This is a genomic window from Zhongshania aliphaticivorans, assembly GCF_902705875.1.
GTDB classification, from domain to species: Bacteria; Pseudomonadota; Gammaproteobacteria; order Pseudomonadales; family Spongiibacteraceae; genus Spongiibacter; species Spongiibacter aliphaticivorans_A.
The window spans coordinates 519,042-634,384 of the sequence record NZ_CACSIK010000001.1 but is presented as its reverse complement, the minus strand read 5'-3'; the positions used below and the strand labels follow the sequence as shown (position 1 = coordinate 634,384).

General features: G+C 47.6%; 113 protein-coding genes, 2 tRNA genes and 1 other RNA gene (2 of these 116 cut by a window edge). 56 read left to right on the top strand and 60 right to left on the bottom strand.

The window, feature by feature from the left end; all coding sequences use genetic code 11:
• Positions 1 to 91 carry the 3' portion of an electron transport complex subunit RsxG gene (gene rsxG / locus AELLOGFF_RS03000; protein WP_159267275.1) on the top strand. It extends 560 nt beyond the left edge of the window, so only the last 91 of its 651 coding nucleotides appear in the window; its start codon lies beyond the left edge, outside the window; it ends in the stop codon at positions 89 to 91.
• Positions 88 to 801, top strand: coding sequence for an electron transport complex subunit E (locus AELLOGFF_RS02995; RefSeq protein ID WP_159267274.1), 714 nt, complete (start codon positions 88 to 90; stop codon positions 799 to 801). The genes rsxG and AELLOGFF_RS02995 overlap by 4 nt, the downstream gene beginning before the upstream one ends.
• 13 nt (positions 802 to 814) lie before the next feature.
• Here AELLOGFF_RS02995 and AELLOGFF_RS02990 read toward each other — a convergent pair whose 3' ends face one another.
• The 5 genes from AELLOGFF_RS02990 to AELLOGFF_RS02970 all read right to left on the bottom strand — a co-directional run bounded on the left by AELLOGFF_RS02990 (position 815) and on the right by AELLOGFF_RS02970 (position 6,126).
• Positions 815 to 1,990 carry an O-antigen ligase family protein gene (locus AELLOGFF_RS02990; RefSeq protein ID WP_159267273.1) on the bottom strand — a complete coding sequence of 392 codons (1,176 nt, stop codon included), beginning with the start codon at positions 1,988 to 1,990 and terminating at the stop codon, positions 815 to 817.
• 39 nt (positions 1,991 to 2,029) lie between these two features.
• Positions 2,030 to 3,898, bottom strand: a complete 1,869-nt coding sequence (locus tag AELLOGFF_RS02985; RefSeq protein ID WP_159267272.1) for an LTA synthase family protein — start codon at positions 3,896 to 3,898, stop codon at positions 2,030 to 2,032.
• A gap of 189 nt (positions 3,899 to 4,087) precedes the next feature.
• Positions 4,088 to 4,561 carry a pilin gene (locus tag AELLOGFF_RS02980; protein ID WP_159267271.1) on the bottom strand — a complete coding sequence of 158 codons (474 nt, stop codon included), beginning with the start codon at positions 4,559 to 4,561 and terminating at the stop codon, positions 4,088 to 4,090.
• A 297-nt stretch (positions 4,562 to 4,858) separates the two neighbouring features.
• Positions 4,859 to 5,806, bottom strand: coding sequence for an O-antigen ligase family protein (locus tag AELLOGFF_RS02975; protein WP_235035582.1), 948 nt, complete (start codon positions 5,804 to 5,806; stop codon positions 4,859 to 4,861).
• Positions 5,807 to 5,808: 2 nt separating this feature from the next.
• Positions 5,809 to 6,126 carry a hypothetical protein gene (locus AELLOGFF_RS02970; RefSeq protein ID WP_159267269.1) on the bottom strand — a complete coding sequence of 106 codons (318 nt, stop codon included), beginning with the start codon at positions 6,124 to 6,126 and terminating at the stop codon, positions 5,809 to 5,811.
• A gap of 136 nt (positions 6,127 to 6,262) precedes the next feature.
• Here AELLOGFF_RS02970 and pilB point away from each other — a divergent pair, with 136 nt between their 5' ends.
• Genes pilB through AELLOGFF_RS02945 form a run of 5 tightly spaced genes read left to right on the top strand, consistent with a single transcriptional unit; the run spans position 6,263 to position 10,998 of the window.
• Positions 6,263 to 7,981 carry a type IV-A pilus assembly ATPase PilB gene (gene pilB / locus AELLOGFF_RS02965; protein ID WP_159267268.1) on the top strand — a complete coding sequence of 573 codons (1,719 nt, stop codon included), beginning with the start codon at positions 6,263 to 6,265 and terminating at the stop codon, positions 7,979 to 7,981.
• A 2-nt stretch (positions 7,982 to 7,983) separates the two neighbouring features.
• Positions 7,984 to 9,198 carry a type II secretion system F family protein gene (locus AELLOGFF_RS02960; protein WP_159267267.1) on the top strand — a complete coding sequence of 405 codons (1,215 nt, stop codon included), beginning with the start codon at positions 7,984 to 7,986 and terminating at the stop codon, positions 9,196 to 9,198.
• Positions 9,199 to 9,257: 59 nt separating this feature from the next.
• Positions 9,258 to 10,145 carry a prepilin peptidase gene (locus AELLOGFF_RS02955; RefSeq protein ID WP_159267266.1) on the top strand — a complete coding sequence of 296 codons (888 nt, stop codon included), beginning with the start codon at positions 9,258 to 9,260 and terminating at the stop codon, positions 10,143 to 10,145.
• A 41-nt stretch (positions 10,146 to 10,186) separates the two neighbouring features.
• The gene (gene coaE, locus AELLOGFF_RS02950; RefSeq protein WP_159267265.1) at positions 10,187 to 10,795 is read left to right on the top strand and encodes a dephospho-CoA kinase; all 609 of its coding nucleotides are present in this window, start codon (positions 10,187 to 10,189) and stop codon (positions 10,793 to 10,795) included.
• A complete protein-coding gene (locus AELLOGFF_RS02945; RefSeq protein ID WP_159267264.1) occupies positions 10,792 to 10,998 on the top strand; it encodes a DNA gyrase inhibitor YacG in 207 nt (68 codons plus the stop codon). The genes coaE and AELLOGFF_RS02945 overlap by 4 nt, the downstream gene beginning before the upstream one ends.
• Before the next feature lie 20 nt (positions 10,999 to 11,018).
• Here the strand turns inward: AELLOGFF_RS02945 and mutT are convergent, their stop codons facing one another.
• From mutT to rsmI, 21 genes are all read right to left on the bottom strand, one after another.
• On the bottom strand, positions 11,019 to 11,444 hold the full coding sequence (mutT, locus tag AELLOGFF_RS02940) for an 8-oxo-dGTP diphosphatase MutT (protein ID WP_159267263.1): 426 nt from the start codon (positions 11,442 to 11,444) through the stop codon (positions 11,019 to 11,021).
• A complete protein-coding gene (argJ, locus tag AELLOGFF_RS02935; RefSeq protein WP_159267262.1) occupies positions 11,425 to 12,645 on the bottom strand; it encodes a bifunctional glutamate N-acetyltransferase/amino-acid acetyltransferase ArgJ in 1,221 nt (406 codons plus the stop codon). Before argJ ends, mutT begins: the two co-directional genes overlap by 20 nt.
• A gap of 13 nt (positions 12,646 to 12,658) precedes the next feature.
• Positions 12,659 to 15,397: a preprotein translocase subunit SecA gene (secA, locus tag AELLOGFF_RS02930; RefSeq protein WP_159267261.1), complete on the bottom strand. Its 2,739-nt coding sequence runs from the start codon at positions 15,395 to 15,397 to the stop codon at positions 12,659 to 12,661.
• Between the two features lie 334 nt (positions 15,398 to 15,731).
• A complete protein-coding gene (gene lpxC / locus AELLOGFF_RS02925; RefSeq protein WP_159267260.1) occupies positions 15,732 to 16,643 on the bottom strand; it encodes a UDP-3-O-acyl-N-acetylglucosamine deacetylase in 912 nt (303 codons plus the stop codon).
• Positions 16,644 to 16,750: 107 nt separating this feature from the next.
• Entirely contained in the window at positions 16,751 to 17,908 is a 1,158-nt protein-coding gene (ftsZ, locus tag AELLOGFF_RS02920) for a cell division protein FtsZ (RefSeq protein WP_159267259.1), read from the bottom strand.
• A 60-nt stretch (positions 17,909 to 17,968) separates the two neighbouring features.
• Positions 17,969 to 19,198, bottom strand: coding sequence for a cell division protein FtsA (gene ftsA / locus AELLOGFF_RS02915; protein ID WP_159267258.1), 1,230 nt, complete (start codon positions 19,196 to 19,198; stop codon positions 17,969 to 17,971).
• A gap of 66 nt (positions 19,199 to 19,264) precedes the next feature.
• On the bottom strand, positions 19,265 to 20,047 hold the full coding sequence (locus tag AELLOGFF_RS02910; RefSeq protein WP_159267257.1) for a cell division protein FtsQ/DivIB: 783 nt from the start codon (positions 20,045 to 20,047) through the stop codon (positions 19,265 to 19,267).
• Positions 20,047 to 20,994, bottom strand: a complete 948-nt coding sequence (locus AELLOGFF_RS02905; RefSeq protein WP_327785473.1) for a D-alanine--D-alanine ligase — start codon at positions 20,992 to 20,994, stop codon at positions 20,047 to 20,049. The genes AELLOGFF_RS02910 and AELLOGFF_RS02905 overlap by 1 nt, the downstream gene beginning before the upstream one ends.
• Before the next feature lie 9 nt (positions 20,995 to 21,003).
• Positions 21,004 to 22,425 (bottom strand): UDP-N-acetylmuramate--L-alanine ligase, encoded by a 1,422-nt coding sequence (murC, locus tag AELLOGFF_RS02900; protein ID WP_159267256.1) that lies wholly within the window; start codon positions 22,423 to 22,425, stop codon positions 21,004 to 21,006.
• Positions 22,415 to 23,503, bottom strand: coding sequence for an undecaprenyldiphospho-muramoylpentapeptide beta-N-acetylglucosaminyltransferase (gene murG, locus AELLOGFF_RS02895; RefSeq protein ID WP_327785472.1), 1,089 nt, complete (start codon positions 23,501 to 23,503; stop codon positions 22,415 to 22,417). Before murG ends, murC begins: the two co-directional genes overlap by 11 nt.
• Positions 23,490 to 24,629, bottom strand: a complete 1,140-nt coding sequence (gene ftsW, locus AELLOGFF_RS02890; RefSeq protein ID WP_159267255.1) for a putative lipid II flippase FtsW — start codon at positions 24,627 to 24,629, stop codon at positions 23,490 to 23,492. Before ftsW ends, murG begins: the two co-directional genes overlap by 14 nt.
• Entirely contained in the window at positions 24,626 to 25,981 is a 1,356-nt protein-coding gene (gene murD, locus AELLOGFF_RS02885) for a UDP-N-acetylmuramoyl-L-alanine--D-glutamate ligase (RefSeq protein WP_159267254.1), read from the bottom strand. Before murD ends, ftsW begins: the two co-directional genes overlap by 4 nt.
• A gap of 27 nt (positions 25,982 to 26,008) precedes the next feature.
• Positions 26,009 to 27,091 (bottom strand): phospho-N-acetylmuramoyl-pentapeptide-transferase, encoded by a 1,083-nt coding sequence (gene mraY, locus AELLOGFF_RS02880; protein ID WP_159267253.1) that lies wholly within the window; start codon positions 27,089 to 27,091, stop codon positions 26,009 to 26,011.
• Positions 27,091 to 28,491 carry a UDP-N-acetylmuramoyl-tripeptide--D-alanyl-D-alanine ligase gene (locus tag AELLOGFF_RS02875; protein WP_159267252.1) on the bottom strand — a complete coding sequence of 467 codons (1,401 nt, stop codon included), beginning with the start codon at positions 28,489 to 28,491 and terminating at the stop codon, positions 27,091 to 27,093. Before AELLOGFF_RS02875 ends, mraY begins: the two co-directional genes overlap by 1 nt.
• Complete coding sequence (locus tag AELLOGFF_RS02870; RefSeq protein ID WP_159267251.1) at positions 28,452 to 29,930, bottom strand: UDP-N-acetylmuramoyl-L-alanyl-D-glutamate--2,6-diaminopimelate ligase; 1,479 nt, start codon at positions 29,928 to 29,930, stop codon at positions 28,452 to 28,454. Before AELLOGFF_RS02870 ends, AELLOGFF_RS02875 begins: the two co-directional genes overlap by 40 nt.
• Positions 29,930 to 31,654 carry a peptidoglycan D,D-transpeptidase FtsI family protein gene (locus tag AELLOGFF_RS02865; RefSeq protein ID WP_159267250.1) on the bottom strand — a complete coding sequence of 575 codons (1,725 nt, stop codon included), beginning with the start codon at positions 31,652 to 31,654 and terminating at the stop codon, positions 29,930 to 29,932. The genes AELLOGFF_RS02870 and AELLOGFF_RS02865 overlap by 1 nt, the downstream gene beginning before the upstream one ends.
• Positions 31,638 to 31,985 carry a cell division protein FtsL gene (gene ftsL / locus AELLOGFF_RS02860; protein WP_159267249.1) on the bottom strand — a complete coding sequence of 116 codons (348 nt, stop codon included), beginning with the start codon at positions 31,983 to 31,985 and terminating at the stop codon, positions 31,638 to 31,640. The genes AELLOGFF_RS02865 and ftsL overlap by 17 nt, the downstream gene beginning before the upstream one ends.
• Positions 31,986 to 32,018: 33 nt before the next feature.
• On the bottom strand, positions 32,019 to 32,945 hold the full coding sequence (gene rsmH / locus AELLOGFF_RS02855) for a 16S rRNA (cytosine(1402)-N(4))-methyltransferase RsmH (RefSeq protein ID WP_235035516.1): 927 nt from the start codon (positions 32,943 to 32,945) through the stop codon (positions 32,019 to 32,021).
• Between the two features lie 11 nt (positions 32,946 to 32,956).
• Entirely contained in the window at positions 32,957 to 33,397 is a 441-nt protein-coding gene (mraZ, locus tag AELLOGFF_RS02850; protein WP_159267247.1) for a division/cell wall cluster transcriptional repressor MraZ, read from the bottom strand.
• A 271-nt stretch (positions 33,398 to 33,668) separates the two neighbouring features.
• Positions 33,669 to 34,019, bottom strand: an RNA gene (rnpB, locus tag AELLOGFF_RS02845) — RNase P RNA component class A.
• Between the two features lie 41 nt (positions 34,020 to 34,060).
• Positions 34,061 to 34,909, bottom strand: a complete 849-nt coding sequence (rsmI, locus tag AELLOGFF_RS02840; RefSeq protein ID WP_159267246.1) for a 16S rRNA (cytidine(1402)-2'-O)-methyltransferase — start codon at positions 34,907 to 34,909, stop codon at positions 34,061 to 34,063.
• A gap of 24 nt (positions 34,910 to 34,933) precedes the next feature.
• Here rsmI and AELLOGFF_RS02835 point away from each other — a divergent pair, with 24 nt between their 5' ends.
• Genes AELLOGFF_RS02835 through AELLOGFF_RS02820 form a run of 4 tightly spaced genes read left to right on the top strand, consistent with a single transcriptional unit; the run spans position 34,934 to position 38,421 of the window.
• Complete coding sequence (locus AELLOGFF_RS02835) at positions 34,934 to 36,880, top strand: penicillin-binding protein activator (protein WP_159267245.1); 1,947 nt, start codon at positions 34,934 to 34,936, stop codon at positions 36,878 to 36,880.
• The gene (locus AELLOGFF_RS02830) at positions 36,870 to 37,247 is read left to right on the top strand and encodes a YraN family protein (protein ID WP_159267244.1); all 378 of its coding nucleotides are present in this window, start codon (positions 36,870 to 36,872) and stop codon (positions 37,245 to 37,247) included. The genes AELLOGFF_RS02835 and AELLOGFF_RS02830 overlap by 11 nt, the downstream gene beginning before the upstream one ends.
• On the top strand, positions 37,244 to 37,852 hold the full coding sequence (locus AELLOGFF_RS02825; protein ID WP_235035518.1) for a D-sedoheptulose-7-phosphate isomerase: 609 nt from the start codon (positions 37,244 to 37,246) through the stop codon (positions 37,850 to 37,852). The genes AELLOGFF_RS02830 and AELLOGFF_RS02825 overlap by 4 nt, the downstream gene beginning before the upstream one ends.
• Entirely contained in the window at positions 37,849 to 38,421 is a 573-nt protein-coding gene (locus AELLOGFF_RS02820; RefSeq protein ID WP_159267243.1) for a BON domain-containing protein, read from the top strand. Before AELLOGFF_RS02825 ends, AELLOGFF_RS02820 begins: the two co-directional genes overlap by 4 nt.
• 42 nt (positions 38,422 to 38,463) lie before the next feature.
• Here AELLOGFF_RS02820 and AELLOGFF_RS02815 read toward each other — a convergent pair whose 3' ends face one another.
• The 7 genes from AELLOGFF_RS02815 to zapE form a co-directional block, all read right to left on the bottom strand.
• Entirely contained in the window at positions 38,464 to 38,877 is a 414-nt protein-coding gene (locus AELLOGFF_RS02815) for a ClpXP protease specificity-enhancing factor (RefSeq protein ID WP_159267242.1), read from the bottom strand.
• A gap of 18 nt (positions 38,878 to 38,895) precedes the next feature.
• A complete protein-coding gene (sspA, locus tag AELLOGFF_RS02810) occupies positions 38,896 to 39,543 on the bottom strand; it encodes a stringent starvation protein SspA (protein ID WP_159267241.1) in 648 nt (215 codons plus the stop codon).
• Between the two features lie 109 nt (positions 39,544 to 39,652).
• Positions 39,653 to 41,710, bottom strand: a complete 2,058-nt coding sequence (locus AELLOGFF_RS02805; RefSeq protein WP_159267240.1) for a ubiquinol-cytochrome c reductase — start codon at positions 41,708 to 41,710, stop codon at positions 39,653 to 39,655.
• Complete coding sequence (gene petA, locus AELLOGFF_RS02800; RefSeq protein ID WP_159267239.1) at positions 41,710 to 42,306, bottom strand: ubiquinol-cytochrome c reductase iron-sulfur subunit; 597 nt, start codon at positions 42,304 to 42,306, stop codon at positions 41,710 to 41,712. Before petA ends, AELLOGFF_RS02805 begins: the two co-directional genes overlap by 1 nt.
• Before the next feature lie 239 nt (positions 42,307 to 42,545).
• A complete protein-coding gene (rpsI, locus tag AELLOGFF_RS02795) occupies positions 42,546 to 42,938 on the bottom strand; it encodes a 30S ribosomal protein S9 (protein WP_159267238.1) in 393 nt (130 codons plus the stop codon).
• Between the two features lie 12 nt (positions 42,939 to 42,950).
• Positions 42,951 to 43,379, bottom strand: a complete 429-nt coding sequence (gene rplM / locus AELLOGFF_RS02790; protein ID WP_103683607.1) for a 50S ribosomal protein L13 — start codon at positions 43,377 to 43,379, stop codon at positions 42,951 to 42,953.
• Positions 43,380 to 43,486: 107 nt separating this feature from the next.
• Positions 43,487 to 44,584, bottom strand: coding sequence for a cell division protein ZapE (gene zapE, locus AELLOGFF_RS02785; protein ID WP_159267237.1), 1,098 nt, complete (start codon positions 44,582 to 44,584; stop codon positions 43,487 to 43,489).
• 148 nt (positions 44,585 to 44,732) lie between these two features.
• Between zapE and AELLOGFF_RS02780 the strand changes: the two genes are divergently transcribed.
• Positions 44,733 to 45,206: a YhcB family protein gene (locus AELLOGFF_RS02780; RefSeq protein ID WP_159267236.1), complete on the top strand. Its 474-nt coding sequence runs from the start codon at positions 44,733 to 44,735 to the stop codon at positions 45,204 to 45,206.
• Positions 45,207 to 45,235: 29 nt separating this feature from the next.
• Here the strand turns inward: AELLOGFF_RS02780 and AELLOGFF_RS02775 are convergent, their stop codons facing one another.
• Positions 45,236 to 45,997, bottom strand: a complete 762-nt coding sequence (locus AELLOGFF_RS02775) for a Nif3-like dinuclear metal center hexameric protein (protein ID WP_159267235.1) — start codon at positions 45,995 to 45,997, stop codon at positions 45,236 to 45,238.
• Positions 45,998 to 46,093: 96 nt separating this feature from the next.
• Here AELLOGFF_RS02775 and AELLOGFF_RS02770 point away from each other — a divergent pair, with 96 nt between their 5' ends.
• Positions 46,094 to 47,137 carry a trypsin-like peptidase domain-containing protein gene (locus tag AELLOGFF_RS02770; RefSeq protein ID WP_159267234.1) on the top strand — a complete coding sequence of 348 codons (1,044 nt, stop codon included), beginning with the start codon at positions 46,094 to 46,096 and terminating at the stop codon, positions 47,135 to 47,137.
• 27 nt (positions 47,138 to 47,164) lie between these two features.
• On the opposite strand, the gene hisC is transcribed toward AELLOGFF_RS02770, so the two are convergent.
• From hisC to AELLOGFF_RS02740, 6 genes are all read right to left on the bottom strand, one after another.
• Positions 47,165 to 48,229 (bottom strand): histidinol-phosphate transaminase, encoded by a 1,065-nt coding sequence (gene hisC, locus AELLOGFF_RS02765; RefSeq protein ID WP_159267233.1) that lies wholly within the window; start codon positions 48,227 to 48,229, stop codon positions 47,165 to 47,167.
• On the bottom strand, positions 48,222 to 49,541 hold the full coding sequence (hisD, locus tag AELLOGFF_RS02760) for a histidinol dehydrogenase (protein WP_159267232.1): 1,320 nt from the start codon (positions 49,539 to 49,541) through the stop codon (positions 48,222 to 48,224). The genes hisC and hisD overlap by 8 nt, the downstream gene beginning before the upstream one ends.
• A complete protein-coding gene (gene hisG, locus AELLOGFF_RS02755) occupies positions 49,534 to 50,199 on the bottom strand; it encodes an ATP phosphoribosyltransferase (protein WP_159267231.1) in 666 nt (221 codons plus the stop codon). The genes hisD and hisG overlap by 8 nt, the downstream gene beginning before the upstream one ends.
• A 36-nt stretch (positions 50,200 to 50,235) precedes the next feature.
• Positions 50,236 to 51,501 (bottom strand): UDP-N-acetylglucosamine 1-carboxyvinyltransferase, encoded by a 1,266-nt coding sequence (gene murA, locus AELLOGFF_RS02750; protein WP_159267230.1) that lies wholly within the window; start codon positions 51,499 to 51,501, stop codon positions 50,236 to 50,238.
• Positions 51,502 to 51,528: 27 nt separating this feature from the next.
• Positions 51,529 to 51,762 (bottom strand): BolA family protein, encoded by a 234-nt coding sequence (locus AELLOGFF_RS02745; RefSeq protein ID WP_159267229.1) that lies wholly within the window; start codon positions 51,760 to 51,762, stop codon positions 51,529 to 51,531.
• A gap of 115 nt (positions 51,763 to 51,877) precedes the next feature.
• Positions 51,878 to 52,549, bottom strand: coding sequence for an MlaC/ttg2D family ABC transporter substrate-binding protein (locus AELLOGFF_RS02740; RefSeq protein WP_159267228.1), 672 nt, complete (start codon positions 52,547 to 52,549; stop codon positions 51,878 to 51,880).
• 190 nt (positions 52,550 to 52,739) lie between these two features.
• Between AELLOGFF_RS02740 and AELLOGFF_RS02735 the strand changes: the two genes are divergently transcribed.
• The 12 genes from AELLOGFF_RS02735 (at position 52,740) to yjgA (ending at position 61,878) form a co-directional block, all read left to right on the top strand.
• Complete coding sequence (locus tag AELLOGFF_RS02735) at positions 52,740 to 53,714, top strand: KpsF/GutQ family sugar-phosphate isomerase (RefSeq protein WP_159267227.1); 975 nt, start codon at positions 52,740 to 52,742, stop codon at positions 53,712 to 53,714.
• 13 nt (positions 53,715 to 53,727) lie between these two features.
• On the top strand, positions 53,728 to 54,249 hold the full coding sequence (locus AELLOGFF_RS02730; protein ID WP_159267226.1) for a KdsC family phosphatase: 522 nt from the start codon (positions 53,728 to 53,730) through the stop codon (positions 54,247 to 54,249).
• Between the two features lie 2 nt (positions 54,250 to 54,251).
• Positions 54,252 to 54,818 (top strand): LPS export ABC transporter periplasmic protein LptC, encoded by a 567-nt coding sequence (gene lptC, locus AELLOGFF_RS02725; protein WP_159267225.1) that lies wholly within the window; start codon positions 54,252 to 54,254, stop codon positions 54,816 to 54,818.
• Positions 54,808 to 55,398 carry a lipopolysaccharide transport periplasmic protein LptA gene (gene lptA, locus AELLOGFF_RS02720; protein WP_159267224.1) on the top strand — a complete coding sequence of 197 codons (591 nt, stop codon included), beginning with the start codon at positions 54,808 to 54,810 and terminating at the stop codon, positions 55,396 to 55,398. Before lptC ends, lptA begins: the two co-directional genes overlap by 11 nt.
• Before the next feature lie 2 nt (positions 55,399 to 55,400).
• On the top strand, positions 55,401 to 56,126 hold the full coding sequence (gene lptB, locus AELLOGFF_RS02715) for an LPS export ABC transporter ATP-binding protein (protein ID WP_159267223.1): 726 nt from the start codon (positions 55,401 to 55,403) through the stop codon (positions 56,124 to 56,126).
• Positions 56,127 to 56,268: 142 nt separating this feature from the next.
• Positions 56,269 to 57,759: an RNA polymerase factor sigma-54 gene (locus tag AELLOGFF_RS02710; protein ID WP_159267222.1), complete on the top strand. Its 1,491-nt coding sequence runs from the start codon at positions 56,269 to 56,271 to the stop codon at positions 57,757 to 57,759.
• Between the two features lie 80 nt (positions 57,760 to 57,839).
• Positions 57,840 to 58,127 (top strand): ribosome hibernation-promoting factor, HPF/YfiA family, encoded by a 288-nt coding sequence (gene hpf, locus AELLOGFF_RS02705; RefSeq protein ID WP_159267221.1) that lies wholly within the window; start codon positions 57,840 to 57,842, stop codon positions 58,125 to 58,127.
• 39 nt (positions 58,128 to 58,166) lie between these two features.
• Positions 58,167 to 58,616 carry a PTS sugar transporter subunit IIA gene (locus AELLOGFF_RS02700; protein ID WP_159267220.1) on the top strand — a complete coding sequence of 150 codons (450 nt, stop codon included), beginning with the start codon at positions 58,167 to 58,169 and terminating at the stop codon, positions 58,614 to 58,616.
• A 1-nt stretch (position 58,617) separates the two neighbouring features.
• Positions 58,618 to 59,475 carry an RNase adapter RapZ gene (gene rapZ, locus AELLOGFF_RS02695; RefSeq protein WP_159267219.1) on the top strand — a complete coding sequence of 286 codons (858 nt, stop codon included), beginning with the start codon at positions 58,618 to 58,620 and terminating at the stop codon, positions 59,473 to 59,475.
• A gap of 11 nt (positions 59,476 to 59,486) precedes the next feature.
• Complete coding sequence (locus AELLOGFF_RS02690) at positions 59,487 to 59,756, top strand: HPr family phosphocarrier protein (RefSeq protein WP_159267218.1); 270 nt, start codon at positions 59,487 to 59,489, stop codon at positions 59,754 to 59,756.
• Positions 59,757 to 59,965: 209 nt separating this feature from the next.
• Entirely contained in the window at positions 59,966 to 61,324 is a 1,359-nt protein-coding gene (mgtE, locus tag AELLOGFF_RS02685) for a magnesium transporter (protein ID WP_159267217.1), read from the top strand.
• A 44-nt stretch (positions 61,325 to 61,368) separates the two neighbouring features.
• On the top strand, positions 61,369 to 61,878 hold the full coding sequence (gene yjgA / locus AELLOGFF_RS02680) for a ribosome biogenesis factor YjgA (RefSeq protein ID WP_159267216.1): 510 nt from the start codon (positions 61,369 to 61,371) through the stop codon (positions 61,876 to 61,878).
• 13 nt (positions 61,879 to 61,891) lie between these two features.
• On the opposite strand, the gene AELLOGFF_RS02675 is transcribed toward yjgA, so the two are convergent.
• From AELLOGFF_RS02675 to AELLOGFF_RS02645, 7 genes are all read right to left on the bottom strand, one after another.
• A complete protein-coding gene (locus tag AELLOGFF_RS02675) occupies positions 61,892 to 62,713 on the bottom strand; it encodes a carbon-nitrogen hydrolase family protein (RefSeq protein ID WP_200842591.1) in 822 nt (273 codons plus the stop codon).
• A gap of 36 nt (positions 62,714 to 62,749) precedes the next feature.
• On the bottom strand, positions 62,750 to 66,607 hold the full coding sequence (locus tag AELLOGFF_RS02670) for a YhdP family protein (protein ID WP_159267215.1): 3,858 nt from the start codon (positions 66,605 to 66,607) through the stop codon (positions 62,750 to 62,752).
• Between the two features lie 32 nt (positions 66,608 to 66,639).
• Positions 66,640 to 68,103, bottom strand: a complete 1,464-nt coding sequence (gene rng / locus AELLOGFF_RS02665) for a ribonuclease G (protein ID WP_159267214.1) — start codon at positions 68,101 to 68,103, stop codon at positions 66,640 to 66,642.
• Positions 68,103 to 68,663, bottom strand: a complete 561-nt coding sequence (locus tag AELLOGFF_RS02660; protein ID WP_235035524.1) for a Maf family protein — start codon at positions 68,661 to 68,663, stop codon at positions 68,103 to 68,105. Before AELLOGFF_RS02660 ends, rng begins: the two co-directional genes overlap by 1 nt.
• 26 nt (positions 68,664 to 68,689) lie before the next feature.
• Positions 68,690 to 69,175, bottom strand: coding sequence for a rod shape-determining protein MreD (mreD, locus tag AELLOGFF_RS02655; RefSeq protein WP_159267212.1), 486 nt, complete (start codon positions 69,173 to 69,175; stop codon positions 68,690 to 68,692).
• Positions 69,176 to 69,178: 3 nt separating this feature from the next.
• Entirely contained in the window at positions 69,179 to 69,970 is a 792-nt protein-coding gene (gene mreC, locus AELLOGFF_RS02650) for a rod shape-determining protein MreC (RefSeq protein WP_268818557.1), read from the bottom strand.
• A 75-nt stretch (positions 69,971 to 70,045) separates the two neighbouring features.
• On the bottom strand, positions 70,046 to 71,083 hold the full coding sequence (locus AELLOGFF_RS02645; protein WP_159267211.1) for a rod shape-determining protein: 1,038 nt from the start codon (positions 71,081 to 71,083) through the stop codon (positions 70,046 to 70,048).
• 255 nt (positions 71,084 to 71,338) lie between these two features.
• Here AELLOGFF_RS02645 and gatC point away from each other — a divergent pair, with 255 nt between their 5' ends.
• The 4 genes from gatC (at position 71,339) to AELLOGFF_RS02625 (ending at position 74,937) form a co-directional block, all read left to right on the top strand.
• Positions 71,339 to 71,626 (top strand): Asp-tRNA(Asn)/Glu-tRNA(Gln) amidotransferase subunit GatC, encoded by a 288-nt coding sequence (gatC, locus tag AELLOGFF_RS02640; protein ID WP_159267210.1) that lies wholly within the window; start codon positions 71,339 to 71,341, stop codon positions 71,624 to 71,626.
• Between the two features lie 73 nt (positions 71,627 to 71,699).
• Entirely contained in the window at positions 71,700 to 73,154 is a 1,455-nt protein-coding gene (gene gatA / locus AELLOGFF_RS02635; protein WP_159267209.1) for an Asp-tRNA(Asn)/Glu-tRNA(Gln) amidotransferase subunit GatA, read from the top strand.
• 11 nt (positions 73,155 to 73,165) lie between these two features.
• Entirely contained in the window at positions 73,166 to 74,614 is a 1,449-nt protein-coding gene (gatB, locus tag AELLOGFF_RS02630; protein ID WP_159267208.1) for an Asp-tRNA(Asn)/Glu-tRNA(Gln) amidotransferase subunit GatB, read from the top strand.
• 32 nt (positions 74,615 to 74,646) lie between these two features.
• Positions 74,647 to 74,937 (top strand): PA4642 family protein, encoded by a 291-nt coding sequence (locus AELLOGFF_RS02625; RefSeq protein WP_159267207.1) that lies wholly within the window; start codon positions 74,647 to 74,649, stop codon positions 74,935 to 74,937.
• Positions 74,938 to 74,955: 18 nt separating this feature from the next.
• Here AELLOGFF_RS02625 and smrA read toward each other — a convergent pair whose 3' ends face one another.
• Entirely contained in the window at positions 74,956 to 75,537 is a 582-nt protein-coding gene (gene smrA, locus AELLOGFF_RS02620; RefSeq protein WP_159267206.1) for a DNA endonuclease SmrA, read from the bottom strand.
• A 34-nt stretch (positions 75,538 to 75,571) separates the two neighbouring features.
• Between smrA and AELLOGFF_RS18200 the strand changes: the two genes are divergently transcribed.
• A complete protein-coding gene (locus AELLOGFF_RS18200; protein ID WP_159267205.1) occupies positions 75,572 to 75,784 on the top strand; it encodes a cysteine-rich CWC family protein in 213 nt (70 codons plus the stop codon).
• Here AELLOGFF_RS18200 and AELLOGFF_RS02610 read toward each other — a convergent pair whose 3' ends face one another.
• Entirely contained in the window at positions 75,785 to 76,150 is a 366-nt protein-coding gene (locus AELLOGFF_RS02610) for a hypothetical protein (protein WP_159267204.1), read from the bottom strand.
• Between the two features lie 199 nt (positions 76,151 to 76,349).
• On the opposite strand from AELLOGFF_RS02610, the gene cysZ reads away from it, so the two are divergent.
• The gene (gene cysZ / locus AELLOGFF_RS02605; protein ID WP_159267203.1) at positions 76,350 to 77,081 is read left to right on the top strand and encodes a sulfate transporter CysZ; all 732 of its coding nucleotides are present in this window, start codon (positions 76,350 to 76,352) and stop codon (positions 77,079 to 77,081) included.
• A 20-nt stretch (positions 77,082 to 77,101) separates the two neighbouring features.
• Here the strand turns inward: cysZ and rhlB are convergent, their stop codons facing one another.
• The 5 genes from rhlB to hemA all read right to left on the bottom strand — a co-directional run bounded on the left by rhlB (position 77,102) and on the right by hemA (position 82,609).
• Positions 77,102 to 78,469 (bottom strand): ATP-dependent RNA helicase RhlB, encoded by a 1,368-nt coding sequence (rhlB, locus tag AELLOGFF_RS02600; protein ID WP_159267202.1) that lies wholly within the window; start codon positions 78,467 to 78,469, stop codon positions 77,102 to 77,104.
• Positions 78,470 to 78,609: 140 nt separating this feature from the next.
• Positions 78,610 to 79,368 carry a HesA/MoeB/ThiF family protein gene (locus AELLOGFF_RS02595; protein ID WP_200842685.1) on the bottom strand — a complete coding sequence of 253 codons (759 nt, stop codon included), beginning with the start codon at positions 79,366 to 79,368 and terminating at the stop codon, positions 78,610 to 78,612.
• On the bottom strand, positions 79,368 to 80,225 hold the full coding sequence (gene prmC / locus AELLOGFF_RS02590) for a peptide chain release factor N(5)-glutamine methyltransferase (RefSeq protein ID WP_200842590.1): 858 nt from the start codon (positions 80,223 to 80,225) through the stop codon (positions 79,368 to 79,370). The genes AELLOGFF_RS02595 and prmC overlap by 1 nt, the downstream gene beginning before the upstream one ends.
• Positions 80,225 to 81,307 (bottom strand): peptide chain release factor 1, encoded by a 1,083-nt coding sequence (gene prfA / locus AELLOGFF_RS02585; protein ID WP_159267200.1) that lies wholly within the window; start codon positions 81,305 to 81,307, stop codon positions 80,225 to 80,227. Before prfA ends, prmC begins: the two co-directional genes overlap by 1 nt.
• A 30-nt stretch (positions 81,308 to 81,337) precedes the next feature.
• Entirely contained in the window at positions 81,338 to 82,609 is a 1,272-nt protein-coding gene (gene hemA, locus AELLOGFF_RS02580) for a glutamyl-tRNA reductase (RefSeq protein WP_159267199.1), read from the bottom strand.
• 226 nt (positions 82,610 to 82,835) lie between these two features.
• Here hemA and AELLOGFF_RS02575 point away from each other — a divergent pair, with 226 nt between their 5' ends.
• The 14 genes from AELLOGFF_RS02575 (at position 82,836) to AELLOGFF_RS02510 (ending at position 96,689) form a co-directional block, all read left to right on the top strand.
• Positions 82,836 to 84,563, top strand: a complete 1,728-nt coding sequence (locus AELLOGFF_RS02575; RefSeq protein ID WP_159267198.1) for a tetratricopeptide repeat protein — start codon at positions 82,836 to 82,838, stop codon at positions 84,561 to 84,563.
• Positions 84,564 to 84,570: 7 nt separating this feature from the next.
• Positions 84,571 to 85,146 (top strand): lipoprotein insertase outer membrane protein LolB, encoded by a 576-nt coding sequence (gene lolB / locus AELLOGFF_RS02570; RefSeq protein ID WP_159267197.1) that lies wholly within the window; start codon positions 84,571 to 84,573, stop codon positions 85,144 to 85,146.
• Positions 85,146 to 86,003 carry a 4-(cytidine 5'-diphospho)-2-C-methyl-D-erythritol kinase gene (gene ispE, locus AELLOGFF_RS02565; RefSeq protein WP_159267196.1) on the top strand — a complete coding sequence of 286 codons (858 nt, stop codon included), beginning with the start codon at positions 85,146 to 85,148 and terminating at the stop codon, positions 86,001 to 86,003. Before lolB ends, ispE begins: the two co-directional genes overlap by 1 nt.
• Positions 86,004 to 86,012: 9 nt before the next feature.
• A tRNA-Gln gene (locus AELLOGFF_RS02560) sits at positions 86,013 to 86,087 on the top strand.
• Positions 86,088 to 86,225: 138 nt separating this feature from the next.
• A complete protein-coding gene (locus AELLOGFF_RS02555) occupies positions 86,226 to 87,170 on the top strand; it encodes a ribose-phosphate pyrophosphokinase (protein ID WP_200842589.1) in 945 nt (314 codons plus the stop codon).
• Between the two features lie 88 nt (positions 87,171 to 87,258).
• Positions 87,259 to 87,894: a 50S ribosomal protein L25/general stress protein Ctc gene (locus AELLOGFF_RS02550; RefSeq protein ID WP_200842588.1), complete on the top strand. Its 636-nt coding sequence runs from the start codon at positions 87,259 to 87,261 to the stop codon at positions 87,892 to 87,894.
• A gap of 39 nt (positions 87,895 to 87,933) precedes the next feature.
• On the top strand, positions 87,934 to 88,521 hold the full coding sequence (gene pth, locus AELLOGFF_RS02545) for an aminoacyl-tRNA hydrolase (RefSeq protein ID WP_159267195.1): 588 nt from the start codon (positions 87,934 to 87,936) through the stop codon (positions 88,519 to 88,521).
• 6 nt (positions 88,522 to 88,527) lie between these two features.
• The gene (gene ychF / locus AELLOGFF_RS02540) at positions 88,528 to 89,619 is read left to right on the top strand and encodes a redox-regulated ATPase YchF (protein ID WP_159267194.1); all 1,092 of its coding nucleotides are present in this window, start codon (positions 88,528 to 88,530) and stop codon (positions 89,617 to 89,619) included.
• 74 nt (positions 89,620 to 89,693) lie between these two features.
• Positions 89,694 to 89,770, top strand: a tRNA-Met gene (locus AELLOGFF_RS02535).
• Between the two features lie 358 nt (positions 89,771 to 90,128).
• Positions 90,129 to 91,832, top strand: a complete 1,704-nt coding sequence (locus AELLOGFF_RS02530; protein WP_159267193.1) for a hypothetical protein — start codon at positions 90,129 to 90,131, stop codon at positions 91,830 to 91,832.
• Positions 91,833 to 91,949: 117 nt separating this feature from the next.
• Positions 91,950 to 92,672, top strand: coding sequence for a carboxy-S-adenosyl-L-methionine synthase CmoA (gene cmoA, locus AELLOGFF_RS02525; protein WP_159267192.1), 723 nt, complete (start codon positions 91,950 to 91,952; stop codon positions 92,670 to 92,672).
• A complete protein-coding gene (gene cmoB / locus AELLOGFF_RS02520) occupies positions 92,669 to 93,640 on the top strand; it encodes a tRNA 5-methoxyuridine(34)/uridine 5-oxyacetic acid(34) synthase CmoB (RefSeq protein ID WP_159267191.1) in 972 nt (323 codons plus the stop codon). Before cmoA ends, cmoB begins: the two co-directional genes overlap by 4 nt.
• Before the next feature lie 139 nt (positions 93,641 to 93,779).
• Positions 93,780 to 95,261, top strand: a complete 1,482-nt coding sequence (locus AELLOGFF_RS02515; protein ID WP_159267190.1) for a DUF1631 family protein — start codon at positions 93,780 to 93,782, stop codon at positions 95,259 to 95,261.
• 150 nt (positions 95,262 to 95,411) lie between these two features.
• On the top strand, positions 95,412 to 96,689 hold the full coding sequence (locus AELLOGFF_RS02510) for an aminotransferase class I/II-fold pyridoxal phosphate-dependent enzyme (protein ID WP_159267189.1): 1,278 nt from the start codon (positions 95,412 to 95,414) through the stop codon (positions 96,687 to 96,689).
• Between the two features lie 85 nt (positions 96,690 to 96,774).
• Here the strand turns inward: AELLOGFF_RS02510 and AELLOGFF_RS18050 are convergent, their stop codons facing one another.
• On the bottom strand, positions 96,775 to 96,993 hold the full coding sequence (locus tag AELLOGFF_RS18050; protein WP_159287758.1) for a hypothetical protein: 219 nt from the start codon (positions 96,991 to 96,993) through the stop codon (positions 96,775 to 96,777).
• A 10-nt stretch (positions 96,994 to 97,003) separates the two neighbouring features.
• Positions 97,004 to 97,897: an AraC family transcriptional regulator gene (locus AELLOGFF_RS02505; protein ID WP_159267188.1), complete on the bottom strand. Its 894-nt coding sequence runs from the start codon at positions 97,895 to 97,897 to the stop codon at positions 97,004 to 97,006.
• Between the two features lie 188 nt (positions 97,898 to 98,085).
• Between AELLOGFF_RS02505 and AELLOGFF_RS02500 the strand changes: the two genes are divergently transcribed.
• Positions 98,086 to 99,033: an SDR family oxidoreductase gene (locus AELLOGFF_RS02500; RefSeq protein WP_159267187.1), complete on the top strand. Its 948-nt coding sequence runs from the start codon at positions 98,086 to 98,088 to the stop codon at positions 99,031 to 99,033.
• Positions 99,034 to 99,137: 104 nt separating this feature from the next.
• Here the strand turns inward: AELLOGFF_RS02500 and AELLOGFF_RS02495 are convergent, their stop codons facing one another.
• Positions 99,138 to 99,482 (bottom strand): DUF1820 family protein, encoded by a 345-nt coding sequence (locus tag AELLOGFF_RS02495; protein WP_200842587.1) that lies wholly within the window; start codon positions 99,480 to 99,482, stop codon positions 99,138 to 99,140.
• 177 nt (positions 99,483 to 99,659) lie between these two features.
• Here AELLOGFF_RS02495 and miaB point away from each other — a divergent pair, with 177 nt between their 5' ends.
• The 9 genes from miaB to holA all read left to right on the top strand — a co-directional run bounded on the left by miaB (position 99,660) and on the right by holA (position 110,886).
• Complete coding sequence (gene miaB / locus AELLOGFF_RS02490) at positions 99,660 to 101,051, top strand: tRNA (N6-isopentenyl adenosine(37)-C2)-methylthiotransferase MiaB (protein WP_159267186.1); 1,392 nt, start codon at positions 99,660 to 99,662, stop codon at positions 101,049 to 101,051.
• A 76-nt stretch (positions 101,052 to 101,127) separates the two neighbouring features.
• Positions 101,128 to 102,114, top strand: coding sequence for a PhoH family protein (locus AELLOGFF_RS02485; protein WP_159267185.1), 987 nt, complete (start codon positions 101,128 to 101,130; stop codon positions 102,112 to 102,114).
• Complete coding sequence (ybeY, locus tag AELLOGFF_RS02480) at positions 102,111 to 102,581, top strand: rRNA maturation RNase YbeY (RefSeq protein ID WP_159267184.1); 471 nt, start codon at positions 102,111 to 102,113, stop codon at positions 102,579 to 102,581. Before AELLOGFF_RS02485 ends, ybeY begins: the two co-directional genes overlap by 4 nt.
• Positions 102,582 to 102,598: 17 nt before the next feature.
• Positions 102,599 to 103,447 carry an HlyC/CorC family transporter gene (locus AELLOGFF_RS02475; protein ID WP_159267183.1) on the top strand — a complete coding sequence of 283 codons (849 nt, stop codon included), beginning with the start codon at positions 102,599 to 102,601 and terminating at the stop codon, positions 103,445 to 103,447.
• Positions 103,448 to 103,564: 117 nt separating this feature from the next.
• Entirely contained in the window at positions 103,565 to 105,184 is a 1,620-nt protein-coding gene (locus tag AELLOGFF_RS02470; protein ID WP_159267182.1) for an FMN-binding glutamate synthase family protein, read from the top strand.
• Between the two features lie 83 nt (positions 105,185 to 105,267).
• Entirely contained in the window at positions 105,268 to 106,764 is a 1,497-nt protein-coding gene (gene lnt / locus AELLOGFF_RS02465; RefSeq protein ID WP_235035526.1) for an apolipoprotein N-acyltransferase, read from the top strand.
• 132 nt (positions 106,765 to 106,896) lie between these two features.
• Complete coding sequence (gene leuS, locus AELLOGFF_RS02460; protein ID WP_159267180.1) at positions 106,897 to 109,356, top strand: leucine--tRNA ligase; 2,460 nt, start codon at positions 106,897 to 106,899, stop codon at positions 109,354 to 109,356.
• 37 nt (positions 109,357 to 109,393) lie between these two features.
• Positions 109,394 to 109,864: an LPS assembly lipoprotein LptE gene (gene lptE / locus AELLOGFF_RS02455; protein WP_159267179.1), complete on the top strand. Its 471-nt coding sequence runs from the start codon at positions 109,394 to 109,396 to the stop codon at positions 109,862 to 109,864.
• Positions 109,864 to 110,886 (top strand): DNA polymerase III subunit delta, encoded by a 1,023-nt coding sequence (gene holA, locus AELLOGFF_RS02450; RefSeq protein ID WP_159267178.1) that lies wholly within the window; start codon positions 109,864 to 109,866, stop codon positions 110,884 to 110,886. Before lptE ends, holA begins: the two co-directional genes overlap by 1 nt.
• A 55-nt stretch (positions 110,887 to 110,941) precedes the next feature.
• On the opposite strand, the gene AELLOGFF_RS02445 is transcribed toward holA, so the two are convergent.
• Both AELLOGFF_RS02445 and AELLOGFF_RS02440 read right to left on the bottom strand, forming a co-directional pair.
• Positions 110,942 to 112,975: a metallophosphoesterase gene (locus AELLOGFF_RS02445; RefSeq protein ID WP_159267177.1), complete on the bottom strand. Its 2,034-nt coding sequence runs from the start codon at positions 112,973 to 112,975 to the stop codon at positions 110,942 to 110,944.
• Between the two features lie 69 nt (positions 112,976 to 113,044).
• Positions 113,045 to 114,679 (bottom strand): alkaline phosphatase D family protein, encoded by a 1,635-nt coding sequence (locus AELLOGFF_RS02440; protein WP_235035527.1) that lies wholly within the window; start codon positions 114,677 to 114,679, stop codon positions 113,045 to 113,047.
• A 114-nt stretch (positions 114,680 to 114,793) separates the two neighbouring features.
• Here AELLOGFF_RS02440 and AELLOGFF_RS02435 point away from each other — a divergent pair, with 114 nt between their 5' ends.
• Entirely contained in the window at positions 114,794 to 115,237 is a 444-nt protein-coding gene (locus AELLOGFF_RS02435; RefSeq protein WP_159267176.1) for a hypothetical protein, read from the top strand.
• A 33-nt stretch (positions 115,238 to 115,270) separates the two neighbouring features.
• Here the strand turns inward: AELLOGFF_RS02435 and cobC are convergent, their stop codons facing one another.
• Positions 115,271 to 115,343, bottom strand: partial view of an alpha-ribazole phosphatase gene (gene cobC, locus AELLOGFF_RS02430; protein ID WP_159267175.1) — the end only. It continues 536 nt past the right edge of the window; only the last 73 of its 609 coding nucleotides appear in the window; the start codon falls outside the window, past its right edge; it ends in the stop codon at positions 115,271 to 115,273.

Genomic DNA, 115,343 nt, shown 5'->3' with positions numbered 1-115,343 from the left:
AGCCGTCCATAAAGCTCTACAATACTATGACGCTAATTACCTAGTAATCAGCGCTAAAAGTAAAACCACAGCAGCGAGAAGCCAGCAATGAGTGACATCAGCTACCGCGACATATCACTAAACGGGTTATGGAAAAACAACCCGGCCATTGTCCAACTATTAGGACTTTGTCCCTTGCTGGCCGTTACCGGCTCGGTCATCAATGCCATCGGCATGGGCATAGCCACCATGCTAGTACTGACAGTGTCTAACACCGCGGTATCCATGATCCGAAGCTTCGCCTCAGACGCAATACGGCTGCCAGCCTTTGTTATGATCATAGCCGCCGCAGTAACCTGCATAGAGCTTCTTATGCAGGCATTCGCCTACGAATTATTCCAAATCCTCGGCATTTTTCTGCCACTGATTACCACCAACTGCGTTATTCTTGGTCGTGCTGACGCTTTCGCCTGTAAAAACAAAGTTTTGCCCGCCATGTATGACGGCTTCATCATGGGTGTCGGCTTCGCGGTCATATTAATATTACTAGGCGCCATCAGAGAAGTGATCGGCACCGGCGCTATCTTCGCCAATATGGACCTTCTCTTTGGTGAAGCGGCCAAACACTGGAGGATAGTTTTAGTAGACGACTACACCGCCGTCCTTGTAGCCATACTCCCACCCGGCGCCTTCATCTTCACTGGCTTGATCATCGCGCTGAAAAACATCATCGACACCGGCATCAAAAACCGTGAAGCCACTAAGACCGAAAAGGTTGCGCCAACGAGTAGACGCGTTCGGGTGACAGGGAATATTAGTTAATGTCGGCATGCAATCAATCACAATCAGTCGTTAACTGATACAAATATGCAGCGATTATTAAGTACATTGTAAGCGGCACAATGTGATAAAAAATCCCATCGACCAAAGCAAAAACAAACTGTGATATTAAAAATGCACCCAATAAACCCGCTGCCATCAATCGCTTAGTTAGAATAGATGTAATATAAATTCGGAAACTTGATAGCAGCATAATCATCACCCCAAAGCTACCTACAACACCAAATTCCAGTAAGAATTGAACTACAAAATTATGGGGCTGAACAATCCCTCCCATTCTTACCTTGAGCCGAAGAAAAGCCTCTGGCCCATATCCAAACAACCATGATTCATTTACATAAGGTAATGTTTGTAGCCAAATAACTGTTCTATTCGACGTTACTGCTCTAAGACTCTCTAGCTCAACCGACCTCACCATCGATGATAAGAGCATATGCGTTTCGCCACTCATCAACAATACAATGGCTCCACAAAGGAAAGCGACACCAGCAACACGTAGCTTCTTATAAAAAAACACCCTATGAGGCGATAACATCAACAACCCCAAAAACACGCCAAGTGATAACATTTGGCCACGAGCACCAGACCAAAATGTCAAAAATCCAAATAAAAAAAACAAAACAACGACAAGTGAAGGCTTAAATCTATCCTTTACAATCAACCAAGCAGACAACCCAATCAATAAAGCAAGATCATAATTAAAGTGTCGAATGTGCCTATAAATGGGAGGGCGCCCTTTCACGGATTTCCTCCACAACTCGATATCTTGCTGCCAATACATATAAGCCATATACAAAATTGCTAGCAGCACTACTATCAGCTTTNCATAATAAATTTGTTGCAAGCCCCTGCTTCCATGAACACGAAACCATGCCAGTACTGAAAAGAAGAAGGGTATTTGAATTAAGTATAATAATGATCGATAAATTCCATAAAAAGGGATATATAAGTAAAACCACCCCATAACCATAACAATCATTAGCAGAAGACAAACACGAAAAACTATCGAATGTTTATACGCCGAATAAGACTCTCGCAATACCTCAGGCGCTAAGAACAAGCAAAAAAATAACTGAACAACAGAAAAAAAGAAATTTACTTCGACAGAATTAAAGCTCAGTGTTGCAAGAACAGGAAAACAAACAACAACAAAAAGAAGAAGTGTGGCCATATAAAAACGACACTTTAGCAAATATTCACTAAACAAAACTTACTCCCCCTCACCAAAGACATGCTTGTTGTGACGCCGAATAATAGACAAGCCTTTCCCCACTAGCTCCCTACCATCCTCAACGTTGGAATAATCACCACCCTTAAGCAGGTCACGTTCCACACGAATACAACGCTGAATATCAGAGACTTCATGCAATAATATTTCACCGTAATTTCTAGCAGTACATTCTTGATGTACACCGCCACACTCTCCTGTACTTGTTGAACAGATAGTGTCATTAACTCGCACGGAAAGCTCTCCACTTTTCATTGAAATCGACCACGGCTTCTCAACATCCACAAATATATCCTTTCCTATAAACGCCGATTCCTCCTCGTTAATACCTAATAAGCTTAAAACTGTAGGAGGAATATCAATCTGCGAGCTCACTTGATTTATATGCCGAGGAGAAGTCAGGTTAGGAGAGTAAATCATTAATGGCATACGAAAAAATTGCTCGTTCTGCTCAACTAAACTTAGAGCTTTATTATCTGAAAACGACCAAATACCATGATCCGCAGTGACAACAACAATAGTATTTTTATAAAGCTTAGATTGTCTAAAAGCATCCCAAAATTTACCAAAAGCATAATCTTCGTAATAGACTGCTTTATTGTAATTTGAATACATAGCATTCTCTTGGGCATCCACACCCAAGTTAGGAAACTCAATATTCCATTCCCAATCGAAAGGATAGTGGCTACTCAAAGTTGTCACACTAGCAAAAAAAGGCCGTTCAGCCTCGTTAAGCAACTTAGTCATCATGTAATCATACATAGCCTCATCAGCAACACCCCAACCAATCTCGGACATATCTAATGATTTTCGTCGGGCCTGATCAAAAAACTGCAATTCTTCAAAGCCAACCGCCTTCATATACTTGTCACGACTATAAAACTCAGCTCTATTCCCATGAAAGTAAATAGACTTATACCCTTTCTTTTCAAGAATATGCGGAAGACAGGTGAGGTTTTTTATTTCATCAGCGTATTTAGAAATAGGTGGCTTACTATTATGATCAAAGATGCCACAAAAAATTGCGGTTTCTCCCTTCACTGTATAATTTGAGTTCGCATAAAATGTTGTTGCAACTGTATTTTCGCGAGCAAATTTATCAAAATTGGGAGTAACTGTGCGTCCACCGTTATAATGACCAATTAAAGATGCTCGCATTGACTCGAGCACAATAACAATCACATTGTAATCTTTCAGTTTACGGTCGATCGCTAAACCGCGATTCATTTCCGTAAACTCTTCATACCCTATTGCCGTTTTAGGTGACTCACTGGCGATACTGGTCGAGACAAAAAAGGCGTGAACTGGGCTGATATAAGAAGGAGCAAGACTAAATATGTTTAATTCTCGATACCGATCAAATGATATCGACAATATAGAACCGCTTATTGCAGCCCCAATAAGACCGAAGCAACACAACAAGATTGATGTTCTTGGCTTGACTCTTTCAATAGAAGAACTGCGAACAGCACAAACCAGAAAAAACATTGATAGCAATGTTAAAGTGACCGCATTTGCCTTATTGTCAAACACCGAGATGGCCCGAAAACTTGCAATTGAATCAGCGCCTAACTGCAATGCCTCGTAGTTGAAATAGGATTGAAAATATTGAAAATACCACCAGTTAGAGACAGTCAGCACAAACTGTATAAACCACGCCAGACTAACTACAACGCGAAACGCAGCCCTCCCCCAATACCCCGCAAAGCCACATGAAAACAGCACAAAACACAAAACGTAAAAGCTACTTAACAATCCTGATGGGTGTGGATTTAACTTGCCGAAATACGACATACCAAGGAATACTATCTCCATGAGCACTAGAAATATAATTGGAGAAATTCGTCGCATTCACTCTACTCAGTCTTAATATTAATCAAAAAAAAGCACCCTTAAAAAGGGTGCTTTTTGATATATACCGTACTAAAAATTAATCAAGCGTATATATCACCCATAAAATAAATAAAAAGGGAGCCTAAGCTCCCTTTTTATTCTAATACTAGCCAATAAAATCAAACATTTATTAGCGAGTCAATTAGCTTACCCTCGGCATGAACCTGGAAGGTATTTAGCAGGAACCGGTTCGCTGGCGCCAGGCCCGCAGATCCAACCACCAACTTGAGTAGGAATATTACCCACTTCTAATTCGACTCCCGCTGCATCTGTAGGTATTAGCTCTATCGTTTTCTCATCGATTAGTTCATCACCAAAGCCCTGGGTAGTTACAATCACTACGCCGTCATCATTTGTCTCAACTTTAGCAACATACTTTGATGTAGCTGTAGACGATTCACAACCCCAGCCCAATGCACCTGGCTCAGTCCCACTATTCGCAGTTTGGTAAACTTCCGAAATAGTTGTACGACACGCAGAACCGGCCAAAACGACTTCAGACATCTTCGCGCGAACGGTGTAATCCTGATAAGCCGGTAACGCAACTGCAGCCAAAATACCGATAATCGCAATAACGATCATCAGTTCGATCAATGTAAAACCTTGTTGTACTTGCTTCATAATACGCTCCAAAAGAACAGCTAATAAAGTGATGAGTCACTGAATATTTTTTTCAATCACGGTTAGTAGAGCATTTACCATGCCAGCCTTATTTGGGCCTAAAAATACCGATTTTCGGCCTAAGTGACTAATTTCGCCATACTTAACTACCGTGTTTAGGCAGCAAGTGACACTTTTCGTCACTCCCTGCAAAAGAGCCACCCAACCAAATAGCAAAACATAGCGCCATATAAAAACTCGCTTTGCCGTGATAGAACGTACCGTCGGTTAGCCCATGAAATGCAAGCGCAATCACTATCACTGAAGCAGACAATACCTCAGCATTGAAAGATAAAACTGACGAGCGCAGCCGCGAAACGCCCTGCTTAAGGCCGATAAAAAAAGCACCGTGACTGCCACACCCCACTCAACAAGAAACTGCACTATGACATTATGCGGCATACTTGTTCTTCGCAATTTTTCAGGAATAAACAAATACCCCTGAGACCCCAGCCCAAAAAGCCATTCATTGCGGATAGCTTCCAGGGAATACAACCAAATAGAAAGCCGTCCAGACGACAACCTATTAACATTTTCTGCTGCGACAGATCGCTCAATGGAGTTCAAAATACCATTCCAACGAAACGCTGCTGAAAAGTGTGCCGCGGCAATCGCCAGAATCACAACCGTTAGCATTATTAAAGTCAATCGAGTATTCAGTACGAGCTTTGTTCTGACGATGAAAGCAACACCAGCAAAGGTCAGCACTAAGGACAGCATTGAACCCCGGCCGCCCAACCAAAATAGGCACGATGTCACTAAAAACAAGCCCAAAGCGATAGCGACTAGTCCTTTCACTCGTGCTTCGCTCAGTAACAAAAATACGCCGGCAACCACTGCAACCACTGCAACCACTGCAACCACTGCAACCACTGCAACCATCATATTGTACCCGGCGTGACGTGCATGCCCAACAAAAGGAAAGCGGCTAAACCATGCGCTAGATGTGTGAATATCAACCTCTGGACTAAAATGCCAAACCATAATGGCCTGCACCACTACAAAGGCATTGCTAAATAACAACAAACAAAATACCCAGCGCAAGGGAGGCTGATAACGCTTTAAATAAACCAACATACAGACAAAAAACATGATATGGCTGATTGTCTCGTAATAACGCGCTCGACCAATGCTGATATAAGCCAAATTATAAGGTGAGAGAAACAGCGAAAACGTAATACTAACCAACCACGCGGCGAGCAGCATGCTCACAACGGGCCTAGCTTTGATAATGGCGACAAAGGGTTTAAGCCCACAAACACCAAACAAACGCCCGAAAACACCAACTCATGGAACATGACAATACGTGAATATCCTAAATCCCATGTCCCTGTTGTAATCGATACACTTAATAAAATTGCTAGCAACAGTAGAAACAGGATTGATTCAGGGCGTGTCGCATCCAAACCAAATACTGTTCTCGTAGAAGCTATTTGCATATTAAAACCTTCAAAATCGGTAAGAGATTCAGCCACAATATTGCTGGCCTGTATTTTCTGAGCTAACAAAGTAAGCAATTTGAACACCAATAAACCGCCTACTACTTCTTATTCATGTTTACCGCTAGACTGGTAAGTCGATTAGGCTTGGGATTTAAACTACAATCAAGTAATACGGCTTGCATCAACCCATAACACCAAACAGATTTTACACAGGCGGCACATGAATAGCTCTGCAACTCCTTTAAATGGCCTGGCAAGACGACTGGTATACGATGAAATACTAGACGAAGACACAGTGCGTAAAGCCCAGGAAGCCGCACAGAAAGGCAAAATAAGCCTCGTTTCCTACATTGTAGATAAACAGCTTGCAGACGGTATTCATATTGCTGAAATTGCTGCCGATGAGTTTGGTATTCCATTTATTGATCTGCGTGCTTATACAACTGAACTAGCGCCGCAAAAAATCATTGATAACAAGCTCATCAAGCTGCATAAAACTCTACCGCTGTGGAAACGGGGTAAACGCTTGTTTATTGGCATGGCTGACCCAACAAACATTCACGCACTTGACCAGATCAAATTCCACACCGGCTTAACTACTGAGCCTATTATTGTTGAAGACGCTGCGCTCAACTCCGCCATTGAAAAATACCTCTCCTCCCAAGAAGAGTCGCTCTCTGACAGCCTTGGTGACATGGATGATGTCAGCCTTGAGAACCTTGACATTGAAACCGTAGATGAAGACGGAGGCAGTGACGTTGATCTCAGTGGTGCCGATGAAGCCCCCGTAGTTAAATTCGTCAATAAAGTACTGTTAGACGCAATACGTGGCGGCGCATCGGATATTCACTTTGAGCCTTATGAAAAAATATACCGCGTTCGCTTTCGTACCGACGGAATTTTACAAGAAGTAGCTCGCCCCCCAGCATCTTTGGGCTATAGGCTAGCAGCACGTTTGAAAGTTATGTCACAGATGGATATTTCTGAACGGCGCATCCCTCAAGATGGCCGAATTAAGATGAAATTATCCAAAACTCGTGCCATCGATTTTCGGGTAAATACCCTGCCCACTCTTTGGGGTGAAAAAGTGGTGCTACGGATTCTTGACCCGAGTTCAGCACAAATGGGGATTGATGCCCTTGGCTATGAACCCGAACAAAAAGAAATGTATATGAAAGCCTTGAATCAACCGCAAGGCATGATTCTGGTTACAGGCCCCACTGGCTCGGGTAAAACGGTTTCGCTCTACACCGGCTTGAACATTTTGAACACCCCTGAGAGAAATATCTCTACTGCGGAAGACCCCGTCGAGATAAACCTTGAAGGGATTAATCAGGTGCACGTTAATGCCAAGGTTGGCCTTGGCTTCCCTGAAGCACTGCGCTCCTTTCTTCGCCAAGACCCTGACATCATCATGGTTGGTGAGATTCGTGACCTTGAAACCGCTGAAATTGGTATTAAAGCCGCACAAACCGGTCACCTTGTTTTATCAACGCTCCACACTAACAGTGCACCAGAAACATTAACTCGATTGTTGAACATGGGGGTGCCTGCCTTTAACGTTGCCACGTCTGTCAGCTTAATTATTGCCCAGCGCCTAGCGCGGCGGTTATGCAAAGAATGCGCAGTACCACTGGATGTACCCAAGCAAACGCTGCTAGACGAAGGGTTTAGCGAAGCACAGCTCGAAACTGCCACTATAATGCACCCTGTAGGCTGTGACCGCTGCAATAACGGTTATAAAGGACGAGTTGGGATTTACGAAGTGGTTCGCATTACAGCAGATATTTCCCGTATTATTATGGAAAATGGTAATTCTCTAGAAATTGCAGCTCAAGCGCAAAAAGAGGGCTTTCCGAATTTACGCCAGTCCGCACTCAAAAAATGTGCCCAGGGCGTGACCAGCCTTGAAGAAGTAAACCGTGTGACCAAGGATTAATAATGGCGACAACATCAAAAACTCAGGTTTTTGTCTGGCATGGCGTAGACAAACAAGGGCGTAAAACCCGCGGGGAGTTAAGCGCCGGATCCAGCGCCTTAGTTAAAGCACACCTTCGCAAACAAGGTATTGCGGCCAAAAACGTCAAGAAAAAACCCAAACCTCTGTTTAGCAACAGAAAGCCGATTAAACCTGCCGATATCGCCATATTCACAAGGCAGATGGCCACCATGCTTAAAGCCGGTGTTCCTTTGGTTCAAAGTTTCGATATAGTCGCCGAGGGTGTAGAAAACCCGACAATGCAAGAGCTCGTCATTGATATTAAAAATGAGGTGGCTTCGGGCGGTGGCTTTGCCCCTGCCTGCGCCAAACACCCAAAATATTTCGATGAGCTATTTTGTAGTTTAATTGCTTCAGGTGAACAATCGGGTACCTTAGAAGTGATGCTGGACCGAGTGGCCACCTACAAAGAAAAAACTGAAGCATTAAAAGCCAAAATTAAAAAAGCACTTACTTACCCTATTGCGGTACTGGTCGTAGCCGCTATTGTTACCAGCATTTTGCTCATAAAAGTTGTACCTCAATTTGCTATTACCTTCGAAAGCTTTGGCTCCGACTTACCGGCGTTCACAAAACTAGTAGTCTCAATGTCAGAATGGATGCAAGCCAATTGGTATATATTGTTGGGCATTTTTGTCGTTGCTGGCTTTTCCTTTAAAACCGCTAGAGAAAAATCGAAACCGTTCTCCGATGGGGTTGATAAGGTTATGCTCAAAATACCTGTCGTTGGCGATATTGTGTTTAACTCCGTCATCGCACGATTTTCTAGAACATTGGCAACCACCTTTGGCGCAGGTGTCCCTCTAGTAGATGCTCTGAACTCTGTCGCAGGTGCAGCGGGTAACGCCGTGTACACTAAAGCGATTCTGCAAATTCGCGACGATGTCACTACCGGTCAAACACTCTATTCCTCCATTAAATTCACTAATTTATTCCCTAGTATGCTCCTTCAAATGGTGTCGATTGGTGAAGAATCTGGCTCCCTAGATGACATGCTAGACAAAGTGGCTACCCATTTTGAAGAGGCCGTCGATAATGCGGTGGATACACTTACCGCCCTGTTAGAACCCTTTATTATGTCGATATTAGGGGTACTTGTGGGCGGTTTGATGATCGCCATGTATCTTCCAATCTTTATGCTTGGCTCTGCAATGTAAGAAGACCGCCGCTCACTTCATGAGCGGCTCACCAATGTATTCACCACTCTGAGAATGTTATGACTTTATTTGAGGCTTTTGCCAATGCCCCAATCCTCACCATAAGCCTCGTGGGAGTACTTGGTTTAATGATGGGCAGCTTTTTCAATGTTGTCATTTATCGACTCCCAAAAATGATGGAAGCAAATTGGCTGCAGGAATGTGAATACTTACTAGCAGAGCATGGATCAACGCCATCGCAAAGTGATGAAAGTACTAGTTTCAATCTTGCATTTCCAAACTCCCACTGCCCCGCATGCAAAACACCCATTAAAATTTGGCAAAACCTTCCTGTTATTAGTTACCTATTACTTCGTGGCCGCTGTGCAAACTGCCAAGCTAGTATTAGCATCCGCTATCCTCTTATTGAGGTTATCACGGCTCTAATAAGCATTATTCCTTTATTTGCAATTGGGATAACACCCCACGCATTTGCAATCATAATTTTTAGTTGGATGTTGCTTGTTCTTACAGTAATTGATATTGATCACCAATTGCTGCCTGACCAAATTACCCTCCCGCTTCTGTGGCTAGGGCTTTTATACAACAGTGTGTTTCAGCACATTCCCATTGCCGACGCACTATGGGGAGCAATGGCCGGCTATCTCATTTTATGGAGCGTATTCTGGCTTTTTAAAATAGTAACGGGCAAAGAAGGAATGGGCTATGGCGACTTTAAATTACTTGCGGCATTAGGTGCGTGGCTCGGCTGGCAGTATCTGCCACTGATTATTTTATTATCATCACTTGTCGGCGCAGTATTCGGCGGCATTATTTTAGTTGCTCAGCGTAACGCTACCTCAACCCCTATGCCATTTGGCCCCTATTTAACAGGTGCGGGATGGATTGCCGTGTTTTGGGGCGATGTAATTATCGAGACTTATCTTGGTATCGCAGGGTTTAAATAGATCATACTGACAGAAACTACTTCATTGATTAAACTCAAACTATGAGTCATTTTATTGTAGGCCTAACAGGCGGCATAGGTAGCGGAAAATCTGCCGTTTCCGAACGCTTCGCTAAACTCGGTGTCGGTATCGTAGATGCGGACATTGTATCGAGGCAAGTTGTAGAACCCGGCACAGCAGCACTAGCCTCCATAGCCCAACATTTTGGCAAACATTTGCTACTTAACAATGGTCAGCTAGATCGAGCGGCGCTCCGACAGACAATTTTTTCTCAGCCTGACGCCAAAACCTGGCTAGAGGCTTTGTTACACCCCTTGATCGCAGCAGAAACAATCAAACAACTAAACGACATTCGTAGCAGTTACGCTATGTATGTCTCACCACTACTGGTAGAGAGCAAGCAGCAGACAATGTGCCAACGCTTAGTTGTGGTTGATGTACCTGTGAAGATCCAATTAGAGCGCACAATGAGTCGCGATAGCAACGAGCAGGCCCAGGTAGAGCGAATTATTGCAAGCCAAGCTAGCCGCGAAGAACGGCTAGCCGCAGCTAGCGATGTTATTGATAATACGGCAAACTTTGCCGATCTTGATCGACAAGTAAGCACCCTGCATCTGCAATTTTTAAAACTAGCTAGAGCTACATCATGAATACGCCCAACACGAAAACATCAAAGGTACCCTGCCCCAATTGCGGAACCGAACTGATATGGGATAAGCAAAATAGCTTCAGACCATTTTGCTCGGCCAATTGTAAAAACAACGACTTGGTGGCTTGGGCCAATGAAGAGCATGCAATACCCGGAGAGCCTATGGAAGACGTGTTTAGCGATGATTTAGAGAGAGGGATTTAACGTTTTAAAGAAATGGACCATCACTTCTCATTTAGGCCGTTTAGGATGGCATCAATAATCGCCTCATTGGCCTTGGGAAATTGATACTCAGAGAGCTTATCTGGGGTCACCCAGCATAATGGCTGGCCTTCTTTACCGACAGCCTCGCCAGTAAATTCAGACACAAGCCAAACATCTAGCAGTACGTCTTTATCGGTGTAGCTATGCTGTATTTCAATTAATTGAACACAGCGATCAGTATGAATACTAATCCCGAGCTCTTCATCTAATTCACGAAGCAGCGCCTCACAAACTGACTCTCCAAGCTCGACCTTTCCTCCGGGAAACTCCCACAGTCCACCTTGATGCGCACCCTCATGCCGCCGTGCAATGAGTATCTGCCCTTGCGAATTAAAAACAACCCCCACCGCAACATGGACGCACGGATTAACTTCGGTATTCGGCATTGATTTTTACGTAGTCGTAAGAGAAATCTGTCGTCCACACTGTCTCTTTATGTTGACCACGATGTAGGTTAATACGAATAACGATTTCTGCATTTTTCATCACAGCTGCACCAGCTTCTTCAGTATAGCTCTGCGCTCTGCCACCGTTTTCCGTAATCAAGACGTCACCAAGGTGTACCGTCAACGTCGATACATCCAAGGAATCAACACCAGCACGCCCAATCGCCGCTAGAATACGCCCCCAGTTCGGGTCACTGGCAAATAGCGCAGTTTTAACCAACGGAGATTCGGCCACTGCATAAGCCACCTTCAGTGCTTCGGTCACATCCTTAGCACCATCAACTTCAACGGCAACAAATTTAGTCGCGCCTTCGCCATCTCGTACAATCGCATGAGCCAGCTCAAGAAACACCTCATTAAATACCTTTTGCAGCGTATTAAACACCGCCCCCTCTGACACCGATAAAACATCCCCACCGGCGCGACCGGTAGCAACTAAAACACAGGAATCATTGGTGGAGGTATCACCGTCAATAGTGATGCGATTAAAAGAGGCTTCAGCTGCAACATCGAGCATTTCTTGCAAAATATTGGGCGCTATTGCCGCATCCGTCGCAACATAGCCGAGCATCGTAGCCATATTAGGCTTTATCATCCCAGCACCTTTAGAGATGCCGGTCACCGTAATTGTACGACCGTTAATATCTATCTGTCTTGAGGTAGCCTTTGGCCGCGTATCGGTGGTCATAATACCACTAGCGGCTTGTGACCATGCATTATCCGATAGCGCGCCGACCGCAGCCGGCAATGCCGTGATTAACTTTTCAACAGGTAATTTTTCGCCGATAACACCGGTAGAAAAAGGAAGTATCTGCTCCGCTGTAACTCCCACTTCTGCCGCTAATGCCGCACATGATGACTTCGCATCGATCATGCCGATTTCACCAGTACCCGCATTTGCATTACCCGTATTGATAAGCAAATAACGCGGCGATACTTCCGCTAGATGTTTTTTGGCAAGAGTAACTGGTGCCGCACAGAAAGCATTTAAGGTAAAGACCCCAGCAACAGAACTGCCCTCTGCTAATTCAAAAACAACCGTATCAATACGCCCGGTTTTTTTTATTCCCGCGCTGGCCACACCAATCCGCACACCATCTACACGGTGCAAGGTACCTAATTCACCAGAACCTACTGCCATGATTGTGCCTTACTCAGTCTAACTTGCCACAACATTGTTTATACTTTTTACCTGAGCCACAAGGGCATGGTTCATTACGACCAACTTTAGGAGACTCACGAACAAAGGTTTCTGGTACCTGTGCTGCCGCCGGGGCAGCAGCTGCGTCATCTTCGCTATCATCGCTCAAACCACTAGACTCGGCGTGCCTAAACTCCATAGCCTGCTTTGCTTCTTCCTCTCGACGCTGCCGCTCTAACGCTTCAGCATTCTCGTCTTGCTGTAAACGTAAATGTGAAAGAAAGCGCACCACATCATGTTTAAGTGACTCCAACATTTGTTGGAATAACTCAAAGGCTTCACGCTTGTATTCTTGCTTAGGGTTTTTCTGTGCAAACGCCCGCAGGTGAATACCGTGACGCAAATGATCCATTGTCGCCAAATGCTCTTTCCACAAGGTGTCCAAGACTTGCAGAAAAATATGCCGCTCTATCTTACGCATGTCGGCACCAACCAAGGCACATTTTGCCTCATAGGCTTCATCCACAGCAGTATATACCCGCTCTTGAATCACCGATTCATTCACCGAGCGGTCTTCGTCCAACCACTTTTGAATGGTTAACGACACTTCAAACTCAGCCTCAATACGGTGCTCTAGGCCACTCACATCCCATTGTTCTTCTAACGTTTGTGGCGGTATATATTCACTAATAACATCAGCAACCACATCTGCTCGAATGGCCTTGAGCATGTCGCTAATATCTTCCGCTTCCAGTAACTCATTACGTTGCTGGTATATGATTTGACGTTGATCATTCGCGACATCATCATATTCAAGCAGTTGTTTACGCATATCGAAGTTACGACCCTCGACCTTACGCTGCGCTTTCTCTATGGCGTTTGAAACCATTCGGTGCTCAATTGCCTCGCCCTTTTCTAAACCTAGCGCCTGCATAATGCCACGAACACGATCCGAGGCAAAAATACGCATCAAGCTATCTTCTAAGGACAGATAAAACCGCGATGCACCCGGATCACCCTGACGCCCGGCACGACCACGCAATTGATTATCAATCCGCCGAGACTCATGTCGTTCAGTACCAATAATATGAAGCCCGCCAGCCTGCATCACTTTCTCGTGACGAATTTTCCAAGCCTCACGTAGCTCGCTAATCATTGCGTCAGAGGGGTTATCTAGGTTCGCAATCTCAACATCGACATTGCCACCAAGTACAATATCTGTACCCCGGCCTGCCATATTGGTAGCGATAGTAACTACCCCAGGACGTCCAGCTTGGGCAATAATCTCCGCCTCTTGCTCGTGGTATTTAGCGTTAAGAACTTTGTGCTCAATGCCCGCCTTTTTAAATCGCTGAGACATTTCCTCAGACGTTTCAATCGACGCCGTACCAACAAGGGTTGGCGCACCGGACTCGACCACCGCTTTCACATCTTCGGCAATAGCGTCGTACTTTTCTTCTTTCGTTAAATAAACTAAATCGTTGGAATCTCTACGTGCACTCGGCTTGTTCGTGGGTATCACGACCACGTCCAAACCGTAAATTTGTCTAAATTCAAATGCTTCAGTATCGGCAGTACCCGTCATACCGGCGAGCTTTTCAAATTGCCGAAAGTAGTTTTGGAATGTTGTAGAGGCAAGCGTCTGACTCTCGGCCTGTACCGTTACCCCTTCTTTGGCTTCAATGGCCTGATGCAGCCCTTCTGACAAACGTCGACCGGCCATTGTACGGCCAGTATGCTCGTCAATAAGCACGATCTGATCATTTTGAATAATGTATTCGACGTTATTATGAAATAAAACATGGGCGCGCAAGGCCGAATTTACGTGGTGTAGTAAATTAAGATTCCCCGCTGCATATAGGCTATCACCCTCTTCAAGCAACTTGGCCTGGGTAAGCATATCTTCAACTAATTGATGCCCGTGCTCTGTAAGCTCTACCTGACGCATTTTCTCGTCGACAGTATAGTGACCATCATCAGCGGCTTTACCGGCCTCATCCATCTCTGCGGGTTTTAAGGAAGGAATAAACTGATTAATTTGCTTGTAAAGCTTAGAGCTATCTTCGGCCGGTCCAGAAATGATGAGGGGGGTACGCGCCTCATCAATCAAAATAGAGTCAACTTCATCAATAATGGCGAAGTTTAAACTTCGCTGATATCGATCACTAATCGCAAACGCCATATTGTCGCGTAAGTAGTCAAAGCCAAACTCATTGTTGGTACCGTAAGTAATATCAGCTTGGTAAGCAGCACGCTTTTGCTCTGATTCTTGGCCGGAGCGAATAATACCCACCGACAGGCCCAAAAATTCATATAGCGGCCGCATCCAGTTTGCATCACGTTGCGCAAGGTAATCATTTACCGTAACCACAAAGACACCGTTGCCTTCCAACGCATTTAAGTACACAGCCAAAGTGCCAACCAAGGTTTTACCTTCGCCGGTACGCATTTCCGCAATAGTGCCTTCGTGGAGGCTTATCCCGCCGATAAGTTGCACATCAAAGTGGCGCATCCCCATCACTCGGCGGCTCGCTTCGCGACACACAGCAAATGCCTCAGGTAAAAGCTGATCTAAACTTTCACCGTCTTTGATACGTTGCTTGAATTCTTCTGTTTTCGCAGAAAGTGTGGCGTCATTTAGTTCACTCAAGCCCTCTTCGAGGGCATTGATTTTTGCCACTACTTTACGCATCCGCTTGAGTTCGCGGTCGTTTTTACTACCAAAAACTTTCTTGACTACTGCTGTTATCATGATGAATTCGTTACTGTTCCCGGGACTATGTCCCTATCATTGATGGCGTTGGCAAATTAACAGGTTTGCAAACGTCAGGCGTCTACGTAAACAAGACCCAAACGGGGCAAAGATGTCACTTCACCCGCAAAATCCACACCAAGCTACATTGTCAGAATGAAAATATGATGACGATTCCCGCGTAACGTTCTCTGTAATTTACGTCTAAATTCGCACTGGTTATGCATAGGTAGGAAGTAAATTATAGCTGTTACGCCGAGGCGCAATATCGCATAGATAAGAGGATATTACCATGCTTAGACTGATCCTAGACTAAGCATGGTGGGGCAAACACTCAAGCTACAGCAGCTGGCGCCATGTAGTTAATCGGTGCATCAGAGGGATCTTCAAAGGTAACCCACTCCCAAGCGTCAGTATCTTCAATCAATGCTCTAAGCGAGACATTATTAAGGCCATGCCCAGATTTAAAAGCTTTAAACTCACCAATTAAACTGGTACCTAGCAAGTATAGATCGCCAATCGCATCCAAGACTTTATGTTTAACAAACTCGTCTTCATAGCGAAGACCGTCTTCATTGAGAATACGGTATTCATCAACCACAATCGCATTATCAACACTGCCACCCTGCGCCAAACCTTTGGAGCGGAGATATTCAATTTCGTGCATAAACCCAAAGGTTCGCGCTCGACTTACTTCTTTTACAAACGATGTACTTGAAAAGTCCAGCTCTGCGTGACCTACCCGGTCTTTAAAAACCGGGTGATCAAAGTCAATTGTGAAAGAGACTTTAAAGCCGTCAAAGGGGAGAAAACTTGCGACTTTATCGCCATCTTTCACCGTCACCGGACGCTTAATACGAATGAACTTCTTAGCGGCGTTCTGCTCCTCAATCCCGGCAGACTGAATAAGGAACACAAAAGGTCCCGCACTGCCATCCATAATAGGCACTTCCGACGAGCTGACTTCTACATAGGCATTATCAATACCTAGACCTGCCATGGCCGATAATAGATGCTCGACCGTGGACACTCGCACATCGCCATTCATTAACGTTGTCGACAAGGTTGTATCGCCCACATTTTCAGCGTGCGCATGAATTTCAACAACAGGGTTTAAATCCGTGCGACGAAAAATCACACCGGTATCTACCGGCGCTGGCTTTAACGTCAAATAAACCTTTTCACCCGTATGCAAACCAATCCCTGTGGCTCGGATAGTATTGCGTAAGGTACGCTGCTTAATCATATTCACACTCACTCTATGGGCCAGACAACGACATTAGGGACAACTTAACCATGTGCTAGCGAATATATCGCTGGCACCTCTTGCCCTAATGTACCGGCTACTACTATTTAATCGGCTTGGCGCCGCAGAAACGCTGGAATATCTAAATATTCCATATCTTTATCTGCCATTGGCGCTGGAGCCACATCTCGCGCAACTGCCGCTTGCTGGCTGTTACGCATCACCGTTGGTCGGTCCAGCTTACGGTAGTCTGCAGCACGCGCCTCTACGGGGCGAGTCTCTACAACTTTTAATGGTGCATCTTGCCCAAGACCATCGAGCCCAGTTGCAACCACCGTAACACGTAATTCATCAACCATATCAGGGTCTATTACTGTTCCAACAACAACTGTTGCGTTCTCGGAAGCAAATTCCTCGATAGTATCCCCGACATCGTTAAACTCGCCTAGGGACAGGTCCAAACCTGCGGTAATATTAACCAAAATTCCGCGCGCCCCTTGCAAATTAACATCTTCAAGTAATGGGCTGCGAATTGCCGCTTCAGCTGCTTCACGAGCACGGTTTTCGCCAGTGGAAATTCCACTCCCCATCATGGCCATACCCATCTCAGACATCACTGTGCGCACATCGGCAAAGTCGACGTTGATCATACCTGGGCGAATGATGAGATCCGCAATACCCTGAACAGCACCTAACAATACATCGTTTGCAGCCTTAAAGGCATCCAGCAAACTGGTGTTTTTACCCAAAACAGGAAGCAACTTTTCGTTTGGAATGGTAATCAATGAGTCCACATGCTGACGCAGTTCCTTCATACCTTCTAACGCTACGACCATGCGTTTTTTGCCCTCGAAAGGGAAAGGCTTGGTAACAACAGCAACCGTCAGAATGCCTAACTCTTTAGCCACTTGTGCAACAACAGGTGCAGCACCCGTACCTGTGCCGCCACCCATACCTGCGGTGATGAACACCATATCAGCACCTTGAAGTGCTTCTGCGATGCGATCACGGTCTTCCATCGCAGATTGCCGACCTATTTCAGGGTTGGCACCCGCACCCAAGCCCTTGGTAATGGTTGTACCTAACTGTAAAACAGTTTTTGAAGACACATTGGTGAGCGCCTGCGCATCCGTATTAGCGCAAATAAAATCTACGCCATCTACATTGGATGCAATCATGTGCTTAACGGCATTACCACCACCGCCACCAACACCAACTACTTTAATTACTGCGTTCTGAGGAACATTATCTACTAGTTCAAACATGGTTTTCTCTCCCGTTTTGCATATTCAATCGCGCTGCCAACACGACCGCCTATCACTTCGTTAAAAATTGTTTTGAATCCACTGTTTCAAATTTGCCAAGAAGCCACCGCTGCGCACACGTCCTCGGCCGCCGTGTTCTGCTTGATGCTTAATACCGTAGTGCAACAACCCAACTCCAGTTGCATAAATCGGGTTACGAACGATATCCGTCAAACCACGTGCATCTTGTGGAACGCCAATGCGTACTGGCATATGAAAAATCTCCTCTGCCAGTTCAACAACACCTTCCATTTTTGATGTACCACCGGTTAGGACAATGCCCGCAGCACACAAATCCTCATAGCCACTGCGACGCAATTCTGCCTGTATCAAGGTGAATAACTCGTCGTAACGCGGCTCCACCACTTCAGCTAATGCCTGACGCGACAATTCTCTTGGTGCTCTGTCGCCGACACTCGGCACTTTTATCATTTCACCTTCGCCGGCAAGCTGCGTTAATGCACAGGCATATTTAATCTTTATCTCTTCGGCATATTGGGTTGGGGTACGCAATGCCATCGCAATATCATTGGTCACCTGGTCTCCGGCTATCGGAATAACCCCCGTATGACGGATAGCACCATCGGTAAAGATGGCTATATCGGTAGTTCCGCCACCTATATCCACCAGACATACACCCAATTCTTTTTCATCATCAGTCAGAACCGCGTAGCTAGAGGCCAACTGCTCTAAAATCACGTCCTCAACCTCTAAACCACAGCGCCGGATACATTTCTCAATGTTTTGCACTGCATTCACAGCGCAAGTCACCAAATGAACCTTGGCCTCAAGTCGCACGCCAGACATCCCAAGCGGCTCTTTAATACCCTCTTGCTCATCAATCACAAATTCTTGCGGCAAGATGTGCAACACTTTCTGATCTGCAGGTATGGCCACCGCCTGCGCCGCATCAATGACACGATCTAAATCCAACTGAAACACTTCCCTATCTCGAATCGCAACGATTCCGTGGGAATTTAAGCTGCGAATGTGATTGCCCGCTATACCGACATAAACACTGTGTATTTCACAGCCAGCCATCAGCTCAGCTTCTTCAATCGCCCGCTGAATCGAATGAACGGTGGATTCAATGTTCACCACCACCCCTTTCTTTAATCCTCGCGATGGATGCGAACCAATGCCAACGATTTCCAGCTTACCGTCCTCGTTCGTCGAACCAACGATAGCCACCACTTTCGAAGTGCCAATATCCAGACCAACGATCATCCGGCTTCCGTGTGAACTAGCCATTGCTTTGCTTCTCCCCATTTAGCGATCCGTTCCGCACCGGCAACGCACTTACTTTAGCCATTTACGTTAACTACCTTCCAATTCATGCCACGACACGGCTAAGCCGTTAATGTAACGAGTATCTACTTTTTTCACCTGATCAAAATTCGCCGCCAATTGCTGTTTATATACCCACATAAAACGGCGCAGCTTTTCCAGTGGCTCTTGTCTCCCCAACACTAATACCGTTCCGCCATTCAAGGTTGCCGTCCACGCGCCACGATCATTCATACGCAGACGCTGTAGTATCAAATTTTCATCACCCAGCAACTGACTCATCAAACGGTACTGGCGCATAATCTCAATTGCCCCACCTTCTGGGCCGCTCAACAGCGGTAAATTTGCTCCCTCACTCAAGGGCTTAGTCGGCAAAAAAATCTTGCCTCTATGATTCAATAATCCGCCATTGCCCCAGACCGCGATTGGCGTTTCTTCAACTATCGTAATTTTCAGCTCCCTAGGCCAAACTCGCTCAACAATGGCGCGATACACCCAAGGTTCCTGCTCTAATTCACTCTGAATACCTTCTAAATCTAAACCGATATAACCAACTGCGAGATGGCTTGTTACTCGGTCTATCAACACCTCTCGACTGACATGTCGAAAATCGCCCGCAAACACCACTCTATCAACAGGAATGGACTCAAGTTGGCTACTTAAGCGCTCAACCCCATAAACAAAACCCATTGTCACCGCGACCAACAACAGACGATTAAAAATACGCCCCCACTCCCGCGATACCGGTTGACGCTCACCGCGCTCCGGTCTACTGCGCTTAAAGCGATTATGCTTGGCGCTTATTTGCCTCATTAGACCTGAGCACCATCTGCAAGGCTGCCAGCCAAAATCGCCAGCACTAATTGATCAAAATTCAAACCGGCCTGCTTGGCTGCCATGGGTACTAAACTGTGATCAGTCATCCCTGGCACGGTATTAACCTCCAATAAATTAAATCGACCTGCACTGTCACGCATCACGTCAACACGCCCCCAACCCTCACAAGCCAAACTATTAAATGCTGCGAGCGCCAACTCACTCAGCTCCTGCTCGTCTTCCGTACTTAGCCCACATGGGCATAAATAGCGCGTTTCATTGGATAAATACTTGGCATTAAAGTCATAGAATTCAGCGTCAGTTTCTAACTTAATGGCAGGCATTGCCTTTCCATTCAGTATCGCCACAGTGTATTCACTGCCGACCACCCACTGCTCAGCAAATACTCGACCGTAAGCCTGAGCCTCTTGCCAAGCACTCTTAAGCTCTTCCGCAGTGGCCGCCCGTGACATGCCAATACTTGACCCTTCGCACGTCGGCTTAACAATCACGCCTCCAAAATCCGCTATTATTGCCGACCAATCACTCTCAGCAGTTAGTTCGACAAACTTGGGGGTCGACAAGCCCATACCTAGCCACAACTGCTTGCAACGATATTTATCCATGGCCAATGCAGACGCCAACACACCACTGCCCGTGTATTTCACGCCCAGACACTCTAGTGCGCCCTGAACGGTGCCGTCTTCGCCGCCGGGACCGTGCAGGGCAATAAACACCTGTGAAAAACTCGATTTGACGCGCCGCATCCAATCGTCATCAGCGACATCGATTGTCTCAACGGGAACGCCCAGTCGATTAAACGCTGCTGCAACTTCTGCTCCGCTTTTTAAGGAAATTTCTCTTTCCGCAGATCGTCCACCAAATAACACAGCAAGCTTGCCCCCAATTGACCGATTCACATCTGCTATCGTCATTTCACTCATCAGTAAGCCCTACACCCAATCCTGATCTGATAACTGTTGTGCCAACGCGCCAATATTCCCCGCCCCTTGAGTAAGTAAAACATCTCCAGGACGCACCTTTGCCTTTAGTAACTCGAATGCCGAATCCGTACTTTCTACAAACACCGGCTCAAATGCGCCACCTTGCAATCGAATGCTTCTACATAAACTTCGGCTATCAGCGCCAGCTATCGGCTCCTCACCAGCGGAGTAGACATCGAGTAGTAATAAGCTATCTACCGTTGATAAAACCCTAACAAAATCCTCGTATAAATCTTTTGTCCGGCTATAGCGATGCGGTTGATATAACATAACGAGGCGTCGATCTGGCCAAGCTTGTCTTGCCGCAGAGATGGTTGCTGCGACTTCTGTCGGGTGATGACCATAATCATCAACCAACATAAACTCACCGTCACTTAAGGCTAATTCGCCATAACGCTGAAAGCGTCGTCCAACGCCCTGAAAATTCGCAATACCCGCGCAGATGGCGTCGTCCACCAAGCCCTCATCACTCGCCACAGCTACTGCCGCAGCCGCATTTAATACGTTGTGCACTCCCGGCTGATGAAGACAAAGAGCCAACTCAGCACCATGAGGGCGGCTTATTGAAAACTGACTTTGCATCCCCATTTTTTTCAAGGAATGGATGCAAAAATCAGCGTCTTCGCTAAAGCCGTACGTTAAGGTTGGCCGACCAATATCTGGCAATAACTCACGCACCACCGGGTCATCAATACAAACCACAGCCATACCGTAAAACGGTAAATTATGAAGAAATTCGATAAACGTACGCTTTAACTTACTGAAATCACCGTCATACGTTGCCATATGATCAGCTTCTATATTTGTTACCACCGACACCATTGGCTGCAAATGCAAAAACGATGCATCGCTTTCATCGGCTTCCGCCACTAAATAGCGACTCTCTCCCAGTGCGGCATTTGTTCCAGCACTGTTAACGCGACCACCTATAACAAAAGTTGGGTCCAAGCCTGCTTCGGCAAAAATAGAAGTAATCAAACTCGTCGTTGTGGTTTTACCATGCGTACCTGCCACCGCAATACCATGACGATAACGCATTAACTCAGCCAACATTTCCGCGCGGCGAACAATGGGTACTCGATGTTGCCGTGCAGCAATAATCTCTGGATTGGCATCATTAATAGCACTGGACACCACGACCACATCTGAATCACCAATATTTTCGCCCCGGTGCCCAAATGCAATACGAGCACCTAGTTGTTGTAACCGAGCGGTACTTAACGAGGCTTTTAAATCTGAACCAGAAATAACGTAGCCCAGATTCAATAGCACTTCGGCAATACCGCACATGCCCGCACCGCCAATACCAATGAAATGAATTCGCTTCACTCTGCGCATTTCTGGAACAACAAATGGATGCTTAGGACTCATGGCAATACTCCATGCAAAAATCCGCAGCCACGTTAGCAGCATCTACTTTAGCAAGCTGCCTCGCTGCTAACGCATTCACCAGCAGTGTTGCTCTCTCTGCCTTAGCACTTTTTAACCACGTTATAAGCGCCGCCACAGAGAAGTCTTTTTGATCGATAATTTCTCCTGCACCACCACCGGCAAACCATTTAGCATTGGCGCGCTGATGGTCATCAATGGCATGTGGCAATGGAATCAATACTGCAGGCACGCCTGCCGCCGCCAACTCAGCAACTGTCAATGCACCGGCTCGACAAATTACAATATCAGCCCAGCTATACGCTGCCGCCATGTCATCGATAAAGGCCTCAGCTAACACTTCAATCCCAGCTTCCATATATGCAGATTGAACAGCACTCTCGTGAGTGCGACCAGTCTGATGCCATAATAATGGACGATCTGCCTCTGACAGCTCCTGCCATGTTTGAAGAACAACATCATTGATGGGTTTTGCACCAAGACTACCGCCTAAAACCAACACCCGTAACGGTCCATTTCGCTCAGCCCACCGTACGGCCGGATCATCAGTAATCGCAATTTCACGACGCACAGGATTACCAATATATCGGTTCTTAGTGCCCCCTAAATCAATCGGGTATCCCGTCAGACATAGAGTGGCAATTTTGGCTAGTAAACGATTCGTTGTACCTGCGACTGCATTCTGCTCTTGAATCACAAGCGGCACACCCAGTAGTTTCGCGGCTAAGCCACCTGGACCAGAGGCATACCCTCCCATGCCAACCACACAGAAAGGTTTTAAACGTAAAATTAAACGCATGCTTTGCAACACGGCAAAGGCGGCCTTTAAGATTGCCAATAATCTAAAAAGTGGGTTTTTACCACGCACACCCGCCATATTTAAACAATGTAGTGGCAAACCCGCAGCTGGCACTAAACGCGCTTCAATTCCCACAGCGGTTCCCAGCCAATGCACGTCAACATCACGTTCAGCCAATGTTTTTGCCACCGCCAAGGCGGGAAACACATGGCCGCCAGTACCGCCAGCCATCATTAATACGGTCCGTTCAGCGGCCATCATGCCTCCGACACTCCCGTTCAATTCGTCCAACCAGCGCCACCATACTCATACACACCATCAAGCTACTACCGCCGTAACTCATAAAGGGTAAGGTCAAACCTTTGGTCGGAAGCAGGCCTGCATTAACCCCCATATTAATAAATGCCTGACCACTGATCATCGTCGCAACTCCATAGGCAACAAAAGCATGAAATTGCTTACCCATAGACTCTGCATAGCGACCAATAAAAAGAATCCGACCGATCAAGGCGACAAAGAGGCCAAGTATTACTAATGTGCCTAGGAAACCAAATTCCTCCGCAAAGATAGCGAACACAAAATCAGTATGCGCCTCTGGCAAATAGAATAATTTCTGTACACTATTCCCCAACCCTACTCCGCTAAACTGGCCGCGACCAAAAGCGATAAGCGATTGCGTTAACTGATATCCGGTATTGAACTGATCAGCCCAGGGATCGGTAAACGCTGTTAAACGCTTCATCCGATACGGCTCAAAGATTGCCATCGCCACCGCACCGGCCATGCAACTTAGAATGACTAATAAAAATTGCCCAAGCTTTACGCCGCCAAGAAATATCATGACAAAGGCCGTGCCTGCTGTGACCACAGTTGCGCCAAAATCAGGCTCAAGCATAAGCAGTAAAGTCAGTGCAAAAAGTAACGCCATTGGCTTAACAAAACCCGACCAACTTTGCCTAACTTCATCATGCCTACGCACTAAATAACCAGCCAGATAAAAAATCACACAAAGCTTTACAAATTCTGACGCTTGTAGCGTCAACGGCCCAAGTGCAATCCAACGACGGCTACCGTTTACCTCTCGTCCCACACCGGGAATCAACACTAAGGCCAGCACCACAAAACCTAACAGTAGTAGCAGCCAACCGGTGCGCTCCCAAACATCGATTGGGGTGAGATACATCACAATGCTTAACACCGACGCCAAGCTAAAATGGAATAAATATCGCTTAGCGAAATAAAACTCATCACCATAACGGCTCGCGGCATGCTCTATCGAAGCCGATGTCATGGCAACAAAACCCACCATTAACAGTGCGACTAATATTAGCTGTAGGTGGCGGTCAAACCCTTTCAAATCTGCCAAGCTGGTTTGCAAATAACTCATACTGACTCACCTCCAGCTAATGCCAGCACAGCATCGGTATACACATTGCCTCGATGTTCATAATTATCAAACATATCAAAGCTTGCGCAGGCCGGAGACAACAGCACCACGTCACCAGGCAAAGCATATTCACAAGCATTGCTCACTGCATCAGACATGGTTTCACTAATGACATTAGGAATACGATCTGCAAGCATCGTCATTAGTGTTAGCGCCATTTCACCAATAAAAATGGCAGCCCGCCCATGCGATTCAAGCGCATCCATTAACGGCGAAAAGTCTGCTCCCTTATCGACACCACCGGCGATAAGAACAACTTTTCCCTCATCGGCCAAACCACCTAGCGCCGACACTGTCGCGCCTACGTTAGTACCCTTTGAGTCGTTGAAATAACGCACACCTTGTATCTCGGCAATAAATTCACAGCGGTGTTTTAGACCTGTAAAATCGCATAACGCTGTTAACATCGCAGGGATTGGCAAGCCAACTGCGCTACCTATAGCGAGTGCGGCTAGGGCATTGTTAACATTGTGACTGCCAGTGATCTTCATTGCGTTTACTGCTAACAGCGGCTCTCTCGCTAGCGCCAAATATTGCTGCCCGTCCTGCTCAACGATTCCAAATGCTCGGAAATCTGAACGCCCAGAACCAAAACTCCACCGCACCACATCATCAGGAATAAGCGGCGTACTAAGCGGGTCATCTCTGTTAACAACGACCTGCTTACAATCCCTGAATATTTTATGTTTTGCTTGATGATAATTAAGAAGACTGCCGTGATGATCGAGGTGATCTTCACTTACATTTAATACCGTTGCGACTTCCGCACCTACGGATGCACAGCGCTCCAACTGAAATGAAGATAGCTCCAGCACATAGAGCTCATTTTCATCATTAAGTAAATCTAAGGCTGGCACCCCAAGGTTTCCACCAACGGCCACTTTGCGACCACTGCAAACAGCCATTTCCCCGACTAAAGTTGTCACTGTGCTCTTACCATTTGAACCGGTAATTGCAATTATCGGTGCGTTCGCCTCACGACAAAACCATTCAATATCACCAGAGATATGAACACCGTTTTCCTTAGCGGCAGCAATCGCTGGCTCCGCCAATGAAATACCCGGGCTGATCACAAGCTCTGTTGCCGATAAAAATTGCTTCTCGTCAAACTTACCCAATATGAGCTCAATACCAGGAAACTCTTTTCTAAACACATCTAATCCTGGCGGAATATCGCGACTATCTGCCACCGTAAACGATAGACCTTGCTTTGAAAAATAACGGGCGATAGAAAGCCCGGTTTTTCCCAAACCAATAACAATCCGTCTATTATCAGATGCGATTAAATTCACGCCAGCACCAATCTCATATAACTATTTTCATCGAAGTTTTAATGTTGCCAAGCCGAATAACACCAACACGACTGTGATTATCCAAAACCGGACGATTACCCTGGGCTCCGGCCACCCTTTTAATTCAAAATGATGATGTATAGGCGCCATCCTAAAAATGCGCCTACCTGTCAACTTGAAGGAAGCAACCTGTAATATCACCGACACTGTTTCTAAAACAAAAATGCCACCCATGATAAAAAATACTATTTCATGGCGGGTAATCACCGCCACGGTGCCAAGTGTCGCTCCCAATGCCAGCGCCCCAACATCCCCCATAAACACTTGCGCGGGGTAGGTGTTAAACCATAAAAAACCAAGTCCGGCACCTGCCAGTGCGCCACAAATCACAATCAATTCACCAGCCCCAGCCACATAAGGAATATGCAAATACTCGGCAAATTTTATGTTTCCTGTTAAATAGGCAATCAAACCCAAAGCGGCCCCTACCATGACGGTAGGAAGTATCGCCAAGCCATCTAAACCATCTGTTAAATTAACGGCATTACTTGACCCAACAATCACAAAATACGTTAGCACAATAAAAAACGCGCCCATCTGCCAACTTACATTTTTAAAAAACGGGAAAAACAATTGTGTGTCTACAGGACTATCGGCAATCATATAAAGAAAAATGGCAGCGCCTAATCCAGCTACACTCTGCCAAAAATATTTCCATCTAGCAGGAAGTCCTCGTGGATTCCGCTCAATCACCTTGCGGTAATCATCAACCCAACCGACTGCACCAAATATCGCAGTAACAAGCAATACCGTCCATACAAAGGGGTTTCGTAAATCAGACCAAAGTAATGTACTAGTAAAAATCGCGACCAGTATCAATGCGCCACCCATGGTAGGAGTGCCAGACTTACTTAAATGAGATTGCGGACCATCATCACGTACGGCTTGACCGATTTGATAATAATTTAATTTTCGAATCATCACTGGGCCGACTAACAAAGAAATCGCCAACGCCGTCAACACACCAAGAATCCCGCGAAAACTCAGGTATTGAAAAACCGCAAAGCCACTTACGTGCTGACTTAAATACTCAAAAAGAAATAGCAACATTAGCTATTCCTCCCTAGCAATTCAGATGAAAGGGCATCAACCACGTCTTCCATTCCCGCACTTCGCGACCCTTTCACTAAGACGGTATCCCCTGCTTTTACAAAAACGTTCATCATTAATATCATTTCTTGTTTATTCGCAAATGCGAAACTCTGCTGACCAAACTCATCAGCCATTAATGATGCGAAATCACCAACAACAAATAGGGCATCAAGTTTATTTTCTCGCGCATAGGCTGCGATCTCTCGGTGTCGTAAACCAGCTTCTGAACCAAGCTCGCCCATATGCCCCATAACCAGTATTTTTCTACCTTCACTACTAGCCAGCACATCAATTGCTGCCCGCACAGAGCCAGGGTTTGCATTGTAGCTATCATCAATTACTGCCACTCCAGCAATCTCTCTGCGCAATAAGCGACCACTAACGCCTTTCATTGCCTCTAGACCGGCAACAACGTCACTTAGACTAACCCCAGCGGATAATGACGCCGCAGCGGCGGCCAATGCATTGGCAACCATATGCCTGCCTGAAAGCGGCATACATACTATTGCTTTACCTTTGAAACTCACCAATTCAAATTTAACCGTACCGGGCACACTTAAGTCGATATCACGCGCAAACACATCTACATCCTCCCGCACAAGGCTGAATAGACACTGCTTTACATGCGCGGCATTTTCTTGCCAATATTCGCAAAACGTATCATCAGCATTTATGACCGCAAGGCCATGCTTGGGCAAACCGCGAAATATCTCACCCTTGGTCTTCGCCACACCTTCCAGCGATAAAAAACCAGCAATATGCGCAGGTTGCGCATTGGTTAAAATCGCGATGTCGGGCTCTGCAAATTCACACAAATAGGCAATATCACCTTGTTTCGCTGCACCCATTTCAATAACAGCGAAACGATGCTTTTTCTCTATAGCAAGCAAACTTAAAGGCACGCCAATTTCATTATTCAAATTCCCTCGGGTGGCAAATACCTCTCCACACTGAGAAAAAATACTCGCTAACATTTCCTTGGTACTGGTCTTGCCGCTACTTCCAGTAACGGCTACCAACGCACCAGTAAATTGTCGACGATTTTCTCTGGCCATTAAACCAAAAGCATGACGACAATCAGCAACTAGCACACTGGGAATACTATCCGTTGCCTCAGAAACTAATGCTGCGCTAGCTCCTTTAATTTTTGCTACTTCAACAAATTGATTGCCGTTAAAACTCTCACCCGACAAGGCCACAAATAAATCGTCTTTATCCAATTGGCGACTATCTGTTGACACCCCATGGAATTGAACATTCTCACCACACAGCGTTCCTGATGTGCACATTGCAAGCTGCTGCAAAGTCATTGGCACAATCACAATGCTGACCTCGCTGCCAAGGCCAATCGCGCACATTGGAGGTCACTAAAAGGCAAACGTCGCCCTGCTATTTCTTGGTAATTTTCATGCCCCTTACCTGCCAGTAGCACAGCATCACCTGGCTTAGCAGTTCGAATAGCCGTATTTATTGCTACATCTCGTTCTAACTCTACCGCTGGTTGCTTACGCATCCCCTCGCAAATATCTGCAACAATCGCATCTGCCGACTCGGTTCTAGGGTTATCGTTTGTTACCCAAACTCGATCCGAATATTGCTCGACAATAGCCCCCATTAACGGCCGCTTTGATTTATCCCTATCGCCACCACAGCCCATTACACTAATAATCTGCCCATCAATAATTGGACGTAAAGTTTCTAATACTTTTTGCAAAGCATCTGGGGTATGTGCGTAATCAACAACCACAAGAACATTATCTGCAGACCGTAAACATTCCATTCGTCCCGGCACCGGCTTTAACGAGGGCAATGCCGCCTCAATCTTTTTAGCTGGAACGCCCAGACCAAGTAACACCGTAATCGCAGCCAATAAGTTAGAAAGATTAAAACCGCCAAGTAAAGATGACTTAATCGTTAGGTCGCCCCACGCGCTTAGTAAGCGCGCACGAATACCCTCCATATCGCAGTGCACATCCTCGGCGTATACCATTGCCCGATTATCAAATACGCTGAAGTCTACAACTCGCTGAGCCTTTGATCTTTTAATTAACTGCCGGCCAAATTCATCATCACGATTAATCACCGCCAACTGCAAATCAGACCAGCGAAACAATCGTGATTTTTCCTCTCCATAGGCTTCCATAGAACCGTGGTAATCGAGGTGGTCTTGCGTCAAATTGGTAAACACAGCCGCTGTAAATTGCAGTGCAGCTACTCGGTGCTGAGCCAAACCGTGTGAGGAAACTTCCATCGCTGCCCAGCCGGCACCGCCATCTCGCCAATCACTTAATAATGCCTGTACCGACACGGCATCAGGCGTGGTGTTATTACCACTGTTTAAACGACCGAACCTCCCGTTGCCCAACGTGCCTATTAATCCACAAGGCTCTCCAATCACCTCCAATAACTGTGCAACCATCCATGCGCAGCTGGTTTTTCCGTTTGTTCCAGTAATACCGATTAGCTTCAATTGTGACGAAGGGTGATCAAAAAATTGTCCAGCGATATCACTTAACTTGGCAGATAAATCTTCAACAACAATTACCGGCAAAGACCACTGTGCAGCATCAAACGGCGCGTCAGCAACAACAGCGACAGCCCCTGATTGAATAGCGGATTTTATATAATCGCGACCGTCCACACTGTGGCCATTCACAGCTAGAAACACATCACCAGGTCGCACGTTACGGCTGTCCAGAGCTAAGCCAGTTACCGGCACTGCAGCCACTTCCGCAGACAAGCCAGGCAGTAAGTCACCCAACAATCGCGGCACCGTATAATCCTGTTGCTCAGTCATCACGCTGCAGAGTCCCTCTTCACTTTTGGCTTAGGGGCTTCCGGCTCAAGATTATCCGGAGCAACATTTAAAAGGCGCAGCGCATCTGAAACCACTTTGGAAAATACCGGCGCCGCTACTAGACCACCAAAATAATCTCCCCGAGGTTCATCGATGGTGACAACCGCTACAATGCGAGGGTTACTTGCCGGCGCAACCCCTGCAAACAAAGCAAAATAGCGATCCTCTGCATAACCTCCGGCTATCGCTTTATGCGAGGTTCCTGTTTTTCCAGCTATACGATAAGCATCCACTTGAGCTCTTGTTGCAGTCCCCCCCAGCTCGGTAACTCCCTCAAGCATATCGACAATTTGACGTGCAATTTTTGCAGAAATCACTTGCTGCTTTACCGGCTTTTCGGTGCGTTTTAATAACGATACCTGCTGGAACATACCCCTGTTTGCTAATACCGAATATGCCTGTGCAAGCTGTAAATTTGTTACTGTAAGACCATATCCAAACGCAAAGGTGGCTCGCTCAATAGGCCGCCAATTAGGCCGATTAGGCAACAGCCCATTACTTTCTCCAGGAAAACCCGAACCCGTAGAACGACCAAGCCCGAAGCGGTTAAATACACCCCACACATCATGCTCATCCAAAGAAAGTGCAATCTTGGTAGTACCAACTTGGCTTGATTTTTTTAATATCTGAGCAACGGATATCGAACCATAATTCCTATGATCCTCAAGCAGCTTTGGACCAACCTTGATGTAACCAGGGTTGGTATTAATTATGGTTTCGGGCTTGTATTTACCACTTTCTAAACCCGCAACAATTGTTAATGGCTTCACGGTCGAGCCGGGTTCAAACATATCGATAACAGCACGATTACGCATTGCATCGGGAACCAGCTGGCTGCGATTATTCGGATTAAAAGAAGGCTGATTAACCATCGCCAGCACTTCGCCATTTTCACTGTCGATAATAACGACCGAACCGGCCTTAGCGCCGGTTTTTGCAATTGCCGTTTTAAGCTCTTTATAGGCGAGATACTGCAATCTCAGATCTATACTTAGCTGGACATCTTTACCCGGCCTAGCCGCCTCACCGGCATCTATCTCCCTAATGATATTGCCGTATAAATCTTTTAGGACCTGTTTTCTTCCTGGCGTACCATTAAGCCATTCATCGTATGCCAGCTCTAAGCCCTCTTGGCCACGATCATCAATATCTGTAAAACCAAGTACATGCGACGTCACTTCTCCTGCAGGATAAAAACGACGGTATTCTCGCTGCAAATACACTCCAGGTATCTTCATCTGCATGACCTGCTTGGCCACACCCGGCGCCATATGGCGACGCAAATACATAAATTGACTATTGCGATAACGATCAATACGACGCGACAAATCCTCTGTTTTCATATCAAGGCTAGCAGCAAGACGTGCCCACTCACCCTTTGCATTCTTCAATTCTTTCGGATTTGCCCAAATTGATGCAACGGGGGTACTTACCGCAAGAGGTTCGCCATTACGATCGGAAATCATTCCTCTATGCGCAGGTATTAGCTCAGTACGATTGGTGCGCGCATTCCCCTGACCCTGTAAGAACTCATAACCGCGATCAACATCCAACACCTGCAAAGTTAGAGTTCGCCACACCAAAAGCAGGGCGAGCAAAAGCAGCGCTCCCACAACCATACGGAAACGCCACGGTGAAATAGGTGCTTTAACCTGCTTTCCCATAACCCCCAACCATTTTCACTTCCCGCGCTTTAGGCGCTTGCATTTTTAATTTCTGAACCGCCAGATCTTGCACTCGATCTGGCGAAGCCCATGTACTCTGCTCAAGTAACAATCGTCCCCAGTCCTCTTCAAGCACCATTGCTTCCCGTCGTAAATCTTGTAGCTGACCAAACAACTTCCTGCTTTTATGCGAACTCTGAACCACGGCGACACAAGAAATAAGCACTAACAAAATAAACAATGGCACTGCCACCCCGCCAATGGGAGCCGGCACACTGTCCTCTGCCCTATATCTTTTTTTGCTCGAGATGCGCTGTTTTTTTTCCAACATCTACCACCTCTGCTCTTAATTTAAGCCCAGACCTTAAGCCAGTTTTTCAGCCACTCGCATCACCGCACTTCGCGACCTAGGGTTCATCTCAATCTCTTGTTCTGATGCTTTAATCGCTTTGCCAATTATTTTCAAACGACGATTACGCTGACTTTCAGTAACGGGTATATATGCAGGTACATCATCACCCTCAGACTGCCGACGCATGAATCGCTTAACCATACGATCTTCCAGTGAGTGAAAACTAATCACCACCAAGCGCCCACCTACAGCAAGCTGATCCACCACATTACCCAACAAACGCTCTAAATCTGTCAGCTCGTCATTTATAAAAATTCGAATTGCCTGAAAACTTCTCGTTGCTGGGTGCTTATGCTTCTCCCAAGCAGGGTTTGCTTCACTAACAATTTTGGCCAACTGTAATGTGCGAGTAATTGGAGCCTCTTCTCGCGCTGCGATAATTGCTCGCACAATTCGCTTTGCAAAACGCTCCTCACCGTAATCTCGCAGTACTTTCACCATCTCCGACTCTTCCGCAGTGGCAATCCACTCCGCCGCACTCAAGCCATTATCGGTATCCATGCGCATATCCAAGTCACCATCACGCATGAAGCTGAAGCCACGTTCAGCCTGGTCTAACTGTGGTGAAGACACACCCAAATCAAGCAATACACCTGTAAACGGTCTTGCAAACTTAACGTGCTCTGCAAGATCCGATAACTCAGCAAAAGAACCCCGTGCTATACGAAATCGCGAGTCATCAATCTCCAACTGCTCCCCTTCAGCAATTGCCTGAGGATCCTTATCTATTCCCAGCAAACTGCCAGTTGATGATAATCTCGACAAAACCAAACGGCTATGTCCGCCCCGACCAAACGTGCCATCAACATAGCTTCCGTCGGTATCCGTCACCAAAGACTCAACAGCCTCATTTAGCAGTACGGTTAAATGTTGTTCCAATGGACTCTCTCCTAAAGGGAAAGGGACAACATTTCTTCTGGCATTTCTCCCTCCCCAGCTGCACCCAGCCATTCAAACCAGCCAGATTCACTCCACAGCTCTAATTTCTTACCCTGCCCCACAAGCAGCAACTTTTTATCTAGATCAGCATAATCCCGCAAAGGCTGGGACAGCAGCACACGACCATTGCCATCCATTTCTAACGGCGTGGCATAACCCAACAATAAACGCTGAGCGAGGCGCGCTTTACGATGAATATTAGGAAGCGCCTCTATCTTTGGAAGCAAATCAAGCCACTGCGGCTCGGGATAAACCAGCAAGCACCGCTCCTCGGTATGAGCCGTAATCACTAAACGACCCTCACACGCGGACATTAAGGCGTCGCGAATTTTGGCTGGTATCGCCAAGCGCCCCTTACTATCCATTGTGATTGTGTGACTACCAAGGAACATAATTCCCACCAAGCTCCGCATTTAAACCGCAAAAAACCACTAAAAACCACTTTTACCCACTAACGCACACTATAGGAACTAGCAAGCACAAGTGTCAAGCTACACAAGAGGGAAATAGCAGGGATTTTTTGTAAATACGTCAATAACTTGCGTGAATAATCATGGCAAGAACAATGCGGAATTTAAGCTAATTTTGACAAAACAAAGACATGCGCCAGCGACTTAATGTAGAACATTAAGTGTTAATGGTTTTTTAATAAATAAAGGAGAGAAATTGAGTCGGCCGATAAGCCGGGTTCTGTCTTGGACGACCATTCATCTGGGACCTGCGTCACCGCAAGCCTCTAGCAGCCTACCCGAATCCACTGTGGGCCACAGCGCTGGATTCCTATTTGGCCTTGCTCCAGGCGGGGTTTACCATGCCACGAGCTGTTGCCAGTCGCGCGGTGCGCTCTTACCGCACCATTTCAACCTTACCGGTAACTTGCGCTACTTAGGCGGTGTATTTTCTGTTGCACTTTCCGTAGGCTCGCACCTCCCAGGAGTTACCTGGCGCCTTGCCCTGCGGAGCCCGGACTTTCCTCTCAACAGAAAACTGAAGAGCGATCGTCTGGCCGACTCAACTGTAAGAATAACCAGTAGTTCACCATTTAGCAAGCGCTTTTATACACCTCGATCCAGCGGGAAATCCAAACCATATTGATATAAACGGTTCTTTTTAAGACCACTGATTTTGGCACACAAGCTAGCAGCTTGCTTAAGCGGCAGCTCCGCCCGCAAAACATTAAGGGTATCAATAACCTCTGCAGGTATATCAATATCCCCTTTAAACCCTTCTATTAATATTACACACTCGCCGCGCTGCTGATTACTGTCCGCACTCACCCACTCATACAATTCAGCGGCGGGCAAACGCTTTACAGTTTCATACAATTTAGTTATTTCCCGCGCCATCACCACCGTACGTTCACCACCCATTGCAGCACTAATATCCGCCAAACTCTCACGTATTCTATGCGGTGCCTCATAAAATATCATTGTCCTTTGCTCTCGCTGCAAGCTTTTCAGCACCGCTAATCGAGCGTGCTGCTTGGCAGGCAAGAACCCTTCAAACATAAACCTATTTGAGGGTAAACCAGCCACACTTAAAGCTGCAATCACCGCGCACGCACCGGGAATGGGAACGACTTTTATCCCTTCCTGCAGTGCTTGATCTACTAAACGATAGCCAGGATCAGAAACCAGGGGCGTGCCCGCGTCTGAGATTAACGCTAGATTTTTGCCTTCACGCAAATGAACCATTAGGCGCTCAAGCTCGAAGCTATTACTATGGTCGTGATAAGCACAGAGTGGCGTATTTATGTCAAAATGATTAAGTAAAACCCTGCTATGGCGAGTATCTTCGGCGGCAATGAGCGCTACTGTTTGTAGGACCTCTACAGCTCGGGGTACCATATCCGCTAAATTACCAATCGGTGTGGCAACAACGTAGAGGGTGGCGGCATTATCCACAAGCAAGCCTCACAATGAATTCCAATGACCGCGCAGACTAACAACGGCGAAACCATGATTACAAGAACTTTTATATTATTAATTGTCGCCATCTCCTTGGCGAGCTGCGGCTCTACGCCCACCAAACCGCTTAAATCACGACAAAGTAGCAGCGAAAAATACACCATTAGACCGCGCCCCAATGTTAGCCCACAGCAAGAATTTAACGCCGCCACAGTAAACATCGACACGGCAGAGCAATGGCTTGCTAACGCCAAAACGATGGACACTCAAGACTCTGCGGAACTATTGCTACGAGCAGCAGAAGTGCTTCTGCGGGAAGGAGAACTTGCCCGTGCTGATGACGTTGTTGGCGAGCTCATTAGCCCAGAACTCAACCCAGACCAAGCACTGCGCTTAGCGCTTATTCGAGCACGCGTACTACGTGGTCATGCAGAATTTCAACAAGCGCTTGCAGAATTATCAGACTCAATAGTAGAAAAAGCTGTGCTTGACGCGCCCATTCGTCGACAAATGCAATATAGCCAGCTTCGCGCCTCCCTCTACGAAATCGAAGGCGACCACCTATCCGCAGCACGTGAAAGAATTTTCATAGACCCATTGCTCAGCCCCAGCCAACAACCGTTCAACAGGGAGTCCATATGGGCATCCTTAATGCAAATACCAACTACAGTATTAGCAAACAATATTAACAGCGCCACCAATAAAGACTACATAGGCTGGCTGGAGCTCGCCTCTATAGCAAAAGACAACCAAAACAATATTGAAGCTCAAGTGCAGCAACGAGATACTTGGCTCCGGAACTGGCCAAAACACCCCGCACACGACTCACTTCCCGGCGGCCTAGACAAACTCAATGATTTAATTATTGAAAGACCTAGCCAAGTCGCATTAATCCTTCCCGTAACAGGAAGGCTTGCAGCCTATGGCAAAGCAATCCGCGATGGTTTTTTTGCCGCTTATTACGACACGCTCACTCAGGGCGGGAATGTACCTCAAATCAATCAATACGACAGCAATACCGACGACATTAATTCGCTCTACCAAGCCGCTATAAATAAAGGCAACAAGCTTATTATTGGCCCTCTAGAGAAGGAAAACTTAAGCGCACTCGCCTCACGCCACACGAACTCAATGACCGTTCCCACACTCGCCCTAAACCGAATTGATGGCCAGAACTTTCCCAGTGGCTTATACCAGTTTGGACTCAACCCAGAAGAAGAGGCCGAACAAATTGCCGAGATTGCCGCGAAAAAAGGCTATGTCCGCGCGTTAATTCTTAGCCCCGAGGGCGCATGGGGGCAAAAAGTGGCCAACGCCTTTGCCGAACGCTGGCGCAACCTAAATGGCAAGATAGTTGCTAACCAAACCTTCGACACCACAAAAAACAACTACTCAGAACAAATAAAATCCACACTGCAAATAGACCGTAGCCAACAGCGTTTAAAACGCCTTCAACAAATTATAGGTATACGCCCCGACTACGAGCCCTATCGTCGCTCTGACGTTGATTTTATTTTCCTACTCGCACGACCCAACGAAGGTCGCGCCATAAAACCACTGCTTGCCTACCACTATGCAGGCGACATTCCGGTTTATGCCACCTCCCACATCTACAGAGGCAACAATGCCCCTGGAAAAGACCAAGATATCAACGGCGTACGCTTTATCGACATTCCTTGGATTTTTGATGAGAATTCTACGATTCGTCAAGATATTAGCGCCGGCATCCCATCTAGTCCTCGCTACGAGCGTATGTACGCACTGGGTGTTGATAGCTTTAGACTGCACCTCCGTTTAAAACAACTGCAAAATGGCGCTAGCGGGCAAGTATTTGGAGAGACAGGAACCCTGACACTTAATATGCTTGGACAAATTGAACGTGAACTTTCATTAGCTGAAATTAAAGATGGCATTGCGGTAGTTAACCCTACTGCGGATATAAACAGCGATAAGGCTAATGATTTTTAAAAAGCCAAATAACAGCAAAGAAATCGGCGCGCTCGCAGAACAAGGCGCTTGCCTTTTACTTAAGAAACACAAGCTCAAAATACTGCATCAAAATTACCTGAGCCGATTTGGCGAGATTGATATCATCGCCTTATCGGAACAGCATTTGATTTTCGTGGAAGTGCGATACCGAAAAACTACTTTTTTTGGTACCGCATCCGAAACCGTAACGACTAAAAAGCAACAGCGCATTATTCTTGCCGCGCGGCACTTTCTTAGCCACGGGCGTTACACTGAACTACCTTGTCGCTTTGATGTCATTGAAGCTAGTAGCGACAAGACCGGAAAATTACATTTCAACTGGTTAGTAAATGCCTTTCAGGAGTGAAAAATAAAATTACCGTGGATTATTCTGAACAAGTTATAGACTTATTTCACCGGCATATCGAAAGCTGCATGTACACCATGGAAGCGCTCGCTGAAGTGATCGCGCAAGCTAGCGAATGTCTAGTTGAAAGTATGCTGCACGAACATAAGATAATCTGCTGCGGAGAAGGCAACAGCCGACTAATCGCTCATCACTTAGCGACCAATTTACTCAACAGCTACCAACATGAGCGCCCCGCCCTTCCCGCAATGGTTCTCAGCTCAGACGCGGCAACTGCTATCGCTGCCGACTCAAGCTACAACGATATTTATGCCAATCAAATTCGCGCCCTAGGCCAAACAGGCGACTGCTTGGTACTTTGTTATAACGGCGGCGGCTCCACCGCCACCCTAAGAGCAATACAGGCTGCGCACGAACGTGGCATGCGCATTATCTCCCTAAGCAATGTCAAAGCAAGTGACGCCAGCGCGCTACTGCTGCCTAATGACATCGAATTAACATTCCCGGTTGAAGACCGCGCTAGAGCGATTGAAATGCAACTTGTCGCAGTACACAGTATTTGCGAATTGATTGACACACTTTTATTTGGAACAACCTACCCATGAACGCCTTAATACCCAAAACATTAGCACTTGCCCTTTTAGTCCAGCTGAGTGCTTGCACACAAATTATTACCGCAACAACGGACAAACCCATAACCGACGACCCAGGCAGCCGCAGCCTAGGAAGCTATGTTGACGACGAGATCATAGAAACCAAGGTCCTAGTCAACATTAACAAAACCTCCCCCGAGTTAAACGCATCACGTATTACGGCAACTAGTTACAACGGTATTGTTTTATTAACAGGCAACACAGCGAATAACGAACTCAAACAACTAGCTGGAGAGGTTGCAAGTAAGGTTAAAAAAGTCCGCAAAGTACACAATGAACTAGCAACCGGCACCGATATCAGCATGCTAGCTCGCGGTAATGACACATGGATAAGTACAAAGGCAAAAAGCCGGCTATCACTCAATGATCAATTAGACGCATCAAAAATTAAGGTGGTGACCGAAAACGGCATCGTATACTTAATGGGCTTAGTTTCAAAAACTGAATCCGATGCTGCGGCAACCATGGTTAGCGAAACCGGCGGGGTACAGAAAGTAGTACGCGTTTTTGAATACTATTAAGACACAAACACTAAGCCCTGGCATCAGAGCCAAACCTTAGTGTTATTTAACCACCTTTAGACTGGGTGGTTTGGATTTAGAAGGTATTTTACTTAATGATGCGGAAGGCCGATCACCTGAAGGCGTAGGCGGGGGAGTAGGCTCTTCGGCATCAAATAACATACCTTGACCATTTTCCTTCGCGTACACCCCCAAAATAGCACCTATCGGCGCACTGACTTCCTGAGATACACCACCAAAACGGCCGCTAAAGCTTATCATGTCATTACCGACATTTAGCCCCATCACCGCCGACGGTGAAATATTCAGGACAATCTGACCATCCTGCACATATTGCTGAGGCACAAACACCCCCTCAAGCAAAGCATCTACCAATATATATGGCGTGCAGTTATTATCCAGAACCCACTCATAAATAGCCCTGACCATATAGGGCCGACTAGAAGTCATTGCCATACTAATTCAATCAGCGGCTTATGCTACTGACGCCTCATTACGCAATTCACGCTCTTTCTCAGTCAAGCTCTCTTGGAAAGCTGGACGCTCAAATAAACGCTCCATATACTCCAACAATGGCTTGGATTGACGCGTCTGCGGTATAACCACACCTAGCTGGGGCAAACGCCACAAAATAGGTGCTAAACAACAGTCAACCAACGTGAATTCTTCACTCATAAAAAATGGCTTTTCGTCAAAGATTGGTGCCACTGTTAACAAGCTATCACGCAACTCTTTACGCGCTTTATCAGCATTTTTTTGATTGCTTCCTGCAAGCAACTCGTCAACTAGGCGACACCAATCACGCTCAATGCGGTAAATGTACTGACGACTTTCACCCCGCGCAACAGGGTATACAGGAAGCAGAGGTGGATGTGGGAAACGCTCATCCAAATATTCCATCATCACTTTAGATTCATATAACGCCAAATCACGATCAACCAGCGTAGGTAAAGTGTTATATGGGTTCAGCTCGGCAACTTCTTCCGGCAGGTTATCCGGCTTTACGTCGACGATATCAACAGTCACGCCTTTTTCGGCCAATACAATCCTCACCCGATGACAGTAATGACTTGCTGCGTCGGAAAAGAAAGTCATGGTAGAACGCTTGGCTACAACGCCCATTGATTGCACCTCAAATTAATAAACTAAAACAACAAACGGGTAGCCCTCACTAGAGCCACCCGCCAACTTTTACAAGCCCCTACTTACCAAACACGTAAGCAGTGAACCTTTAATGCACGTCTTTCCAATATTCACGATTTAATAAGTAAGTAAACACAAAGAAAAGAGCAATAAACAACAAGACGAATCCACCAATGCGCTTGCTTTTCACCTGCGCAGGCTCACCAACATAATCTAAGAAATTAACCAAATCATAGATTACCTTATCATATTCTGCTGGACTCAGGCTGCCCTCAGGTGAATAAGTAAAAGCACCACAGGGATTCAACGCTTTACCATCTTCTCCAAACAAAACATCCTTACCGGTCAGCGGGTCCCGCAACACACCACCATTATGGGCATGAACAGGCCCTGGCGCGCACTCAGGCATGCCTTGTAACTCGGCTAAGACATGAGGCATACCCACGTCTTTAAACACTTTGTTATTCACACCCCAGGGGCGTGAAGGATCAGAATGAAATGTCCGCAGATAGGTATATAGCCAGTCTGTACCACGTGCACGCGCAACCAATGTCAAATCAGGCGGTGCAGCGCCAAACCACTTTTTTGCATCTTCTGCGGCCATTGTATTGGTCATCAATGAACCAATTTTAGCATCACCGTCAAACTTCAAGTTTTGCTCAAACAAATCGACTGGAATACCGAGATCATCCGCAGTCCGCTGATAACGGCCATACTCAAGTGAGTGACAACCCATACAATAGTTCATATAGGTCTTAGCACCGCTTTGCAGCGACGGAATATTCGTCACATCGGTATCAATCTCATCACAAGCCATGGTTCCGCAATTGAATGCTGATTCTGACCCGGCGGCTTTTAACGGCAGCACAGTAAGCAAGATCACCACAAGCAACACAAGCATACTTTTCCAGAAGCCCATACCACCATCAGTTGTCCGCGTAGGCTCTGGCTTAGTTGCTTCCCATTTCGTCCAAAATGGCATCAAGATGAAGAAAGCAAAATAGATTACCGAGCATATACGCGCCAATAAAGTACGCCCTTCAGTTGGCGCTTTTACGCCCAACACGCCCAATATTAAGAACGCGGCAACAAAGATCAAAATAGCAGCCTTACTGACACGCCCTTTGTAGCGAATTGATTTCACCGGGCTGCGATCCAACCAAGGCAGCAAGAATAAGATCGCAACTGATGCACCAAAAGCAACAAAGCCTAGTAACTTGTCAGGCACCGCACGCAATACAGAATAGAACGGCGTAAAGTACCAAACTGGCGCTATGTGCTCAGGCGTTTTCAAGCCATTTGCTATTTCAAAGTTAGCATACTCAATGAAATAGCCACCCATTTCCGGCCCAAAGAAAATAATGGCCGCAAATACAAACATGAATACAGCAATAGCCGTTAAATCATGCACAGTGTAATAAGGGTGGAACGCAACACCATCTAGCGGAATGCCATTAGCATCTTTGTTCTTTTTAATCTCAACACCATCAGGATTGTTTGACCCGACCTCGTGAAGAGCAAGAAGATGCAAAACAACTAATGCGATTAATACGATTGGCAACGCAACCACATGAAGTGCAAAGAAACGGTTTAACGTAATACCGGAGATCAGGTAGTCACCACGAATCCATTGAACAATATCTTCACCAACAACAGGGATAGCACCAAACAGCGAGATAATAACCTGAGCACCCCAATACGACATCTGCCCCCACGGTAAAACATAGCCCACAAAGGCTTCTGCCATCAACGCAAGGAAAATGAACATACCGAAAACCCAGATCAATTCACGGGGTTTTTTATAGGAACCGTATATCAAGCCACGGAACATATGTAGATACACTACGACAAAAAACGCTGAGGCGCCTGTTGAGTGCATATACCGAATGATCCACCCAAACTCGACATCCCGCATGATATATTCAACAGAGCGGAATGCTTCTTCAGAGCTAGGGGTAAAGCTCATAGTCAACCAAACACCAGTTAGTAACTGGTTTACCAATACAACTAGAGATAAAACACCGAAGAAGTACCAGAAATTAAAGTTTTTTGGCGCATAGTATTTACCCATATGGGTATCCCATGCACGCATAATAGGTAGGCGGGCATCAACCCAGTCACGCAGCCCTACTAACATCTTGATCATTACGCAGCCCCCTGATCAACACCGACAACAAGCACACTGTCACCTTCGAATGAATACGGAGGAACTTCGAGGTTTGTAGATGCAGGCGAGCCCTGATATACACGGCCGGCCAAATCAAATCGTGAACCATGGCAGGGACAAAAGAAGCCACCCAACCAAGCACTTCCACCTAAATCAGGAACACCAACCTCTGGACGATGCTTAGGTGCACAGCCTAGGTGAGTACACAAACCAACCAAGACCAAAAATTCAGGACGAATCGCTCGAGATAATGTATCAACATACGTAGGTTGCAGAGAACCTGTAGAATCAGGATCTTTAAGATACTGATCAAGCTTTTTTAAGCCAGCAAGTTGCTCTTCGGTGCGACGAACCACGTAAACTGGCTTACCGCGCCACTCAACCACAACCATCTGGCCAGCTTCTAACTTACCAATATCTGCTTTTACCGGCGCGCCTGCAGCCTTAGCCTTAGCACTTGGGTTCCAAGAACCCACAAACGGTGTCGCAATACCGACGGCCCCTGCTGCACCCACAACTGATGTTGCAGCCGTCAAGAAGCGCCGACGCCCTGTATTTATGCCGTCACTACTCATGACGATTCCCCCATAATATACGAAAACTCAGGCAGACCCCGCCTCTCTCAAACGGTGTCAAATCCAAAATCACAAATGGACCAAATAGTAATGAACTTGGCCCCTTCTGACAACTTTAATACACAGCAAAGCCCAAAAGTATGACCATCATTTGAGCAAAAAAAAACGCCCACATGATAGCTCGTGGGCGTTTTCCGAGTGCCGTGCGGCAATCTCCACAGACCTGACGGCCTTCGCGGTTAACGCTTGGAGAATTGCGGCTTCTTACGTGCCTTACGCAGGCCGACTTTCTTACGCTCAACTTCGCGTGAATCACGAGTCACGAAGCCTGCCTTACGCAAACCGCTTCGAAGCCCTTCATCATACTGCATTAAAGCGCGAGTAATACCGTGACGAATTGCACCAGCCTGGCCAAAACTACCACCACCGCTAACAGTTACAGTCACATCAAACTTTTCAGCCATTTCGACCAGCTCAAGTGGCTGACGAACGATCATACGCGCAACTTCACGACCAAAGTACTGATCAAGAGTACGCGCATTAACTGAAATAGCTCCGGTACCTGGCTTCAGGAACACTCGAGCTGAGGAGGTTTTACGGCGACCTGTACCGTAATACTGGCTGGCTGACATATTGCGCTTCCGTTATATATTCAGTTCAACTGGTTGCTGAGCAGTATGAGGATGCTCAGTTCCAGCGTAGACTTTCAATTTCTTAAACATTGCACGACCCAGCGGGTTTTTAGGCAACATGCCTTTTACCGCACCTTGGATCACACGCTCAGGGGCTTTATCAATCAACTTCTCAAAGCTTATAGACTTCAAGCCACCTGGATAACCAGTGTGGTGATGATAGATTTTACCAGTTGCTTTGTTGCCTGTAACACGGATCTTTTCCGCATTAACCACAACAATATAGTCGCCAGTGTCAACATGAGGCGTATATTCAGCTTTATGCTTACCGCGCAGTCTATGCGCAATTTCACTGGCTAAACGACCCAATGTTTTGTCGGCGGCGTCTACCACATACCAGTCATGTATTACGTCACTGGGTTTTGCACTTAAGGTTTTCATGTTTCTCGCCTATAGGGCCCGTACCGAACAAAGAGCGCGAATACTACATAAGGGCCGTGGGTTTTTCAAGGAAAATATTGCTTTTATAAGTCATAATTACCAATGCCCTAAGAGCGATGCTCACAGGCCAGATATTCTTCTGACTGCATCTCAAGCAAGCGACTTTGGGTGCGCTGAAACTCGAAATCCAGCCGACCGCCTGCATACAGTTGCGCTAGCGGGACCGCCGCAGATAATACCAGCTTTACATTCCTGTCGTAAAACTCATCAATCAAATTTATAAAGCGGCGAGCCTGATCCTCTCTTCCCGCCCCCATCTGCGGCACATTACTAACCAACACCGCATGAAACACCCTCGCCAATTCAATATAATCATATTGACTACGCGGACCATCGCACAACTCAGAAAATTCGAACCATGCCACATCATCTGCAACAAAGCGCGCTCGAATTTGACGCCCTTCAATATCGAGCAATTTATCAGCGCTGCCAACCTCAGGCGCCAAACGCTTAAAACTCAAAGCCAAACTTTGATCAGCAGACTCGCCCAAGGGACTGTAATATAACTCAGCTTGCTCTAAGGCGCGCAGCCGATAATCAACACCACCATCGACATTAACAACCTCTACACTTTGCTTTATTAACGCGATTGCCGGTAAAAATCTCGCCCTTTGCAAACCGTCTTTATACAAACCATCAGGTACGATATTGGATGTTGCTACAAGCACCACCCCTCTTGAAAAAAGCCTATCGAACAATCCTGCCAAGATCATTGCATCAGTAATATCTGAAACAAAAAACTCGTCAAAACAAATAACCCTAGCCTCATCAGCAATACGATCCGCCACGATGATCAATGGGTTTTTTTCACCAGATAACGACTTTAACTCACGGTGAACTCGCTGCATAAAACGATGAAAATGCGCCCGCATTTTATTTTCAAAAGGCAGGGTATCAAAAAACGTATCCATCAAATATGTCTTACCCCGACCAACCCCACCCCAAAAATACAAACCCTTAACATGTGGCAATGCCTGCTTCAGCCCAAACATACGTGAAATAAATCCGTTATTTTCCTGCGGAATCTGCGTCACTAAGTCGTCGTAAAGACGCTGCAAACACTGGACCGCATGCTCTTGCGCAGAATCATAGGAAAAATCGACCTGGGTAAGGTCTTGCTGATAACGTTGTAGGGGGGTAGACATTTTAGAAGCCTCTTACAAGACGGACGCAACTGTACCGACCCGCAAGCGAATTGGCAATTTTTTATCGAGGAATACTGAACCCAAAGCAGCGAGCGGTTATACTAACGCCAAGGAGTGACAACAACGTCAACTCATCGGAGGAACCTCTGTGCAAGACATCAGCTCATTAATCGTCGTCGCTATTACCTGCCTACTTCTTGGCGCAGCGATTGGTTATTTCATACTAGGCCGCACAAAGCCGGGACAGCAAAATCGCGCTGCACTAGAAAAGCAGTTCAACGATATGCAGCAACAACAGCAAGATTACCAACAACAGGTTAGCAGCCATTTTGACCGCACCGGCGAACTGCTCAACGAACTAGCCGAAAGCTACCGTAGCGTTCACAACCACATTGTCGATGGCGCTCAAAACCTTCACAGTTCTGGCATCAGCCCCTTACAAGCTATACCAGAGGGTCGCCCAGTACTCGACAGCAAACCCGTCGAGGCCGCACCAGTTGCCCCGCCTCTTGATTACGCCCCCAAACAACCGGGCAAAAAAGGTGCCCTGCACGAAGAGTTTGGCATGGATTCAGAAAAGAAACCTAGCGACAACCCAGAACCCACTCCGCCCCTCGTATAAAAACCCCTACGGCCGACGCTAGCAAAGCGTCAGGCTGGGTTATCTATATCAATAAAACGATGAAACACATCAAACTGACGCGCTAAAGCTTCTGCCAATGCCTGCACCCCATAGCGCTCAGTGGCATGATGACCGGCAGCAATAAAATTAATGCCCAACTCCCGCGCAGCAATAATAGTGGGTTCAGACACCTCGCCACTTAAGTATAGATCCACCCCCGCTTCCGCCGCTTTATGAATATAGGACTGCGCACCACCGGTACACCAGGCAATTCGACGAACAGGACGCCCATGACCCAACTCAAGTAACGGCTTGCGCCCAAGCGCTCGCTCAACTTTCGCAGCAAACTCCTCAGCACTCAGTGGTTGCGACAAACTGCCAACATTACCTACTGAGCGAGGGTTATCAGCCTCAAGCCCATCTTCTACCGTAATATCTAGCCGCTTCGCTAACTGTACGTTATTCCCCACCACCGGATGAGCATCCAAAGGCAAGTGGTAAGCAATCAAGCTGATATCATTCTCTAACAACCGCGCAAGCCTGTTTCGTTTCATACCCACCACACAGGAATCCTCTCCCCGCCAGAAGTAGCCATGATGAACCATGATCGCATCTGCTCTCATTTCGATCGCCGCCTCAATTAAAGCTTGTGAAGCGGTAACCCCAGAAACAATACGTGAAACCTCATCCCGACCTTCGACTTGCAAGCCATTCGGGCAATAATCGCTAAAATAGGATGGCTCCAATATTTCATCAGCTGCCGCCACTAGAGCTTTAAGAGAAACCGCCATAAATCCTCACATTAATTCTGAAAAATCACTTTTCGTGCTAGGCTAGCAACCCTCCACAACAAGCACACGCCTAAATTACCAAACGAGGACGGGCACTTGACACGGCATAGCCTGAAAACCTTCATCTGGCCCACTGTATGCGGTATTTTACTCGGCATTTGCATCCTCGCCTACCTACCAGGGCAACGCGACAACGATTACACTTATGCTGTAGAACATGCAGCACCAGCTGTTGCCAATATTTACACCACTAAAGTAGTGGAACAGCGTCATCCACTGGCCGACGACCCCCTCTTTAAGCATTTTTTCAGCCGTAATGGCCGGGTTAAACAACAACTTGAGCGCAGCCTAGGATCGGGGGTGATTGTCAGTGACGCTGGATATCTGCTCACTAACTACCACGTTATAAAAGGTGCCGATGAAATATTGGTACTCCTCCATGATGGCCGCCAAGCACTAGCCAGCGTTATCGGTAGCGATGCAGATACCGACCTTGCCGTTCTAAAAATAGATCTAGATAACCTTACCAGTATCTCCATTGGCGACCCTGGTAAAATCCATGTCGGCAATATCGTTTTAGCCATCGGCAATCCCTATGGATTCGGACAAACAGTTACCCAAGGAATTGTGAGCGCCATCGGTAGGTACGGGCTTGGCCTCAGTCAATTTGAAAATTTCATACAAACAGATGCCGCCATTAACCCAGGCAACTCTGGTGGCGCACTCATCGACACCAAAGGCCGCCTACTCGGGATCAACACGGCCATATACACCCAAAGTGGCGGATCAACCGGCATAGGTTTAGCGATACCCACAGATTTAGCTCTGCGAACAATGAGTGACTTAATTAGCTACGGTCGCCCATTACGTGGCTGGCTTGGAATTGAGGTGCAACCGGTTGGCGTGGGTACCAATGGCGTGGTAATCACAGCTCTAGCCACGAGTGGCCCGGCAGAAAAAGCGGGACTGAAAATTGGGGACGTTCTCATAAATATAAACGGAGAGCAGGTGGGCGACGGTCACGCCGGCATGAAACTTATCACCTACACCAGACCTGGTGAGCGCGTCAAAATTGCCTTACTGCGCGGCGAAGAACAACTAACAATAGAAACTGAAGTCTCTATGCGCCCTAGCAGCTAAGCTACTGCTTACAGAGCAACTAGAGTTTCAATCTACAGCAAGCAATCGCTGAAGTGAGGCAAACAACACCTCATTATCCTCTGGGCGCCCAACAGTAATTCGCAAGTATTGATTAATTCTAGGCTTATCAAAATGCCGCACAATAACACCGTCCTCACGCAACCCTTCAGCCAACGCTAGGGCTTCTCTACTACGGTGCCGACAAAAAACAAAATTAGCTTTTGATGGTAGAACTTGAAAATCCATTGCACCCAGTCGCTGCACCATCTCTTCACGCTCAGCAATTACCGAATGACAGGTCTGCTCAAAATATTCCTGATCTTCAAATGAGGCAACAGCACCAGCTTGCGCTAAACGATCCAATGGGTAGGAGTTAAAACTATTTTTAATTCGCTCCAAGGCTTCGATCAAGTCTGGATGACCAACCGCATAACCCACTCTCAACCCCGCTAAAGATCTCGATTTTGACAAGGTTTGAGTTACCAATAAATTGGGATATCGGTCGACGAGTGAAATCGCAGTCTCACCACCAAAATCCACATAGGCCTCATCGATAACCACCACAGTTTCATTATTTACCGCTAATAAACGCTCGATCTCGGCCAGCGCTAAAAACGAACCCGTTGGCGCATTGGGGTTAGGGAATATAATTCCACCATTTATGCCACGGTATTCCTCAATCCGAACCTGAAAGGACTCATCCAGTGGGATTGCTTCGAAAGGAATCTGATACAGACTGCAATAAACGGGATAAAAGCTGTATGTGATATCAGGAAAAAGCAGAGGCTTGCCGTGCTGAAACAGACCGTGAAATATATGCGCCAGCACTTCGTCAGAGCCATTGCCAACAAACACTTGCTCAACATTAACATTGTGATAATTGGCAATCGTATTTTTGAGCACATCGCTATTCGGGTCTGGATAAAGACGCAAAGCATCATTTGACTCAGATTTAATAGCTTCCAGCACTTTTGGTGAAGGCCCGTAAGGGTTTTCATTGGTATTCAGCTTAGTTAATTTACTTAACTTGGGCTGTTCACCCGGCACATAGGGCACCAAGTCTTTAACAATGGGGCTCCAGAATCTACTCATTTCCATCATCCAATATTCTGTATTCGGCACTTTGGGCGTGAGCGGTCAACGACTCGCCCCGCGCCAATATCGACGCGACTTTGGCCAACTCAGATGCACCCGCAGCGGAACAAGCAATTAAGGAAGAACGCTTTTGAAAATCATACACGCCCAGCGGCGATGAAAAGCGCGCCGTACCCGACGTTGGCAGTACATGATTAGGACCCGCACAATAATCACCTAATGCTTCTGGAGTATATCGCCCCATAAATATAGCCCCGGCATGCCGTATCTTTGGCAACAGCTCTTCGGCATTATCAACTGACAATTCTAAGTGCTCAGGAGCAATTCGATTACTAACCGCAATCGCCTCATCAATATCTTTAACACAAACCAAAGCCCCACGACGACTCAAAGACTGACGAATAATATCCGCCCGCTCTGCCGTAGGGAGTAGGCGAGCAATACTAGCTTCAACCTTATTTAAAAATTCCACATCTGGACTGAGCAATATCGACTGCGCATCTTCATCATGCTCTGCTTGAGAAAACAGATCCATCGCAATCCAATCGGGGTCGGTTTTACCATCGCAGATCACAAGAATTTCAGATGGGCCGGCAATCATATCTAGCCCGACACTACCAAACACTTGGCGCTTGGCTGTGGCCACATAAATATTGCCAGGGCCGACTATTTTATCGACCTTGGGTATCGACTCTGTACCATATGCCAGTGCAGCAATAGCCTGCGCACCACCCACTGTAAACACACGATCCACACCGGCGATTGCCGCTGCCGCCAAGACCATATCGTTCACATAGCCTTTTGGGGTTGGCGACACCATAATAAGCTCATCGACACCTGCAACCTTCGCAGGTATCGCGTTCATCAGCACTGATGAAGGGTATGTCGCTTTGCCACCGGGCACATACAAACCCACTCGATCTAAAGCCGTAATTTGCTGACCAAGGAGCGTTCCATCTGCTTCGCGATACGACCAGGAATCCTGAGACTGATGTTGATGATAGGTGCGTATACGATCAGCCGCCGTTTCAAGTGCAGCCCGCACACTGACATCTATACGCTCTAACGCCGCCTGCATGCGGCTAGATGAAATTTCCAAAGACGACGCGGCGTCCGGCTCCCACGCATCAAATTTGCGGGTGAAATCCAGTAAGGCAGCGTCACCGTCTGCGCGCACTTTAGCAAGTACCGTCGCAACAGTTTCCACCACCGCAGGGTTTGACACCGATTCCCAGTCGAGCAGCGAAGTCAGTGACGCATCAAAATCGGCATCACTTGTACTCATACGCTTAATCAGTGAATCAGCCATTGCCGGCCACCTCTTCCGCATCCCGACGAGCTTCCACTGCTACCGTTAATTTAGCGATAATGTCTTGGATGCTTTTATATTTGCGTTTCATTGCCGCTTTATTAACAACTAAGCGGGAGCTAACATCAGAAATCATATCTCTTGGCTCCATACCATTAGCACGCAAGGTATTACCGGTATCCACAATATCGACAATTAAATCTGCCAAATTCATTAGCGGAGCCAACTCCATCGCCCCATATAATTTAATAAGCTCTACTTGAATACCACGCTCAGCAAAGTGACGACGCGCTACATTCACAAACTTAGTCGCTACACGAACTCGGCCTTGTGGAAGCGGCTCGTCTACTCGACCCGCTGTCATCAATTTGCAACGCGCAATATTCAGATCCAAAGGCTCATACATATCACCCGCACCCAGCTCCAGCAACATATCTTTACCGGCCACGCCAATATCTGCCGACCCCAACTTTACGTAAGTTGGAACATCTGTACCACGAATGACAATTAAATTGATATGCGGATGGTTGGTCTCAAAAATCAGCTTGCGGCTGCGACTAATGTCTTCAGCGGGTACAATCCCTGCCTCAGCTAGCAACGGCAGAGTTTCTTTTAAAATACGCCCCTTGGTGAGCGCAATAGTAACCGGCTGATCCACGAATAAGCTCCAAATACTTAAAGATATAATATGGTGTTAATTAGCCACACGACGAATGGTTGCACCAAGTGCGTGAAATTTTTCTTCGATACATTCATAACCACGATCAATATGATAGATACGGTCCACCAAAGTATCTCCGTCTGCAACGAGGCCGGCAATCACTAAACTCGCAGATGCGCGCAAGTCACTTGCCATTACAGGAGCGGCTTTCAAACGCTCAGTACCGGTAATCAGGGCGGTATTCCCTTCGATACTAATTTTGGCACCCATACGATTCATCTCATGAGTTTGAATCAAGCGATTCTCAAAAATGGTTTCAGTAACACGGGAAACACCCTCTGCAACTGCGTTCATCGCCGTAAACTGGGCTTGCATATCTGTTGGGAAACCAGGGTAAGGCATTGTTTTCAGATTTACCGCTTTAGGTCGTCGACCTTCCATATCCAAGGTAATCCAGTTTTCACCAGACGTTATTTTAGCTCCAGCCTCCTCAAGCTTGACCAATACCGCCTCAAGGGTGTCGGGACCAATATCGCGTAAATGAATTGATCCACGAGTGGCTGCCGCAGCAACTAAATACGTACCGGCCTCAATACGATCCGCCATAACGGAATAAGTGCAGCCATTTAACCGCTCAACACCATCAACCGTAATCGTTGCACTACCATGACCACTAATTTTAGCGCCCATCGCAATCAAACAGTTGGCCAAATCGACTATTTCGGGTTCTCTGGCCGCATTTTCAAGCACAGTCCGCCCTTTGGCCAAGGCGGCTGCCATCAACACATTTTCAGTGCCACCTACGGTTACCATATCAAATAATACCCGAGCCCCTCTTAAGCCACCCTCAGGAGCCCGAGCGGTGATATAACCAGCATCGACATCAATTATGGCGCCCATTGCCTCTAAACCACGTAAATGCTGGTCCACAGGCCGGCTACCGATAGCACAACCACCAGGGAAAGACACCCGCGCATGACCAAAATGCGCCAATAACGGGCCCAACACTAAGATAGATGCCCGCATGGTTTTAACTAGCTCGTACGGCGCAGTTGTTTTCGTGGTTGTTGCACCGTTAATCTCGACACCGAGATTCTCATCAACAATCAATTCCGTGCCCATACTACGCAGCAGAGCAATCATCGTTGTAATGTCATGCAAATGTGGCAAGTTCCGAATCATTACCGGCTCACTTGACAGCAAGGTTGCCGCCAATATCGGTAACGCCGCATTTTTAGAGCCAGAAACACGAATTTCTCCAGCCAACGGGCCACCGCCGGATATAAGTAACTTATCCATGAAATCTCCTAGGAATTCCGGTATGCCTTAAGGTTGGGCTTCGTCGGGGGTCAACGCTTTAATATTGATGGCATGTAAAGAGCCATCTTTGATCCAGTCATTTACGGCTGCATAAACTAACTGTTGACGCTTTACTGCGCGCAAATCTAAAAATGCGGCGCTAACCACTCGAACATCAAAATGGCTGCCATCGCCATTCACTTTCACATCACTGCTTGGAAAATGTTCTAAAAGGCGCTGTTCTATAAGTTCTACTTGCATACCCATTCCGTTCACACTCACTACCGCGTTACTCAAGCGCGGAATTGTACGCAATTGCGATGAACATGGCGAGGCGAAACCCAGCAAGGCCTCGCCTCACCGCACCATGCATATATTACTCGGCGGCTTTCTCCATGACTTCTTGCGGAGCAACCGTCCAATTATCAATGACCTTATCGATATCCCCGCCGTGTTGTTTAACGGCTGCATTAAATTGATTTTGGTAAATACGCCCCAAATTCAAACCTTCGATAATCACATTACGTAATTTCCAAGCGCCATCCGACCCCTGACGAACAGTATAGATAACTTGATAAGGCTTAGCGCGCTCACCATAAATATCTTGACGCACACCGACACTGCCAGACAAATCAACATCATCGGCTAAGGGCAACACTTCAATCCGATTACCGTTAAAGCCTAGCAAACCTTTTGCATAGGTATTAATCAAACCATCTTTAAAGCTACTGGTAAAACGGATAACACGCTCCCTAAACTCCGCACGCTCAGCATCTGTTTTTAAACTCTGGTAGTAAGCTCGGCTACCGTATTTACCCATAATACCCCGAGCAAAACTTTGAAAATCAACAACATCATCCATAATGCGCCGAACTTCTTCATTAAAGCGCTGAGGATCTTCATCAACATAGCTGCGAGCATCTTCAATAACTTTCACTAGCTCTTGAGTGGTATCAGCAACGACCTCATAAGGCCCTTTTTCTTCAGCAAAGCTTTGCGCAAGCAGGCCAAAAACCATAAAAGTCGCAATTACTATTTTTTTAATCATACTATCCCCTTAATTTTATCTGCTCGTTATTCCCAACAATTCGCGGGTAGCTGCAAGCTTCGACCACATTTTACGCTAATGACTCCCACTTCGGACCTTAGCTAAACCTGTTAATTTGTCACATTGGAAATTATCATAGTCAACATTAGCCCCAGCTTAATGGGTAACACCTGAATACAAGGTACTTAGAGTGACCAACAATCCAAGTTTTATTAACTCTGCTCAGCGCGTGATCACCATGGAGCGCGATGCTGTTAGCGTCTTAGCTGACCGCATTGACGAAAGCTTCTCACAAGCCTGCCATATTCTACTGTCCTGCCAAGGGCGGGTGATCGTAACAGGCATGGGGAAATCAGGCCATATTGGCAACAAAATTGCTGCCACTCTAGCCAGCACCGGCACACCGGCCTTTTTTGTTCACCCCGGTGAGGCCAGCCACGGCGACTTAGGGATGATTACTGCTGGCGACTGTGTCATTGCACTTTCCAACTCCGGCACAACCGCAGAGCTGCTTACTATACTCCCGCTGCTAAAACTCCTTGCCGTACCCGTTATCGCGCTAACAGGAAACCCTGAGTCCGAACTTGCCACCAGTGCAGATGTCCACCTAAACGTGGGTGTCAGCGAAGAAGCTTGCCCGCTTAATCTTGCCCCCACATCAAGTACAACCGTTACCTTAGTAATGGGCGATGCGATTGCCGTTGCCTTATTGGAAGCCAAGGGGTTCACCGCCAATGACTTTGCCATGTCGCACCCTGGCGGAGCGTTAGGGCGACGTTTATTGCTTAAAATTGACAGTATTATGCACACCAATGACGAAATACCCCGTGTCGAACTAGGCTGCACATTAAGCAAAGCATTGCTAGAAATGAGCGGTAAAGGCTTGGGAATGACCACCGTAATAGATACTGCGGGCGCACTCGCCGGCATTTTCACAGACGGCGACTTGCGCCGTGCATTAGACCGCGGCATAGATATACACAGCAGCCCAATTAATGACATTATGACCCGCAATTGCCGAACGATCAGCCCTGGCACAATGGCTGCAGAGGCTTTACGCATTATGGAAGACAACAAAATTTCTGTTTTAGTGGCCGTCGATCAAGACAACAAGCCCGTCGGCGTTATCCACACTCACGACTTGCTAAAAGCAGGCGTCGCATAGAGACCCTTTACACATGCAAAGTGTTATCGAAAAAGCAAAAACCATCAAATTATTGGCCATGGACGTTGATGGCGTATTAACAGATGGCAGCCTCTATTTTGGAAATAGCGGCGAAGAAATCAAAGCATTTAGCATTTTAGACGGCTTAGGCATAAAACTTTTACGCGATGCAGGTATTAAACCTGCAATTATTACGGGACGCAGTTCCGAACTATTAAAACGACGAGCAGCAGAACTGAAAATTGAATTAATTTACCAAGGTCGAGAAGACAAACTAGTCGCCCTTGAGGAATTGCGCCGTGATCTGGGCCTGAGCTTTGAAGAAATCGCCTACGCTGGTGACGACTTACCTGACCTATCGGCGATTTGTCGCGCAGGTTTGGGGATTACTGTCGCCAATGGACATCACTATGTTGCACGGCATGCCGACTGGCAAACCAAGGCCGCTGGAGGCCAAGGAGCGATCAGAGAAGTATGCGAACTTATTCTGAAAGCACAAGGAAAGCTAAATGACGCCCTTGAGCAATACTTATAAAAATGAAAGGCTTTAACTTCTTTACCCTTTTGTCTGTACTCTCCGCGATTGCCGCGCTAGCTGGCACGGTGCTGTACCTAACCCAGTACAGCGAAAGCGGTAAACTCAGTATCGCCGATCAGTTTGAAGCTATTCCAGACGCCGACTCGCACCTCATTAAGGTTAACGGCATAAAGTACAGCAGCGGTGGTGCCGTTGCCTATCAATGGCGCGCCAGCAGTGCCGAGCGATTAATCTCCGACGGTTCAGTCACATTAAAAGACCCTTTTTATGTAGGTAACATTGCTGAACAGCGACCATGGACCGCTAGTGCCTTATCAGGCAAGCTCTCTCAGGATGGAGAGCAGCTTATACTTGAAAACACGGTCATCGTAAAAGACCTGATCCGACAGGCGGAAATCACCACGGAAGCCCTAAACATCAATCTCGAAAACAGTGAAGTAAACACGCCACTCGCGCTTACACTTAAATTACGCAATGGTAAAACGCACTCAGTTGGCATGCGAGCGAGCTTGAAAGACGAGCGTGTAGAACTACTAAACAAAGTAGAAGGCAATTATGAACCCTAGCAAAGCCGCACTTTATGCGGTGCTTATTCTTAGTATTACACCCTTAGCCCACGGTCTACCCGACGACCGCAAAGAAGCCATCAACCTCAGCTCAGACCGCGCTATTTATGAGAATAACCAGGGCATCTATATCGGTAACGTAACCATGAGCCAAGGCTCATTAAAAATTCGCGCTGACAAGCTCACCATCGTCGAATCAGATCGTAAAGTTGAAAAGGTCATAGCCGAAGGCAAGCCAGCCTACTTCGAACAACAACCACGCATTAATGAAGGCGTGGTTGTTGCCAGCGCACAACGCATCGAATACAGCCTACAAATGGAAGAAATTCTGCTGCAGAAAGACGCATCGATCACCCACCAAGGTTCAAAAATTTCTGGTGATCGAGTAGTTTACAGTGGCCGCAAACAGATGGTTATCGCCGACGGCGGCACTGGCAAGCAAGAAAATCGCGTCAAAATGACGCTACAGCCCCAAGCCGTGCCAGACGAACCACAAATTGCGCCAAAAGATATCGACAGCATACCTGACACAGCAACACGGGAAGACAGCGATCTCAACGCCGCAGAGGAAATTCAATAACCATGCCCGTTTTACAAGCCAAAAATCTCGCCAAGGCCTATAAACGGCGTGAAATAATCAAAGACGTGTCGCTCACTATTAGGAGCGGCGAAATAGTCGGCCTGCTTGGTCCAAATGGGGCAGGAAAAACCACGTGCTTTTACATGATCGTCGGTATTGTCAATGCAGATCGCGGCAGTATTCAACTGGATGATAGAGATTTAACCAAACTGTCTATACAAGGACGCGCCAAGCACGGAGTGGGTTACTTACCTCAAGAAGCGTCTATTTTCCGCAAACTCACCGTCGCAGATAATATTATGGCGATCCTTGAAACTCGCCGAGACCTAAATCGGAGTCAACGCAAAGATAAACTAGAAGCCCTACTGCAAGAATTCCATATTACCCACATTCGTAAATCTCAAGGTATGGCATTATCAGGTGGGGAGCGACGTCGGGTTGAAATAGCACGCGCCTTGGCAACAGAACCCAGCTTTATCTTGTTGGATGAACCCTTCGCCGGCGTTGACCCCATTTCCGTTAACGACATCCAAAACATTGTTCGACACTTACAATCAAGAGGCATAGGCGTCTTAATCACCGATCACAACGTACGTGAAACTTTAGATATTTGCGATAAAGCCTATATTGTTGGCGAAGGGCGCATTGTCGCTGAAGGTAATGCCGAAACCGTGCTCAATAACCAAATTGTCAAAGACATCTACCTCGGTGACAAATTTACATTATAAGTACAGTTCCCTACAAATGAATCGGCACAGGTATTGCAGGGAACCAATCTCGCGACTACACTGACAGTGAGGCAAACATATTGCCGGTAGAACAAAGCATCGTTCGCATTACCACTTAATTCATGTTGTAGAAGCCACTAATATGAAACAATCGCTACAGCTCAAAGTCGGCCAAAGCCTGACAATGACCCCCCAGCTGCAACAGGCGATTCGCTTATTACAACTGTCCACACTAGATTTACAACAAGAAATACAATCTGCGTTAGACTCAAACCCACTGCTTGAAATTAGCGACGAAGATGGTGAGATCGAGGTTAATACTGAGCCAACCTCTGCTGAGCCAAAAAAGCCTGAAAAAGCATCTGAAAGTGAAACCGAAGCCCCCCAACCTGAAGCTGACACAGAATGGGCGGAGCGCAGTGATATTCCTGAAGATTTACCGGTAGACAGCCAGTGGGACGACGTATTTCAAACCAGTGGCACGGGTTCTGGCAGTAGCTCCTCAGCAGAAGATAGTGATTACAACAACGATTACCGCCACACGAGTGACGATTCACTGCAAGATCATCTTCGCTGGCAACTCAACCTCAGTCGCCTATCTGAGCTTGACCAAATGATAGCCGCCGCCATTATAGACGCCATCGACGAAAAAGGACGCCTAACCGTCGGCCCAGAGGAACTGGTAGACGGCTTTGATAATGAAGCCATAGAAATCGAAGAAGTTAATGCGGTTTTGCACCTCATCCAACAATTTGATCCCCCTGGAGTAGGCGGTAGAGACTTACAGGAATGCCTGCTTATCCAGCTTAGGCAACTACCACGCAACACTCCGTACGCTGAAGAAGCGTGTCTTGTCGTTAGCCAATACATGGCGCAACTTGGCAATCGGGATTACAGTCAAATTATGCGTCGCTGCCGCTTAAAAGAAGAGCAATTGCGCGACATTTTAAAACTAATTCAATCATTAGACCCAACGCCGGGAAGTGCAGTTGGTCACGACGACACCGAGTACGTAGTACCGGATGTGTTCGTCAGCAAAAAAGAGGGCCGATGGCTGGTTGAGTTAAATCCAGATATAGCACCAAAAATACAGATTAACGCTCAATACGCCTCTATGGCGCGCCAAAGCAGCAATAGTAGCGACAACGATTACATTCGCGACAATCTCCAAGAAGCGCGTTGGTTCATCAAAAGCTTAATAAGTCGCAATGAAACCCTGATGAAAGTGGCAACTAAAATTGTTGAATATCAACGCGGCTTTTTAGAGTACGGCGAAGAAGCCATGAAGCCCTTGGTACTCCATGATATTGCCGAAGCAGTGGGTATGCATGAATCCACCATTTCACGTGTCACCACACAAAAATTTATGCACACGCCACGCGGTATATTTGAACTCAAATTCTTTTTCTCTAGCCATGTTTCTACCGATACCGGTGGCGAATGTTCAAGCACGGCTATACGAGCATTAATTAAAAAATTAGTTGCGACGGAAAATCCACGAAAACCCCTAAGCGACAGTAAAATAACAGACTTACTGGCCGAACAAGGCATTCAAGTAGCCCGTCGCACCATTGCCAAATATAGAGAATCACTAGTCATTCCGCCCTCAAACGAGCGGAAAAGACTAGTATAATGCAACACTCCGATGGGAGTGTTGCTAGCAGCGACTCGCCGTGAGGCGCCTGCTTTTTTTCAGCGATGAAGGAGCAATATATGCAGATTACTGTAAGCGGTCATCACGTAGACGTTACACCCGCCCTCCGCGATTATGTCAACAATAAACTCTCAAAGCTTCAGCGACATTTTGATAACATTACCAATACCGACGTCACCCTTACTGTTGAGAAACTAGTACAAAAAGCCGAAGCAACCGTGCATGTCGCCGGTGCAGACTTATTTGCCACTTGTGAATCAGAGGACATGTATGCTGCAATTGACAGCCTGACGGACAAGCTTGATCGCCAGCTAATCAAACACAAAGAAAAATCGCTGGGCCGCTAAAGGCCTGCGGTTTCAACCGGAAATAACCGCGTAGCTATCATGATACTTGAATCAATACTCACCCCCGGACGCACCGAATGCGGTGTGTCCGTCACCAGCAAAAAACGCTTACTCGAACACATAGCAGCAGCAATTTCTGCCGACAATGCTGAATTTGACGCCGATGAATTATTCAATGAATTACTCGCACGTGAGCGCCTTGGCAGCACAGGCCTAGGCCATGGCGTAGCCATACCACACTGCCGCAGCAACCGGTGTAGCAGTGTTACCGGGATGTTATTAAAACTAGAGCAGGCCATTGATTTTGAGGCAATTGACGACGAACCCGTTGATCTTATATTTGCGCTCATTGTCCCCGCAGAAGCACACGACGAACATTTAAAAGTCCTCAGTGCCCTCGCCACGGCCTTTAATGAAACAGATTACCGAAATAACTTGCGCACCGCAGAAGACGCCAACACTTTATTCAAGCGCTCAATAGTGAACTGATATGGAACTCATCATTCTCAGTGGACGATCAGGGTCGGGGAAAAGTACCGCGCTTCACCAACTAGAAGATGAAGGTTATTATGCCATTGATAATCTCCCTATATCACTACTACCCGAACTAGTTAAAGAGCTATCACACAGCTCACTTAAAGTTCATCAACAGGTTGCTGTGTGTATAGACGCTCGTAATTCGCGCGCAGAACTCGCCAGATTTCAAGCATTGTGCGACAAAGTAAAAAAGCACGCTACTCTGCGTATCGTTTTTTTAGATGCGGGTGATGACAAGCTAATAAAACGCTTTAGCGAAACCCGTAGACGCCATCCGCTAACCACTGACTCTCTGCCTTTGGCGGATGCAATCAAGCTCGAAACCGCGCTACTAGAGCCCATCGTCATTGAAGCATCACTCGCCATTGACACCAGCGATATGACGGTACATGAGCTCAGAGCTGCAATTCGCGACCGCATCCTTGGTGCCGATGCCAGCAAGCTAGCTGTACAATTAAAATCATTTGGCTTTAAACGAGGCCTACCCATAGATGCAGACTTAGTTTACGACCTCCGCATGCTACCCAACCCTCACTGGCACGAAGGGCTTCGGGTATTGACCGGCCAAGATAGTGAGGTGCAAGAATATCTCAGCAAGCAAGAGGATGTCCGTCTTATGTACAACGATATCCTGCAATATCTACAACATTGGCTGCCCAAAATTGAAACCAGCAACCGAAGTTACTTTACCATTGCCATTGGCTGCACTGGAGGCCAACATCGCTCAGTATATATGACGGAGACTCTTGCTAAAGCCCTGCGCAATAGCTATCCAGACTTACAAGTTCGCCATCGCGAACTCCAGCGTTAAGAGCACTCACAATGGTTGAATCCCAAATAATAATTATTAACAAACTTGGCCTGCATGCCCGCGCAGCGGCAAAACTCGTTTCCACAGCAGGAGACTTTACTGCCACCGTGCAAATCAGTGTTGGTGACAGATCTGTCGACGGCAAAAGCATCATGGCGGTGATGATGTTAGCCGCAAGCAAAGGCACAGAAATCACTGTTCGCTGTGACGGTGACGATGAACAAGCCGCCCTGTCAGCAGTTTTAGATATTATTTCTCAACGTTTTGGGGAAGCTGAATAATAAGCGTAATATGACGTATTTATACTACTGAAGGTATACTTTGGATTGTTGCGAACCGTACTTTAAAGGATAATTAGCCACAGTAAATCCTGAAGACAGCACATAAATTGGTAACAAACTGACGGTCACCCCCAGCAGTATTGAAATACCAATAAGTATCAACAGCCAAAAACGTTCTTTCCACTTAATGGCTCAGGCTAGGGATAGGTATGGCCCAGACTGCTGAAAAGCTACAAACCGAGAGCCAACTCAAAACCCTGAATGACGCGCTGGGTTCCGGTGGCTTTTTACAAATCCGTCGCATGTTAAATGGCTTGCCTCCCGCGGATGCCGCCCATTTAATAGAATCCACTCCGCACACAATTCGTAGTGTGTTGTGGCAGCTCATCGATATTGAGAACGAGGGGGATATCCTCCAACATCTCAACGATGAGGTTCAGAGTCAATTCCTGCGCCAGATGGATGCCGAAGAAGTCGCCACCATCACCGAAGGCCTTGAAGCCGATGATATTGCGGACATTCTGCAGCAATTACCCGACCGTGTAATTCGCGAAGTCCTCAACTCGATGGATCATCAAGATCGAGTTCGCGTCGAGCACGTATTATCCTACGATGAAGATAGTGCCGGTGGTTTGATGAACACCGACACGATCACAGTCCGACCTAACATTACGCTTGATGTCGCCCTTCGCTATCTACGTCGTCACGAACAGCTCCCAGAGATGACCGACAGCCTCTTGGTCGTCAATCGCAACGACCAATACATCGGCGTTTTATCGTTACGCAAATTATTAGTGTCCGACCCCAGCGTGACCGTTCGAGAAATTATGGATACCGAAGTCGAACCTATCCCCGCAAAAATGCCTTCCAAAGAGGTGGCCACCCTCTTTGCTCGGCACGATTGGGTCTCTGCGCCGGTAGTCGATGACAATAGTCTGCTGCTCGGTCGAATAACCATCGATGACGTGGTCGATGTTATCCGCGAGGAATCTGACCACTCCTTGATGAGCATGGCCGGCTTAGATGAAGATGAAGATACCTTTGCCGCGGTTTTAACAACAGCCCCGCGGCGAGCCGTTTGGCTAGGAATAAATCTACTTACTGCCTTTATCGCGTCTGCCGTCATTAACCTTTTTGAAGGCACAATTGAAAAAGTCGTCGCCCTCGCAGTTTTAATGCCCATAGTAGCAAGCATGGGCGGCGTTGCCGGCACCCAAACCCTCACCGTGGTAATTCGTGGTATGGCATTAGGTCATATTAGTCGAGACAATAGCCGCTGGTTAATCAACCGTGAAATGGCTGTTGGCGCCATTAATGGCGTAATATGGGCTATCATTATCGCCGCGGCGACAACACTGTGGTTTGATGATGCATTAATGGGAGGAATCATCGGTGCCGCCATCATTATCAACCTACTCACAGCAGCACTTGCAGGCGCCGTTTTACCCTTGATAATGAAATCTCTGAATATTGACCCTGCCTTGGCGGGTGGCGTAGTACTTACCACCGTCACCGATGTGATTGGTTTTCTATCATTTCTTGGCCTTGCCAGTTATTTTTACGGCTAAAAAGCCTTACAAAACAACAATATTTAAACTATACGGATCGTAACGTGACCGAATCTGAATTCGAACGCCCCAGTAAAACCGCACTTAAAAAAGAAATGCAGGCAATGCAAGACTTGGGCGAACAACTGGTAAAACTCAGTAACAATGAATTAGCCAAAATCCCCATTCACGACGAGCACCTCAGCGAGGCCATTTCAACGGCTAGACGTCTGACTAGTCGCGAGGGTTTACGTCGACAATTACAATATATTGGTAAACTAATGCGCGGGATTGACCTCAGTGAAATTGAGGCCGGACTCGCAAAGCGCGACGAAGGGCAGCGCGAACTCGCACGAGCATTCCACCGCTTAGAAGAGCTTAGAGATACTGTGGTTGAAGAAGGTTTACCGGGTATAGAAAAAGTGATTGCGCAATTTCCAAGCGCCGATCGCCAACGCCTGCGAACACTTATCTTGCAATCAGCTAAAGATGCGAAAGCAAACAAGCCTCCGGCTGCAAAACGTAAATTATTTCAATATTTAAGAGAGCTACAGGAAAACCAATCGACGGCGTAATATAAAAACCAATTTACAAGCGGCGATGCTGTGAAACCGGCATCCTCTGCCGCAAAGCCCGCTGCTCTTCTCGATCATATTTGGCTATCACGCAGGCTTCACCTAAACCCGCCTCGGCCAGCACGCTTCCCCAGCTATCAATCACCACTGAACCACCAGAGGTTTGTCGCTTTGCGTCGTGAATCCCACCCTGATTGGCCGCAACAACCAAGCATTGGTTTTCTATGGCGCGCGCCCGCAGCAATGGCAGCCAATGCGCCCACCCTGTACTTCGGGTAAACGCCGACGGTAAAACAATAATTTCAGCCTGTTGATCCAGCATGCGGCGAAACATTTCCGGAAAACGCAGATCGTAGCAAATACCCACCCCTATGCGCCCCACGGCAGAATCAACCACCAGAATATTTTCACCTGGCGCATAACTGTCCGACTCACGATAAGAACCCTGAGCATCACCGACATCCGCGTCAAATAAGTGAATTTTCCGATAACATCCCAAACAACTACCGTCGGCGCCATAAACAAATGAGCACGCAAACACTCGACCATCTGGTGATGGCAATGGGATAGACCCACCAACCAAGGTGATACCGTAGTCAGACGCTAAGTTCGATAAAAAATGCTGAATGGCACCATCTCTCGCCTCGTCTGTCGCCAAAGTAAATATTTTTTTGCTTCCAAACAAAGCAAAATTTTCCGGCAATACGGCCAGCTTTGCTCCCTTTTTAGCCGCAGTTGCCACCAGTGCTTGTGCACTTTGCAAATTATCGTCTAGCTTTTGACCAGACACCATTTGCAATGCCGCAACACCGATAGGTAACCATGGCTCAGGCATCACTACTTACTCGAAAATCATCATTACTCTGCGACATTATTTCGGTACCTCACTCGACTTATCTTTCGTCTTCTCTTTCGCCTTACTGACATCACCAGAACCAACGTCAAAGATATTTTTAAATGTCAGCTCCGGTTGCTGCACAGTACCAGATATATCGTAAACAGCACTGGAAAAGCTATTAACTTGCTCTTCAAAAACTTTCGTCACTACATAGGCTCCTGCCGCTGCTGGCAAACCACCCACCAACGCCGCAACCCAAGGAAGGTTACTACCAACAGGTAATGTTGCAACCAAGCGAAGATCAGGGATATCGGTATTTAAATCGATGGTACCTGTCATCTGAAAACCACTGGACGGGCCTTTGATATCTAAAGGTTCTTTCAACTCCACTATGCCTTCGCTCAAACTGAGGCTGCCACGCATGGAATCAAAATAAATACCTTTACTGAACACATCACGAAAATCAAATTTTAAACGGCGAACTATATTTGCCATATTAAAAATACTGAACACCCGCAAGGCACCGCTAGCTGCATCTGAACTTTTTAAAAAACGACCATTTTCAAAACTAAAACTGAACTCACCCTCACTCTGTAACAATTTCCACTGTGTCGGTGCACCAGGCCAATGTATATCCACATTGTAATTGCCACGCTTAGTTTCCATAACTTTCGAATAACCAAAACCTTCCAATACCGGGCCAAGATCCCCCACACCAAATAAGCCCTGTAGCCACGAAGTCTGGTTTCCGGCTTCGTCTTTAAGCCAATGTAGGCTACTAGCTCCTGCCTCACGAGCTAAATCTATGCCTCTAAGCTGGCCACGAAGAGCATTAAAGTGCGCACCGCGCTCATCTATTCGCAAATCAAAACCGACTCGCCCCCACGCCTCTCCTCCCACCGACAGCTGATCAATATCGACATTGACATCCATCAAGCGCATAGGATCAAGATCAGCGCTCGACGAAGTAGATTGATCATCAAATGACGGTAAGGCTAATTTTTCCAGAATTACCGTAGCAACTGTAGATGAGCTATTACGAGGAAACGCTAACTCACCTGATAATTGTTGACTGGCCACCCGAACTTGCCAGAAATCATAATTTTCGGACACCGCCAGTCGAACATTTTCTAAAAGGTGATCAAAAATATAAACTTCATCAATATCCAAACCATTAACAGCGAGCACCATCGACGCACCGCCACTAGGTTGCAATGACGACAAGTACTGATCTGCAATATTCTGCCACTGACTAAAACTCGCAAACTCAATACTGCCCGCAACATTAAATTGACCAATCAGGGGACGTAGCATCGCAGTATTTTCTTCACTACTGCCCAGATATAGATTGGCGCCATATACCCCGCTATCATTTAATCCTAGCTGGAGATTTAGCTGATCTTCAAGCGCAAGCCCTAAGATACCGTCACCGTCAAACGGCAGCCAAATTGCGAGTTGCTGAGACAAACTAGGAGACTTATAAAAAGGCTGCGGTAGAGCTATTTCTACGCCCTTTAAGTCTGATGAAATAGTGAGACCAGACTTTTCACCACCTGCCTGTACTCGCATTTTAATACCAGTACTGCCCTTAAAAAACTGCAAGACCGGTGTATTTAACCACTGACCAATATCTGAAGCAGTAACCGTTGTGGCAACATCCACATCAATTTGTTTTCCAACCTGACTAATCATTGCCGTCAATGGTTTCTCAAAGACTGTCGCATTCAAATTAGAACTACTAAGACCCTCTTCAGTTTCATAATGCAAATGCCCTTTGGCAGCGCTTAGCGTTAAACGATAATCTGGTAGACCCAAAACCGAAAAATCAATATCGGAATCAACCCGAATATTAGGCTCATAGCCATTTGCCAACGGCAAATGAATCCCTACGTCGACATTTGCATTCCCCTCCCCTGTCCACGAATCAAAAGTATTACCGATATAAGAATGTAAAGGGGTATCGAGCAACAAGCTTTTGATTTGCTTAAAGTTGGGTGTGGCCGCTGCGGCAACATCAAGAACCGAATAACCCTCAGCAGATGGCGTAACATGTACAGATAACGGATTTAAGGCCATATCATTTAACGTCGCTGAACGAGATGCGGCTGTTATTTCTGCATTATCAATGACAAGCTGCGCCTGCTGCGCTTTTATTGCAGGCCAGTCCTGAAGAAAGCGCAGCTCAACATCTGACAGGTCTAACGCTAACTGTATCGACGGAGAGTACTCAGACTTCGCCAACAGCGAACCGTGAAAAATAAATCCCGCAGTGTTAACCGTACCACCTTGAATACTAGAGGCGAGCCATTCTTGTAGGCTATCACTTAAAATATTGGGGGTGTAAGTATTATATTGGCTAGCATCAATACCTTTTGCCCCAACCATTAGCGTCATTGTCGGGCCCGGCTCAACCTCTTTATGAAGCGGTAGGTCTAAACGAAGTAGCGCAGATAATCGCTTGTCATTATTTATTGCCTTAATCAGACCGCTATGCAAACGTAAACGCTGGTCATCATAATCCCAACGTAATTCAGCCTTTACATCCTCTAGCTTAAAAGCATCGTCATATAAGTGTGGAAAAGAAAGTGAAAGCGCCTGGGAATCAACCATCAGCAAACCTTGCTGAGGGCCAATCTCGAGATAGCCTGTCAAACCTTGGGCGCCCGGCGCACCCTGCCACGGCTTAACACTTAAATCTGCTGCCTCTGCTCTAAGTGCGAAGCTTTCAACACGAGAACCACTGGTATATAAGTCAAACTGTATGTGTTTGAGCAAACCTTCCGGTGCCAAGTCACTCAATACACCTTGTGAATATTCCGGCAAAATATCGCTTTCTGTCAGCAGTGCATTTGTTGCCCCCACTTCGAGCTGCGGCAAAGTAAAACGCCATAATGTGTCTTCTGGGTGGCGAACTGATATACCTGATAGATCAATGCCGCGATCTCGCCACTTGGCGTCAAACTCAGTAAAGCTAATACGCCAGAAACCATCACGATGACTGCCTGCAAAACGCATATTAACGTCTCTTAGTAGAGCATCATCAGCCCCCCACAGTACGCCAACAGCTAACTCAGGTGCATTTAAGACACCGCTCATACTCACCCGCTGCCCACGTCGCCAACTCATCCAGAGTTCGCCACTGACCTCACTATCAAATAATGGCGCGCTTTGTTGAAAAATAGGGGCTATTGCCGATAAGCGACTGCCATCTATCACCATATATGCATTGCCGCTAAATTTTTCAAGGTTGCGAGGATCGCCATAAGCTTCAAGCAACATCTGAATATCACCGTCGCTATCAGTATTTAGCTGCGCATAAATCCGCCGGAATTTATCGTCGCTGCGTAGTGAGAAATCACGGCTACTAATATGCTTCACATCGCCGTTTGAATAGCCCAGCTTAACAACAAACAAGTCTAGAGCGGCCCGGCGGACTCCCAGCACCAAATCTATAAGCATATCGGGGCTACCACCACGAGTGTCAGTGGTTACTATGCCTGGTATCTGCCATTGCCCTTCAGAAGTTTGTTCAAGCTCTATGCGTAAACTGCCCGCTTGGATTTGGCGAACCTTAGGTGTACCCGTCAGAATTGACGCTAAGACATCGATTTCTATACGTGCATTATCAAGGTGAACAGCAGCTTCGCTGCCAAGATTAAAATCACTGATTTCAATTACTGGAGAGAGGCCAGACCAGCTACCTCGCACACTTGAGGCCTGCATACTGACCCCAGTTAAGCCTTCAATATAGTGAAAAATATCCTGCTGATAACGGTCTACTAAGCCAATATATTGACGCCCTAAGCTCGCATAAAGCGCCAACACGACAAGGAGCACCAAGGCTGCCCCCCAAAGTAAAGCGTATAACTTGCGACTTGCTCGCACGAGCATCAATCGTCACCCATCATCACCGGCAACCATGACTAAAGTAGTACAACATCAAATTGCTCCTGCGTGTATACCGCCTCCACTTGAAAACGGATACTCGCACCAATAAATTCTTCTAAATCAGCAACATTTGCCGACTCCTCATCAAGTAAGCTATCAACAACCTCTTGAGATGCCAAAACCAACAAACGCTTGCTTTCGTAAGCCCTCGATTCCCGCAAAATCTCTCTAAAGACTTCATAACATACAGTTTCAGGCGATTTTAACGAGCCACGCCCATGACAATAGTGACAAGTTTCACAAAGTACGTGCTCTAAGCTTTCACGAGTCCGCTTGCGAGTCATCTCCACTAAACCCAACTCAGAAACACCGGTAATCGAGGTTTTTGCATAGTCTTTTTCCATCGCACGCTCTAGTGCTCTTAACACTTGACGACGATGTTCGGGATCTTTCATATCGATAAAATCGATAATAATAATACCGCCTAAATTCCTCAACCGGAGTTGGCGAGCAAGTGCTGCCGCCGCTTCAAGGTTAGTTTTAAAAATCGTTTCTTCTAGGTTTCGATGACCAACAAAAGCACCGGTATTAATATCGATGGTACTCATTGCCTCGGTTTGATCAATTATCAGATACCCACCAGACTTAAGCTCAACCTTACGCCCCAAGGCTTTCTGAATTTCATCTTCCACGCCATACAAATCAAATATCGGTCGTTCACCGGGGTAATATTCAAGCTGGGAGGCAATTTCAGGTAAATAATCTTCAGCAAACTGACCCACACGCTGAAAACTTTCACGCGAGTCTATGCGAATTTTTTCCAAACCCGGTCGCACCAAATCCCGCATTGTCCGCATAAAAAGCGGTAAATCCTCGTAAATAACACTCGGGGCGGTATCACGTTTCATGCGTCGCTCTACTGCCGCCCATAACCGCTTTAAAAATTTAACATCGGCGCGCAACTCATCTTCACCAACACCCTCTGCTGCTGTACGTAAAATATAGCCATCACATAAATCTTCATCTTCTTCACGCACAGTAACTTCCAAAACGTCACGTAGGCGCTGTCGCTCCTCTTCGTCATCAATACGATGAGAAACCCCGATATGCGCCGCACCTGGCATATACACCAAATATCGAGAAGACACGGATAATCGTGTTGTTAAGCGAGCGCCTTTGGTGCCCATTGGGTCCTTGGTAACTTGAACTGTTAAAAGCTGCCCCTCACGAATTTTTGTGCGAATATCGGCGTGTTCCGCCCCTTCACTATCTAAACAAGCAATATCGGATGCGTGAATAAAGCTGGTGCGCTCCAAGCCGATATCGACAAACGCTGCCTGCATCCCAGGCAAAACTCGGACCACTTTACCCTGATAAATATTACCGACAATGCCCCGAGAGCGACTGCGCTCAATATAAACCTCTTGCAGCACCCCGTTTTCGACAACCGCAACCCGGGTCTCTACCGGCGTCACATTGATTAGTATCTCTTCACTCATTATCTGGGCCCTACAGTCATTCCAGTTTTGCCCAGCAAAACTGCTGTCTCATATAAAGGTAAACCCATAACACCAAAATAGCTGCCATTCAGACGCTCTACAAAGCACCCAGCAGCACCTTGAATGCCATACGCTCCCGCCTTATCATCTGCCTCACCCGTCGCCACATATCGGTCAATCTGCTGGTCCGTTAATACAGCAAACAACACCTCTGTCTCACTAACAGCTAACTCAACGTTGCCGTCATAATGCACCGCAATCGCAGTCACCACCTGATGTTGACGACCGCTCAGGCCATTGAGCATTACCTTAGCATGCTGGCGATTCAAGGGCTTGCCCCAGATCTCGCCATCGACAATGACTGAGGTGTCTGCCGCCAACACCACTCTGTCGGCATACAATTTAGCCACCGCCGCCACTTTCTCCATGGCCATTCGTTTTACATAGGCATTAGGCTGCTCACCATTAGCCGGTGTCTCATCAATATTAGCAGGCACAACTTGAAAGCTTACGCCAATTTGCGCAAGTAATTCCGCTCGTCGCGGCGAAGCTGAAGCCAAGATAAGAGCAGCTTTTTGATACACAGCTAAAATACCACTAAAACGCGCTGAAACCAGGCCACAACTGGTCGCACAACAAACCAAAACGCAGCTGTCGTCAACGCAGGAAGGAATACCAGCCAATGCGTCTGAGCCACCCCATTAATATTCTGCGCCCACTGCTCAACCAAAATATGAAACAACTCGAGCAAAAATACAAAGGAAGCTTGCTTGCGAAGACTAAACATTCGCAAACGCTGATAAGACACTTGAATAATGTAAGCGATAACGGCAAAAGCAAAGGCATTCTGCCCGATGACCACGCCCTGCAAAATATCCAGAACAATGCCGCTCAACCAACAAATAAAAACACCGACCCGCTCTGGAAGGGCTAGCAGCCAATACATTAAAATAAGTAAAACCCAGTCGGGTCTCGCCCACGCTAGATCTGGGCTAAGGGGGGAAATACTGAGAAGGAAGGCAATAAAAATAGTGACCGCAATGAACCACAAGCCGTGCGCATGTGAGTCCATGTACTATTCCTCAATCTTCTGCTCACTGAAAACCAGTAAGACATTTCGGCTGCGATCAAGCTGAGCCATAGGGCGAGCACGAACCACAGCAAATGATTTTCCAGGATCGATTGACACATCAACTACCTCCCCCACCGGATAGCCACTGGGAAATCGACCACCGAGCCCAGAGCTCACGAGTAAATCACCAACTTGAATATCGGTGGTGGCAGCGACATGGGTCAAGGCTAATTCATCAATCATCCCTGTCCCTTCAGCAATGGCACGTAAACCATTACGACTTACGCGAACAGGTAAGGCATGTGCACTATCAGTAACCAATAATACTCGGCTCTGTAACACACCAACATCCGTGATTTGCCCAAGCAAACCGTTGGCATCAATCACCGGTTGTCCAACAAAAGCGCCATCGCGACTCCCTTTGTCGACCACCAACTGATGTCGATTTGGATCAGACGCCACCGCCACAACTTCAGCCACCACCACGGTGTCATTTACCCGTTCAGCAGAATTCATCAATTGCCGAAGGCGTACGTTCTCGGCACGTAATTCAATATATTTTTGAAGTTTCGCGTTTAAAATAAGTGATTCGGATCGCAGGCGCTCATTGTCAGCCATTAACTCACTGCGGCTACTTAAGGAGTCGCGAAATTGATCTACGACACGCGAAGGGATATCCACAACCCAGTAAAATGGAGTCGCAACAACAGATAGCTGGCTACGCAATGGCGCCATAAACTCCAAGCGCTGACCAATCAAAATCAACACTAAGGCAGCACCACCTAAGAGTAGCAGTCTGCCACCAACCGACGACTCATTGGCAAATACCGGTTTAATTGCTGCCTCCTCCCTCAGCGGGGCGAATCATTATTACTCAGCAGACAATATATCAAGATGATGGCGATCCATCATCTCTAAGGCTTTACCACCGCCGCGGGCAACACAAGTTAAAGGATCTTCAGCAATAATCACCGGCAGAGCACTTTCATCTGCAATTAACTGATCAATACCGCGTAATAAGGCCCCGCCGCCAGTCAACACAATACCTGTTTCAGCAATATCGGCAGCTAATTCTGGTGGGGATTGCTCTAAAGCACGCTTAACACCTTGAATAATAACTTGTAGAGGCTCTTGCAGTGCTTCTAAAATTTCATCGCTATTTAAGGTAAAACGACGCGGAATACCCTCGGCAAGATTACGCCCACGAACATCAATTTCTCGCAATTCGCTGCCAGGGTAAGCACAGCCAATTTCTTGCTTAATCCGCTCAGCCGTCGCATCACCAATCAAACTGCCATAGGTGCGACGAACATGAGTTACAATCGCCTCATCAAATCTATCGCCACCAACCCGCACCGAATCAGAATACACCACGCCATTCAAAGAAATAATGGCAATCTCAGTAGTACCACCACCGATATCAACCACCATTGAACCCGACGCTTCATCAACACGTAAGCCAGCGCCAATTGCCGCAGCCATTGGCTCCTCAATTAAACGCACTTCACGAGCACCGGCACTAAGAACAGACTCTCGAATAGCGCGACGTTCAACCTGAGTACTCTTACAGGGCACGCTCACCAGCACCCGTGGACTGGGCCGAATAAAGCTATTTTGATGCACCAATTTTATAAAATGCTGCAGCATCTTTTCTGTGACTTGAAAGTCGGCAATGACACCATCTTTTAACGGGCGTATCGCCGTAATATTTCCGGGTGTACGGCCAAGCATGCGCTTAGCTTCCATACCCACTGCTTCAATGGTTTTCTGGCCATTATGCACACGTATAGCCACTACCGAGGGCTCGTCAAGAACGATTCCCTGGCCACGTACATAAATAAGAGTATTTGCCGTTCCAAGATCAATGGAGAGATCGTTGGAAAACATTCCGCGAATTCGTTTTAACATGTGTCGTTGTCACCTTATGCAGCCCCGATTTGGGCAGGGACCAGGCTGATTGGACCGGGAGCGATTGCCGCCCGGCAATATCGCAAGGCCCTAATTTAAAAACTTTGCCACTCTATCAACGGCAGGGATTTAGGGCAAGGCGCAAATATGATAAGTTTAGCGGTTTACTGGCAACCTTACAGTAATTCCGTCGTACTCTTCAATTTTTTCAACGGAAATTCACCACTGCTAAGACTTAAATTTAAAAGGTAGGGCATGAGCTTAGACCAAAACGACATTGCTAAATTAGCACGATTAGCACGAATCAATATTGCAGCTACAGAGACTGAAGAGCTTAGTCAACGGATTGGCGATATTCTTAATATGGTTGATGCCATGCAGGCCGTAGACACGACAAGCGTTGTGCCCATGGCAAACCCACACGATGCTGTTCAGCGTTTGCGCGCCGACCAAGTTAGTGAAAACGACCAGCGCGAGCATTTCCAAAAAATTGCACCTCAAACCGCCGATGGTTTGTATCTAGTCCCTCAGGTCATTGACTAAAGACTGCGACATATTGCAACGGCGCAACACCTTCGCCGACAAAAACCAGCAGACATAACGAGTATTCTTAATTATGCCCAATCACACGGTTGCCGATATTCTTCGCGGACTGGAAGCTAAAACATTCTCCAGTGAAGAAATCACCCAACACTACCTCGACGCCATTGCTAAACGCGATGAAAACTACAATAGCTTTATCACGGTGACTGCCGAAGAAGCACTAAGCCAAGCTCGCGCAGCAGATGCAGCACGCCAAAATGGCGCTGGCGGCGCGCTTTGTGGCGTCCCCATTGCACACAAAGATATTTTTTGCACAGAAGGTGTTCGCACCAGCTGCGCCTCAAAGATGCTAGATAATTTCATTGCACCCTACAGTGCCACAGTCGTAAATCGGCTCGCTGACGCGGGTGTAGTGACGCTAGGCAAAACCAATCTCGATGAATTCGCCATGGGCTCATCAAACGAAACCAGTTTTTACGGTGCAGTGCGTAATCCATGGAATACCGACTGCGTCCCCGGTGGCTCATCAGGTGGCTCGGCCGCAGCAATAGCCGCAGGACTCGCACCAGCCGCTACCGGCACCGACACCGGCGGCTCCATTAGACAACCCGCTGCGCTGTGTGGCTTAACCGGTTTAAAACCCACCTACGGACGAGTATCCCGCTACGGCATGATCGCCTTCGCCTCCAGTTTAGATCAAGGCGGGCCCATGGCTAAAACCGCCGAAGATAATGCATTATTACTACAGGCAATGGCGGGCTTTGATCACCGCGACAGCACCAGCATGGATATTGCTGTTCCCAACTATGTCACTGACCTCAACAAAGATTTAAACGGACTAAAAATTGGCGTACCCAAAGAGTACTTTAGCGAGGGCCTAGACCCAGAAATAGCTGCCGCCATCGAAGCATCACTGAATGAATACAAAAAAATGGGCGCAGAAATTAAATCAATCAGCCTGCCCCACACTCATTTAGCTGTGCCTTGTTATTACATTATCGCGCCCGCAGAAGCCTCTACTAATTTATCCCGCTTTGACGGGGTACGTTATGGGTACCGCTGTGAAAACCCCAAAGATTTAGACGATCTCTACACCCGAACCCGCGCTGAAGGTTTTGGTAGCGAAGTGAAACGTCGAATCTTAATAGGTACCTACGCTCTGTCTTCCGGCTTCTATGATGCCTACTACCGCAAGGCCCAACAGATTCGTCGACTTATTAAACAAGATTTTGACGAGGCTTTTAAATCCGTCGATATCATTGCCGGCCCCACCACCCCAAACCCCGCGTTTGGTTTAGGCGAAAAAGTCAGTGACCCCGTCACCATGTATCTTGAAGATATTTACACCATAGCCGTCAATTTGGCAGGCCTACCGGCCATCTCGCTGCCCGCGGGTTTCACCAACGGTAAGCCCATTGGTTTGCAATTAATTGGCCGCGATTTTGATGAATCCACTCTGCTCGCCGCTGCCCATCAATATCAACAACGCAGCGACTGGCACCAGCAAGCCGCTCCCGGCAGCGTATAAGGAAAGCGACTATGGAATGGGAAGTTGTAATTGGTCTGGAAATTCACGTCCAGCTCACCACACAGTCTAAAATTTTTTCTGGCTCTAGCACCGCCTTCGGTGCCGGCGCTAACACCCAAGCAAGTGCTGTTGATTTAGCCATGCCTGGCACTTTGCCGGTGTTAAACGAAGCAGCGGTAAAAAAGGCAATTCTGTTTGGCCTAGCCATTGATGCCGATATTTGCCGCGACTCAGTATTTGACCGAAAAAACTATTTTTACCCCGACCTACCCAAAGGCTACCAAACCACCCAAATGGACTTTCCCATTGTTGGGCCAGGTATTGTCGAAATCACCCTGAGTGATGGCAGCACCCGCAGCATTCGGGTACACCATGCCCACTTAGAAGAAGACGCGGGTAAATCACTACACGAAGATTATCAGGGTATGTCTGGCATAGACCTCAATAGAGCCGGCACCCCATTAATCGAGATTGTCTCAGAGCCTGATATGCGCAGTGCTGAAGAAGCCGTCGCCTACCTGCGGAAAATTCATTCTATTGTGACCTACCTTGGCATTTCCGACGGCGATATGTCGCAAGGCTCTTTACGTTGTGACGCCAATGTCTCGGTGCGCCCCAAGGGCCAAGAAGAATACGGCACCCGTGCCGAATTAAAGAACATCAACTCCTTTCGCTTTGTTGAGCGCGCCATCAAAACCGAAGTGCTGCGGCAAATCGAACTCATCGAAGACGGTGGTAAGGTTAAGCAGGAAACCCGCTTATACGATAGCGACAAAAACGAAACTCGTCCCATGCGCAGCAAGGAAGAAGCCAACGATTACCGTTACTTCCCCTGCCCCGACCTGCTACCTGTTCACGTTGAACAATCTGTCATCGACGAACTGCAGGCTGGCATGCCAGAGCTGCCAGACGCAAAACGCCAGCGTTTTGAGAGCGATTTTGGTCTGTCGGCCTACGACGCAGGCTTACTCACAAGCGAACGCCCCATTGCCGACTATTTTGAAACCGCCGCTAGCAGTGCCGGTGACGCTAAATTAGCCGCCAACTGGGTGAACGGTGAACTCTCCGCAGCGCTAAACCGGGACAACCTGACTATTACTCAAAGCCCCGTCAGCGCCGAACAACTGGGCGGATTAATTCAACGTATTCGCGACAACAGCATTTCCGGTAAAATCGCCAAACAAGTGTTTGATGCACTCTGGAACAAAGAGGGTGACAGCGCCGACGCCATCATCGACAGTAAGGGCTTAAAGCAAGTGTCAGACAGTGGCGCAATTGGCGCCATGGTCGATGACGTTCTGGCCGCAAACCCAGATCAAGTTGAACAATTTCGTGCCGCTGACGACGGCAAACGCAAAAAAATGCTGGGCTTTTTTGTGGGGCAAATAATGAAAGCCTCAAAAGGCCAAGCTAACCCCGGCGTCATAAACGCGCTTTTAAATGAAAAACTCGGCGGCTAAGCCCGCCGAATCAGCAAGGTAGACATTGTTTTATGAAAAAAGATAAAGAAAAGGTATTGGACGAAGTTTGGACGGAATCACGCGTGCGTGAATTTCTCGACTCCGAACCCAAGCTAGGTACCAACCGCGACTTTCACGCCCTACTAAAAGCCTATCAAAGTATGCGTGCAGATGACTTCGCGCTTTTCATAGGTATGTTTCTGGAAACAGGGCGCGACCTGAATGCTACCGACAAAAGTGGCCGGACCGTACTTAGCTATGCCAAAGAGCACCGCAATTCTCTCGAGCACGTCGCCGCATTAGAAAGCAAAGGGGCACTATAAGCCCAGCATACAGCGGAACTAACTACTGCGACCACGGGTAAATCGGTCGCGATTTTCTTGTTTTTTCCGCTCACTTTTTTTCAACATTATATAAACCGCCCCCGCCCCACCATGTTGCGGCTGCGCACTGCAAAAACCTTGCACCGCCTCTAATTCAGGTAGCCAGCGGTTAACATAGGACTTGATGACTGCGCCTTTGGACTCACTGTGATGACCGCGCCCATGCACAATCATAATAGTGCGTAAATCTGCTTTCATTGCTTCGCTAATAAAATCGAAAACTTGTATACGCGCCTGCTCAACGCTCATCTTATGTAAATCGAGCCGAGCCTCAATAGCATACTTACCTTGCTTTAAACGTCGGAATACACCGTGCTGAACCCCTTCACGCTGAAATTCCAATACATAATACGGATCTAGCAATTCAACATCAGAAGTCGATAAAAAGTTACGAACTCCGCTATCAGCCGTTGCCGCGGCACGACGCGCAGCAATATTCACCTCATCACTTCCATCTTTTTTTATAACAACACGACGATCTGCCACCAAGCGTTTGACACCGACCATCTCTTCAGCGAACAATCTATCTTCATCACTCATGCTCACCGCCTCCGGTACTCTAGGAAAGGATTAAATGCCGACTTTTAGCGCAGCTACAGCTACCCACGCCCCCGATCGCTGCCCACTTTGCGAACAAAAGAATCAATGCGCAATCGCCGCAGGCAAGCCTTCCTCAAGTTGCTGGTGCATGACAGCCATCATTGATAAAACGACTTTACAAAAGGTGGCTAGGGATTCAAAAAAACGCTGCGTATGCCCTCAATGTGGCCAAGTAAATAAAACTTAGTTAGGGATAACTCGCTGCCATTTTCTCATAACTAGCACACGCGGGTGTCGGCTCGTCATTCATATTTTCAATTTCATCACAGCTTAATTTCGCCATTGAACTCAAGCACTTGGAGGCAGCCCCATATAATGGGTGAGTGTCAGCCACGTTGCCAAATTGCTGCTGCACAGACACACAAGCCCCTTCCAATTGCGTCATCACCATGTCTCGCATAGCCGGACTTAAATTAGCCTCACCTATGCTTTGCAGCGCACATGACTTCATTTTACTGCACATGACGTTATAAGACTCACCCAAATCATCTGCCTGTAAGTAACTGACACTGGTAAGCAATACTAGCAGCCAAATCGCATTAAACCCTTTCATCAGACCTCTCCCTATGCCTAGATTATTTTTTAAAAACATCACCAAAACCCAATTCTCAGCAACGAACAAGCCCTAGTGATTTATCTAGATATGTTAACTCAGGCCTTGCCGACAGGCACATTCAAAACGCATAATAATTTTCCAGAAAAGCGAATCACCTCACAACAGGCTCTCTGCTTGGCCACAGGACAGAATCACAATGACTGTACGCCCATTAAGCGGCCCAGATTATTTATTACGCGGTTTCAAAATAATACGCCAACCTGGCATACGCTTATTTGTTGCCATTCCACTGCTGATCAATGTCATTATATTTGGCGCTTTCACCACCCTAACGCTGGAGGCCATGTCTGGCTGGATAAACCAAGTTATTGACTGGCTACCAAACTGGCTAGATTTTTTGCGATGGGTATTGTGGCCACTTGCCGTGATATTGGTACTTGCCATTGTCATGTATATATTTAGCACGGTCGCTAATATCATCGCCGCCCCATTTAATGGCCTACTAGCAGAAAAAGTAGAAGAAATGCTAACTGGTCAAGAAGTATCCGGCCGCGAAACCATTGCGATGGCCATAGCCAGCTTTCCAAAAAGTATTGGTCGAGAATGCCAAAAATTAGCCTACTACCTTGGCTTTGCCATTCTTACCCTGATCGCAAGCTTTGTCATATCACCATTAGCGCCGATATTATGGTTTGCCTTGAACGCGTGGATGATGGCAATAGAGTATTGCGACTATCCTATGGATAATCATAAGCTCAGTTTTAAAGAAGCTCGAAAACGAATTTCAAGTCAAAGAGGCACAAGTGCTAGTTTTGGCGCACTCGTCATGCTTGGCACCATGGTGCCGATATTGAATTTATTTATTATGCCCGCCGCAGTCTGTGGCGGGACCTTGATGTGGGTAGAGCGCCTTAAGGACAAAACCTAAACCGCAGCTGCCTAATACGTTTACCGCTTGTTGTTAACCAAATGCTCCGGCGGACGCTCACAGGGTAACTTCATCCCTAGCTCAGCTTCTATACCCGGTAACAAGAAGGCGTCATCTTCACAAGCAAAACTAATGGAAGTACCGGTTGCACCAGCACGACCTGTACGACCAATACGATGCACATAATCGTCGGCGTCTTCAGGCAAGGTATAGTTAATAACATGGCTTACGCCATTAACATGAATCCCTCGGCCCGCAACATCTGTCGCCACCAAACACTCAATATCACCATCTTTAAATTGCTGTAGCGTTCTAGAGCGTTTGTTCTGGGGAATTTCACCAGACAAAATACCGCAGCGAATGCCATTTCTTTGCATTTTTTCAAATAAACGGCGAGTTTCATCCCGGCGATTAGCAAAAACAATCACGCTCTTGGCGCTGTCCTGCTTAACGATATTGAGCAGCAAGGTAAACTTGTCTTGGGATTCGACTAAATAAACCTTTTGATCAACCGTATCTGTCGCCACACTCTCGGGTTCAATTTCAATATTAACCGGCTGCTCAGTCCACTGCTCTGTAAGACGAATAATATCGTCAGTAAACGTGGCACTAAACAACAGTGTTTGGCGATGCGTTTTACGGGGACAAGAACGCACGATGCGTTTTACCTGAGGAATAAATCCCATGTCCAACATGCGGTCAGCTTCATCAATAACCAAAATCTCTATTTGATCAAGATAGAGGTCTTTACGCCCTTCAAAATCCAAAAGACGACCCGGTGTTGCAACCACAATATCCACCAAACCGGCTAACTTATCCTGCTGCTTTTGATAATCCATGCCACCAATTAAGGTCACAACATTTAAACCGCAGTATTTCCCCAATTGACGTGCGTCTTCACCAATTTGGACAACCAACTCTCGGGTTGGCGCAATAACTAGAGCTCGCGGCTCACCAGCAAAGCGCTCTTCGTCAATTGGATTACTTAGCAGGTCATTAAATATGGTGATTAAAAAAGCCGCCGTTTTGCCGGTTCCCGTTTGGGCCTTGCCGATAACATCATTGCCACGGAGGGTATGGGGAAGAGAAGCAGCCTGAATAGGCGAACAATATTTAAAACCGGTATCCGAAATGCCACGCATTAGGGTTAAATCAAGATCAAGGTCGTGAAAGCGTGTTTTCCCCTCTTCAGGAGCAACCTCAAACTCTGTTATTAACCAATTCTTTTTTGCCGCAGGCGCTGCAGGATTTTTTTTGCGCCCTCCACGTTTAGGTCCATTGCCACGCTTACTTTGCGTAGCAGGAGTCGTAGCTGCACGTGCTGTGTCAGTGACAGCAGTATTCTCTGGTGCGGTAGGCTTACCTGATCCAAACAACTTTTTTAACAAAATACAATCTTCTTACATTGCTCAATAATCAGCCATTCTAGCATCATTCAGTAGCAACTGGGCCAACTCGTCTTTTTCAAGGCAATTCAACAGTGTCTGCAACACGCAGAATATCCCCCATATGCCAATTCATTAGGGGTTCAAACTGTCTCGCGTAAGCGACAAACAGGGCAAGCTGGATCGCGACGTAATTGCAATTGACGAATATCCATACTGATTCCGTCAATAAAAAGCACACGCCCCACTAAGGTTTCTCCGATACCAGCAAGACACTTTAATGTTTCAAGCGCCTGCATACACCCCATCATTCCAACAATAGGGGCAAGCACACCACTTTCGGCACAGTTTAAAGCCGAATCATTACCTTCATCATGATAAAGACATCGGTAGCAAGGCGAGTCAGGTCGCCTAAAATCGAATACGCTTAACTGCGCTTCGCCTCGAATGGCAGCACCAGAAATTAATGGCCGCCGAGCTTTCACGCAGGCTTCATTAAGTGCAAAACGCGTTGAGAAATTATCACTGGCATCCACCACCACATCCACGCTTGCAACGGCATCCTTTAGCGCCTGCCCAGCTAAACGAGAAGGCATTAACACAAGCTCTACATCAGGATTTATGGCACTCACACTGTCGGCTACCGACTCCACTTTAGGGCGACCAATATCAGATTGACCATGTGCGATTTGACGCTGCAAGTTACTCAATTCAACCGTATCATCATCGACCAGATGCAATTCACCCACCCCCGATGCCGCAAGGTATAAGGCAACAGGGCAGCCCAAGCCCCCCATACCGACAATTAATACCTTGCTATTAAGAAGTAACTGCTGCCCTTCAACATCTAAATCAGGCAGTAAAATATGGCGGCTATAACGCAATAACTGCTCATCAGTCATCATGTCCAGGTACCCCAACTAATTCGCTCATTGCCACCGTAATCGTTTCGCGACGCAACGCTCACAAAACCCCGATCACGTAAGGCCTGGCGCACCAACGCGCCCTGATCAAATCCGTGTTCCAGTAATAATTCACCACCGGGCAATAAAAAATTGGGCGCCTCACCAATAATACTGAACAGATCAGCCATGCCTTTATTGCCGGCGACTAACGCCGAGCGAGGTTCAAACCGAACATCCCCCTCGTCTAAATGTGGATCTTGTGGGTCAATATAAGGTGGATTACTGACTATCAGCTTAAAGCGTAATCCCTTCATACTAGAAAACCAATTTGAGCAAATAACCCGCACATTTGAGACGGCTAATGCTATGCGATTCTGCTCAGCGAGCGCGACCACCTCTGGAAAAAAATCAGATGCCACCACCTGTGCGTCTGCTCTCTCCGAACCTATTGCCAAGGCAATCGCCCCCGTGCCCGTGCCTAAATCTAAAATGGCTGGGCTATCCTGCTCAGCAAGCATTTCCAGCGCCCGCTCTACCAAGCATTCGGTGTCGGGTCGCGGAATCAACGTCGCCGGAGACACCGCTAAAGGCAGTGACCAAAAATCCCGTCTAGCTAAAATATGTGCAATGGGCTCACCGTCAATCCGGCGTGCCAGAAGAGAGAGATATCGCTGAATTTGTGCTAAATCTAACTCTCGCTCAGGCCAGCTATATAAATAACTTCGCGGCTTAGCTAGGCATTCACAAAGCAGTAAGGCGACATCTAAGTCAGGGGTATCACTGACTTTACGCAGACGCTCACGCATTGCCATCGCATCGGCAATGGTCAAGTTTGCCACCGGTGAAGCCGTCATTATTCAGCCAAAGCAGCCAAAAGATCCGCTTGGTATTCCTGCCGCAACGGTGACACCACACAATCAACATCACCTTGTACAAACTCATCCAGCTTATATAAGGTTAAATTTATACGGTGATCCGTTACCCGCCCTTGAGGGAAGTTATAAGTCCGTATCCGCTCAGAGCGATCACCACTACCCACCAAATTACGGCGCTCAGTGGCTTGATCTTGCTGCAATTTACTACTGGCAGCATCGTTTACTTTTGCCGCCAGCAAGGACATCGCCCGAGCCTTATTTTTATGTTGTGAGCGCTCATCCTGGCACTCAACCACAATACCGGTTGGAATATGCACAATGCGCACAGCCGAATCTGTCGTGTTAACGTGCTGACCACCTGCGCCGCTAGACCTAAAGGTATCAATACGAAGATCACCTTTATTAATCTCGACTTCATCCGCCTCTTCTGGCTCAGCCATTACCGCCACGGTGCACGCTGATGTGTGAATACGCCCCTGTGACTCGGTCTCAGGTACTCGCTGTACCCGATGCGCGCCAGATTCAAACTTAAGATGGCCATACACTTCTTTACCTGCTACTCGGCTTATTACTTCTTTGAAGCCGCCGTGCTCACCCTGACGCTCGCTTAACACCTCGACACGCCAACCTTTGCGCTCAGCATAACGGGAGTACATCCGAAACAGATCACCGGCAAAAATCGCCGCCTCATCGCCTCCCGTGCCGGCCCGTATCTCCAAAAACACATTATGCGAATCGTTCGGGTCTCGGGGTAGCAGCAATGTTTGCAGCTCTAGCTCCAAATCTTCTAGTTGATCTTTAGCAGAGGCGATCTCCTCTTCAGCCATTTCTCGCATATCAGCGTCGTCTTCGGCCAGCATTGCGGTAGCCTCGGCCATATCATCTGCTACCTGGCGGTAGCGGCCATAAGCCTCGACGACAGGTTCAATTTCAGCGTATTCACGAGACAAGCCGCGGAACCGGTCTTGGTTGGCAATAATTTCACCATCACTCAAAAGTGCGCCAATCTCTTCATAGCGATCGAGCAAATTGTCGAGTTTAGTGACAATGGAGGCCTTCATATGTTCTCACTTTGTTTGTTGTGGCAGCGCTCAGGAGTCGCTGTCTTTAAGCTGGAATAATTCTCGCGCCCAATGTACAAGATCGGTACGCCCTTTTGCGCCAGCTTCTTTTATTTGCGTAGTTGGGCTGTGAATTAACTTATTCGTTAACCCTCTTGCCAGTTGCTCTAATACCCGCTCAGCATCGTCGCCTCGGGCTAAATTCCGCAGCGCTCGGTCAAGCTCTGTATCACGTAATTGCTCAGCTTTAGCACGGTAATCCTTTACTGTACCGACCGCATCTAAGGCGCGCAGCTGCAATTCCCATTCATCTAGAGCCAGCGCAATAATGTCACTCGCCTTACGAGCCTCACCTTGTCTAGCGCGTTTATTTTCTTCAACAATTTCGCGCAAATCATCCACGGTATAAAGATATACGTCTGGCAACTCAGCAACTTGCGCCTCAATATCGCGCGGCACAGCAATATCGATCATCACCATCGGTCTATGTTTGCGCTTTTTTAGTGCACCCTCTACCGCGCCCTTACCCAAGATTGGAAGCTGACTCGCCGTCGACGCAACAACAATATCTGCCCCGACAAGGCTGTGTGGAATATCTGCAAGCATTACCGCCTCAGCACCAAACTTTTGCGCCACCTCACGGGCACGCTCAAGCGTGCGGTTGGCAATAATAATACGCTTCACGCCCTTGTCATGCAGGTGACGAGCAACCAGCTCGATGGTTTCACCCGCGCCGATAAGCAAGGCCGTGCAACTACTTAAAGAAGAGAATACATGCTGAGTTAAATTTACCGCCGCATAAGCAACTGACACGGGATTCTCACCCACTGCAGTCTCGGTTCGCACCCGCTTGGCAACAGAAAAGATGTGTGCAAAAGTGCGATGAAGGATTCCATTAGCCGTGCCCGCATCGACCGCCACAGCATAAGCAGACTTCATCTGTCCTAAAATTTGCGGCTCACCCAGCACCATGGAATCAAGCCCAACGGCAACCTCCATCATGTGCTTTAAAGCTGCATCGCGCCGATGATCATATATGCAAGCCCCTAACTCGGCGCGATCAATATTGTGATACGCAGCCAGCCAATCCAGCATACTCGCCGCTGCAGCATCGCCACTTTCTTCCGCGATGCCATATAACTCGGTGCGATTACAGGTCGACAAAATAGCCAACTCAGACACACCGGTAGTACCCACAGCGTCATTTAAGGCTTGCATCATATGCTCAGGCACAAACGCAACCCGTTCGCGAACCGAAACCGGCGCTGAATTGTGATTAATGCCTATTACGAGCAAATTCATTAAAGACCAAGTACCTGCATTTCAATCGTGAAGCTAAAATAGCAGGGAATTTTAGCAAGACAGGGGCCAAATGTGGATTTTATTACTACCTTTTACAAAACAATCGACTTATTACATCCTTTTCTACGAATTAAATACCACTATGCAGGTCGGATTCAGCAAGCCCTAACCTCCAGCTAAGAGCCATGCTAACATTGGCCTTTAAACACAGTACTGATACTTTACTATGCGCCACACCGTCACCTCGTTGCTGCTAAGCCTAACAATGCTAACCTTCAGTGGCTGCGCTGTAATTACACCCGCACAAGACACCACCCCCGTAGCGGAGAACAACGCCAGCAAGCAACCTGAGCCGGTCATTCGCGCATTTCCTGAAGACGCTTTTTTTGATCTATTGGTTGCAGAAATCGCGTTGCGCAATAACGATCTTGATACCGCGCTAGACAACTACACCTATCAGGCAGAAAAAACAGGCGATCTAGGTGTTATTGTCACAACGACAAAATTGGCTCAATACCTAGACCGCAGCGATACCGCCGCAACATATGCACAGCGCTGGATAAACCTTGAGCCCGACGCCACAGAAGGCTACTTTATATTAGCTTCGGCGTTGGCCAAGACTCAGCAACCGCTGAAAGCACTTCCCTATATGATAAAAGTGTTAGAACTTGGCGGTGACAGTAACTTTGCGGCACTAGCCGCCACCGTGTTATCCCGTCCTGATTCTGAACAACAGAGCTTCCTCAATCAACTCAACGTGCAACTTAAAAGCCACCCCGACGACAATTCATTAAAAATAGCCAAAGCTCTAATCCTGCAATACCAAAAACAAGAAGAGGCCGCATTAACCTTAATCAATGACGTTCTCACTGAAGAACCCGACAACCCCCACGCACTGCTAATTGAAACCCGCACCCTGAATCAAATGGGGCGCCATGACCAAGCTTTAACACAACTCCGCTATGCCGTGGATCAAAACCCACACCACAAACGACTTCGACACGACCTAGCTCGCGCCCTAGTAAAAGTAGATTTATTTCACGCCAAAGCACAATACGAAGAGCTAGTTAGACAAAACCCAAACGATCGGGAATTACTCCTAGAGCTTATGCTTATCAACCGCGAGCTCAGCAATACCGAAGAAGTGGCCTCGCAGCTTAAATCCCTCAGTGACACGCCTGAGCTTCGCAGCCGCGCCAACTACATTCTCGGCCGCCTTGATGAGGAAGATCAAAACTGGCCGCAAGCCATCAACCACTATTTACAAGCCACCGGCAGCGACGAATTCCACCAATCTAGCCAACGAATTGCAGGTATCAGCCTTGCAGTAGAGAACCCCGAAAAAGCACTATCTCGCCTGCAAGCTCTCAGACTAAATCATCCAGAGCACGCCACTTTTGTCTTTTTGCTAGAGGCCGAAATACTACGTAAAGAAATGCGTTACCAACAAGGCTACGAGTTGCTATCTAAAGCCTTAACCAACAACACCAACGACGAAGAATTACGCTACGCTCGCTCTTTATTTAGCGAGAAACTAGGTAATATCGACGCTGTGGAACATGATTTACAGTATTTGATTACGCGCGACCCAAACAATGCTACAGCTCTCAACGCGCTCGGTTACAGCTTGGCCAATCTTAATCATTCACGGCTCGATGAGGCGGAGCAACTGGTGAAGCGCGCCCTGGAACTCGAACCCAATGACCCAGCCATTATTGATAGCTATGGCTGGATTATGCTTTTAAAGGGTAATATCGATGAAGCCATTACCTTGCTGGAGCTGGCATTCGAACAAACTCAGGATCACGAAATTGCAGCCCACTTAGGTGAAGCATTATGGTTGAGCGGCGACAAAACTCGCGCCAAAACCATATGGCAAGAAGGCTTAAAAGACACACCAAACAGCCCCATAATTATGGACACACTCCGCAAACTAGAACTTTTTGATGAGTAACACCACTATGTCAACGCCACTTATGCTCAGAGGCATCGTCGCATTCATGATATTACTCGTGAGTGCCTGCGCAACACCACTAAAGCCCGCATTAGACAGCGAATCTGAAACTTGGCAACTACAGGGCAAAATTGGCCTTTGGTTTAACGACAAGCAAGAAAGCGCAACCATTGATTGGTCCCAATGCAACGCCAACAAAACGCGTATTCGGCTCAGCGGCCCACTGGGCACAGGTGCTATCGAATTATCGGCAGACCAATCCGGCGCCACGCTGTTACAGGGTGGCGAAACCATAAAGGCAGACAGCATTGAAGCGTTAGCCGACCGCGCTGCATGGCCAATCCCCGTTGACGCCTTACGTTTTTGGGTGCGTGGCCGCGCCCAACCAACCGAAAAGCTAGACGGCCGCGTCAACACCAATGGCCAACTAGAATATTTGACTCAATTAGGCTGGCAGATCAACTACCGCTACCGAACGCCCTTTCACCAATTACCTAACAAAATTATGGCCGAATCTAGCAGCAGTCGCCTAACGGTGATTATCAGTGACTGGTACGATCAACCAAAACTCTGCTCGCAATAATGCTAACTCTGACACTACCCTGCCCAGCCAAACTCAATTTATTCCTAAGGATTACCGGGCGGCGCGACGATGGTTACCATGAGCTGCAAACCGTATTTCAGCTTTTGGACTACGGCGACACGCTCACAATCGAATATCGCGACGACGGCAAAATAACACTCGCTAGCGACCTTGTGGGAGTAAACAACGAAGACAACCTAGTCATCCGTGCAGCTCGAAAACTTCAAACCCTAACGCAAAACCCAAACCTAGGTGCTAGCCTCAATTTAGAAAAACGACTTCCAATGGGTGGAGGTATTGGTGGTGGCAGCTCAGATGCGGCAAGCACCCTAGTCGGACTCAATCATCTTTGGCAACTTGGGCTCAGCCTAGACACACTCGCAAAAATAGGCCTTGAATTAGGCGCCGACATCCCCGTATTCGTACATGGCAAGACATCTTGGGCTGAAGGAATTGGTGAAAAATTAGCGCCAATTCAAACCGAAAATTGCTGGTATGTAGTGCTAAAACCAGACTGCCACGTCTCTACCGCTGAAATTTTTTGTCATGAACAATTGACACGCCATGACTCTCCGATCAAAATAGCGACCTTTCTTGAGGGGGGCACCGGAAATAGTTGCGAACCATTGGTTCGAAAACTTTATCCGGATATTGATAAGGCCTTGATTTGGCTGGAACAATTCTCTCCCGCGAGGCTAACTGGAACAGGCGCATGCGTGTTTGCTAGCTTCAAAGATCAGGTAACTGCACAGACAGTTTGTGAGCAACGGCCACGAGAATTTTCTGGTTTTGTTGCCCGAGGCGTAAATACCTCGCCACTGCATCAAGCACTGGGCTTACTGACAGAGTTATCTTAAAAAGTTTATTGGGGTGTCGCCAAGTGGTAAGGCACTGGGTTTTGATCTCAGCATCCGTAGGTTCGAGTCCTACCACCCCAGCCATTTTTACCATGCTGCAAGCGCAGCATTTAGCTCAAATCAGTCGCATAAAATAACGACCTAAAAACTGCTCGCTTATAAATAAGCCGCCCGTTGTTATCACCGACTCTCTCAAAACACATGCCCAACAGGACTCTGACCGTGCCCAAAATGATGGTCTTCACCGGCAACGCCAATCCCGATCTCGCACGTAAAGTTGTTGAGCACTTACACCTACCGCTCGGCGACGCCACCGTTGGCAAATTCAGTGACGGTGAGATTTACGTAGAAGTAAACGAAAACGTTCGCGGCGCAGATGTCTTTCTTTTACAGCCAACATGCGCACCTACTAACGACAACCTGATGGAACTCATCGTCATGGCCGACGCCATGCGCAGAGCATCAGCTGGCCGCATCACTGCGGTGGTTCCCTATTTCGGCTACGCTCGCCAAGATCGCCGCGTGCGTTCACAACGAGTTCCGATTTCGGCCAAAGTTGTCGCAGACATGATGAGCGGCGTCGGTATTAACCGTGTACTCACTGTTGACCTTCACGCCGAGCAGATTCAAGGTTTTTTCGATGTTCCCGTAGACAACGTTTACGGCTCACCCATCCTTCTTGACGACATTAGCCGCCAACAGTACAGCAACCAAATGGTGGTATCGCCAGATATTGGTGGCGTTGTCCGCGCCCGCGCTGTGGCCAAGCAATTAGAAGATGCAGACCTAGCCATCATTGACAAGCGCCGCCCACAAGCTGGCGTTGCCCAAGTGATGCACATTATTGGTGAGGTTCAAGGTAAAACCTGTTTACTAGTCGATGACATGGTCGACACCGCAGGCACCTTGTGCAAAGCAGCAGAAGCGCTAAAACAGCATGGCGCAGAAAAAGTTGTCGCTTACTGTACACATCCTGTATTATCCGGCGCCGCTATTAAGAATATTAATGCTTCTGAATTAGATGAACTGGTTGTCACCGACACCATTCCGCTATCAGACGAAGCAAACAAGTGTACTAAAATTCGCCAGCTAACCCTGGCAAATCTACTGGCCGAGTCAATTCGACGGGTCAGCAATGAAGAGTCGATAAGCGCCCTGTTTCGTTAATCCGTAAGGGTTTAACAGCAAGCGACATCGATATTTACCGCCGCACTGGTCGCAAGTCGGCGGTTTTCGCGTTATTAAGGAGACTATTATGTCTAGCGATTACACAGTCAGCGCCAAAGCGCGCGCAGATGTAGGGAAAGGTGCGAGCCGCCGCCTACGTCGTCTGGAAAATGAAGTACCAGCTATTGTTTATGGTGGCGAAGGCCAACCGCAGATGATTAGCATTCTGCATAAAGACTTCTTGTGGTTCTTAGAAGATGAAGCGTTCTTCACTTCTGTTGTTACCTTGGATATCGAAGGCAAAAAGGAATCTGTTATCCTAAAAGACCTTCAACGTCACCCTGCTAAGTTGAAAATCCTACACGCTGACTTTTTGCGTGTTGATGCCAACACCAAAATCACCCTGCACGTACCACTGCACTTCTTGAACGAAGAAAGCTGTGCTGGTGTTAAAACTCAGGGCGGTAACATCACCCACGCAGCAACCGATGTTGAAGTTCAGTGCTTGCCAAAAGACTTGCCTGAATTCATCGAAGTAGACATGGCGCTAATTGAAACAGGCATCACTTTGCACATTTCTGATCTAAGCTTGCCAGCGGGTGTTGAAAGCACGGCATTGGCACTGGGTGAAGATCACGACCAAGCTATCGCCACTGTTCACGCAGCGCGTGGCGGCAGTGACGAAGATGATGATGCAGCTGAAGAAACTGCAACAGAAGAGTAAGCTGCTAGTCCTTTGGGATTAACAGCAACAGGCGCGCCATTGGAAACGATAAAACTGATAGTAGGGCTGGCAAATCCCGGCCCGCAATATCACGATACACGTCACAATGCGGGCGCCTGGTTTATTTCAGAGCTAGCCCGGCAACAAGGCTGCACGCTCACTAATGAAGCCCGCTTCTTTGGCGACACCGCCAGAATTCATTATCACGGCCATGACTTGCGCTTACTGATCCCGACGACATTCATGAATCGTAGTGGTCAAGCAATAGCCGCACTTGCTAATTTTTACAAAATTCCACCAGAAGCCATTCTCGTCGCCCACGACGAATTAGACATTCCACCCGGTACTGCACGCTACAAAAACGGCGGCGGCCACGGCGGTCACAATGGCTTGCGAGACACCGTTGCCCAACTTGGTAACAACAGCAAATTTCATCGACTACGCATCGGTATAGGCCACCCCGGTCACGCCTCGCAAGTCACCAATTACGTACTTGGCAAACCACCCGCAGATGAACGAATAAGTATCGATCACTGTATAGACGAAGCCTTGCGCACGCTAGAAGATGCCGTGCGCGGCGACTGGGCCAAAGCCATGAATCAACTGCATAGCTACAAACAAGGGTAATATCACATGGGTTTTAACTGCGGCATCGTCGGACTGCCCAATGTCGGCAAGTCCACCCTCTTTAACGCTTTAACCAAGGCCGGCATCGACGCCGCCAATTTCCCTTTTTGCACCATTGAGCCAAACTCAGGCATCGTTATGGTCCCCGACCCCCGCCTGAAGTCGCTGTCAGAAATCGTCAAACCAGAGCGTGAATTACCTGCCACCATGGAATTCGTCGACATCGCCGGCCTCGTTGCCGGCGCATCCAAAGGTGAAGGACGGGGTAACAAATTTCTCGCCAATATTAGAGAAACCCACGCCATAGCCCACGTTGTTCGCTGCTTTGATAACGACAATATCATTCACGTTGCCAACAAAATCGACCCTGCTGCTGACATCGATGTTATCAACACCGAACTTGCGCTTGCCGACTTAGACAGCATCGAAAAACAGCTCCAAAAAGTAGCTCGAACAGCAAAAAGTGGCGACAAAGATGCCGTCGCATTTAAAAACCTCTTTGAAAAACTGATCGCCCATCTCGACCAAGGCAAGCCGGTCCGCTCACTAGAACTCGACGACGACGAAATGGCGCGCACTCGCACACTCCACCTGCTCACCATCAAGCCAACAATGTACATTGCCAACGTGAATGAAGATGGCTTTGAGGACAACCCTCACCTCGACGTTGTGCGAGCCATCGCCGCCGAAGATGGTGCGATTGTGGTGCCAATTTGCAACAAACTCGAGTCAGAGATAGCTGAGCTTGACGATGACGAAAAACTCGAATTCCTTACCGATCTAGGCATGGAAGAAGCCGGCTTAGACCGTGTTATTCGCGCCGGCTACCAACTACTAGGTTTACAGACCTACTTCACTGCTGGCGTAAAAGAAGTGCGCGCATGGACCATCCCTGTCGGCGCCACGGCTCCACAATCAGCCGGGGTGATACACACAGACTTTGAAAAAGGCTTTATCCGCGCTGAAGTCATCGCCTACGACGACTTCATTCAATATAAAGGAGAGCAAGGAGCAAAAGACGCCGGCAAGTGGCGACTAGAAGGAAAAGACTACATTGTAAAAGATGGCGATGTTGTTCATTTCCGCTTCAATGTGTAACACAAATTGATCGGAGCTTGACAAGGTGCTCGTATCCTTGGAAAATGCGCGCCTTCTCTCGTCAGAGAGACTGTGGCAAGGTAGCTCAGTTGGTTAGAGCACATCACTCATAATGATGGGGTCGGCGGTTCGAATCCGCCCCTTGCTACCATTATTCTAAAAAACCACCTTAGGGTGGTTTTTTTACGCCTCAAGAAAAATACCCCGCACTCAACGGGTGGATGAGAACCGCCGCGCGGTTCGATAAAATGCACCGGCTCTACAACATTAACGGGGGATAGCATCCATCAAACCACCCATTGTTTTTAAGGCCAACACCACCCCCAACACACCTGATACAAACCCAAAACCCACTTTTTTAATACATCCATCACAACTTTTCCGCACTAACTAGCAATTTAAGCTAATATGTCTTCATACTTAGTGACTTACTGCGCTAACCTAAGCAAATATATAATCTGCCGGCCCTGAGCCAAACAGAACTGCCTAAGAGATTGAGGACACCCGTTATGACAGCCTTGTTTCGCGCCTGCCTACTCCTATTTGCTATATCGTTTTTTATTGGCTGCGGCGGTGGCGGTGGTGACGAAGGCCCATCATTAACCCCCACTGACGGCACCGGATCCGATCTTGACGACGAAGACACAAGCGATGGCTCAGTCGACGAACAAGTTGTTAGATTTGGCTCTTATAGCGGAACAACGTTTACTGCCGGGCAAATTGCCACGAACAATACAAATCTAGACGCTGGCCAAAGTGCCACCTTAAGCGTTTCGTTTATCGACCAAAATAATAGCCCCGTAACTGACTCTACCGATATTTTATTTACCTCTCCCTGTATTGCAGCAGGCATCTCTGAAATCGACCCAGCCGTTGCCACTAACTCCACTGGCACCGCTACAGCAACCTACACCGCCAGAGGCTGTGATGGAGATGACACCATTACGGCTGAAACCAGCCTTAACGGCACAACTTATTCAGCCAGTGTGACAATCACCGCTGTGCCATCGCCTTTAGGCTCTATCACCTTCGTGTCTGCAGACCCACAAATCATTAACATTAAAGGTTCTGGCGGCCCTCAAGGCGAGCAATCGGTAATCACCTTCCTTGTGAATAATGAGTCAGGCGGTCCCGTTCCTAATCTCGACGTCAATTTCTATCTAGATACCACCCTAGGTGGTATTTCAATTAGTAACGACACCGCAAAAACCAACACAGATGGCTTAGTTTCCACAACGGTCAGTGCCGGCTCTGTAGCAACATCGGTACGAGTTACTGCCGAGGCAATCCGCGACGGGAAAATCATCAGCACAGAATCTAGCCAGCTAGCCATCTCTACTGGTTTTCCTGACCAAGACAGCTTTTCAATTAGCGCAACAAAACTCAATATTGATGGCTGGAAATATGAGGGAGTAACCACCTCCATCAATATTCGCGCTGCCGACCGATTCAATCACCCCGTCCCCGATGGTACTGCAATTACATTTTGGACCGAAGGCGCTGTTATTACGCCAAATTGCACCACTACTGCTGGCAAATGCTCGGTGACACTTGAGTCTCAAGAACCTAGACCCTCGAATGGAAGAATTACGATTCTTGCCCACGCCATTGGCGAAGAAAGCTTTCTAGATGCAAACCCAACCAATGGTCTCTTCGAAGAGGACGAAACCTTCAGCGATATCAGCGAACCATTTTTAGATCGCAATGAAAATGGCAGTTACGACTTTGGCGCAGAAGAGTTTGCCGACTTCAATACTGACGGCACATGGAATGACGTCAACGGGAAATTTGATGGCTTACTTTGTGACGAGGCGACTAACTCCAAATGTAATACTGAAGCAAGTACTGCCTATGTATCTGAAAGCATCACCATCGTTTTATCTGGTTCCTCAGACCTCAATATCAGCCTATCCACTTACAGCATCAACCTTACCGGAGCACAAACACTGTTCGTCTATATCCAGGATGCTCGAGGCCAAGTCCCCCCAGTTGGAACAACCGTAAGAGCAGAGGCGAGCCAAGGAACAATTGTTGGCCCTTCCAGCTATTCAATGCCATCAACCAATGACTACGGACCGGCAATATTTGCCTTTGGAATAGCGCCTGAAGATACGGCTGGCAATGGCCGAATTGATATCACTGTTACAACGCCAGGCGTTGATGACTCCGCTGGTTTTTCTTATTCAATATCAGCAGACGTCATCCAACCTTAACAAAACCAGGTGTCAGCCTTTGCTGGCACCTGACCCTCAGCTGCAAGCAACGCTACAAACTAATACCTTTGCTCATCTGTGCTAAAATAGCGCTCAATTTACTTGTCTCGAACCACAATGACCAAACCCGACACCCTGTACGCTACCCCCCACGCAAGCCTGGCACGCTTTGCTTTCGACGAGCACGTAGTCGAAGTATTTCCCGACATGATTCAACGATCAGTACCTGGCTATGCAACAATTATTGCCATGACGGGTGTAATGGCGGGGAAGTATGCACAAAGCGGAAGTAACTGCTACGACCTAGGCTCGTCACTGGGTGCCAGTACCCTAGCGATGGCAAGAGAAATTGGTGACCGTGACTGCCAGCTTATCGGGGTCGATAACTCGCCAGCCATGATTGAACGCTGCAATGAATATATTGCTAATCTTCCGCAATCCATTTCATTGCGCTGTGAAAATATTCAAGACACTCAGATTACTGACGCATCAGTGGTTGTACTGAACTTTACTCTGCAATTTGTTCCCGCCGAGCAACGCGCCGCGCTGATACTTAAAATAAGTGAGGCAATGCGGCCCGGCGGAATCTTAATTTTGTCTGAAAAAATTAAATTTTCTGACCCGCATCTTCAAGACCTCAACACCGACTTACACCACGCCTTTAAACGCGCCAATGGCTATAGCGAATTAGAAGTCGCCCAAAAACGCAGCGCCATAGAGGATGTGTTAATACCAGAAACGTTGAAACAACATCAGCAGCGCTTAGCAGCCGCTGGGTTTAAGAGTATTGACGTTTGGTTTCAGTGTTTTAATTTTGCCTCACTTGTTGCGATAAAATGATCGACTACCACGCCTTTTTAAACCACCTCAGCGCCCACCCCGCATTAGCAGACTGGCGCTTAGAACTTCCCCAACAAATCGCCAAGGGCTTAGATGAGTCACGCTATGGAGACTTACCTCGCTGGAAAGACGCCCTAAGTAAACTGCCAGAGCTCACCCCCAGTGATATAACATTGGATTCATCACGAGTGGGCGTGAGTGCCGATATAAGCGACAGCCAGCGCCAACAATTGCACCAAGCATTGAAAGGCCTGCACCCTTGGCGTAAAGGGCCTTACGAATTATTTGGCGTACACATTGATACCGAGTGGCGCTCTGACTGGAAATGGGATCGTCTGAAAGAGGCAATAAGCCCCCTTGAAGGCCGCACCGTTTTAGATGTTGGCTGCGGTAGTGGCTATCATTGCTGGCGCATGCGCGGTGCCGGTGCAGATTTAGTGATCGGCATCGACCCAACGCCACTTTTTGTGATGCAATACTTTGCACTCCAAAAATACCTACAAGACGACAAGGTCGCGGTATTACCCATGGGTATTGAACATCTTCCGGAAAAATTAGAGGCCTTCGATACAACCTTTTCAATGGGCATTCTCTACCATCGACGCTCCCCCTTCGACCACCTGATTGCATTGCGCGACAGCCTTCGCAAAGGCGGGCAACTGGTATTAGAAACCTTAGTGATAGAGGGTGGACCCGGCGAAGTTTTAGTACCCGAGGGCCGCTATAGCAAAATGGGCAATGTCTGGTTTATTCCAAGCACGGCAACACTAGAGGCTTGGTTAAAAAAAGCCGGCTTCAAATCCCCAAGACTTATCGATGTTAGCCAAACATCTACCGACGAACAACGCAGCACTGAGTGGATGACATTTCATTCATTAGCTCAATTTTTAGACCCAGACAATCCCAATCTCACCATTGAGGGTTACCCTGCACCGCGCCGTGCAACCTTCGTTGCCGAAAAACCATAACTAACAGATAGGCATGAAATTTGCCCCCTCAACATAATGAAAAACGCACAAAATGTGTTTTTATGCTATGTTGGCGAAACACTATAGTAGGTATGAAAGCGCACAGATAATATCCAAATAATGCGCAATGGATCGGGTCATGCTACAAACCGGAACAGGACTTCTAACGGAACGCCTCAAAACACAGTCAAGACTGTGGCTTGGCGAGCACCTGTATCGTTTTTTTGAGCGACTAGAAGACAATTTTCACCGCCGCTCACTAACCGCCACCGAATCCTCTGTACAAAAAGCCTTATCTGCACAAAAAAATGCCGTCAAGCAAGGCAAAGATGAAGCCTTCCGCTTATTTGCCAACCATATCAACAGTGCCTTCGACACCAAACGCGCCTATGAGCCTGGCAGCCACCCCACTCTAGATAGACTCTCACAACAGCTAGAAAAACTAGCCGCCACGGAGTATGAAAACGAAAAGCTACTGATGCGCTATTTTTGCCGTGCTATCGCCCCCATAAGCGTTCTCGCCGGATTTCAACACATTCTAACGCCATTAAAACTAGCAAATACCCATCGCCATCACGCACTCACCATGTTCCAAGGCTTATTAATTCAAGAATTAAGTAAACTTTACCAAGATCTACTCGATGCCTTACCCAGCCAAAACCAAGCTCATAATGTTGAGGCATGGATAGACCACACCAAACAACAGTTGGCTAAAAAAAACCTATCTACCCAAGAGCGCGCCCTGAGCGAAACCCGTCTACAACGCCTGCTTAAGCTTAACGCTCACCATAACACCAAGCTCAATCCAGCACTGCTAGAACCCAGCGACAGTGATTTACTCAGCATCGCCGCCAGTGTATTCCAGCCCCTACCCACACGACGCAGATTATCTTCTGGCATACTCGCATCACTGAACACCTTACAAACCTGCGTCAGCACACTCGCACTAAAAGACCGTAGCGCGTTTACGCACCCTCTCCATCCCGCCAGACAGGCCTGTAGTCAAATCATAAACACTCTGCACCAGTGGGATGATGCGCAACCCGCTCAACGCCAACAGTTTGAAGCGGAACTTAAAACTATCAGCCGTAAATTTAACGACAGCAGTATAGAAGCCATTCAATTTACCCATGCCCGCGAACAAATAGACGCATGCTGCCAACACCTACTACAAAGCATTAAACTCAACGACAAACGCAGCCTGAATGCCGAAGTCGGCCAAAAACGCCTGACTCGCCTGCGTAGAAAAGTTCACGACATGCTGGACAAAAAGACCAAGCACATTGACCTACCAGTGAGTATCGACAACATGCTCTATGGTCCTATGACAACGGTTATTCTCTATCATTGGCTACGTCACGGCAGCAATAGCGCGCCGCTGCGCAGAAGCCTCCAACTCATTGACGATGTTCTCTGGTATATCCAGCCCCATTCAGACTGGTCAGAGCTCCGCCGCGCTAAAGCCATGAGCAAAGATATTGAAACTGAACTAAGTGACGGCTTACAGCGCATAAATTATGGCTACCATGCAACTCAGTCCTTAATTGAAGAATTGCATCAATTACGCTTAATTGCATCTGGCCGCAGCGCGAGCATCACCAGACCCGACATCGGCCATTAACACTAGGGAAATCCCCCCTTGCGGCTGTTGATACCAATAAAAAACCGCTATAATTTTCCGCCCGCATGTTTGGACGTCACGATCAAACGCGTCCCAATTTCTAAATGTTCAATCGCTTAATATAGCGATCACGCATTAAAGGTGATGACTTTGCAACTTGAAAAAGCAACTACAGAACAACTGCGCGACTGGGAAACCTCTCTGAGCCAAGAATATCAAGCGTATAAAGCGTCCGGTTTAAATCTTGACCTAACACGCGGTAAACCCAGCGCAGAACAACTGTCGCTGTCAGACAGTATTAATCAAATTTTAGGCGATGACCTAAGCAACGAAAGCAACACCGATCTACGCAATTACGGTGGCTTAGACGGCATCCCAGAATGCAAACGCTTATTTGCCGAAGTGCTTGACGTGAACCCTGACGAAACACTTATCGGCGGCAATAGCAGCCTTACGCTAATGTATATGGCTGCGCAATTTAGTTTGCACCAAGGCTTTGGTGAACTCGCCGATAGCTGGAGCAGCGAAGGCGGCACCGTTAAATTTCTTGCTCCGGTTCCTGGCTACGATCGCCATTTTAGCGTCTGCGAACATTTAGGTATTGAACTGGTCACCGTTGACCTAAATGACAACGGCCCAGACATGGATGCGGTAGAACAGCTAATCAAAAACGACAGCTCAATCAAGGGCATTTGGTGTGTACCCCGCTTCAGCAACCCTACTGGCACAGTGTATTCAGATGAGGTTGTTGACCGAATCGCTCAGCTTGGCAAGATTGCCAGCAGTAACTTCCGAGTATTTTGGGACAACGCCTACGCAGTTCACAGCTTAAATGAAGACGCGCCAAAACTTGCCAGCTTGATGGATAGCTGCCGTAAACATGGCACAGAAGACAGCGTTTATTTATTTGGCTCTACGTCAAAAATCACTTACGCAGGTGCTGGAGTATCATTCGCAGGCATGTCAAAAGCCAATCTAAAAGCCTTTACTCATCACCTAGGCATGTCTCAAATAGGCCCAGACAAAATCAATCAACTACGCCATGTGCGCTTACTGAAAGACGCCGACGGCATCGCAGAACATATGCGTCAACATGCCGCGGTACTCAAACCACGATTTGATATTGTGCTTAAACACCTTCGCGAAGGATTAGGCGATACCGGCATGGCCAGCTGGACCGAGCCACAAGGCGGTTACTTTGTGTCTTTCGACACCTTGCCGGGCCTGGCTAAAGACGTTGTTAAACTGGCCGCCGAAGCTGGCGTAAAACTGACGCCTGCTGGAGCCACCTTCCCTTACGGTAAAGACCCTGCCAATAGCAATATTCGGATTGCGCCCAGTGTTCCCAGCCTTGATGAAATTGACCGCGCCATGGCGGTATTTGTCACCTGCGTAAAACTGGCCTCTGTAAGGCAGCGCATTGGGTAGCCGTAAACTCTAGCGTTTAGTCTTTATCAAAACCCTAATCAGCCCCAGTATTTCCTCTGGGGCTGATTATTTCTGATTAATCTCATCAATTAAAATCACAGCACCAAGCTTGTAGCCACTCATACATCACCAAAGCATCTACGTAGTTTTTTGTAGGGTGATAAAAGGCATTGGGCAGCCGGCCAACCGTTTCAAAACCTAACTTATTCCACAGACGAACTGCACCCTTGTTACTTGCTGCAACAAAATTGAACGCCAGGAGTGGTTTATACTTCCAGCTTGCGAGTTGTTTATCGGCAAGCACTCAACAGTGGTCACTGCGCACCCATAAATTCTTGTTTGCTGTAACTCCACTGCCTAGGGGACTGTCCATAAGTGCGTTTGAATTCTCGACTAAACTGAGATGAGCTCACGTAGCCCACCCTCATTGCGGCTTCATTTACATTCATTCCCTGAGCAATTTTCATTGCAGCGGTGTTTAAACGCATAGCCTTCACAAACTGGATGGGCGACAAGGTGGTTGCCTGCTTAAATTTCCGATGAAAAACAGCTCTGCTCATTCCCACTTGGGCAGCCAGTGCATCGATAGTCACCGACTCATCTAAGCGAGAAGATACATACTCAATTGCCCGTGCAATTTCATTACCCACTCCGAATGCACGCCTTGCAGAATCCCCAGCATCGCCTTTCAAAATAGCGTAATACACTTCTCTAAGCCGACTGTTTCCAAGTACTGCAGCATCAACAGGGTTACCGGTCACCAACAATAGCCGCAACAAGGCATCAGAAAAAGTATCATCCCAATTAGCAAAAGTTAACCCCTCTGGAAGCGCACCACCTCTGGGCTTTCGAATGGCGCCAGCGGCACTTTCCATTTCAATGGCTAACTCAGTCATTACTCTTGTGTCTAACGAGATATAAACCCCGAGTAGAGGATTGTCAGGAGAGGCCGTGGGCGTTCCCGCCTCAACCGGCATCGACATAGCGCAACACATGTATTGACTGCCGTCATACACATATTTTTTACCATCCAATATTGCTTCCTTGGCTCCGTTAACAATGGCTACTACTGTGGGCTCGTACACCGCGGGTGCACAACGAGTCGGCTCACTAACGCGAAATAATTGCACCCCCTTGACCCCAGTCTCCACCGTGCCGTCGTTGCTAAGCCGCTCGTCTATAAGCTGTTTTATACGCTGTTTACTCATGGGGACAAAATAACATTAAAAACCACCTACCTCTACAAACGATACAAATAGGCATTAAATAGCGATTAATCAGCCTATTTATACATACAAACGAGAGCTATAGTTTTCTCAGCAAAACTGAACGGCCGTGGGTAGTAATACAAAACTCAATACCGTCTTTTCCAAGCGCACACCAAGGAGCGTAAACAATGACCAGAAAAAACCAGTTTGGACAAAAAGGCTGGACACCAGAACGACTCGGCTCTTTAGAAGGTAAAACGTATATTATCACCGGTGCCAACAGCGGCGCCGGATTTGAAGCCACCCGAATACTTCTCTCAAAGGGTGCACAAGTATTGATGTTGAACCGCAACGCCGATAAATCAAAGGCGGCCATTGCAAACCTGAAGCAGGAATTTGGCCACCACGCCACCATCACTTTCGTACCCATGGATCTTGGTGTGCTGGACTCGGTAAGGAATGCGGCAGAACAAATCCTTGCAACAACCCCTCGCATCGACGCGCTCATCTGCAATGCCGCCATTGCACAGGTAGCTAAACAAGAGATCACCGTAGACGGCTTTGAAAGCCAGCTCGGCGTAAACCATTTTGGTCATTTTCTTCTGAGTGGATTACTGTTTGAGCGGATCGACGAATCAGAGGGCCAAATCGTGGTTGTTGGTAGCAACGCCTATAAAATGGGGAAAAAGAAAATCCAATTCGACGACCTCAACTTCACTCAACACTACACAGCTTGGAATGCCTACGCTCAAAGCAAATTGGCACAAATGATATTCGCCTATGAACTACAGCGCCGAGTACTCGCTGCGGGTAAGAAAGTGACTATACAGGTCTGCCATCCCGGCGCCTCACGTACCAATTTACTTAAAGATACAGCCAGCCGATTCAATAAGATTGCATGGTCAATACTGTCCCGTGTTGTCGCACAATCGGCAGAAAAAGGCTCCTGGCCAGAAGTTATGTGCGCGACGGAAAAAACAGTGGAACCCAAAAAACTCTACGGCCCCACAAAAAGGGCCCAAATGGTAGGCCCCGTCGGCGAATGCCCGCTAGATGAGTGCGCATTAGATCAAGAAATGGCCGCCAAGCTTTGGACGCTCTCTGAACAGAAAACATCACTAAGCTGGTCATTATAGCTAATCAACGTAGAAGGGCAGAAGATTCAATTTACTTTACAACGCGAATCGACATCGCTCTGCCCAGCCCCAGCTCCAGCCCCAACCCACAGGGTAACAGCGGTTTACTCGCTATCAGGTGTACGAGTAATGGGACGTCCCGGCGCGCTAGGAAAATGACGCACATTACTCGCGCCATCTGAGTCGACTATTTTACCCGTACCTTCTTTTTCCACTTCATCGATACGCACTATGGAGTGCATAGGAATGTAACTACGGGTTACACCGCTAAATTCATTTTTGAGTTTTTCTTCGCCCGGGTTTACCACAATCTGGCTCTGCTCACCAAATACGAACTCTTCTATTTCTATAAACCCGTACATATCGCTCTGATAAATAGCACGCGCATAAAGCTCATACACTTTGCTATTGTTGTGAAAAATGACTTTATAAATAGGAGCTTGGGCCATAGTCTTTCCATTATCTCTAAGATACTGCTTTGAAACGTCTCGTTTCAGATTGAAATACACCGGAAAACCGGGCCGCGGATGATACCATAATTTTGCCATATCCACCGTATTTCTGGGTTTTAGACTGCATTTTAGCTATAATGCCTGCCCAATTTTATTGCAGCCTGTTTGCGCCTTATGCCTGAAGAACTTTCATCAAATAACACCTCACCTGATACCGTGACGGCGACCGCCATAGATAAACCAAAAAAGCTGTTTATCAAAACCCACGGCTGCCAGATGAATGAATACGATTCTTCGCGCATTCAGGACTTACTCGGCGTAAGCCACGGTCTTGAGCGTACCGACGATCCCAATGAAGCTGACGTCCTCCTGCTAAACACCTGCTCCATTAGAGAAAAGGCTCAAGAGAAAGTCTTTCATCAACTTGGTCGCTGGAAAAAACTAAAAGACAAAAACCCCAACCTCAAAATTGGCGTAGGCGGCTGTGTTGCCAGCCAAGAAGGCAGCGACATTGGCAAGCGCGCCCCGTTTGTAGATTTGATATTTGGGCCACAAACTCTACACCGCGTACCCGACATGCTTAACGCCAAAAAGCTTGACGGTCCTATTGTTGTGGATGTGACCTTTCCAGAAATTGAAAAATTTGACTCGCTGCCAGAACCCAGTGTCGACGGCCCCAGTGCCTTTGTCTCAATCATGGAAGGCTGCTCAAAATATTGCACTTTCTGCGTGGTGCCCTACACCCGAGGCGAAGAAGTTAGCCGCCCCTTTGATGACGTTATCACCGAGGTTGCCCAACTTGCCGCCAAGGGCGTACGTGAAGTCAACCTGCTCGGCCAAAATGTAAATGCCTATCGCGGTGAAAACCACGAAGGCGAGATTGTCGATTTTGCTGAGCTGATTCACTTTGTCGCCCAAGTGGACGGCATTGAGCGTATTCGCTACACAACGTCACACCCGGTAGAATTTAGCGATGCCTTAATCCAGGCATATGCCACTGTTCCAGAGCTTGTCGATCACCTGCACCTCCCCGTCCAGCACGGAAGTGATCGTATTTTGGCTGCCATGAAACGCGGCCATACCGCCGACGAGTACCGTGCAAAAATCGCCAAGCTCAAAGCGCTTCGCCCCAACATCAGCCTCTCGTCAGACTTTATTATTGGCTTCCCCGGCGAAACCGATGATGACTTTAATAACACCATGCAGCTGATAAAAGATATTGGCTTTGACCACTCATTCAGTTTCATCTATAGCGCTCGCCCCGGTACACCGGCAGCACAACTGCCAGATGACACACCAGAAGCCGTCAAAAAAGAACGTCTTGCCACTCTGCAGCACCATATTTTACAAAATGCGTCGCAAATTAGTCGGCAAATGGTCGGCAGCCAACAACGTATCTTAGTCACCGGGGTATCGCGCAAAGATCCCGGTGAACTGCAGGGCCGCACAGAAAACAATCGCGTAGTTAACTTTCCCTGTTTAGATCAAACGGTAATCGGTCAGTTTGTCGATGTAGACATTCTAGAAGCCTACGCTAACTCGCTGCGCGGCCAAATACTGACTTAATCTATCAGCCAACACATAAAGCAACCTTAAAAAGCTACCTTAATTTATCGCCGCCACGGCGGCATTCGGTGAACCATTGACTGCACAAGATATACAACGCATTTTGACTCTTGACCCTTGCGATAGCCGTTTATTGGCTGATTTGTGCGGGCACCTTGACGCCAATCTAAAATTAATCGAACGGCGCCTCAGTGTTCGAATTGCAGCCCGTGGCAACACGTTTCAAATTAACGGCCAGATCAGTGCCGTCGACGATGCCGTGCAATTAATCAAGCACCTCTACAATGAAAGTAAAAACGGCACCTCCCTCAATACCGAAACCGTTCACCTTCATTTACAGGAATCGGGTATCGAGCAACTTAGCCAGCCGGTTAGCAGCGACGATGCACCCGTCGTCATTCAAACCAAAAAAGCCAGCATCAAACCCCGCGGTAAAAATCAGCAGCTTTATGTAAAAGCCATTCAAGCTTGCGACATTAACTTTGGCATTGGTCCCGCCGGTACTGGTAAAACTTACCTTGCCGTTGCCTGCGCCGTGGAGTCATTAATCTCTAACCAAGTTCAGCGTATCCTGCTGGTCAGGCCCGCAGTAGAAGCCGGTGAAAAACTGGGTTTTTTACCGGGCGATTTAGCGCAAAAAATCGATCCCTATCTACGCCCTCTTTACGATGCACTCTACGAAATGCTAGGTGTTGAAACCGTCACCAAATTAATTGAGCGCAATATTATTGAGATTGCCCCTCTGGCCTATATGCGTGGCCGCACCCTCAATGACTCTTATATTATTCTGGATGAAGCGCAAAACACGACGCGGGAACAAATGAAAATGTTCCTGACCCGCATCGGCTTTGGCTCAACAGCGGTAATCACCGGCGACGCCACCCAAATAGATTTGCCCCGCGGCACCCCGTCTGGCCTAGTGCACGTTATGAAAGTACTTGGCGATATTGAAGGCATCAGCATGACCCACTTTGCCGCAAAGGACGTGGTGCGCCACCCCTTGGTACAGCGTATTGTCGAAGCCTATGCAGCATTTGATGCGGATAACGGACCACAGCGATGACTTCGACGACCGAGCTCGACCTGGACGTACAAATTGCCTGTAATACCGATAATTTACCAACACAACATCATTTCATTACGTGGGCAAGCGCCGCCCTACAGGGTCACCGCGACGAAGCTGAACTCAGTATTCGCCTAATAGACGAAGACGAAAGTGCGGCGCTAAACCTACAGTACCGGCAAAAAAACGGCCCCACCAACGTACTGTCTTTTCCAGCTGATCTTCCAGCCGAATTAGCACTTCCTTTGCTGGGTGATCTCGCTATTTGCAAGCAAGTGGTTGAACGTGAAGCCATTGAGCAACACAAAGCCTGCCTAGACCACTGGGCGCATATGGTAATTCACGGTACACTCCACCTGCTCGGCTACGATCATATTGAAGATTCCGACGCTGAAGAAATGGAAGCACTGGAAATTACGCTTTTAAAAACACTGAATATCAACAACCCCTATACCCCTATTTTGTGAGGACAGCACCCAAAACCATGAGCGAAGACCGATCTAGCAACGATCCAAGTGACAAATCTTGGATCGAGAAAATTGCCTACGCTTTTTCATCTGAACCCAAAACTCGGGAAGATCTGTTTGAATTACTTGCTGTCGCCAAACAGAACGAAGTCATTGATGATGATGCAATAAGTATTGTTGAAGGCGCCATGCATATTAGTGATATGCAGGCCCGAGAAATCATGGTTCCTCGCCCCCAAATGGTGGTGCTTAAGGCGGATCAACCCCTTAGTGAATTACTCCCTATTATTATTGATACCGGTCACTCTCGGTATCCGGTGATTGGCGACACCCTAGACAATGTCTTAGGGATTCTTTTATCAAAAGATTTATTGCCGCTACTCTGGAAGTTTGAGAATAGCGCCGACATCGACATTCGCGATATTTTGCGCCCAGCCACTCTCGTCCCTGAAAGCAAACGCTTGAACGTGTTATTGCGAGACTTCCGGGAAAAACGGCACCATATGGCCGTGGTCATCGACGAATACGGTGGCGCCGCAGGCCTAATCACGATCGAAGATATTCTTGAACAAATCGTCGGCGAAATAGAAGATGAATACGACGAAGATGACGACCTGCCCATTCGTAAAATCGCCGACAATGATTTTGTGGTGCAAGCCCTAACCCCTATCGACGATTTCAACGACTATTTTGATGCTCGTTTTAGCGATGAAGAGTTTGACACCATTGGCGGCTTGCTACTTAAAGCGTTTGGTCACCTCCCTAGCCGTAACGAAGCAACACGACTGGATAACTATGAATTTAAAGTCGTAAACGCTGATAGCCGGCAAATCCATCTATTACGTATGCGTCAGCTAGACGCTTAAAGCAAACCATCACAGAAATTTAAGGGGCTGAAATAACTAGCCCCTTGAACTTACCTCGTCATTAAGGTCTACAATGGCTTTACGTATCGCTTATTTCTTACCAGCGTAGAGGCCTGTATGCCAGAACAGCAAACCCTAGACACCCTGAACAATATTGCCAGTACCTTTATTGAATACAGCGCATTATTATTCTTACTTGCACTGGGGTTAGGCGCTATTTATTTAGTCTATATTTACATAAGCGACATTACCCAAACCCAGCACGCCATACGCCGCAACTACCCCGTTATCGGCCGCTTTCGCTATATTTTTGAGCATTTAGGGGAATTTTTCCGTCAGTATTTTTTTGCAATGGACCGCGAAGAACTTCCCTTTAACCGTTCGCAGCGCTCATGGGTTTACCGCGCTGCAAAAAACATTGACACCACCATTGCCTTTGGCTCGACCCGACCCTTAACGCAAGCCAATGAAGTTCTTTTTATGAACTGCCTCTTCCCAACCCTAAGCCAAGATGCCGCCCCCACCCACGCGGTTACCATTGGCCAAGACTTTGCAACACACCCTTACACTAGTTCAGCTATTTTCAATATTTCAGGCATGAGTTTTGGCGCCATATCCAAACCGGCGATTCGTGCCTTAAGCGCCGGCGCCAAAGAGGCAGGTATTTGGCTCAATACTGGGGAGGGAGGCCTATCGCCCTACCACTTAGAAGCGGGTTGCGACATTGTTTTTCAAATTGGTACCGCAAAATACGGTGTCCGCGACGCTGACGGAAATCTCAGTGACGAAAAACTTAAAGCCATCGCAGCTCACCCGCAAGTGCGAATGATTGAAATTAAACTTAGCCAAGGTGCCAAACCCGGCAAGGGCGGTATTTTACCCGGCGGCAAAGTCACCGAGGAAGTGGCCAAGATTCGCGGTATTGATATTGGCAAAGACTCCATTAGCCCCAATGGTCATCCTGACATCCACGATATCGACCAACTTTTAGACATGATAGTTAGGGTCCGCGATATCACCGGCAAACCCGTTGGCTTTAAAGCGGTCATTGGCTTTTCGGAATGGTTAGATGAATTAGGTGAAACCATCCATCGCCGAGGTCTCAAATACGCACCTGATTTTATTACTATTGATAGCGCCGACGGTGGCACCGGCGCCGCGCCACAGAGTTTAATGGATTACGTTGGCCTGCCTATTCGCCGCAGCCTGCCACTCGTGGTAGACAAACTCAACGAATACAATCTGCGTAAACGCATTAAGGTCATTGCCTCAGGAAAAATGATAAACCCCGCCGAGGCCGCGTGGGCCCTGTGCGTAGGCGCCGACTTTATTGTCAGTGCCCGTGGCTTTATGTTCGCACTGGGTTGCATTCAAGCCCTGCAATGCAATAAAAATACCTGCCCCACCGGTATTACCACTCACAACCCCGAGCTACAACGCGGGCTAGTACCAGAAGACAAAGCCACCCGCGTGAAAAACTACGCCTTAAATCTGATGCATGAAGTGGGTGTTATTGCCCATTCCTGCGGAGTAAAAGAAGCCCGCGCACTAACGCGAGAGCACGTTTACCTCATCGATAACAACGGTAGCCCAGAACCGCTCACCAACCGCTTCCCCGAAAAAACACCCAAACCCGAGTACATGATTGCCAGCACCGCTGACTGTGTTGATATAGACGCGCCCCGCTCTGCGCTCTCAAGCCCGACCACGGAAAGTAATGAGGCCCAGCAACGCTAATTCATAGAAATGCGCTAGCCCCCAGCTAACGCCATCGCTACACTAGCCATCCGTAAAAAACATGAATGGCCGGAACATCGCCCGTGAAAATCAGCCCTTACGTATTTGTAGCCATTGCCGGCGCCAGCCTCACACTATCGCTGGCGCCATTTAATTGGTGGTGGAGCGCTATTATCGCCATGGCCGCGCTATCGGCAACGCTAAACAACAGCACAACAAAGCAAGGTTTTTTACTCGGTTGGTGTTTTGGTAGCGCTAGTTTCGCTACAGGCGTTTCTTGGGTTTATATTGCCATACACGATTTTGGCGGTACCTCGACCCTACTCGCCGTGCCAATGACGGCTATTTTCTGCATTGGCCTTGGCCTTATCCCCGCACTGTTTGCTTACGCCTATATTCGCTGGATTCGCGCTGGTATTGCTGGAAAGACCTTAGGTTTTGCCGCTTTATGGGTGTTGACCGAATGGCTACGCGGCTGGCTATTCACAGGGTTTCCCTGGTTGTATCTTGGCTACGGCCACCTACACACGGCTATGGCTGGCTGGTCACCGGTCACCGGCGTTTATGGCATCAGTTTCTGGGTTGCGCTTAGCGGTGCCGCTGTCGCCCAATGCATCGTCTCGCCGGCCACCAAAAAACGCCACGGCATTACAACATTAGGCGGCTGCATTATTTTATTCGGTCTAGGTTACTCGCTACAAAAGCAAGAATGGACTAGCGCTGACGACCGCGCGCCACTAAAAATTGGCGCTGTGCAGGCCAATATATCTCAAGATAAAAAATGGGCCTACACCCAATACTGGGCAACCTTAGAAAAGTATGACCACGCATCAGAAACTTTATGGCCGACCTCCGACCTTGTTATATGGCCAGAAGCGGCTATTCCCGCTCTTTACCACAACGCACTGTCTTATTTTGACTATATTGCTGAGCGCGCAGAAGCCAACAATAGCGCACTGATTACAGGGGTGCCCACCCGCACCGACGACGATATGTTCAACTCGGTCATGGTTATCAGTGGCGGTGACGGTATCTACCACAAGCAACGCCTCGTTCCCTTTGGCGAATACGTGCCACTGGGGCAATATATTCGCGGCCTCATAAATTTCTTTGACCTTCCCATGTCCAGCTTTAGCCGTGGCGGTCCGAATCAAAATCACTTGCACGTAAAGGGCTGGCAGCTAGCCCCTTCCATCTGCTATGAAATCGCCTACCCTGATCTTATCGCCCGCAGTGCTCGCAATAGCGACGTACTATTTACCATTAGCAACGACGCGTGGTTTGGCAACTCAATTGGCCCCGACCAACACATGCAAATGGCGCAAATGCGCGCCCTAGAGAACGGTAGGGAATTAATACGTGTCACCGGCACCGGCATCACTGCCATTGTTGATCACCACGGTAATATTCGCACCCGAATCCCCTCATTTATAGCCACAACGATGCAGGGCGAGGTACACGCTCGCAATGGCAGCACCCCCTTCACCCGCTTTGGCTCAACGCCCATTATTGCCCTGTGTGCGATGCTGGCCATTACCGCCGGCCTAACTCGCTCAGGCCGGCGTATAAAATCAGGGTAATCTGGCCCAATACCGCCACTAATCACAACCCAAGCAAAAATGCAGCAATCCAAATAGTGTGATCTGCGCCTTAGCTGTTAGAATAACCGCCCTTAACTTTTTCGCCCGCTGTACAGAGACCTGACACCGCCAATGGACCAACAATACACTCCCCGCGACATCGAAACCTGCGCCCAACAATTTTGGCAGGATCAAAATAGCTTCGCCGCTGTAGAAGACCCAAGCCGCGAAAAATACTATTGTTTGGCGATGTTTCCCTACCCCAGCGGCAAACTCCATATGGGCCATGTCCGCAATTACAGCATTGCCGACGTGATCTCACGCTACCAGCGTATGCTGGGCAAAAATGTACTGCAGCCTATGGGTTGGGATGCCTTTGGTCTACCCGCGGAAAATGCCGCAATAAAAAACAAAACGGCACCGGCAAAATGGACCGTAGAAAATATTGACTATATGCGCGACCAGTTAAAGCAACTTGGTTTTGCCTACGACTGGCAGCGTGAGTTCGCCACCTGCAAATCTGATTACTATCGCTGGGAGCAGTGGTTTTTTACCCGCCTATACGAAAAAGGCATGGTCTATAAAAAAACCTCTGCCGTGAACTGGTGCCCACACGACGAAACCGTATTAGCCAATGAGCAAGTTATTGACGGCGGATGCTGGCGCTGTGACACGCCAGTTCAGCGCAAAGAAATTCCCCAGTGGTTTATTAAAATCACAGACTACGCCGAGCAGTTAATTAATGACTTAGACCAGCTCGATGGCTGGCCTGAGCAAGTTAAAACCATGCAACGCAACTGGGTTGGTCGCTCACAGGGCGTACAAATGCAGTTCGATTTGGACAGCCCCATCGCCGGCGTAGATAATTTTGAGGTTTACACAACCCGCCCCGACACCTTAATGGGTGTGACTTACGTGAGCTTGGCAGCAGAACACCCCATTAGTTTAGCGCTGGCAAAAGACAACCCGGCACTGGCAAACTTTATTGAAGAGTGTCGTAACAGCTCCGTCGCTGAAGCCGACATGGCCACCATGGACAAAAAAGGCATGTTCACCGGCCTTGAGGCTCGCCACCCTATTACTGGTGACGCCGTACAAGTTTGGGTCGCCAACTATGTCTTAATGGACTACGGCACCGGCGCCGTCATGGCCGTACCTGCCCATGACCAGCGCGACTACGAGTTCGCCAAGAAATATGACTTGGACATCAACCAAGTGGTTGCCCCACAAAATGACGAAGCCATCAACCTTGATGAGTGCGCATTTACCGAAAAAGGCGTCTTGGTCAACTCAGGGACCTTTGATGGCTTAGCATTTGATGCCGCCTTTAAAGCCATTTCTGATGCATTAGTGGCATTAGGTAAAGGCCAAGTCACCACCAACTACCGTCTTCGCGACTGGGGGGTTTCCCGCCAGCGTTACTGGGGCGCACCCATTCCCATTTTCAACCTGCCTGATGGTGGTGAAATTGCCGTTCCCGCGCACAAACTCCCAATACTGTTACCTGAAGATGTTGAGATGGACGGCGTGCAATCCCCCATCAAAGCCGACCTAGAGTGGAAAAAAGATGAGCTAGACGGCGTTGCCGTTGAACGTGAAACAGACACCTTTGACACCTTCATGGAATCAAGCTGGTACTACGCTCGCTTTACTTGCCCAGACTTTGAAGATGGCATGCTCGACCCCGAGCGCGCCAATTACTGGCTACCAGTAGACCAATACATTGGCGGCATAGAGCACGCGATTCTCCATCTACTATACGCGCGGTTTTTCCATAAATTAATGCGCGACGAAGGCCTGGTTAATTCTGATGAGCCGTTCAAACAACTCCTTTGCCAAGGCATGGTGTTAAAAGACGGCAGTAAAATGTCCAAGTCCAAGGGCAATACCGTCGACCCTCAATCACTTATTGAGCAATACGGTGCTGATACCGTTCGCCTTTTCATTATGTTTGCCGCACCACCAGAACAAAGCTTGGAATGGTCTGACAGCGCTGTTGAAGGCTCACATCGTTTCCTTAAACGCCTTTGGAAACTGGCAGCGACCCATCTTGAAGCCGGCATTGCCCCCGAATTAACAGCTGATAGCTTAACGGGCCCGCAGCAAGATTTACGGCGCAAAACCCACGAAACCATTGCTAAAGTGAGTGATGATTTTGGTCGCCGGCTAACATTTAACACCGCCATCGCTGCGGTAATGGAATTAGTGAATGACATTTCACGCTTCCAGCATCAAAGCGAACAATGTCTCGCCGTAGAACGTGAAGCCATTGAAGCTGCCATACGCTTGCTGGCTCCCATTGTGCCCCACATCAGCCATCAACTCTGGATTAACCTTGGTCACGACGAAGCGATTATTGACGCCCCCTGGCCCGCCGTTGACGACGCTGCACTTGTGCGTAATTCCATTGAAATGGCGGTACAAGTCAATGGTAAACTACGAGCGACAATTGAAGTCGCCGCCGACGCCGATGGCGAAAGTATTAAAAAGATGGCGAGAGAGCAAGAAAATGTACAGCGCTTCCTTGCCGATTTAACGATTCGCAAGGAAATTTTAGTTCCTAAAAAACTGGTGAACATCGTTGCTAATTAAGCGGATTCATAAAGCAATAATCCTCTCAATCAGCCTTATGATAGTGGGTTGTGGTTTTACGCTGCGCGGCGATAGCAGTATCGACGCCAGTTTACAGCCAATATACGTGGTCAATGATCGCGCCACCCAAGAGTTGAGTCTGTCGCTAAAGCGCCAGTTTGCTATCAACGATGTTGCGCTAAGTAAATCACGCAAAAACGCTAAACTGATCGTTGTAGTAAAACTGTTAGACGAGGACAAACGCAGCGTATCCTTGGACAACGAGGCCCGCGACGCTGAATACGCCCTGTTTGAATCTGCCAGTATTGAGTTGCGAAAACCCGACGGCAGCACCTTGCGTGGCCCACATACTTTGCAACAGCGCCGCCTGACAGTGAATGACCCAGACAACCCCATTGGCGAAGAAACCGAGGCCATTATTGTTCGTGCAGAAATGCGTGAACAGCTTAGTATTCGTCTCGCTCGCCAAGTAGAACTCTGGTCGCATCAACTGCAAGAACCACACTAATGCGAATACGGTCAGAGCAGCTCAGCGCTAACCTCAGCAAACAATTACTGCCAGCGTACTTGGTCACAGGTGATGAACTTCTGATAAGCCAAGAATGCTGTGACGCCATTCGCCGTCAATCTCGTGAACAGGGAATTAGTGAGCGTGAGGTCCTCAATGTAGACCGCAGCTTTGATTGGGCGCAGCTTCTCGATGCCGGCCAATCTATGTCTTTGTTTGGCGACCGCAAGCTCATTGAACTGCGCTTAGGCAGCGGCAAAATGGATCAAAAAAGTTCGGCGGCTCTTCAGGAATACTTACAGCACGCCGATGGCAGCAATATTCTCTTAGTGAGCTGTGCAAAGTTAGACAGCCGGAGCATGAATAGTAAATGGGTGAAAGCCCTAGACAGCGCCGGCGCTGTAATACAGGTCTGGCCAGTAGATCGTCAGCACCTAAACAACTGGATTATGCAACGGATGCGTATGATTGGCTTGAATGCCGACAATGACGCAGTGCAACTGCTTGCCGACCGAGTAGAAGGTAATTTACTCGCCGCTGACCAGGAAATCTCGAAGCTCAAAATACTGGTGGGCGAACAGACGGTTAGCGCCGATATTGTTGCCAATGCCGTTGCCAGCAGCGCACGCTACGACGTCTTTAAATTGATTGATAGCGCGCTCGCCGGTAAAACCGGAAATGCCTTACAAATGCTTAATAGCTTGTTGGCAGAAGGTGGCGAAGACATTGCTATGTTGGGCGCCGTAACACGGGAAATTCGCACTCTTTACCAGTGCGCGCAGCAGTTAGAGCAAGGCGGTAGCATCGATCGCGTGCTAGATAGCGCCCGTGTGTGGGACAAACGCAAAGCGTTATATAAAAATACTCTGCGGCGTTTAAAAAGCAGCCAACTAGCAAAACTCTTGCAGCTCGCGAGCAAAATAGATGCCGCGCAAAAGGGTCAAAGTAAAGAAAATAGCGTCGTGCTATTCACCAATCTTGTCTCCTTACTCTCCGGCCAGAACCTGACCGGATTGCGCTAATCTAAAGAACAGTGACACCGGCTTAGCACTAACAAGCTAAGCGGCTCGAACTAAATTAGCTGCCTATACCTGCCAAGCCTTCAAACAAACTATCTAAAGCAGACAGCGGTAAAATGCTCAAACCTTGTAATAACGGAGGCAAAACGTAGGTATCCAAGTCATACGTCACCTCTCGCACCACGGCAAGCAGCACTGAACTAATAAAGTCAGGACCTAGGCCAATGGCACCGCTTACCTCGGCAGGCGCGAACTGCTCTATAGGAATAACATTCAGTAATAAATTACTCAGCAAATCATCCGTGGTAGACACCACAACCTGACCCACTTCACTGGTATCAACATTACCTACTGCTGCCACCACCCGAGTGACATCGGTCAGGAGCTCAGACAACAAGATCAGCGCACCGCCTGCAACTGGGATGCTGCCACCTTCTTCTTCAATACTATCAACAATACCCTGAATATTTGTCGCCAAATTATTGAGCGGATCCGTCAAACTGGTGAGGTCCATTTCTCCAGTGTCATCCCCGCTCCCCGTTTCACCAGTAAATTGCTCCAGTGCCGCAGCAAGCTGATCAAATGGGGCAGGTAAACCTTCTTCACCGGCCTCAGGTATCGCGCTTTGCAAACTCTGCAAAGCGTATAACAAAGCCTGAGTCGCACGCTCTCCACCGGCCAGTGCCAGCTCTGGGTTCTGTTCAGTTGCGGCGCCCTGCAATCCCGTTAGTAATGAATCCACGACTTCCAGCAGAGCATTACCAGACTCACCGACAGCGGAAATCACACCAGCAAGGTTTTCCTCGGGTATTGCCCCCGCCAAGGTCGCAAATCCATCGGAAAATTGCGATTGAACAGGATCTAGATTACCCGTCTGACCATTGATATCAAAATCAGATTCATCGCCCTCTAAAGGGTTGGTAAAACCATCTGAATCTGGCAATCCAACGGCTGCCTGCTGAGTTTCCTCACGACTAAATGCTGGCTGAGGCTCGGTGAGCGATCCCAAGCCAAGTGCGGCATCATCAGGATCGACTACATATACTTCGCCAACTAGTTTATCGCCAACAATCTCAACCCAAACAAAGCCATAACTATCGCCTTTTTCGTAGTACACCGCATTGTCATCACGATTCACCAAACTACGGGTTTTACTTGCTGCGCCCGACAAAATAAAACCGGTTTTGCCGCAGGAAGCTACAGGCAGTAACCACTGTAAATCGTGGTCATGGCCGGCAAATAGATAATCGGCTTTATCGCAAATTGTTTCTTCTAAAAATGCCTTGTAACGGCTGCCCGCTAACACCGGCGCAATAAATCCTGGGATGCCATCATAGTTACCTGCGTTGCCATGACTGCCATTAGAAAGATAGGGATGGTGGGTAAACACAATCTTCCACTGTGCCTTGCTGTCTGCCATGGCCTCTTTCAACCACTGCGCCTGCACTAAACCATAATTATTGTACGAATAGTTTTCATCACTATCGGGAAAACCACCCGCAATCTGATTTGAATCCACACCAAATAATTCAACAAAAGGCGCTGACGCGTCTCCGCCTTGGGTTAAACGATAATAGCGAGCGGGCATATGCCAACGGCTTGTTTGTCTAGGTTGCTCTGGGTGTAAAGCATCACGGTAGTGGTAATCGACTTGATAATCACCGTTTGAATTATTGGCTCCGTCACCACCAAAAAAACCGCTATTATCGTGATTACCCAGCACCATATAAAAGGGTAGGTCGATAGGTGCGAAAGGTAGCTCAAATTTCTCTTCAAATTGCGGGTCTAATTCTGAGCTAACGCCGGACTCATAAATATTATCACCCAGCCCCAATACCAAATCACATCCTTTGGCAGCGCAAACTCGTGCAACCGCTTCACCTACGGCATAGGCCCCAGCACTACCGCTACCGCTGTCACCCAATAAGATCATTCTTACTTGTGGCTCGCTCACCTCATCATTGGGCGTGTCATCTATGGGCGTTTCGACAACGTCGTCATCAGTCCCCGAGCCGCCATTGGAGGAGGAACCGCCACATGCCGCCAACGCAATCAAAATGGCAACCAGCAATAAATTAGCTAAATTTTTCATGGAAATCTCTCAAGGTCTTTATGCTTTATGACTAGCTCATCAGCACAACGGTCATTTCCGCAAGTCCATTCACACTTTAGGATAAGAAAGCGGTGTATCTTCGACGAGCCTGCTGCTGCCACTATTAACCGACAAGGTCTTCACCTTGCTTGATTCCACCCCAGACTGATCCGCTGAATCGATGTTTTCCGCATAATAAAACTCAGCTTGAGCACGCTGATGCGTTACATCCATAAGCACAAAGCCGTGATTTTTTAGATCAGTGTATTTCATGTGCGGGTTCACCACAGGCAGCACCGCCGACACTAATTCCGCCGCACCATCTGGAAATCCTGGCGAGGTAACACTGGGGGTCACAAACTCAACACCAAGCGGTTCATCAAATATGCCGCTGGTTAATACAGCGCTGCTTTTATAAATCTCGTTTGCCCAACTAGTATGAATATCTCCAGTGAGAACAACGAGGTTATTGATAGCATTTTCCTCAACAAAATCGAGAATTTCTTCCCGCTCTACCGGGTAACCATCCCATTGATCCATATTAATCGCGACAAGCGGGCTAAAGTCATTAGTTGGCACGCCCGGTAACAAACGCTGTATTTCTAATAACTGCAATTGAGCAAACATGACTTGTTGACCAACAAACTTCCACTGCCCTTGGGCAGTGGCCAGTTTATTTTTAAACCACTCTTTTTGGGTTTGGCCAAGTAGGTCTCTGGCATCACTTCGCGCAGGATCAACGGGGTTATCCAACTGCTTAACACGGCCTTCAAGGCGCGTATCCAGCATCATAAAGTCGGCTAAATCACCATAGCGAAAAGCGCGATAAATACTATCTTCACTCTCTGTAGGTGGGCGAATTGGCATCCATTCAAAATACGCTTGAATGCCATATGCCTTGCGCTCTAACCAATCACCCTCGCCTTCATTATGGTTTCCGGCACCATCTTTATAGGAATTATCAGCGGTTTCGTGATCGTCCCAAACAGTTATAAACGGATGAATTTGGTGGGCAGCCTGCAAGTCGACATCTTTGCGATAAAGCGAATAGCGGCGACGATAATCATCAAGTGCCACAATTTCATGAGAGGGGTCTAGTAAACGCTGAGCATTGTCGCCATATTCGCCGTCGCCGTACTCATAAATGTAATCACCTAGATGCAGCACGAAATCAAGGTCAGTGCGATTAGCAATCATTCGGTAAACTGAGAAAAAGCCATGAGGGTAGCTACTGCATGAACACACGGCATAACGCAGCCGTTCTGCATATTGCCCCGGCATCGGTAACGTTAAGGCACGACCGACAGGGGATTGTTGCTCACCTACCGAAAAGCGATACCAGTAGTGCTGCTCTGACAGCAAACCGGCAGCATCAAACTTGACGGTATAATCTCGCTCAGCACTGGTAGAAAATATTTCCGATAACACAATACTGTCAAATTCAGGGTCTTCAGCCACTTCACACAATACGTCAATGGCGGTGCTCACATCCTCGGCTGGTGTCACCCGCGTCCACAAAATAACGCGATCATCTAGTGGGTCACCACTGGCAACGCCATGCAGAAAGGAAACATCGATATCAGAACCAGATGATCCAGGGGAAGAAGAAGGCGAATTAGAATTGCTGCTACCGCCACAGGCTGTCAATATAGGCACCGCTATAGACGCGGTGGTCATGGCGCGGAGAAAATGTCGTCGCTTCACGGAAAACTCGCTCGTGCTGTCATCAAAAAGTAACAGAATGATAACCTTGCCGTGTTACAAACAGATTTCAGCACTAACGCTGCCACACACTCGTTATGGAGCCCTGCTCAACTCATGAAAAAACGCTTAATATTTGCCTCGCTCCTCTTTTTAGTCGCTTGCAGTAATAAACCGATACCTTTCACAGACTACCTAGTGAAAAACTTGTTGCGTGACAATCTTGAAGGCATGTCGAGTCCGGCAATTTTTAACGTTGATGACATCACCATAAAGGCGTTAACAGACAATGGCGATACGGGTACGGCAACGGCTGACATCCGCCTTCGCTTTCCTGAAGATTTCGAGACCGTTGTCAGTTTGCGGAGATTGGAACCTTATAATATTGCCTATCTGCAATATAAAAGTAGCTTTGGTACTTTTTCTGCCGGAGAGAGCCAAGTACATCACGCGGAATATCAATTTGAGCGCCGCGACGGCAAATGGTTTATCACAGGGAGCCGAGCCATCTCTCCACCAGAAACGTTCCATGCAGCGGGCAGCCCAGCTGCCAGTGATTAATCATTTACCAGCACATAACTTACTAGCAACTAACTAATAGTGGCTACCCAACTGAACCCAGGGTGTCTTACCCTCTTGATGGTACACCGTGAACCGGGTTAAGCCC

Coding starts and splice junctions, on each gene's coding strand:
- AELLOGFF_RS02995 (WP_159267274.1), top strand. CDS start 88: ATGAGTGACATCAGCTACCGCGACATATCACTAAACGGGTTATGGAAA.
- AELLOGFF_RS02985 (WP_159267272.1), bottom strand. CDS start 3,898: ATGCGACGAATTTCTCCAATTATATTTCTAGTGCTCATGGAGATAGTA.
- AELLOGFF_RS02980 (WP_159267271.1), bottom strand. CDS start 4,561: ATGAAGCAAGTACAACAAGGTTTTACATTGATCGAACTGATGATCGTT.
- AELLOGFF_RS02975 (WP_235035582.1), bottom strand. CDS start 5,806: ATGCTGCTCGCCGCGTGGTTGGTTAGTATTACGTTTTCGCTGTTTCTC.
- pilB (WP_159267268.1), top strand. CDS start 6,263: ATGAATAGCTCTGCAACTCCTTTAAATGGCCTGGCAAGACGACTGGTA.
- AELLOGFF_RS02960 (WP_159267267.1), top strand. CDS start 7,984: ATGGCGACAACATCAAAAACTCAGGTTTTTGTCTGGCATGGCGTAGAC.
- AELLOGFF_RS02955 (WP_159267266.1), top strand. CDS start 9,258: ATGACTTTATTTGAGGCTTTTGCCAATGCCCCAATCCTCACCATAAGC.
- coaE (WP_159267265.1), top strand. CDS start 10,187: ATGAGTCATTTTATTGTAGGCCTAACAGGCGGCATAGGTAGCGGAAAA.
- AELLOGFF_RS02945 (WP_159267264.1), top strand. CDS start 10,792: ATGAATACGCCCAACACGAAAACATCAAAGGTACCCTGCCCCAATTGC.
- mutT (WP_159267263.1), bottom strand. CDS start 11,444: ATGCCGAATACCGAAGTTAATCCGTGCGTCCATGTTGCGGTGGGGGTT.
- argJ (WP_159267262.1), bottom strand. CDS start 12,645: ATGGCAGTAGGTTCTGGTGAATTAGGTACCTTGCACCGTGTAGATGGT.
- secA (WP_159267261.1), bottom strand. CDS start 15,397: ATGATAACAGCAGTAGTCAAGAAAGTTTTTGGTAGTAAAAACGACCGC.
- lpxC (WP_159267260.1), bottom strand. CDS start 16,643: ATGATTAAGCAGCGTACCTTACGCAATACTATCCGAGCCACAGGGATT.
- ftsZ (WP_159267259.1), bottom strand. CDS start 17,908: ATGTTTGAACTAGTAGATAATGTTCCTCAGAACGCAGTAATTAAAGTA.
- ftsA (WP_159267258.1), bottom strand. CDS start 19,198: ATGGCTAGTTCACACGGAAGCCGGATGATCGTTGGTCTGGATATTGGC.
- AELLOGFF_RS02910 (WP_159267257.1), bottom strand. CDS start 20,047: ATGAGGCAAATAAGCGCCAAGCATAATCGCTTTAAGCGCAGTAGACCG.
- AELLOGFF_RS02905 (WP_327785473.1), bottom strand. CDS start 20,994: ATGAGTGAAATGACGATAGCAGATGTGAATCGGTCAATTGGGGGCAAG.
- murC (WP_159267256.1), bottom strand. CDS start 22,425: ATGAGTCCTAAGCATCCATTTGTTGTTCCAGAAATGCGCAGAGTGAAG.
- murG (WP_327785472.1), bottom strand. CDS start 23,503: ATGATGGCCGCTGAACGGACCGTATTAATGATGGCTGGCGGTACTGGC.
- ftsW (WP_159267255.1), bottom strand. CDS start 24,629: ATGAGTTATTTGCAAACCAGCTTGGCAGATTTGAAAGGGTTTGACCGC.
- mraY (WP_159267253.1), bottom strand. CDS start 27,091: ATGTTGCTATTTCTTTTTGAGTATTTAAGTCAGCACGTAAGTGGCTTT.
- AELLOGFF_RS02875 (WP_159267252.1), bottom strand. CDS start 28,491: ATGTGCGCGATTGGCCTTGGCAGCGAGGTCAGCATTGTGATTGTGCCA.
- AELLOGFF_RS02870 (WP_159267251.1), bottom strand. CDS start 29,930: ATGACTGAGCAACAGGATTATACGGTGCCGCGATTGTTGGGTGACTTA.
- AELLOGFF_RS02865 (WP_159267250.1), bottom strand. CDS start 31,654: ATGGGAAAGCAGGTTAAAGCACCTATTTCACCGTGGCGTTTCCGTATG.
- ftsL (WP_159267249.1), bottom strand. CDS start 31,985: ATGTTGGAAAAAAAACAGCGCATCTCGAGCAAAAAAAGATATAGGGCA.
- mraZ (WP_159267247.1), bottom strand. CDS start 33,397: ATGTTCCTTGGTAGTCACACAATCACAATGGATAGTAAGGGGCGCTTG.
- AELLOGFF_RS02835 (WP_159267245.1), top strand. CDS start 34,934: ATGACCGCGCAGACTAACAACGGCGAAACCATGATTACAAGAACTTTT.
- AELLOGFF_RS02830 (WP_159267244.1), top strand. CDS start 36,870: ATGATTTTTAAAAAGCCAAATAACAGCAAAGAAATCGGCGCGCTCGCA.
- AELLOGFF_RS02820 (WP_159267243.1), top strand. CDS start 37,849: ATGAACGCCTTAATACCCAAAACATTAGCACTTGCCCTTTTAGTCCAG.
- AELLOGFF_RS02815 (WP_159267242.1), bottom strand. CDS start 38,877: ATGGCAATGACTTCTAGTCGGCCCTATATGGTCAGGGCTATTTATGAG.
- sspA (WP_159267241.1), bottom strand. CDS start 39,543: ATGGGCGTTGTAGCCAAGCGTTCTACCATGACTTTCTTTTCCGACGCA.
- AELLOGFF_RS02805 (WP_159267240.1), bottom strand. CDS start 41,710: ATGATCAAGATGTTAGTAGGGCTGCGTGACTGGGTTGATGCCCGCCTA.
- petA (WP_159267239.1), bottom strand. CDS start 42,306: ATGAGTAGTGACGGCATAAATACAGGGCGTCGGCGCTTCTTGACGGCT.
- rpsI (WP_159267238.1), bottom strand. CDS start 42,938: ATGTCAGCCAGCCAGTATTACGGTACAGGTCGCCGTAAAACCTCCTCA.
- rplM (WP_103683607.1), bottom strand. CDS start 43,379: ATGAAAACCTTAAGTGCAAAACCCAGTGACGTAATACATGACTGGTAT.
- zapE (WP_159267237.1), bottom strand. CDS start 44,584: ATGTCTACCCCCCTACAACGTTATCAGCAAGACCTTACCCAGGTCGAT.
- AELLOGFF_RS02775 (WP_159267235.1), bottom strand. CDS start 45,997: ATGGCGGTTTCTCTTAAAGCTCTAGTGGCGGCAGCTGATGAAATATTG.
- hisC (WP_159267233.1), bottom strand. CDS start 48,229: ATGAGTAGATTCTGGAGCCCCATTGTTAAAGACTTGGTGCCCTATGTG.
- hisD (WP_159267232.1), bottom strand. CDS start 49,541: ATGGCTGATTCACTGATTAAGCGTATGAGTACAAGTGATGCCGATTTT.
- murA (WP_159267230.1), bottom strand. CDS start 51,501: ATGGATAAGTTACTTATATCCGGCGGTGGCCCGTTGGCTGGAGAAATT.
- AELLOGFF_RS02745 (WP_159267229.1), bottom strand. CDS start 51,762: ATGCAAGTAGAACTTATAGAACAGCGCCTTTTAGAACATTTTCCAAGC.
- AELLOGFF_RS02740 (WP_159267228.1), bottom strand. CDS start 52,549: ATGATTAAAAAAATAGTAATTGCGACTTTTATGGTTTTTGGCCTGCTT.
- AELLOGFF_RS02730 (WP_159267226.1), top strand. CDS start 53,728: ATGCAAAGTGTTATCGAAAAAGCAAAAACCATCAAATTATTGGCCATG.
- lptC (WP_159267225.1), top strand. CDS start 54,252: ATGAAAGGCTTTAACTTCTTTACCCTTTTGTCTGTACTCTCCGCGATT.
- lptA (WP_159267224.1), top strand. CDS start 54,808: ATGAACCCTAGCAAAGCCGCACTTTATGCGGTGCTTATTCTTAGTATT.
- lptB (WP_159267223.1), top strand. CDS start 55,401: ATGCCCGTTTTACAAGCCAAAAATCTCGCCAAGGCCTATAAACGGCGT.
- AELLOGFF_RS02710 (WP_159267222.1), top strand. CDS start 56,269: ATGAAACAATCGCTACAGCTCAAAGTCGGCCAAAGCCTGACAATGACC.
- hpf (WP_159267221.1), top strand. CDS start 57,840: ATGCAGATTACTGTAAGCGGTCATCACGTAGACGTTACACCCGCCCTC.
- AELLOGFF_RS02700 (WP_159267220.1), top strand. CDS start 58,167: ATGATACTTGAATCAATACTCACCCCCGGACGCACCGAATGCGGTGTG.
- rapZ (WP_159267219.1), top strand. CDS start 58,618: ATGGAACTCATCATTCTCAGTGGACGATCAGGGTCGGGGAAAAGTACC.
- AELLOGFF_RS02690 (WP_159267218.1), top strand. CDS start 59,487: ATGGTTGAATCCCAAATAATAATTATTAACAAACTTGGCCTGCATGCC.
- mgtE (WP_159267217.1), top strand. CDS start 59,966: ATGGCCCAGACTGCTGAAAAGCTACAAACCGAGAGCCAACTCAAAACC.
- AELLOGFF_RS02675 (WP_200842591.1), bottom strand. CDS start 62,713: ATGCCTGAGCCATGGTTACCTATCGGTGTTGCGGCATTGCAAATGGTG.
- AELLOGFF_RS02670 (WP_159267215.1), bottom strand. CDS start 66,607: ATGCTCGTGCGAGCAAGTCGCAAGTTATACGCTTTACTTTGGGGGGCA.
- rng (WP_159267214.1), bottom strand. CDS start 68,103: ATGAGTGAAGAGATACTAATCAATGTGACGCCGGTAGAGACCCGGGTT.
- mreD (WP_159267212.1), bottom strand. CDS start 69,175: ATGGACTCACATGCGCACGGCTTGTGGTTCATTGCGGTCACTATTTTT.
- AELLOGFF_RS02645 (WP_159267211.1), bottom strand. CDS start 71,083: ATGTTAAAACGAATTCGCGGAATGTTTTCCAACGATCTCTCCATTGAT.
- gatC (WP_159267210.1), top strand. CDS start 71,339: ATGAGCTTAGACCAAAACGACATTGCTAAATTAGCACGATTAGCACGA.
- gatA (WP_159267209.1), top strand. CDS start 71,700: ATGCCCAATCACACGGTTGCCGATATTCTTCGCGGACTGGAAGCTAAA.
- gatB (WP_159267208.1), top strand. CDS start 73,166: ATGGAATGGGAAGTTGTAATTGGTCTGGAAATTCACGTCCAGCTCACC.
- AELLOGFF_RS02625 (WP_159267207.1), top strand. CDS start 74,647: ATGAAAAAAGATAAAGAAAAGGTATTGGACGAAGTTTGGACGGAATCA.
- smrA (WP_159267206.1), bottom strand. CDS start 75,537: ATGAGTGATGAAGATAGATTGTTCGCTGAAGAGATGGTCGGTGTCAAA.
- AELLOGFF_RS18200 (WP_159267205.1), top strand. CDS start 75,572: ATGCCGACTTTTAGCGCAGCTACAGCTACCCACGCCCCCGATCGCTGC.
- AELLOGFF_RS02610 (WP_159267204.1), bottom strand. CDS start 76,150: ATGAAAGGGTTTAATGCGATTTGGCTGCTAGTATTGCTTACCAGTGTC.
- cysZ (WP_159267203.1), top strand. CDS start 76,350: ATGACTGTACGCCCATTAAGCGGCCCAGATTATTTATTACGCGGTTTC.
- AELLOGFF_RS02595 (WP_200842685.1), bottom strand. CDS start 79,368: ATGACTGATGAGCAGTTATTGCGTTATAGCCGCCATATTTTACTGCCT.
- prmC (WP_200842590.1), bottom strand. CDS start 80,225: ATGACGGCTTCACCGGTGGCAAACTTGACCATTGCCGATGCGATGGCA.
- prfA (WP_159267200.1), bottom strand. CDS start 81,307: ATGAAGGCCTCCATTGTCACTAAACTCGACAATTTGCTCGATCGCTAT.
- hemA (WP_159267199.1), bottom strand. CDS start 82,609: ATGAATTTGCTCGTAATAGGCATTAATCACAATTCAGCGCCGGTTTCG.
- AELLOGFF_RS02575 (WP_159267198.1), top strand. CDS start 82,836: ATGCGCCACACCGTCACCTCGTTGCTGCTAAGCCTAACAATGCTAACC.
- lolB (WP_159267197.1), top strand. CDS start 84,571: ATGTCAACGCCACTTATGCTCAGAGGCATCGTCGCATTCATGATATTA.
- ispE (WP_159267196.1), top strand. CDS start 85,146: ATGCTAACTCTGACACTACCCTGCCCAGCCAAACTCAATTTATTCCTA.
- AELLOGFF_RS02550 (WP_200842588.1), top strand. CDS start 87,259: ATGTCTAGCGATTACACAGTCAGCGCCAAAGCGCGCGCAGATGTAGGG.
- ychF (WP_159267194.1), top strand. CDS start 88,528: ATGGGTTTTAACTGCGGCATCGTCGGACTGCCCAATGTCGGCAAGTCC.
- AELLOGFF_RS02530 (WP_159267193.1), top strand. CDS start 90,129: ATGACAGCCTTGTTTCGCGCCTGCCTACTCCTATTTGCTATATCGTTT.
- cmoA (WP_159267192.1), top strand. CDS start 91,950: ATGACCAAACCCGACACCCTGTACGCTACCCCCCACGCAAGCCTGGCA.
- cmoB (WP_159267191.1), top strand. CDS start 92,669: ATGATCGACTACCACGCCTTTTTAAACCACCTCAGCGCCCACCCCGCA.
- AELLOGFF_RS02515 (WP_159267190.1), top strand. CDS start 93,780: ATGCTACAAACCGGAACAGGACTTCTAACGGAACGCCTCAAAACACAG.
- AELLOGFF_RS02505 (WP_159267188.1), bottom strand. CDS start 97,897: ATGAGTAAACAGCGTATAAAACAGCTTATAGACGAGCGGCTTAGCAAC.
- AELLOGFF_RS02500 (WP_159267187.1), top strand. CDS start 98,086: ATGACCAGAAAAAACCAGTTTGGACAAAAAGGCTGGACACCAGAACGA.
- AELLOGFF_RS02495 (WP_200842587.1), bottom strand. CDS start 99,482: ATGGCCCAAGCTCCTATTTATAAAGTCATTTTTCACAACAATAGCAAA.
- miaB (WP_159267186.1), top strand. CDS start 99,660: ATGCCTGAAGAACTTTCATCAAATAACACCTCACCTGATACCGTGACG.
- ybeY (WP_159267184.1), top strand. CDS start 102,111: ATGACTTCGACGACCGAGCTCGACCTGGACGTACAAATTGCCTGTAAT.
- AELLOGFF_RS02475 (WP_159267183.1), top strand. CDS start 102,599: ATGAGCGAAGACCGATCTAGCAACGATCCAAGTGACAAATCTTGGATC.
- AELLOGFF_RS02470 (WP_159267182.1), top strand. CDS start 103,565: ATGCCAGAACAGCAAACCCTAGACACCCTGAACAATATTGCCAGTACC.
- leuS (WP_159267180.1), top strand. CDS start 106,897: ATGGACCAACAATACACTCCCCGCGACATCGAAACCTGCGCCCAACAA.
- lptE (WP_159267179.1), top strand. CDS start 109,394: ATGATAGTGGGTTGTGGTTTTACGCTGCGCGGCGATAGCAGTATCGAC.
- holA (WP_159267178.1), top strand. CDS start 109,864: ATGCGAATACGGTCAGAGCAGCTCAGCGCTAACCTCAGCAAACAATTA.
- AELLOGFF_RS02445 (WP_159267177.1), bottom strand. CDS start 112,975: ATGAAAAATTTAGCTAATTTATTGCTGGTTGCCATTTTGATTGCGTTG.
- AELLOGFF_RS02435 (WP_159267176.1), top strand. CDS start 114,794: ATGAAAAAACGCTTAATATTTGCCTCGCTCCTCTTTTTAGTCGCTTGC.